The organism is Mycolicibacterium baixiangningiae, assembly GCF_016313185.1.
Taxonomy (GTDB): domain Bacteria; phylum Actinomycetota; class Actinomycetes; order Mycobacteriales; family Mycobacteriaceae; genus Mycobacterium; species Mycobacterium baixiangningiae.
Genome location: NZ_CP066218.1, coordinates 57,672 through 170,971 on the forward strand (window position 1 = coordinate 57,672; position 113,300 = coordinate 170,971).

At 68.3% G+C, this 113,300-nt stretch carries 110 protein-coding genes and 4 pseudogenes (2 of these 114 cut by a window edge); 64 read left to right on the forward strand and 50 right to left on the reverse strand.

Annotated features, from left to right (window positions below; all coding sequences use genetic code 11):
• Positions 1–208: the 5' portion of a type II toxin-antitoxin system TacA family antitoxin gene (locus tag I7X18_RS00270; protein ID WP_226863277.1), read on the reverse strand. 62 nt of this gene lie to the left of the window's left edge; 208 of the gene's 270 nt are visible here — the first part of the coding sequence; it begins with the start codon at positions 206–208; its stop codon lies off the left edge, out of view.
• 185 nt (positions 209–393) lie between these two features.
• Between I7X18_RS00270 and I7X18_RS00275 the strand changes: the two genes are divergently transcribed.
• Positions 394–645, forward strand: coding sequence for a hypothetical protein (locus tag I7X18_RS00275; protein ID WP_193045252.1), 252 nt, complete (start codon positions 394–396; stop codon positions 643–645).
• Between the two features lie 4 nt (positions 646–649).
• Here the strand turns inward: I7X18_RS00275 and I7X18_RS00280 are convergent, their stop codons facing one another.
• Positions 650–826: a hypothetical protein gene (locus I7X18_RS00280; protein ID WP_193045251.1), complete on the reverse strand. Its 177-nt coding sequence runs from the start codon at positions 824–826 to the stop codon at positions 650–652.
• A gap of 157 nt (positions 827–983) precedes the next feature.
• On the opposite strand from I7X18_RS00280, the gene I7X18_RS00285 reads away from it, so the two are divergent.
• The 3 genes from I7X18_RS00285 to I7X18_RS00295 all read left to right on the forward strand — a co-directional run bounded on the left by I7X18_RS00285 (position 984) and on the right by I7X18_RS00295 (position 5,011).
• Positions 984–1,268, forward strand: coding sequence for a hypothetical protein (locus I7X18_RS00285; RefSeq protein ID WP_193045250.1), 285 nt, complete (start codon positions 984–986; stop codon positions 1,266–1,268).
• A gap of 894 nt (positions 1,269–2,162) precedes the next feature.
• Positions 2,163–3,227, forward strand: coding sequence for a hypothetical protein (locus I7X18_RS00290; protein ID WP_193045249.1), 1,065 nt, complete (start codon positions 2,163–2,165; stop codon positions 3,225–3,227).
• 272 nt (positions 3,228–3,499) lie between these two features.
• Positions 3,500–5,011 (forward strand): hypothetical protein, encoded by a 1,512-nt coding sequence (locus tag I7X18_RS00295; RefSeq protein ID WP_193045248.1) that lies wholly within the window; start codon positions 3,500–3,502, stop codon positions 5,009–5,011.
• A 786-nt stretch (positions 5,012–5,797) separates the two neighbouring features.
• Here the strand turns inward: I7X18_RS00295 and I7X18_RS00300 are convergent.
• From I7X18_RS00300 to I7X18_RS00320, 5 genes are all read right to left on the reverse strand, one after another.
• On the reverse strand, positions 5,798–6,058 hold the full coding sequence (locus I7X18_RS00300) for a hypothetical protein (protein WP_193045247.1): 261 nt from the start codon (positions 6,056–6,058) through the stop codon (positions 5,798–5,800).
• Positions 6,059–6,427: 369 nt separating this feature from the next.
• Positions 6,428–6,916, reverse strand: coding sequence for a hypothetical protein (locus tag I7X18_RS00305; protein ID WP_193045246.1), 489 nt, complete (start codon positions 6,914–6,916; stop codon positions 6,428–6,430).
• 140 nt (positions 6,917–7,056) lie between these two features.
• A complete protein-coding gene (locus tag I7X18_RS00310) occupies positions 7,057–8,730 on the reverse strand; it encodes an Rv0964c family protein (protein ID WP_193045245.1) in 1,674 nt (557 codons plus the stop codon).
• 894 nt (positions 8,731–9,624) lie between these two features.
• A complete protein-coding gene (locus tag I7X18_RS00315; RefSeq protein WP_193045244.1) occupies positions 9,625–9,789 on the reverse strand; it encodes a hypothetical protein in 165 nt (54 codons plus the stop codon).
• 8 nt (positions 9,790–9,797) lie between these two features.
• On the reverse strand, positions 9,798–10,346 hold the full coding sequence (locus tag I7X18_RS00320; protein ID WP_193045243.1) for a hypothetical protein: 549 nt from the start codon (positions 10,344–10,346) through the stop codon (positions 9,798–9,800).
• A 1,220-nt stretch (positions 10,347–11,566) separates the two neighbouring features.
• Here I7X18_RS00320 and I7X18_RS29410 point away from each other — a divergent pair.
• Complete coding sequence (locus I7X18_RS29410) at positions 11,567–12,388, forward strand: hypothetical protein (RefSeq protein ID WP_226863276.1); 822 nt, start codon at positions 11,567–11,569, stop codon at positions 12,386–12,388.
• 214 nt (positions 12,389–12,602) lie between these two features.
• Here the strand turns inward: I7X18_RS29410 and I7X18_RS00330 are convergent, their stop codons facing one another.
• Positions 12,603–13,370 carry an SDR family NAD(P)-dependent oxidoreductase gene (locus tag I7X18_RS00330; RefSeq protein ID WP_193045242.1) on the reverse strand — a complete coding sequence of 256 codons (768 nt, stop codon included), beginning with the start codon at positions 13,368–13,370 and terminating at the stop codon, positions 12,603–12,605.
• A gap of 127 nt (positions 13,371–13,497) precedes the next feature.
• Here I7X18_RS00330 and I7X18_RS00335 point away from each other — a divergent pair, with 127 nt between their 5' ends.
• Together I7X18_RS00335 and I7X18_RS00340 are read left to right on the forward strand one after the other, a co-directional pair.
• Complete coding sequence (locus tag I7X18_RS00335; RefSeq protein ID WP_193045241.1) at positions 13,498–14,124, forward strand: TetR/AcrR family transcriptional regulator; 627 nt, start codon at positions 13,498–13,500, stop codon at positions 14,122–14,124.
• Positions 14,125–14,158: 34 nt separating this feature from the next.
• Positions 14,159–14,611: a YybH family protein gene (locus I7X18_RS00340; RefSeq protein ID WP_193045240.1), complete on the forward strand. Its 453-nt coding sequence runs from the start codon at positions 14,159–14,161 to the stop codon at positions 14,609–14,611.
• A 203-nt stretch (positions 14,612–14,814) separates the two neighbouring features.
• Here I7X18_RS00340 and I7X18_RS00345 read toward each other — a convergent pair whose 3' ends face one another.
• Together I7X18_RS00345 and I7X18_RS00350 are read right to left on the reverse strand one after the other, a co-directional pair.
• A complete protein-coding gene (locus I7X18_RS00345; RefSeq protein WP_193045239.1) occupies positions 14,815–15,831 on the reverse strand; it encodes an NAD(P)-dependent alcohol dehydrogenase in 1,017 nt (338 codons plus the stop codon).
• Between the two features lie 49 nt (positions 15,832–15,880).
• On the reverse strand, positions 15,881–16,777 hold the full coding sequence (locus I7X18_RS00350; protein WP_193045238.1) for an SDR family NAD(P)-dependent oxidoreductase: 897 nt from the start codon (positions 16,775–16,777) through the stop codon (positions 15,881–15,883).
• A 51-nt stretch (positions 16,778–16,828) separates the two neighbouring features.
• Here I7X18_RS00350 and I7X18_RS00355 point away from each other — a divergent pair, with 51 nt between their 5' ends.
• From I7X18_RS00355 to I7X18_RS00400, 10 genes are all read left to right on the forward strand, one after another.
• Complete coding sequence (locus I7X18_RS00355; RefSeq protein ID WP_193045237.1) at positions 16,829–17,410, forward strand: TetR/AcrR family transcriptional regulator; 582 nt, start codon at positions 16,829–16,831, stop codon at positions 17,408–17,410.
• A 400-nt stretch (positions 17,411–17,810) separates the two neighbouring features.
• Positions 17,811–18,743, forward strand: a complete 933-nt coding sequence (locus tag I7X18_RS00360) for a LysR substrate-binding domain-containing protein (protein ID WP_193045236.1) — start codon at positions 17,811–17,813, stop codon at positions 18,741–18,743.
• Between the two features lie 54 nt (positions 18,744–18,797).
• Positions 18,798–20,156: an MmgE/PrpD family protein gene (locus I7X18_RS00365; RefSeq protein WP_193045235.1), complete on the forward strand. Its 1,359-nt coding sequence runs from the start codon at positions 18,798–18,800 to the stop codon at positions 20,154–20,156.
• Positions 20,153–20,707 (forward strand): MmgE/PrpD family protein, encoded by a 555-nt coding sequence (locus I7X18_RS00370; protein WP_193045234.1) that lies wholly within the window; start codon positions 20,153–20,155, stop codon positions 20,705–20,707. Before I7X18_RS00365 ends, I7X18_RS00370 begins: the two co-directional genes overlap by 4 nt.
• On the forward strand, positions 20,700–21,290 hold the full coding sequence (locus I7X18_RS00375; RefSeq protein WP_193045233.1) for a tripartite tricarboxylate transporter TctB family protein: 591 nt from the start codon (positions 20,700–20,702) through the stop codon (positions 21,288–21,290). Before I7X18_RS00370 ends, I7X18_RS00375 begins: the two co-directional genes overlap by 8 nt.
• Before the next feature lie 52 nt (positions 21,291–21,342).
• Positions 21,343–22,857: a tripartite tricarboxylate transporter permease gene (locus I7X18_RS00380; protein WP_193045232.1), complete on the forward strand. Its 1,515-nt coding sequence runs from the start codon at positions 21,343–21,345 to the stop codon at positions 22,855–22,857.
• 51 nt (positions 22,858–22,908) lie between these two features.
• The gene (locus I7X18_RS00385) at positions 22,909–23,907 is read left to right on the forward strand and encodes a Bug family tripartite tricarboxylate transporter substrate binding protein (RefSeq protein WP_193045231.1); all 999 of its coding nucleotides are present in this window, start codon (positions 22,909–22,911) and stop codon (positions 23,905–23,907) included.
• Positions 23,904–25,271, forward strand: coding sequence for an MmgE/PrpD family protein (locus I7X18_RS00390; RefSeq protein WP_193045230.1), 1,368 nt, complete (start codon positions 23,904–23,906; stop codon positions 25,269–25,271). Before I7X18_RS00385 ends, I7X18_RS00390 begins: the two co-directional genes overlap by 4 nt.
• On the forward strand, positions 25,268–25,951 hold the full coding sequence (locus I7X18_RS00395; protein WP_193045229.1) for an SDR family NAD(P)-dependent oxidoreductase: 684 nt from the start codon (positions 25,268–25,270) through the stop codon (positions 25,949–25,951). The genes I7X18_RS00390 and I7X18_RS00395 overlap by 4 nt, the downstream gene beginning before the upstream one ends.
• 103 nt (positions 25,952–26,054) lie before the next feature.
• Positions 26,055–26,846, forward strand: coding sequence for an IclR family transcriptional regulator (locus I7X18_RS00400; protein ID WP_193045228.1), 792 nt, complete (start codon positions 26,055–26,057; stop codon positions 26,844–26,846).
• On the opposite strand, the gene I7X18_RS00405 is transcribed toward I7X18_RS00400, so the two are convergent.
• A complete protein-coding gene (locus I7X18_RS00405) occupies positions 26,843–27,988 on the reverse strand; it encodes an MFS transporter (RefSeq protein ID WP_193045227.1) in 1,146 nt (381 codons plus the stop codon). The genes I7X18_RS00400 and I7X18_RS00405 overlap by 4 nt on opposite strands.
• A gap of 128 nt (positions 27,989–28,116) precedes the next feature.
• A complete protein-coding gene (locus tag I7X18_RS00410; RefSeq protein WP_193045226.1) occupies positions 28,117–28,509 on the reverse strand; it encodes a VOC family protein in 393 nt (130 codons plus the stop codon).
• A gap of 224 nt (positions 28,510–28,733) precedes the next feature.
• On the opposite strand from I7X18_RS00410, the gene I7X18_RS00415 reads away from it, so the two are divergent.
• Positions 28,734–29,171 (forward strand): GlcG/HbpS family heme-binding protein, encoded by a 438-nt coding sequence (locus tag I7X18_RS00415; RefSeq protein WP_232375372.1) that lies wholly within the window; start codon positions 28,734–28,736, stop codon positions 29,169–29,171.
• Between the two features lie 108 nt (positions 29,172–29,279).
• Here I7X18_RS00415 and I7X18_RS00420 read toward each other — a convergent pair.
• A pseudogene (locus tag I7X18_RS00420) lies at positions 29,280–29,528 on the reverse strand (steroid C27-monooxygenase); the annotation flags it as partial.
• A 447-nt stretch (positions 29,529–29,975) separates the two neighbouring features.
• Between I7X18_RS00420 and I7X18_RS00425 the strand changes: the two are divergent.
• Positions 29,976–30,407: an Hsp20/alpha crystallin family protein gene (locus I7X18_RS00425; RefSeq protein ID WP_193045225.1), complete on the forward strand. Its 432-nt coding sequence runs from the start codon at positions 29,976–29,978 to the stop codon at positions 30,405–30,407.
• Positions 30,408–30,466: 59 nt separating this feature from the next.
• On the opposite strand, the gene I7X18_RS00430 is transcribed toward I7X18_RS00425, so the two are convergent.
• Positions 30,467–31,261: an IclR family transcriptional regulator gene (locus tag I7X18_RS00430; protein WP_198730510.1), complete on the reverse strand. Its 795-nt coding sequence runs from the start codon at positions 31,259–31,261 to the stop codon at positions 30,467–30,469.
• Positions 31,262–31,412: 151 nt separating this feature from the next.
• Here I7X18_RS00430 and I7X18_RS00435 point away from each other — a divergent pair, with 151 nt between their 5' ends.
• Positions 31,413–32,159 (forward strand): SDR family oxidoreductase, encoded by a 747-nt coding sequence (locus tag I7X18_RS00435; protein WP_193045224.1) that lies wholly within the window; start codon positions 31,413–31,415, stop codon positions 32,157–32,159.
• Between the two features lie 41 nt (positions 32,160–32,200).
• Positions 32,201–33,103 carry an SDR family NAD(P)-dependent oxidoreductase gene (locus tag I7X18_RS00440; RefSeq protein ID WP_193045223.1) on the forward strand — a complete coding sequence of 301 codons (903 nt, stop codon included), beginning with the start codon at positions 32,201–32,203 and terminating at the stop codon, positions 33,101–33,103.
• A gap of 305 nt (positions 33,104–33,408) precedes the next feature.
• Here the strand turns inward: I7X18_RS00440 and I7X18_RS00445 are convergent, their stop codons facing one another.
• Complete coding sequence (locus I7X18_RS00445; protein ID WP_193045222.1) at positions 33,409–34,437, reverse strand: alpha/beta fold hydrolase; 1,029 nt, start codon at positions 34,435–34,437, stop codon at positions 33,409–33,411.
• Between the two features lie 400 nt (positions 34,438–34,837).
• Between I7X18_RS00445 and I7X18_RS00450 the strand changes: the two genes are divergently transcribed.
• Positions 34,838–35,089, forward strand: a complete 252-nt coding sequence (locus I7X18_RS00450) for a type II toxin-antitoxin system ParD family antitoxin (RefSeq protein ID WP_193045221.1) — start codon at positions 34,838–34,840, stop codon at positions 35,087–35,089.
• Positions 35,086–35,379, forward strand: coding sequence for a type II toxin-antitoxin system RelE/ParE family toxin (locus I7X18_RS00455; RefSeq protein WP_193045220.1), 294 nt, complete (start codon positions 35,086–35,088; stop codon positions 35,377–35,379). The genes I7X18_RS00450 and I7X18_RS00455 overlap by 4 nt, the downstream gene beginning before the upstream one ends.
• A gap of 76 nt (positions 35,380–35,455) precedes the next feature.
• Here the strand turns inward: I7X18_RS00455 and I7X18_RS00460 are convergent.
• A pseudogene (locus tag I7X18_RS00460) lies at positions 35,456–35,595 on the reverse strand (IS3-like element ISMyma8 family transposase); the annotation flags it as partial.
• A 143-nt stretch (positions 35,596–35,738) separates the two neighbouring features.
• Between I7X18_RS00460 and I7X18_RS00465 the strand changes: the two are divergent.
• On the forward strand, positions 35,739–36,227 hold the full coding sequence (locus I7X18_RS00465) for a hypothetical protein (RefSeq protein WP_193045219.1): 489 nt from the start codon (positions 35,739–35,741) through the stop codon (positions 36,225–36,227).
• Positions 36,228–36,276: 49 nt separating this feature from the next.
• Here the strand turns inward: I7X18_RS00465 and I7X18_RS00470 are convergent, their stop codons facing one another.
• On the reverse strand, positions 36,277–36,867 hold the full coding sequence (locus tag I7X18_RS00470) for a TetR/AcrR family transcriptional regulator (protein ID WP_193045218.1): 591 nt from the start codon (positions 36,865–36,867) through the stop codon (positions 36,277–36,279).
• 57 nt (positions 36,868–36,924) lie between these two features.
• Between I7X18_RS00470 and I7X18_RS00475 the strand changes: the two genes are divergently transcribed.
• From I7X18_RS00475 to I7X18_RS00490, 4 genes are read left to right on the forward strand one after another with little or no spacing between them, the layout of a single operon-like run.
• On the forward strand, positions 36,925–37,932 hold the full coding sequence (locus tag I7X18_RS00475) for an NAD-dependent epimerase/dehydratase family protein (protein ID WP_193045217.1): 1,008 nt from the start codon (positions 36,925–36,927) through the stop codon (positions 37,930–37,932).
• Positions 37,932–40,148 carry an acyl-CoA dehydrogenase family protein gene (locus I7X18_RS00480; RefSeq protein WP_193045216.1) on the forward strand — a complete coding sequence of 739 codons (2,217 nt, stop codon included), beginning with the start codon at positions 37,932–37,934 and terminating at the stop codon, positions 40,146–40,148. Before I7X18_RS00475 ends, I7X18_RS00480 begins: the two co-directional genes overlap by 1 nt.
• A 13-nt stretch (positions 40,149–40,161) precedes the next feature.
• A complete protein-coding gene (locus I7X18_RS00485) occupies positions 40,162–41,370 on the forward strand; it encodes a thiolase family protein (protein ID WP_193045215.1) in 1,209 nt (402 codons plus the stop codon).
• Between the two features lie 4 nt (positions 41,371–41,374).
• Positions 41,375–41,809, forward strand: coding sequence for a Zn-ribbon domain-containing OB-fold protein (locus I7X18_RS00490; protein WP_193045214.1), 435 nt, complete (start codon positions 41,375–41,377; stop codon positions 41,807–41,809).
• Between the two features lie 3 nt (positions 41,810–41,812).
• On the opposite strand, the gene modA is transcribed toward I7X18_RS00490, so the two are convergent.
• Entirely contained in the window at positions 41,813–42,532 is a 720-nt protein-coding gene (gene modA, locus I7X18_RS00495) for a molybdate ABC transporter substrate-binding protein (protein ID WP_232375373.1), read from the reverse strand.
• Positions 42,533–42,549: 17 nt separating this feature from the next.
• Complete coding sequence (locus I7X18_RS00500) at positions 42,550–42,957, reverse strand: TOBE domain-containing protein (RefSeq protein WP_404822772.1); 408 nt, start codon at positions 42,955–42,957, stop codon at positions 42,550–42,552.
• 242 nt (positions 42,958–43,199) lie between these two features.
• On the opposite strand from I7X18_RS00500, the gene I7X18_RS00505 reads away from it, so the two are divergent.
• Genes I7X18_RS00505 through I7X18_RS00530 form a run of 6 tightly spaced genes read left to right on the forward strand, consistent with a single transcriptional unit; the run spans position 43,200 to position 51,024 of the window.
• Positions 43,200–45,245: a SaeA-related protein gene (locus I7X18_RS00505; RefSeq protein WP_193045213.1), complete on the forward strand. Its 2,046-nt coding sequence runs from the start codon at positions 43,200–43,202 to the stop codon at positions 45,243–45,245.
• The gene (locus I7X18_RS00510) at positions 45,242–47,734 is read left to right on the forward strand and encodes a GAP1-N2 domain-containing protein (RefSeq protein WP_193045212.1); all 2,493 of its coding nucleotides are present in this window, start codon (positions 45,242–45,244) and stop codon (positions 47,732–47,734) included. The genes I7X18_RS00505 and I7X18_RS00510 overlap by 4 nt, the downstream gene beginning before the upstream one ends.
• 1 nt (position 47,735) lies before the next feature.
• Positions 47,736–48,893 (forward strand): hypothetical protein, encoded by a 1,158-nt coding sequence (locus I7X18_RS00515; RefSeq protein WP_193045211.1) that lies wholly within the window; start codon positions 47,736–47,738, stop codon positions 48,891–48,893.
• A gap of 40 nt (positions 48,894–48,933) precedes the next feature.
• Positions 48,934–49,989 (forward strand): FHA domain-containing protein, encoded by a 1,056-nt coding sequence (locus tag I7X18_RS00520; protein ID WP_193045210.1) that lies wholly within the window; start codon positions 48,934–48,936, stop codon positions 49,987–49,989.
• 49 nt (positions 49,990–50,038) lie between these two features.
• Positions 50,039–50,548: a pyridoxamine 5'-phosphate oxidase family protein gene (locus I7X18_RS00525; RefSeq protein WP_193045209.1), complete on the forward strand. Its 510-nt coding sequence runs from the start codon at positions 50,039–50,041 to the stop codon at positions 50,546–50,548.
• Positions 50,545–51,024 carry a nitroreductase family deazaflavin-dependent oxidoreductase gene (locus I7X18_RS00530; protein WP_193045208.1) on the forward strand — a complete coding sequence of 160 codons (480 nt, stop codon included), beginning with the start codon at positions 50,545–50,547 and terminating at the stop codon, positions 51,022–51,024. The genes I7X18_RS00525 and I7X18_RS00530 overlap by 4 nt, the downstream gene beginning before the upstream one ends.
• On the opposite strand, the gene I7X18_RS00535 is transcribed toward I7X18_RS00530, so the two are convergent.
• The 3 genes and pseudogenes from I7X18_RS00535 to I7X18_RS00545 all read right to left on the reverse strand — a co-directional run.
• Positions 51,002–51,835 (reverse strand): acyl-CoA thioesterase domain-containing protein, encoded by an 834-nt coding sequence (locus I7X18_RS00535; protein WP_193045207.1) that lies wholly within the window; start codon positions 51,833–51,835, stop codon positions 51,002–51,004. The genes I7X18_RS00530 and I7X18_RS00535 overlap by 23 nt on opposite strands.
• A 49-nt stretch (positions 51,836–51,884) precedes the next feature.
• Positions 51,885–52,190, reverse strand: a complete 306-nt coding sequence (locus I7X18_RS00540) for a GNAT family N-acetyltransferase (RefSeq protein ID WP_193045206.1) — start codon at positions 52,188–52,190, stop codon at positions 51,885–51,887.
• Between the two features lie 106 nt (positions 52,191–52,296).
• A pseudogene (locus I7X18_RS00545) lies at positions 52,297–52,704 on the reverse strand (EVE domain-containing protein); the annotation flags it as partial.
• A gap of 126 nt (positions 52,705–52,830) precedes the next feature.
• On the opposite strand from I7X18_RS00545, the gene I7X18_RS00550 reads away from it, so the two are divergent.
• The gene (locus tag I7X18_RS00550; RefSeq protein WP_193045204.1) at positions 52,831–53,109 is read left to right on the forward strand and encodes a DivIVA domain-containing protein; all 279 of its coding nucleotides are present in this window, start codon (positions 52,831–52,833) and stop codon (positions 53,107–53,109) included.
• A gap of 178 nt (positions 53,110–53,287) precedes the next feature.
• Here the strand turns inward: I7X18_RS00550 and I7X18_RS00555 are convergent, their stop codons facing one another.
• The gene (locus tag I7X18_RS00555) at positions 53,288–53,581 is read right to left on the reverse strand and encodes a WhiB family transcriptional regulator (RefSeq protein WP_193045203.1); all 294 of its coding nucleotides are present in this window, start codon (positions 53,579–53,581) and stop codon (positions 53,288–53,290) included.
• A gap of 357 nt (positions 53,582–53,938) precedes the next feature.
• On the opposite strand from I7X18_RS00555, the gene I7X18_RS00560 reads away from it, so the two are divergent.
• Positions 53,939–54,676 carry a helix-turn-helix domain-containing protein gene (locus tag I7X18_RS00560; protein WP_193045202.1) on the forward strand — a complete coding sequence of 246 codons (738 nt, stop codon included), beginning with the start codon at positions 53,939–53,941 and terminating at the stop codon, positions 54,674–54,676.
• A 109-nt stretch (positions 54,677–54,785) separates the two neighbouring features.
• Positions 54,786–55,781, forward strand: coding sequence for a hypothetical protein (locus I7X18_RS00565; RefSeq protein WP_193045201.1), 996 nt, complete (start codon positions 54,786–54,788; stop codon positions 55,779–55,781).
• An 80-nt stretch (positions 55,782–55,861) separates the two neighbouring features.
• Here the strand turns inward: I7X18_RS00565 and I7X18_RS00570 are convergent, their stop codons facing one another.
• A complete protein-coding gene (locus I7X18_RS00570) occupies positions 55,862–56,875 on the reverse strand; it encodes an MPT63 family protein (protein WP_193045200.1) in 1,014 nt (337 codons plus the stop codon).
• Positions 56,876–56,993: 118 nt separating this feature from the next.
• Positions 56,994–58,370, reverse strand: coding sequence for a MinD/ParA family ATP-binding protein (locus I7X18_RS00575; RefSeq protein WP_193045199.1), 1,377 nt, complete (start codon positions 58,368–58,370; stop codon positions 56,994–56,996).
• Positions 58,371–58,924: 554 nt separating this feature from the next.
• Here I7X18_RS00575 and I7X18_RS00580 point away from each other — a divergent pair.
• The 12 genes from I7X18_RS00580 to eccD all read left to right on the forward strand — a co-directional run bounded on the left by I7X18_RS00580 (position 58,925) and on the right by eccD (position 73,178).
• Positions 58,925–59,773 (forward strand): ESX secretion-associated protein EspG, encoded by an 849-nt coding sequence (locus I7X18_RS00580; protein WP_193045198.1) that lies wholly within the window; start codon positions 58,925–58,927, stop codon positions 59,771–59,773.
• Between the two features lie 12 nt (positions 59,774–59,785).
• Complete coding sequence (locus I7X18_RS00585) at positions 59,786–60,310, forward strand: YbaB/EbfC family DNA-binding protein (protein ID WP_226863273.1); 525 nt, start codon at positions 59,786–59,788, stop codon at positions 60,308–60,310.
• Positions 60,303–62,024: a type VII secretion AAA-ATPase EccA gene (gene eccA, locus I7X18_RS00590; RefSeq protein ID WP_193045197.1), complete on the forward strand. Its 1,722-nt coding sequence runs from the start codon at positions 60,303–60,305 to the stop codon at positions 62,022–62,024. The genes I7X18_RS00585 and eccA overlap by 8 nt, the downstream gene beginning before the upstream one ends.
• 4 nt (positions 62,025–62,028) lie before the next feature.
• Entirely contained in the window at positions 62,029–63,516 is a 1,488-nt protein-coding gene (eccB, locus tag I7X18_RS00595; protein WP_193045196.1) for a type VII secretion protein EccB, read from the forward strand.
• Between the two features lie 16 nt (positions 63,517–63,532).
• On the forward strand, positions 63,533–65,773 hold the full coding sequence (gene eccCa, locus I7X18_RS00600; protein ID WP_193045195.1) for a type VII secretion protein EccCa: 2,241 nt from the start codon (positions 63,533–63,535) through the stop codon (positions 65,771–65,773).
• Positions 65,770–67,560 carry a type VII secretion protein EccCb gene (gene eccCb / locus I7X18_RS00605; protein ID WP_193045194.1) on the forward strand — a complete coding sequence of 597 codons (1,791 nt, stop codon included), beginning with the start codon at positions 65,770–65,772 and terminating at the stop codon, positions 67,558–67,560. The genes eccCa and eccCb overlap by 4 nt, the downstream gene beginning before the upstream one ends.
• A 146-nt stretch (positions 67,561–67,706) precedes the next feature.
• Entirely contained in the window at positions 67,707–68,000 is a 294-nt protein-coding gene (locus I7X18_RS00610) for a PE domain-containing protein (RefSeq protein ID WP_193045193.1), read from the forward strand.
• 51 nt (positions 68,001–68,051) lie between these two features.
• Entirely contained in the window at positions 68,052–69,398 is a 1,347-nt protein-coding gene (locus I7X18_RS00615) for a PPE family protein (RefSeq protein WP_193045192.1), read from the forward strand.
• Positions 69,399–69,489: 91 nt separating this feature from the next.
• The gene (locus I7X18_RS00620) at positions 69,490–69,789 is read left to right on the forward strand and encodes a WXG100 family type VII secretion target (protein ID WP_193045191.1); all 300 of its coding nucleotides are present in this window, start codon (positions 69,490–69,492) and stop codon (positions 69,787–69,789) included.
• Positions 69,790–69,819: 30 nt separating this feature from the next.
• A complete protein-coding gene (locus I7X18_RS00625; protein ID WP_193045190.1) occupies positions 69,820–70,107 on the forward strand; it encodes a WXG100 family type VII secretion target in 288 nt (95 codons plus the stop codon).
• 102 nt (positions 70,108–70,209) lie between these two features.
• Positions 70,210–71,652: a MinD/ParA family ATP-binding protein gene (locus tag I7X18_RS00630; protein WP_193045189.1), complete on the forward strand. Its 1,443-nt coding sequence runs from the start codon at positions 70,210–70,212 to the stop codon at positions 71,650–71,652.
• Positions 71,649–73,178, forward strand: a complete 1,530-nt coding sequence (eccD, locus tag I7X18_RS00635) for a type VII secretion integral membrane protein EccD (RefSeq protein WP_193045188.1) — start codon at positions 71,649–71,651, stop codon at positions 73,176–73,178. Before I7X18_RS00630 ends, eccD begins: the two co-directional genes overlap by 4 nt.
• Positions 73,179–73,451: 273 nt before the next feature.
• Here the strand turns inward: eccD and I7X18_RS29420 are convergent, their stop codons facing one another.
• The 11 genes from I7X18_RS29420 to I7X18_RS00690 all read right to left on the reverse strand — a co-directional run bounded on the left by I7X18_RS29420 (position 73,452) and on the right by I7X18_RS00690 (position 84,619).
• A complete protein-coding gene (locus I7X18_RS29420) occupies positions 73,452–73,742 on the reverse strand; it encodes a hypothetical protein (protein ID WP_226863272.1) in 291 nt (96 codons plus the stop codon).
• Between the two features lie 26 nt (positions 73,743–73,768).
• On the reverse strand, positions 73,769–74,311 hold the full coding sequence (locus I7X18_RS29425; protein ID WP_226863271.1) for a hypothetical protein: 543 nt from the start codon (positions 74,309–74,311) through the stop codon (positions 73,769–73,771).
• Positions 74,295–75,392 (reverse strand): hypothetical protein, encoded by a 1,098-nt coding sequence (locus I7X18_RS00650; protein ID WP_226863270.1) that lies wholly within the window; start codon positions 75,390–75,392, stop codon positions 74,295–74,297. The genes I7X18_RS29425 and I7X18_RS00650 overlap by 17 nt, the downstream gene beginning before the upstream one ends.
• A 242-nt stretch (positions 75,393–75,634) precedes the next feature.
• Positions 75,635–75,955 carry a YbaB/EbfC family nucleoid-associated protein gene (locus tag I7X18_RS00655; RefSeq protein ID WP_193045853.1) on the reverse strand — a complete coding sequence of 107 codons (321 nt, stop codon included), beginning with the start codon at positions 75,953–75,955 and terminating at the stop codon, positions 75,635–75,637.
• An 8-nt stretch (positions 75,956–75,963) separates the two neighbouring features.
• The gene (locus I7X18_RS29800) at positions 75,964–77,577 is read right to left on the reverse strand and encodes a PPE domain-containing protein (RefSeq protein WP_193045187.1); all 1,614 of its coding nucleotides are present in this window, start codon (positions 77,575–77,577) and stop codon (positions 75,964–75,966) included.
• Positions 77,578–77,592: 15 nt separating this feature from the next.
• Positions 77,593–78,990, reverse strand: a complete 1,398-nt coding sequence (eccE, locus tag I7X18_RS00665; protein ID WP_193045186.1) for a type VII secretion protein EccE — start codon at positions 78,988–78,990, stop codon at positions 77,593–77,595.
• Positions 78,987–80,333: a type VII secretion-associated serine protease mycosin gene (gene mycP, locus I7X18_RS00670; RefSeq protein WP_193045852.1), complete on the reverse strand. Its 1,347-nt coding sequence runs from the start codon at positions 80,331–80,333 to the stop codon at positions 78,987–78,989. Before mycP ends, eccE begins: the two co-directional genes overlap by 4 nt.
• A 191-nt stretch (positions 80,334–80,524) precedes the next feature.
• On the reverse strand, positions 80,525–80,782 hold the full coding sequence (locus I7X18_RS00675) for an HPr family phosphocarrier protein (protein WP_193045185.1): 258 nt from the start codon (positions 80,780–80,782) through the stop codon (positions 80,525–80,527).
• A 47-nt stretch (positions 80,783–80,829) separates the two neighbouring features.
• The gene (locus I7X18_RS00680; protein ID WP_193045184.1) at positions 80,830–82,845 is read right to left on the reverse strand and encodes a PTS fructose transporter subunit IIABC; all 2,016 of its coding nucleotides are present in this window, start codon (positions 82,843–82,845) and stop codon (positions 80,830–80,832) included.
• Positions 82,846–82,865: 20 nt separating this feature from the next.
• Positions 82,866–83,855 carry a 1-phosphofructokinase family hexose kinase gene (locus I7X18_RS00685; protein ID WP_193045183.1) on the reverse strand — a complete coding sequence of 330 codons (990 nt, stop codon included), beginning with the start codon at positions 83,853–83,855 and terminating at the stop codon, positions 82,866–82,868.
• Positions 83,852–84,619: a DeoR/GlpR family DNA-binding transcription regulator gene (locus I7X18_RS00690; RefSeq protein WP_193045182.1), complete on the reverse strand. Its 768-nt coding sequence runs from the start codon at positions 84,617–84,619 to the stop codon at positions 83,852–83,854. Before I7X18_RS00690 ends, I7X18_RS00685 begins: the two co-directional genes overlap by 4 nt.
• Positions 84,620–84,742: 123 nt before the next feature.
• Here I7X18_RS00690 and ptsP point away from each other — a divergent pair, with 123 nt between their 5' ends.
• Complete coding sequence (ptsP, locus tag I7X18_RS00695) at positions 84,743–86,422, forward strand: phosphoenolpyruvate--protein phosphotransferase (protein WP_226863269.1); 1,680 nt, start codon at positions 84,743–84,745, stop codon at positions 86,420–86,422.
• A gap of 26 nt (positions 86,423–86,448) precedes the next feature.
• Here ptsP and I7X18_RS00700 read toward each other — a convergent pair whose 3' ends face one another.
• Positions 86,449–86,688, reverse strand: a complete 240-nt coding sequence (locus tag I7X18_RS00700) for a hypothetical protein (RefSeq protein ID WP_193045180.1) — start codon at positions 86,686–86,688, stop codon at positions 86,449–86,451.
• Positions 86,689–86,877: 189 nt separating this feature from the next.
• Between I7X18_RS00700 and I7X18_RS00705 the strand changes: the two are divergent.
• Positions 86,878–87,015, forward strand: a pseudogene (locus I7X18_RS00705) (pirin-like C-terminal cupin domain-containing protein); the annotation flags it as partial.
• 4 nt (positions 87,016–87,019) lie between these two features.
• Here I7X18_RS00705 and I7X18_RS00710 read toward each other — a convergent pair.
• Both I7X18_RS00710 and I7X18_RS00715 read right to left on the reverse strand, forming a co-directional pair.
• Complete coding sequence (locus I7X18_RS00710) at positions 87,020–89,179, reverse strand: FUSC family protein (RefSeq protein WP_193045179.1); 2,160 nt, start codon at positions 89,177–89,179, stop codon at positions 87,020–87,022.
• Between the two features lie 30 nt (positions 89,180–89,209).
• Positions 89,210–89,776 (reverse strand): TetR/AcrR family transcriptional regulator, encoded by a 567-nt coding sequence (locus tag I7X18_RS00715; RefSeq protein ID WP_193045178.1) that lies wholly within the window; start codon positions 89,774–89,776, stop codon positions 89,210–89,212.
• A 144-nt stretch (positions 89,777–89,920) separates the two neighbouring features.
• Between I7X18_RS00715 and I7X18_RS00720 the strand changes: the two genes are divergently transcribed.
• The 9 genes from I7X18_RS00720 to I7X18_RS00760 all read left to right on the forward strand — a co-directional run bounded on the left by I7X18_RS00720 (position 89,921) and on the right by I7X18_RS00760 (position 97,685).
• Positions 89,921–90,556, forward strand: coding sequence for a TetR/AcrR family transcriptional regulator (locus tag I7X18_RS00720; RefSeq protein WP_193045177.1), 636 nt, complete (start codon positions 89,921–89,923; stop codon positions 90,554–90,556).
• A gap of 113 nt (positions 90,557–90,669) precedes the next feature.
• Positions 90,670–91,620 (forward strand): SAM-dependent methyltransferase, encoded by a 951-nt coding sequence (locus tag I7X18_RS00725; protein ID WP_193045176.1) that lies wholly within the window; start codon positions 90,670–90,672, stop codon positions 91,618–91,620.
• Entirely contained in the window at positions 91,617–92,402 is a 786-nt protein-coding gene (locus tag I7X18_RS00730; RefSeq protein WP_193045175.1) for an SAM-dependent methyltransferase, read from the forward strand. Before I7X18_RS00725 ends, I7X18_RS00730 begins: the two co-directional genes overlap by 4 nt.
• A 72-nt stretch (positions 92,403–92,474) precedes the next feature.
• Positions 92,475–93,875 carry an aldehyde dehydrogenase family protein gene (locus I7X18_RS00735; protein WP_193045174.1) on the forward strand — a complete coding sequence of 467 codons (1,401 nt, stop codon included), beginning with the start codon at positions 92,475–92,477 and terminating at the stop codon, positions 93,873–93,875.
• A gap of 72 nt (positions 93,876–93,947) precedes the next feature.
• Entirely contained in the window at positions 93,948–94,814 is an 867-nt protein-coding gene (locus tag I7X18_RS00740) for an SDR family oxidoreductase (RefSeq protein ID WP_193045173.1), read from the forward strand.
• Positions 94,811–95,773, forward strand: a complete 963-nt coding sequence (locus I7X18_RS00745) for an NADPH:quinone oxidoreductase family protein (RefSeq protein ID WP_193045172.1) — start codon at positions 94,811–94,813, stop codon at positions 95,771–95,773. The genes I7X18_RS00740 and I7X18_RS00745 overlap by 4 nt, the downstream gene beginning before the upstream one ends.
• On the forward strand, positions 95,770–96,471 hold the full coding sequence (locus I7X18_RS00750; RefSeq protein WP_193045171.1) for a haloacid dehalogenase type II: 702 nt from the start codon (positions 95,770–95,772) through the stop codon (positions 96,469–96,471). Before I7X18_RS00745 ends, I7X18_RS00750 begins: the two co-directional genes overlap by 4 nt.
• Before the next feature lie 9 nt (positions 96,472–96,480).
• Positions 96,481–97,203, forward strand: coding sequence for a methyltransferase domain-containing protein (locus tag I7X18_RS00755; RefSeq protein WP_193045170.1), 723 nt, complete (start codon positions 96,481–96,483; stop codon positions 97,201–97,203).
• On the forward strand, positions 97,200–97,685 hold the full coding sequence (locus I7X18_RS00760) for a DUF456 domain-containing protein (protein ID WP_193045169.1): 486 nt from the start codon (positions 97,200–97,202) through the stop codon (positions 97,683–97,685). Before I7X18_RS00755 ends, I7X18_RS00760 begins: the two co-directional genes overlap by 4 nt.
• 47 nt (positions 97,686–97,732) lie before the next feature.
• Here the strand turns inward: I7X18_RS00760 and I7X18_RS00765 are convergent, their stop codons facing one another.
• The 9 genes from I7X18_RS00765 to I7X18_RS00805 all read right to left on the reverse strand — a co-directional run bounded on the left by I7X18_RS00765 (position 97,733) and on the right by I7X18_RS00805 (position 108,390).
• Positions 97,733–98,581, reverse strand: a complete 849-nt coding sequence (locus tag I7X18_RS00765; protein ID WP_193045168.1) for a type IV toxin-antitoxin system AbiEi family antitoxin — start codon at positions 98,579–98,581, stop codon at positions 97,733–97,735.
• 88 nt (positions 98,582–98,669) lie between these two features.
• Positions 98,670–99,470, reverse strand: coding sequence for a tyrosine-protein phosphatase (locus I7X18_RS00770; protein WP_193045167.1), 801 nt, complete (start codon positions 99,468–99,470; stop codon positions 98,670–98,672).
• Entirely contained in the window at positions 99,470–100,696 is a 1,227-nt protein-coding gene (locus I7X18_RS00775; RefSeq protein WP_193045166.1) for an acyl-CoA dehydrogenase family protein, read from the reverse strand. The genes I7X18_RS00770 and I7X18_RS00775 overlap by 1 nt, the downstream gene beginning before the upstream one ends.
• 156 nt (positions 100,697–100,852) lie before the next feature.
• Positions 100,853–101,995, reverse strand: coding sequence for an acyl-CoA dehydrogenase family protein (locus I7X18_RS00780; protein ID WP_193045165.1), 1,143 nt, complete (start codon positions 101,993–101,995; stop codon positions 100,853–100,855).
• A 42-nt stretch (positions 101,996–102,037) separates the two neighbouring features.
• Entirely contained in the window at positions 102,038–103,459 is a 1,422-nt protein-coding gene (pntB, locus tag I7X18_RS00785) for a Re/Si-specific NAD(P)(+) transhydrogenase subunit beta (RefSeq protein WP_193045164.1), read from the reverse strand.
• Between the two features lie 43 nt (positions 103,460–103,502).
• Positions 103,503–105,035 (reverse strand): Re/Si-specific NAD(P)(+) transhydrogenase subunit alpha, encoded by a 1,533-nt coding sequence (locus I7X18_RS00790; RefSeq protein ID WP_193045851.1) that lies wholly within the window; start codon positions 105,033–105,035, stop codon positions 103,503–103,505.
• Positions 105,036–105,101: 66 nt separating this feature from the next.
• Positions 105,102–106,445, reverse strand: coding sequence for a glycosyltransferase (locus I7X18_RS00795; RefSeq protein ID WP_193045163.1), 1,344 nt, complete (start codon positions 106,443–106,445; stop codon positions 105,102–105,104).
• Positions 106,442–107,437: a glycosyltransferase family protein gene (locus tag I7X18_RS00800; protein ID WP_198730511.1), complete on the reverse strand. Its 996-nt coding sequence runs from the start codon at positions 107,435–107,437 to the stop codon at positions 106,442–106,444. The genes I7X18_RS00795 and I7X18_RS00800 overlap by 4 nt, the downstream gene beginning before the upstream one ends.
• Positions 107,434–108,390, reverse strand: a complete 957-nt coding sequence (locus tag I7X18_RS00805) for a WcbI family polysaccharide biosynthesis putative acetyltransferase (RefSeq protein WP_193045162.1) — start codon at positions 108,388–108,390, stop codon at positions 107,434–107,436. Before I7X18_RS00805 ends, I7X18_RS00800 begins: the two co-directional genes overlap by 4 nt.
• A 139-nt stretch (positions 108,391–108,529) precedes the next feature.
• Here I7X18_RS00805 and I7X18_RS00810 point away from each other — a divergent pair, with 139 nt between their 5' ends.
• From I7X18_RS00810 to I7X18_RS00825, 4 genes are read left to right on the forward strand one after another with little or no spacing between them, the layout of a single operon-like run.
• Positions 108,530–109,546, forward strand: a complete 1,017-nt coding sequence (locus tag I7X18_RS00810) for a glycosyltransferase family protein (RefSeq protein WP_198730512.1) — start codon at positions 108,530–108,532, stop codon at positions 109,544–109,546.
• On the forward strand, positions 109,543–110,634 hold the full coding sequence (locus tag I7X18_RS00815) for a glycosyltransferase (protein ID WP_193045160.1): 1,092 nt from the start codon (positions 109,543–109,545) through the stop codon (positions 110,632–110,634). Before I7X18_RS00810 ends, I7X18_RS00815 begins: the two co-directional genes overlap by 4 nt.
• A gap of 13 nt (positions 110,635–110,647) precedes the next feature.
• Entirely contained in the window at positions 110,648–111,628 is a 981-nt protein-coding gene (locus tag I7X18_RS00820; protein ID WP_193045159.1) for a glycosyltransferase, read from the forward strand.
• Positions 111,625–112,458: a glycosyltransferase family 2 protein gene (locus I7X18_RS00825; protein WP_193045158.1), complete on the forward strand. Its 834-nt coding sequence runs from the start codon at positions 111,625–111,627 to the stop codon at positions 112,456–112,458. The genes I7X18_RS00820 and I7X18_RS00825 overlap by 4 nt, the downstream gene beginning before the upstream one ends.
• Here I7X18_RS00825 and I7X18_RS00830 read toward each other — a convergent pair.
• Both I7X18_RS00830 and I7X18_RS00835 read right to left on the reverse strand, forming a co-directional pair.
• Positions 112,444–113,121: an SDR family oxidoreductase gene (locus I7X18_RS00830; RefSeq protein ID WP_193045157.1), complete on the reverse strand. Its 678-nt coding sequence runs from the start codon at positions 113,119–113,121 to the stop codon at positions 112,444–112,446. The genes I7X18_RS00825 and I7X18_RS00830 overlap by 15 nt on opposite strands.
• Before the next feature lie 124 nt (positions 113,122–113,245).
• A protein-coding gene (locus tag I7X18_RS00835; protein ID WP_193045156.1) for a pyridoxamine 5'-phosphate oxidase family protein crosses the window boundary here: on the reverse strand, positions 113,246–113,300 show its 3' end. Its footprint extends 374 nt past the window's final position; only the last 55 of its 429 coding nucleotides appear in the window; its start codon lies beyond the right edge, outside the window; its stop codon occupies positions 113,246–113,248.

The window sequence follows — 113,300 nt, forward strand, 5'->3', positions numbered from 1 at the left end:
GCCGGTCCAGCACCGACACGAACTCCGACCAGGCCGACGCATCAAGCATGAACAGCCGCCGATCGGCGAGCACCTCGCGGGCACGCGCCAGCGTCGCAGTCACCGTGAAGTTGGTCAGATCCATCCCCTCTACCTCGGCGGCCCGACGAATCAGCGCGTCCTGCTCAGCAGTCAGGCGCACCGCGAACCGCTCCGTCTTTATAGCCATGCCATTCATTGTGTGCCTACCAGGCACACAATGCAACGGGGTATTGGTCACGACTCTGACCAGCCTCGATGCACTTCGTACTCGTAAAACACGCTCTGACTCACGGGAAGGGTTACCGGGGCCAGTCGGGTCGCGTGGGGACGGCCACGGTCGTCTCGTCGCTTTCAACCCGGTGAGGGGGAGGCATGTCTTCTCGTCTGCTGACCGCGCTCAAGCTTCTGCTGACCACGGTAGTCGTCATCGTCGCGTCCTGGTTGGTGGTGTGCGTCGTGGCGATGTTCACCGGCCACACCGACGTTCTGCCCGCCATCGGTGCGGTGCTGGTCGACCTGATCGAAGCGCTCATCACAGGTCCGATGCACGACCCGGCCACCATGGGGCCCCAGTCGGCCCAGGGGCGGCCACTCCCGTCCGACGGCACGTGCGCGGTGATCTGATCGCTCAGTAGGTCGCGCTGCGTCTCGGTTTCGTCGTGGCGTAGGCCGTCACGAACACCTCGCCGTGCCCACCGGACAGGTGCAGCCGTTCCGGTGAGCTGGCGGTCGTAACCGGCGTGATTTGGCCGCGCTTGCCGGCGTGGAAGAGGTCGCCGATCATCGTGACCCCGGCCGGCGGCATGCTGGCTGACCCCGCGCCGCGAACGGCTTGAGGCACCAGCACGGTCGATTGCCGCCCGGCGGTCGGGGCGGGACTGGTCGATCACTTGGGGTGCGGTGCCGAGGGACTCCTCGCCCGTCTCGCATACCTGTCACTGCTGCAGGCGAGACTGGCGCGCATGACGGACACCGAACCACAGTGGCGGCACATCTGCGAAGTGTGCGGGGTGGAGGAGATCCTGACCCCGGCCGAAGCATTCGACCTCGGATGGGACTACCCGCCGCGCATGGGCCAGTTCGGCGTCGTCGGCCCCCGATGTTGTCCTCGATGTCCCAACATGAGAACGGTGTGGTGGGCTCTGGCGATCGATGGCTACACCGAGGACATGCTGACCGACATGCAGCGGGCTACCGTCAGGCGTATCGCCGGGGAACCGGACTCAGTTGCCGTGGTTGATGATTGAACAGAATCGTCAGATCTGGCGGCGAACGAAGCTGGGTGTCCCGTCCTGGTTCTCGCCGCTGTCGATGCGTCAGCGCCGGCGACACGCGCGCAAAATGCAATTTGCGAAGAGTTCTCCGAAGCTGTAGCTGGATGTTTTGATCTGCATTGTCGAGTCCCGTGCGCAGGAACTAACGGCGGTCGCGAGTTCGATCAAAATTGAGGCGTTGCTTGCTCCCAATAGATCGAAATATGTTGTTCAGCAGGGAGTATGCGCACAGAGTGCGTACATCGAGTGGAACCATGACCTGAACAGGGACCATCTTCGCCGCCACAGCGCCTAGCTTTCGAAGTTCACCACATACGGTGAACGTTTGCACCGATTGTTGCGAGAAGTCCTCAACAGCAATGCATTCAGCGTGAAAGGTCGGTTAATCTACGGCCGGGAATCTCTCGACAAATCTCCGGGACTCGATGGGAGCTGCGATGGGCAGGCCACGGAACGGGCGCCTTTCACGGGTGCGAGTCGAGTTCAGCTTGCCACCGGCAATCGCCGAAGCCGTCTACACGTATGCGGGCTCCGCCGACATCACGTTGTCGCAGGCCGGCAGTGAACTCCTGAAGCTGGCGCTGAGTCAGCGGGGAATCGATCGTGGGGAGTCTATCGAGAATCTACTGAATCCTGTTGCTCCCGAACGAAATTTGGGAGGTGAACCGAAAACCTAGCTCCAGCGAAGAACGGTACTTCCCGCGGCATATGCCGCCCAGAAATGCCGAAAGCCGGGCGGCAACCCGGCTTCCAGACAAACAAAGAGTTCTCAGGCTCTTCAAACCCTCCAAGGAGGACTGTGTTCATTTCAGCGTGCCTACGCACGATTGTCAACCAACCACGCCGCGCGATCGGCAATGGTCGCTGATGGCCCGATTCAAGAAGTTCACCACGGCGGATGCGTCGGTGACTGTTCCTAACGAGGCACCGCCCGAGCCCCTCCTGGAAGCGGCATCGGCGTTCATGCAACGCGCCGCCCTAACGCCGGTGCCGCAGCCGGGTCCCGATCGCGAGGAGCGGCTGGCCATGCTCACCGCGATCAGGATCCGCTACCCGGACCCGGAGGTCGCCAGGGAAGCGGTTCTGCAGGCCGCGAAGGTCCAGTGCATGACTGAGTTCACCACCGCAGCTACCGACAAGAAGTCTTGCGCTGAGGTGGCCAGGCATCTGGCCTGGGCTGCCGTCGGTGGCGTCGTCGACGCGAAGAGAGCTCTCAAACGCGGACCTGTAGACGAGCGACTGGAGGTTACCGGAGCGCAGAGCCCCCGAGGTCATCGGCAAGTTCGTCACGTCCTCTACACCGCGGGGCGCTTGTTCCATCCGCGGGAATACCCGCCAGAGCGGGTAACGCCGGTGGCGCGGACGAAACGGAAGGCCGCCAGCTACGACGAGATCCGCTCCTTCTACAGGGTCGTCTGGGAATTGCCCACCCCGCTGGGGATGCGAGCGCTGGCGTTGGCGGATCTGAGCTACGGCGTCGGTGCCCGAGCGGCAGACTTCAAGGTCCTGCGAGGAACGGCGATCACGACCGTGCGCTCACACGGCCGCGCGATCTGCGTGGTCGCCCTGCCCAACGCCGCCGGCGGTGCGCGGCAGGTACCGGTCCTGGACCCCGGCATCAACTCCCGGCTCATCGAATTGGCGGCCCGAGTCGGCGACGGCTTGGTGCTGGCCCCCAACGCCGAGTTCGCTGAACGCAATATCGTGAACCGCATCAGCGAAAGGCTGACCAACAAGGGATATCCACCCGTCAGGGCGGCGGCGCTGCGCAACCGGTGGATACTTGACATGGCCGAACGACGCATTCCCACAGCGATGCTGTTGCAGTTAGCGGATGTTGCGGACCTGAGGGTATTGAGCGATCTACGAAAGGAATTGCCGCACTTCAAAATCCGGCACGCTATCACCATCCAGCAGGAGAGCCTGCGATGATCGCCGCACGCAAACCGGAGTGCATCATCGCCGACGACCTCTTCAACTACGCCCGCCACCTGGTGTGGGAATCTGGGGCAGCCGAACTCATCGACGATCAACACCCTCATCGTCGTGAGGCGGTCGGGCGACGCCGACAAGGCATCGCCTATACGACCACCGCGGTTCTGGTCTCGCTTCTGATCAGGGTCGTGATGAAACGCCCTCCCACACTGACGGGCATCCTGCAGACGATGACGGAGCTCACCGCGGCCCAACTCACCGCAGTCGGCATGCACGACCAGGATTGCTCGCGGATCTGGCGACAACACCATGCTGAGTACAAGCGCTTCACCGCCTGGTGGACACGCAGACTCAGGCCTTTCGATTCCTGGGCTGACCTGCCGGCCAGGCGCATGACAAACGGCCAATATCGCGCCCGCCTCAAGAAGCGCACCGATGAACAACGCGAGAATGCTGAACGAGCCGCACGACTTGTGCACCTGGCCATCAACCGCCTCGTCGCAGCGTCCGTAGAGGTCAAGAACCCCGACGGCTGCCGGGGAGACTTGGTCGTCGACGGCACCCTCTACCTCGTCGCCAAACAAGACGGCACGATCGGCGTCGCCGACGACAAGATGCGCGGCGCCGTACCGAGTGCGAACTACCACGTGCGCGAACGCAAGTCTGCGGCGGCCAGCGACGGCACCGGCACCACCCGCCAAATCACCTATGCGGGGATGACCCTGGAAATGACCGCACTGACCCGCATCGGCAAGCCCACTGCGATGCACGCCGTGGCCCCGGTCTTTGTCGGCATCGCCATCCACTACGGAACCTCAGGAAGCCCGGAAGGCATGGCCGATGCACTCGAACAAGCAGAGGCCAACGGTCTGACCGGACGTCCCGAAAGCCTCCGGGCCAAATGGCCGTTCATGGTTTCCGACATGGCCTACAACACCAAGGACAAAACTGCCGACATCCTGCTCGAACGTCGATACAACTTCGTCGGCCGGTTCCCCAAGGGCTGGGGAATCGAATGCCCCTCCACGAAACCGGCCGGAGCGCCCGCCTCCGAGCCCGAGCCCGGCGCACTCCAATGGGCCGGGGCGTTCTTCTGCCCCGCCGTCCTGGCCAAGATCAAAGACCACAGCGCACCGAAGATGGAGCACCTGCTAAGCAACGACCAGTTCCGCCTCCACGACAAACGGCTGCGGCGCATCCTGCCCTACCTCATGGGTTACAACTCACGGCCCTTCTACGCACAAAGCGGGCATGGCAGGCCCCTGCTGGGTCGCTCACGCAACCAAGTGGTGAAGGTCAAGCTGGTCTGCCCGGCGGCGCTGGGGAACGTCAGCTGCCCACTCAAACCAGAATCCATGCAATACGGCCGTCGCGGTGTCCCCGTCGCGGAGCCGACCTGGCAAGCCCACGAACGAGGATGCTGCGCCAAGTCCAGCGTCATGGTCACCCTCACCCCGGACCAGTTCAAACGAGCTCAATGGGATCTGGTACCCGGGAGCTGGGAACACGCGGTGTACTTCGAGGCAGCTCGCGCGCTCACCGAGCAGCGGTTCAGCCATCTGAAGTCGGCCCACGTGACGGGGCTGAGGCAGCTCACCGATGGTCCGCGACGTGACCCGATGATCAAGCTGATCCTGGCCATGGCCGTCGTCGCTTCCAACCGGGAAAGCCAAGCAAACTTCGACCCTGCCAAGGTCAGAGAAGAGTCCATCGACATCCGGATGCGTCAGCTCGCCGCCGACCTCGGCCACGAACCCGCCCGCACACCGCCACGAACCTAGAAGCACTCCCGCACGATGGGCCGCGCCCAACAGGCGCGGTCCATCGCCATGTCCGCACCAGGAAAAAGTCGGTGGAATGAAACGGCACAAATTCACCAAACCGCCACAGAACGCCGGCTGCCAGCGGAAACGCCTGCCTAGCATTCTGCGAGGACGAGCGTTGATGCCACCAGACGCGACCAACCGAAGGGCAGAGCGGCACCACTGAACTCGGACCCTGACCCTGACTAAAGTCGGTGGAAAAAACGAAGAAAGTCGGTGGAATCAACTTTCGAAACAACCCTCTGACCTGCCTTTGAGATCCGCACACAGTGAGCGGTTCTACGAACTGCGACCACAAAGGTCACGAACTCGAAAGAGGTCGTGACCTTTGTGTTTGGGTGGAGAGGGCGCTTTCGGGCCGGCTCGGCCTGGTGCGGGGGACTTCGCTGGATAAATCCCTGAAGTGACGGCAACGTCGTTAGCGTGCGGATTCGCAGCGGACTGAGGTCGGGCCCTCGCAAGACCCCGTATCGCCAGACACTCTCCCGATTGCCTGCAACGATGTGACATCTGTCGGCTTCGCGCAGGCACGCTCCGACAGATTTGCAACAGGTGGGGGGTTATGAGAGTGGCACGTAAGTGGTGCTTTGTTGCGACAGTCCATAGGTGACCTAGATGGTCTCCGAAGTCGCGGAGCGGGTGCAGTGGTTCCCCTCCGCCTTGGGCTGCGAAATGGAGGGCAGACCGTGACGAATGAATCTGCTGGCGACAGCTTCCAGGAGACGCCTGAAGTCTTGAGCGGCTTCAACCAAAGCAGTCCTGCGCCACATGCGCGTGGAAACGCCGCGGACCAACCACCAGCGTGAGTGCGCGGCGCACCGCAAAGGCAAGAAGGCCCACCACCTTCTGGCCGGTGACACCCACCTCGTTGTCGTCGAAAACGACACGTCGTTTAGGTACTGCCCGGCGGCGGCCGCTGAAGTCCTCGACCTCGCTCAAAGCGATCTCGACCGTCTGCGACGACAGCTGGGCATTTAAACTCGCAAACCGCGGTGACGACGTCACGGCGCACACCTCTCGACGTCGGACCCACCATTCTGCAGGGATGACGGTGATGTCAGCGAGTTGACTCGTCGGGCGTCGTTGTTCGTGCACGCCGGTGCGGACCGATAAATATGACTTTGCGGTCGCAGGGGACGGATGCCGCAACCTCTTTATTACAGACGGGGTCAAATTCCGCCGGAGCAGGGCAAGCTCCCGGTAGCGCACCACAGCGGCTTTGGTAACGAGGACATCGTCGAAGGTGACGACGATGCGCCGGCGCTGTGTCGACCCCCTCCCGGAGTGTGCGCGAAATAATTTGGCGTTCGCCCGAATCCATATTTGCCGTCGCTTCACTAGGACGGTCTAACCCAATGACACAGCGGCTCTGACTCAGCTTTCGGCGTCGATGACCGCCGGGAACGGGATGTCGTCACTTGCCAGATTGCCGGGGAAGCACGGCGTGGAACCCTCAAACCCAGGTGCCTGGCCGGTTACTGCACGTGCTACGACGCGGAATCGGTAGCCATCCGGGCTGACCCCGAACTGATTGGGCTTGCGGAATTCGTCGTCGGTATACACATGCCAACCCCAGCTCCGCCAGACCTCGCCGAATGCTTCGGCGATCGCAGCGTTGTCGACGCCCGGTGGCACTGTGAGGTCGCCGGTGGCGTTGAAGCGCGTCGGGGCGTCGGGTCTGGTGGCGTTGTCGTCGCAGCCCACGTTGCCGCTTCCGGTGCCACCGAAGCGGGTGGCATCGAGCGCGTAGCCCGGAGGGAGTGCTCGCAGGGTTTGTCTGATGTAGCCGAGAAGGGTGTCCTGGGCTTGCTGCTGGTTTTGGGGCGGGACCTCTTTGGGCTCTCCGCCTACAGGTGTGGACATGTTCGGCCCTCCAATGTCGGTTGCACCGGTCGGGTTGGGTGGCCCGAGGTCCCCGCCGTTGCCGCATCCGGACAGGGCCAAGACCGCGGCCAAGCAGGCGATCGGTGCGAGGGTTCGGTGCATCAGCGAAGTCTTTGTGGTCATGATCCCGGCGCAACTCCACCTTCCGGTGTCACGATCTGCGACGGTGGCAGACCGGCGATGATCGCGCCCATGTTTTCCAGGGCGGGGTTGGACTGGCTGTCCCAGTAGCTGCTGTGGGCGTCCACGCTTCCGATGATGCCCGTTGGGTCCCAGCTGGGGCCGGGATCGGCAACCAGGCGCGTGGCGCCGAAATCCGTGGCAAAGGGGTCAGCCCCGAGGGTGGCATCAGTGGCCAGGCTGATGATGTCGTTTCGGGCAGTCATCGAGTAGACGTTGGCACCTTCGGTCAGGCTCAGGTTGCTCGCGTGCTCGGTGAGCATGCCAGGACTGCCGACAGCGATGACGTTGTCAGCGGCGAGGTGATTGCCACCGGTCGCGGCGCCACCAACCAGTGTCGACCCGTAGCTGTGCCCGATGACGGTGTCGACGGCGGGCACCGCGCCGGTGTGCGAAGCGTGCATACCGTTGATGAAGGAGTCCAGTCCAGCACCTCCGGTCTCGGCGCGGCCGGGGAATGCCGCCTCGCCAAGGTTCATCGGCCGGTCATAACCCATCCAGGTTGTCACGGCTACGTCATTGGCGGTGAGGTCTGTATTGGCATTGAGGGTCGCGCGGAACATTTCCTCGGACTTGCGATCGCTGCCTTGGAAGGCTCCCAGATCTTGGCCGGTCCCAGGCACGAAAGTCGCTGTGTGACTGGCGGTGTCCGGATTGCCGATGGACACTGCCGCATGACCTTGGTCGTCGACCATGGCCAGCAGCCGGGGAGCGCCGTTCTTGTTCTCGATAACACCGTTGACGGCCTTATACCCGTCCATCTGATGGCGTGCCGCAGCCAGCTGTGGCCCCAGCGCTGCCATTTCGTTGCCGGTCGCGGCGGTGTGGTCACCCATGTACACCTGCCGCGCCAGTTCGTCATAGCGCTGCTGCATCTGATCGATGTTGCCTTGCGTGGTCTGCATCAGCTCGTCGAGATGCTGGCGGTTGTAGATGTTCTTGTCCACGAACGGCATTCCTGGGTGATTGCCGATGCTGTGATCGCGCTCGTAGAGCCAGTCCTTCTGCTCGGTGGTCAGCTGTTCCCAGAGGTCGTTGAACTGCTGCGGATCCTCGGGCAGCGGCTTGCCTAGCGCCTCTTGGATTTCGGGCCGATTGTCGTGCGGCGCGTCCGGGATCGGTGATTCTCCGATCGCCATGTTGATCGCCCGGGCCAGTTCCTGATCGACCCGGGCGGCCTCGGCGATGATGGCGTCGAGCTCCGGTTGCAGCTGCATCTGCTTGAGCGTGATCTCCATCGGAGCGGCCCCGACGGCGCCGGGCCCCGGCTCAACGGTGTTCGTGACGGGATCGACGATCATGCCCAACCGATCGGCCTCGTCGCGAAGCTGCGACAACCTGGATTTGACCTGTTCGATATCGTCGGCGGCCGCCCCGGCCGCCTGGGCGACGGCCAGTGACTCGTTGCCGTGTGCGTCGAGATCGCGCCGGGTGCGCCCGATGGCGTCTTTGGCGGCGTCGGACGCGTCGCCACCCCATGAGCCGAAGGCGGGTAGGTCGGCTATCCCGTTTGCGGCTTCGCGGGCCGCTTCTGCTCGGCTGCGGGTCGCGTGGAACACCTCACGTACATCGCCGGCATCCCAGCGATCGATCTCCTCGACGGAAACGGTCACCAGCGGAGACCGTCAGAGGCCAAGGTCGGGCGCCGGCGCCTGGCGTCCAGCCGCATCGAGATCGGCGGCCGCGCTCTCGTCGATGCGCGCGTATGCGTGTGCGCCGCTGCAGACTGTGCCCGTGCTCTACCAGTTGCCCGTACAAGGTCGATGTATCGGCCTGCCACTTCGTCACCGCGGCACCCAGTGCGACGGCACCGCCAGCGGGCACGCCACGGCTGGCGGCCGCGATCTTGTCGTCCGCCTCCGCGTGCCGTGCGCGCATCCCGTCAGCATGCGTGTCGACAGTTGCTGCCGAGATCGTGAGGTCATCGGTGACGACCTGCAGTGCCTGCGGCATAGCGCCCCCTCGTCCTACAACCTGCGTCTATCTAGGATACTGCGGCACTCGGCGTGGTCCGTGCAGCATTCTCGACAGCGAAGGGCCTTTGCCCGGTGACCGCGCCGTATGCCTGCCGGCTCGAGTGGAATCCCGAGCGGAAGGGGTCCGGTCGAAAATTGGCGGGGTTACCTGGCTGGATCTGCCGGGCGGGTTTCTGGCGACGGATTGCACCCCGCTGACCATCGAGATCGTTCTGCGAGTAGCCGATGCTGGCTGCTGAGTCGTGACCCCCGGGGGCCGATCATCCGAGCCAGGATGTTTTGCTTCAGCGGGATACCGCGGACCAAGATCACGAGCACTGACGTTCGGAGGGCACAGAGAGGGCGGCGGCGGAGGACAAGCCCGACGGTGAGCAGGTGGGCAATGGGGGGCGCCAGCCAATTCCTGCGCGGACGGCTCGAACTTCCTACACCGGCCCTTCGGGCGAGCCACATCCCGAGCCTACAAATCCGCCCATGATTCAGCGAGACCGAATCAGGCGCGTTGCTGGCGCTCCGCATCGTGGCGGTTCGCTACCGGGTCAGTTCGACGAGTTGGCCTCGGATCGCCCAGCGGTGATTCTCGGCCAGTCCCTGTTCGGCAGTGAAATCGGGTGGGAGCAGTTCGCCGGCGACGCACATCTCGTCTGATGGCTGCCATTGGACGCCCGCACCGAACGGCTTAACCAACTGTGGCACCGCGCAGATCACCGCGTTCCGTCGATCCAACAAGAGTTCAGCAATCTCCCGAGGATCTTCCCCGAGCGCCGATGCGATTCGTTGCGCCACTGCCGGCAGGACCTCCATGTCGGTGTGAGCCTGGTAAGCGCAATCACGCCGTCAAAGACGCGCTTCACCAGTGCGCCCCACACTGGGCGCTGGCCGGTCGGTGGACGGACCGCCACACGCAGCGCGAATGGCATGTCGAGCGCGCGAACCGGCCCGTAGACCTGACCCGGCTTGCGCGACAGCGCCAACCAAATCTGAGCCACCGTCGGAATCTTCTGCGGTCCGCCGATGTCGACCCACCCGAACGAGGCAAGCTCTCGACCAAGCCGCCAGTCGGCGAAGGCGCCGTCTCGTGATGAAAGTGCGTACCGGTAGCCGAACGGATACCCGAACCCATCTCGCGCTGCCGGCACACTCGCGCCGTGTTCAAAGCGAATCCCGTTGCTGCCGGCCACTTTGAAGGTGCCGACGTTGTAGAACAGGAGGTTCTCGACATCGGCGGTGGAGTGTTTGGCTCCGAAGTACATTGCGTGCAAGACCTCATCGGCCGCTGGTGTGAGCCGGTTGCATCGACTCCGGATCTCACCGCGCAGACTCTCTAACCATGCGGGCCGCCGCCCATGGGAAATGTAGTGCGAGGACCACGCCTCGACCACACGTCTATCCAGCGACGGACCGTGAACAACAGTGCGCCCCTCGGCTCCCGGCGCCGGCGAGTCTAAGTGGTCTACTCGGTTCGACTCGGCCGGGCCAGGTCTTCTATCCCACGAGCATGGGCCACGGTGCGGGTCTTGCTGGACGTCGCCGAGAAGCCCGCGGCCACTGTGGTCGCGGGTTGGGTGCACAGCGTCGTCGCCAGCGGGGATAGTTTCGTCGGTTCTGGGCCCAGTGCCGAGTTCGCCTGCGCACGACTCGGTGTGGGCGGTCGTCGTCGAGGTGGCGAGGCCACTCGTGGGGCGGCAGGCCCCGCAGGGCTGGATCGCCTGCGTGACGGTGTCGGTGGGCCATCGACTGAGGTCGGCCAGCAACTCTGCGCAGCGCTTTACGTAGGACTTGGTGAGCACTTTCCCAGGGCTACTTCGGCCGTTGATCCTCCCGCAGTCGGCACGGTGCAGGCGGGCATCGGCCGCGCTGTAGTTGCGTTGGATGTTGAGGACATAACCCCCGGGGTGGTCCGCGAGCCACTGCAGATAGCCGTCGTCATCGTCGCGGAACTCAACGGTCCGTGCCATAGCCCGCCATTGTGCCTCCGCCAACGTTGCTGACGCGAGCGGATTCGCTCCGACGGTAAAGCTGGGCTGCCGACTACCAAAATAGACAAAGGCCGTCGCTTCGCTGGGAACGAATTGCAGGGCGCTAACGAATTGGCGGTCGTGGTGCCGGAATGATCGTGGGACAGGGGCTCCAGTCCGGGAGGCGCTCATCACGCTCGTCCCCCCTAGCCCGTTTCTGACGTCGGGCGGCGAAGACGTCCGATCAACGGCCATAACGCACCGTTGCGTTAACTGCAAACTATCCGCCGCCGCGTGGACTCGAGCGCGTTCCTCCTGCTGATGTCATCCTGCAGAAGTGCGCCGCAACGAGCCGCTAACCGTTCGCCAGGTCGAGGTGTTGCAGTGGATCGGCGAGGGCTGCCCGGACGGGGTCTGGCGAGACTTCTCCTATAAGACCACCGCCTACGCGTTGGCTTCGCGGGGCTTGGTGACGGTGAATCGCCGCCGCAAGCAATGGTCTGCGACCCTCACCGATGAGGGCCGGTTGGTTCTACCTCGCGCACGGCCACCACCGTTCGGGGCGGGATCCGGTCAGCACCACCCATGCCTCCTCCGAGTCGGAACCGGTGGCAAACGATCTCGCATCAGCTCTCCTCGCAGAACTCACCTCCGCAGGCGGCCACGTCGCCGTGGCATCCCCATCGCAGCAGCAGCGGGCGCGGTATCGGCGGGCCATCCACCGCCTGAAAACCGAGCACCGCGTCCCCGACGGCTACGTCCTTCGCCACACAGGCCGTGATCACGGTGACCTCACCATCCGGCTCATCCGCGAGGCCGACGAACCACGACCGCAGCCCCCGGTGACGATCGCCGTGCCTCAGACGACGGGGGCGGTGTCGGATGCGGTGCGGGCCATGGCCGCCCAGGTGAGGATGGCGGTAGCCTTCGGCGCCCCAACAGCAGCGCCGACCTGGCAACCAAGCGATCGGCAATGCTGCGCCCAGTCGATCGTCACCGTGACTCTGACACCCACTCAGCTCAAGAAGACGCAATGGGGACCGGTTGGCGGGAGCTGGGAACACACGCTGTACTTCGAGACAGCGCGCGCCCGAACCGAGCAGACGTTCAGCATGCCCAAATCCGCCCACATCACCAAGCTCGTCGACCTCAAATGGGGCCCGCGACGCGAACCGATGGTCAAGCTCCTGATGGCCCTCGCCGTGGCCAGCACTAATCACCGCATTCAGAAGACCTACCGGTTACGCCAGGCCCGTGAGGAATCCATCGACATCCGGCGGCGCCAGCGCTGCCACCACCTCGGACATGAACCCGCCAAGACACCGCCCCTGACCTGACGAAACCCAACCCGAAGCGGGCCGCGCGAACACCGCGCCGGCCCGCTTCGGCGTGCCCGACGAGCCAGATAAATCCCGCGCGAGATCTCCCAACCATGGCAACCGCGCCCACCGAGCTGTCTCCGCCACAGATCGGCAAGCCCGACTCGAGGCTGAACTCGCCGATGAAATCGGCGCCAAGGACTCGTCAAGCGCATTGACTGGTAGTGCCGGGCTACTGGAGTGCGGGTCCGAGGAGCAGACCGCCGTCGATGACGAGTTCGGAGCCGGTGGCGAAGGCGGCTTCGGGGGAGGTGAGGTAGAGCAGCGCGTTGCTGATCTCTTCGGGCTGGGCGAGTCGGGGCACGGCGAACGGGTCGGGGGAGAAGGACTCGGCGATGCTGGGCTGACCGGGCACGGTCGGTTCGTTGATCAATGGGGTGGACACCACGCCGGGGTGGATGGCGTTGACCCGGATGTTGTCGCGGCCCAGCTCTAGGGCGGCGGTCTTGGTCAGTCCGCGGAGCGCCCATTTGCTGGCGACATAGGGTGCGAAGAAGGCAGTGCCGCCGTAGGCCATCGCCGACCCGATCGTGACGATCGATCCTCCGCCGGCCCTGCGTAGCGAGGGGGCGACGTGCTTGATCGCCAGGAAGTGGCCGGTCACGTTGACCGCGAGGATCTGCTGCCACACCTGCAGATCGGTGTCCTCGATCAGGGCGGCGGGGTTCTGGACTCCGGCGTTGCTAACCAGGATGGTGACGGGGCCGAAGTGATCCTCGGCGTCGGCAACCGCCCTCTGCCAGGCAGTCTCGTCGGTGACGTCCAGCGGGAGGAATGCTGCCCGCTCGCCAATCTCCCGGGCCAGCGCCTGGCCCGCCTCTTCGTTGCGGCCGCCGATGATGACGCGGGCCCCGTGGGCGGCATAGGCGCGAACGTGGCTGGACCCCATCCCGCTGGTCCCTCCGGTGACCAGGACGACGGCGTCGTCGAATTGCGACATTTCTGCTCCTTCAGGGATCTGGCGACCCGATATGGTGAGGTGAGTAACTCACCTCAAGGTAAGCCCGAGGCCGCAGGTAAGTCAATGCACTCGCCTTACCGTGGCCCCGGGGTGTATACCGGAAGCCATGACGGCCCCGCCGCAGACCTATCACCAGCGCGTTGCCGGAGAGAAGCGCGCCGCGATCATCGCCGCGGCGGCCTCGCTGTTTCTGGAGCGGGGATACGCCGACACATCCCTGGCACGGATCGCCGAGGTGGCCGCGGTGTCGACCGCGACGCTGTTCAAGCAGTTCCCCACCAAGGCCGAACTGTTCGCCGCAATGGTCGTCCAGTATTGGCAGCTGTCAGGCGCGGACCTGCAAGCACCTGCGATCGGGGATCCCGCCGCCGGCCTTCAGGTGCTGGGCAATCGCTACGTGGAGTTGATGTCTCGCGACGAGATGGTGGCCTTGTTCCGGATCGTGATTGCCGAGGCACCACGATTCCCCGATCTCGCCGAGGCTCAGTTCACCTTGGGCAAGGCGCCGTTCTTCAACTCGGTCAAAGGCTATCTGAGCGACGAGCACTCGGCGGGGACCCTCGACTGTGGTGATCCCGAGTTGGCGGCCACCCAATTCCTGGGCATGATCTCCAACTTCGCGTTCTGGCCACGCCTGCTCCTGATGGATTGGCATCCGAGCAACGACGACCTACAACACACGGTCGACGAGGCGGTGCGCGTCATCATCGCCCGATACGGCTCGCCGACCTGACACCTATCCACTTTGCCGACCCACGGAGACCGCAGTGAGCAACAGCGACAACACCATCGAGACCATCGAGACCATCGAGACCATCTTGCGTGAGGCGACGGCTGCCGTGGCACGCCACGACATCGACGGTCTGATGGCGATGTTTCACGACGTGCCGCAGACCTTCGTCTACGACTTCTCCCCACCCCGTCGCATCGACCTAACCGAACTTCGCGAAAGCTTCACCGCCATGACCGAGGCCGCCCAGGGGCCGCTGACATGCGAAGTCGTCGAGGTCGCGACCGACGTCCTCGCCGACGACATCGCCTGGACCGCGGCCATCATGCACGTCACGGCGTCCATGAAAGACGAATCCGAGCTGAACATCACCTACCGGGCAACCGACCTCTGGCGCAAAATCGACGGCCGCTGGGCAGTCATCCACGAACACGCCTCCATGCCCGTCAATCCCCTCACCGGACAAGCCGACCTGCAATCCACCCCATGACACCGATGGCCGTCGCACCGCGGGCGACCCATGCACCGGCAGAGCCCGGCACCACACCACCCGATGTCACCCAACCTCACCTGAACTCCCGCCGACCCGGTCTGCCTGGCCCACAGCTGAGACAAGAACTGGTCAACCCTCAATCTCAAGTCTCTAGAACCGAGACAGCATGGGGCCCTGCTTATTTCAAGTAGAGCAGGCTCTTACTGCGCTGCTACGACAGCCCGATAGCGGACGTCTCCTGAGCGCACCCGGCCGATTGCCTCGTTGATGTTGGGCATCGGGAAAACGTCGACTTGTGGCCGCACTCCGGTGCGGGCAGCGAAATCGAGCATTTGCATGGTCTCGCCGGGGGATGCGACCAGTCCACCGGCGATCCGTTTTTCGGAGAAGACCAGCGATAGGGCGCTGAGCTGCATTGCGCTTTCCGGTACGCCAACTGTGATGAGGGTTCCCTGCGGCTTCAAGGCGGCCAAGTAGTCATCCCAGGGGATGTCGGCGGACACGGTGCTGATGATGAAGTCCAATGTGCCTGACGCCATGGCCAATTCGTGTGTGCCGCGAGTAGTGATGAAGTGGTCGGCGCCCAGTTCGAGGGCGTCGTTGCGCTTGTCCGGTGACGACGAGATGGCGGTAACCTCGCACCCCCAGGCGCGGGCGAACTGGATGGCCAGATGGCCGAGACCGCCGATGCCCACTATGCCCACGTGATCGGTCGGCTTGATGCTGTGCCGGATGAACGGTGCGTACACCGTGACACCTCCGCAGAGCAGCGGACCAGCGTGCAGCAGTTCAATGGCCTCAGGTAGGGGGTAGGCGAAGCGCCAGTCGCTGGCCCGCACCGAGGACGCGAACCCGCCTCGATCACCGCGGAATGCGGTGCTGTCTCTGCTGGCGCAGAGTTGTTGGCGACCGGTTACACAGTATTGGCAGCTCATGCAGGATCCGGCGACCCCACCGACAACGACACGTTGGCCGACCGCGAGGCGTCCGGTGTCGACCAGCGTCCCAACGGCCCTCACGATGCCTGCGACCTCATGGCCTGCGACGACCGGAACCCCTGCGCCCCAGTCATTGTCGATCACCATCAGATCGGTGTGGCATACCCCGCAGTGAGTGACCTCGACGTCGACTTCTAACGGTCCTGGTTCGCCGGCGTCGTACTCGTAGAGCGTGAGATCGGCGCCTGGGGCGAGGGCGGCGTAGGCATTGACTCGCATGCGATTTACCTTCCGGGTTGGCTATCGAGGAGGTCGGAGGGCTGCGGACTCAACGGCGAGTAGGAGCGGAGTCGAGTTGGGCGTTTTCCTTCGGCAAGTGAGGCCGTAGAGCGGCGGCGAAGATGCGGTCGAGTAGACGATCGGGCAGTAGTCGCATCACCGGGAGCAGCGCGGCTTCGCGGTCGACGGTGTAACGCGTGCGTGGCTTGCGTGCGGTGATGGCCTTGGCGATCACCGCGGCCGCGGCCTCGGCGGGTACTCCCGATTTCGTCGACGCTTCAGCCTGAGCGTTGACTGCGTGCACCAGCCCGCCGTATCGGTGGCGCTGCGCAGGTGTCATCGCGGCGAGCGGATCGTGGGCGCTGGCGATGGCTCTGCCGAGCATCTCCGTGCGCACAGCGCCAGGTTCGATCACGACCACCTGCACCCCGTGGGGGGCCACCTCGCGTCGCAGCGAGTCGCTCATCGCTTCGAGCGCGAATTTCGTGCCCGCGTACGGACCGTAGGTGGCCATCGCGATCTTGCCTCCCACCGAACTGATATTGACCACCCGGCCCCCGCTCTCGATCAGCGTCGGCAAGAGCGCCTGAATCACCGCGACGTGGCCGAACAGGTTGACCTCGAACATGTCTCGCCACTGATCAATCCCGAAGACCTCGATCGGAACGTTGGCCTGCACCGCGGCGTTGTTCACCAACGCCCGCAGTGGCCGGCCCCGCGGATCCTCAGACACCCGACTGGCAAGCGCTCGGATCTGGTCGGAATTGGTGATGTCCAGAATCAGCGGCTCGACATTCGCCGCCTGGATGGCGTCGGCGTCGCGTTCGCGCCGAACACCGGCGAGCACGTGGAACCCCCGCTGGGCCATCTCGCGGGCCGTGGCCGCCCCGATACCGGTAGAGGCACCGGTGATCACAATCAGCTCATTTTCAGTTGACATCGTCATCTCACAAGCCTTGCGGAGTCAGATGACAGTGTCAACTAGGATGGTCGGACTATGAGTCGCGAGGAATCAGCGGCTGCCACCCGCCGCACCCTGCTCGACCAGGCCGCCCTGCTGCTGGACGTTGGCGGTCTCGACGCGGTGACGTTGCGCGAGGTCGGTGCTCGCGCGGGTGTGAGTCGGGGTGCGCCGTACCGGCACTTCGCGGACAAGGAGGGTCTCCTGACCGCGGTGGCTGCGGAGGGCTGGAAACGCCTCGGTGATCACATGCAGGAGTTGCAAACCGAAGTTGGGCTTTCATCTGTCGACAAGCTGCGCGCGGCGCTGAATCACGTCATCACCGTCAGCCGACAACAGCCCCACCTGTACCGGCTGATGTTCAGCCCCCCAGCAGGGGACCCAACCGCAGTGGTCCGCGCCGCGCAACGCATGTGCGACGAGTTCCTCGCCATCGTCGCCGGCGTCGCCGGCAATGATCGCGCTGAGCGCTACGCCGCCATACTCCTGACTGGTGCACATGGTGCCGTAGGCCTGGAAATGAGTGGCCTTCTGCACACCGACAAGTGGCAGACCACGGCCGAAGAACTCACCGACAACCTGCTCGCCCTCATGAACGACGCCGACCATCGAGCCTGACTGAAACTGGCCACACCCCTCGGCTCATACTGATCGACGTGTTCTCACGGTTGCCTCTTCGGCATCATGTCATGGTGATCTGAGGCCGACCCTGAGCTTCACAGACGCTTACGACAGAGCATCCGATAAAGCTGCACTCCCAATGAGACTGGATGTGATCGGTCCCGTTTCTCTAGGAATGAGACAGCAGCTATATCGGGGGGTCGTCCACAAGGACCGGCTCCGGAGGCTCCCGGAACGGGCGGCGCCAGAGGTCGCCCGTCTCATCTGCGAACTGCATCTGCGAACTGGATGTCGGCTCGGACCTCACCGGGGCCCGCGACGTTGACGGTTCTGGAACGCGGGGCCGATTGCTTCAGAAGCCATGGGGATCGGGCGCGGCCGCCGCGATGATCAGTCGATGACGCACGACGGGATCAAAGACGTCACTTTCGTTGATCTGGAGACGTTCGTGGCGTTTGCGCGCTCGGAGCATTTTGGGCACACGGCGGCCGACCTGGGGGTCAGCGTCGCCACCGTGCAGCGCGTCGTCCGGTCGCTGGAGCGCAAACTGGGGGTGTCACTGATCGAGCAGTCGGGTCGACGGGTCCGCATGCTGCCGGCTGGGCGGGTGCTCGAGCGGGAGGCGCACGCCGTACTGCGCGGCAGGCAGGACGCGATCTCCAACACACGCGCCGACGCCGGCCACACGAGTCTGCTGCGGACAGCCCACACCTTCTCACTCGGGCTCGGTTTCGTCCCCGACGTGCTCGCCGAACTGCTCGAGCAGGTCCCCGGAGTGCGGTTCCGCTGCTGGCAGGGGTCGGCGACCGACGTCATCGCAGCGCTGCTGCGCGGTGAGGCGGACGTCGCCTTCACTTCGGTGGCTCCCTCTGAGCGCGACTTCGTGGTCGAGCCGTTGTTCACCGAGGCGCTGCTGCTCGCCCTGCCCGCAGACGATCCGTTGGCGTCGGCTGGCAGCGCCTCGCTCGACGATGTGCGCGACCGCCCGTTCGTAGCCATGGAGCTTGGCGCGAGCAGCCGCACATCGATGGTGAATGCCTGTGCCAGAGCAGGATTCGTGCCACGTATTGCCGCGGAAGGCAATGATCTGTTTGTTGTCGAGTCGATGGTGGGTGCGGGTATCGGCGTCTCCCTGGTGCCGCAGGGGATGACCGACCATCAGCACCCCCGCGTGGTGCGGGTACCGATCGCCCACCCGCTGATCCCGGACCGGACGGTCCTGCTGGTGTACCCGCGGGCGAGCGCCCAGTTCGCCAACGTGCAGGTGCTGAGCAAGATCGCGCTTCTGCGCGGCCGGATGCGCCAGGAATCGTTCCAGAAATTGCAATGATCCTGTCTCTAGGCGGCGTTGTTCGGCCCGATCGGCCTTCGTAGCGTTCACCGCATGTCCACCTCTGTGTCTCAGCGCACATCTCGATTCAGCCATGACCTGGCTCACGCTGCCTCCCGCCCGCTACCCGACGGTGCCAACCGCGCCGCGCGACGGTCGTTGTTCAACGTCCTCGGCACCACCATCGGCGCGGCCACCTCACCGGCCGTGGAGGTGATGCTCGCGACCGCGAGCGGACTCGAGGTCAGCGGGCCGGTGCCCGTTCTGGGCCGACGCGACACCGTCGACCGGCACTGGGGTGCGCTGATCGCAGGAACGGCCGGTCACTACGACGATTTCGACGACACCCACCTGGCCACGGTGATCCACCCCGGCGCGGCGACACTCGGCGCGCTCGTCGCCCTGTCCGACACGCCCGTGTCCTCGGGTGAGGTGTTTTTGCGCGCGTTGGCGCTCGGGTGTGAGGCCCAACTGCGGATCGGCAACGCCATCTCGCCGAACCACTACGACCGTGGGTGGCACATCACCGGCACCTGCGGGGTCTTCGGCGCGACCGTGGCCGCTGCGGTGATCCTCGGCTACGACGCCGACCAGTTGGAAGCCGCCTTGGCTGCGGCATCGACGATGACGCTGGGTCACCGTGAGGCATTCGGGTCGATGACCAAGCCGTTCCACGCGGGTAAGGCCGCCGCGAACGGGATCCTCGCGGCCCAGCGTGCTGCCGACGGCGCTGCCGCCTTCCATGCCCTCGGTGACGACGGCATCCTGACGATGTTCGCCGACGCCGTCGACGACGTGGAGCTGTTCGGATCGTGGGATCGTGACTGGGAGTTGGAGCGCAACGCGTTCAAGCCGTACCCGTGCGGAATCGTGGCGCACCCGGCGATCGACGCGGCGATCGAAGCCAGCGCGCAGGTAACTGCCGACACCATCGTCGGAATCGACGTGAGCTGCCACCCCCTGGTGCCGGAGCTGATGGGGATCGAGCAACCCGCCGACGGGCTGCAGGCGCGGTTCTCGGCCCGGCACGGCGTCGCCGTCGGACTGCTCGACGGCATCGTCGGCCTGGCACAGTTCAGCGACACGCGGGCCACGTCGGCCGACGCCACCCGGTTGCGGGCCGTCACCAGGTTGGTCCCGGGCGACGACTGTGCCCGCGACGCGGCGACGGTCACGGTGCACTCGTCCGACCGCCACGACGTCGTCGCGCACGTCCCGCACGCCCGGGGCAGCCTGGCCCGCCCGCTCACCGACGCCGAGTTGCTGGCGAAGGTGAGCGCTCTCACCGAGCCGGTGCTCGGGGACGGCAGCGGTGCCGCACTTCTGCGTGCGGTCGAAAACATCGGGACACCGACAGGATTCGCCGACGTGCTGTCCGCAGCGCTCCCGGCACACGAGAGGGAACAGGTATGACCTACATCGACGACATCGTGACGTTCATTGCGACCGCTGAATCGAAGGCCGACGATCAGTCGCCCGAACTCGAATGGGGCGCGGTACGGGCCGCCGTCGACGCCGCGGCCGAGCACCTCCCGGGGGCCGACACGTCGCTGGCCTACGCGGTTGGCTGCGTAGTCGCCGAAGAGGTTGCGGCGGTTCTGGATTCGGCGAAGGCCGCAGACGGGTGGAGTCGACGCAGCGTCGCCGGAGTGATCGGCGCGGGCGCGGCGGTCGGCCGTCTGCTGGACTTCGACGACGCCAAGCTGCGCCACCTACTGGGCCTGTGCGCGACACAGGCGACGGGTCTGCGGAGCCTCGACGACACCGACACCGGCTCGCTGCAGGTTGCCAAGGCCGCCGTCGACGCGGTGGAGGCCGCGTTGCTGGTGTCCAACGGCTTCACCTCCTCGGCAGACGGACTGACGGGCCGCAGAGGCCTCTTCGCACTGATGGCGCCGGGTGCCACGCCGCCGTCGACGTTCGACGGAGGAACTCGAACCGAGGGGGTGCGCCATCGTGAGTGACTCGAGCGGGACGGTCGATGCTCGACAGAAGTTCCCCGAGCCGAATCTCCCCGAGTCGCCCCTCGACCTCGAGGCTGACAAGGAACCGCCGACGGAGGAGGAGCTTCGGCTGACCCGACGGGTGCACGTAGTGCTCGGCACCGTCGTGGCGGCGCTGGGTGCGTGGCTGCTGTACCTCAGCTCGACGGATCTGCCGTTCCGCGGTGACAACGGTGAGCCAGGGCCGGGGTTGCTCCCGGTGCTGTTGACGATCTGCCTCATTGCACTCGGGTTGTTGCTGTCCGTGGTCTCGGCGTTCGGACCCCGCGCGCGCAGTAGCGAGGCGCCGACGCTCTCGTTCGGCCGGACCGAGATCAGCCGGGCACTCATGGTCTGGCTGGCGCTGGCGGTCTCCACAGCACTGCTCGAGCCCGCAGGCTTCCTGGTGGCGGGTGAGGTGCTGATCCTGGCGATCATCCTCGTCGTCGAACGGATGCGCTCCATCCCGCAGGTCATCGCCCTTGTGCTGTTGCCGCCGGCGATGTACCTGCTGTTCGACGTGCTGCTCGAGGTCCACCTCCCGATCGGAACCATCTGGCAATGAACACATTCGAAGGTTTACCCGGGCAACGCCCAACCGTGATCGGAGGTAGTCGATGGACGCGGTGAACGGTCTGCTGTCGGGCCTCGAGGCCGCGCTCACGCCGACGAACCTGATGTGGCTCGTGGTGGGCTGCCTTTTGGGCACATTGGTCGGGATCCTGCCCGGCCTCGGCCCCCCCGCGACGATCTCGATCCTGCTGCCGTTGGCCACCGGCTTCGACCCGGCCACGGGCCTGATCATGATGGCCGGGATCTACTACGGCGCCAAGTACGGCGGATCGACCACCTCGATCCTGATGAACATCCCCGGCGAGTCATCCTCGGTCGTCACGTGTCTCGACGGCTACCAGATGGCCAAGAAGGGGCGGGCAGGCCAGGCACTGGGCATCGCGGCGATCGCCTCGTTCGTCGCAGGCACCATCGGCGTCATCGGGCTGACGTTCCTGGCGCCGGTGGCGGCCGACGTTGCGGTCAACTTCGGTCCGCCCGAGTATTCGGCGTTGATGATCTTCGCCTTGCTGTTGGTGATCATGCTGGCGGGCGACTCGCTGATCAAGGGGTTCATCTCGATGTTCCTCGGGCTGTTCCTCGCCACGATCGGTACCGACCTCTTCTCCGGCGAGCAGCGCTTCACCGGCGGCCAGATCGAGTTGGCCGGCGGGGTCGAGTTCATCGCGCTGTCGATCGGAATCTTCGCCATCGGCGAAGTGCTGGTCAACATCGAGCAGAAGACGCAGAAGCCGTTGTTCGCGGCTCCCAAGAAATTTCGCGAGATGTTGCCGTCGGGCAAGGACATCAAGCGGTCGACGCCGGCCATGTTGCAGGGCGGCATCGTCGGCTTCGTCATCGGGATCCTGCCCGGCGCCGGTTCGACCGTGGCTTCGTTCGTGTCATACATCATCGCCAAGCGGACGTCGAAGCACCCGGAGGAGTTCGGCAAGGGCGCCATCGAGGGCGTTGCGGCACCGGAGGCGGCGAACAACTCTGAGACCGGCGGGGCGATGGTGCCGTTGCTCACCATGGGTATACCCGGATCCGGCACCGGCGCAGTGCTTTTAGGTGCCTTGGTGCTGTACGGACTCAACCCGGGGCCGCTGCTGTTCCACGAGCACGCCGACGTGGTCTGGCCGATCATCGCGAGCATGTACTTGGGCAATATCGTCCTGGTCATCATGAACCTGCCGATGGTGCCGTTCTTCGCGAAGCTGTTGAACACGCCGTACAAGGTGCTCTACCCGGGCATCCTGCTGATCTCGGTGATCGGCGTGTTCAGCGTGAACTTCTCGGTGTTCGACGTCTGGCTGCTGGTGATCTTCGGACTGCTCGGCTACGCCATGCGCAAGCTCGACATACCGCCTGCCCCATTGGTTCTCGCCTTCGTTCTCGGCCCGATCGCCGAGAACTCGATCCGCCAGTCGCTGCTGCTTTCGGACAACAGCCCGATCATCTACCTACAACGGCCCATCTCAGCGGTGCTGATCGGCCTGTCGGTAGTGCTGCTGGTGGTGCTGTCCTTCGGCCGCCGGACTCGCAAGGTCCGCGAACAGATGGTCGATGTCGATTCCTGATCTGCAACAAAACCTCAACAACTCTCAACAACGATTCCCAAGGTGGATTTCATGATTCGTGTCAGCAAAGTTCTCACCGTCACGGCCACGGCCCTGTCTGTGCTCGGCGTAGCTGCGTGCGGTAGCAGTACTGAGCAGGCAGAGGGGAGCCGGTCGGATTCGGTCGAGGTGGTCACGCATACCGCCGTCGGTGGCGGATCGGACGTGTTCACCCGCCAGATCATCAAGGTGATGTACGACAGCAAGATCATCTCCAAGCAGTGGCCGGTGCGCAACGTCCCCGCAGGCGATGCGATCGGCGCCATGTCGTATCTCATCGATCGGCCGGGGAACGCGGGCTTGATCGCTCAGGTGACGCCGACGTGGTTGGCCACCCCGATGACCATCGCCGACAGCCCGGTGAACCTGGACCAGCTGACCCCCATCTCGCTGGTCGCCACCGAACCACAGGTCGTCGTGACCAAAGCGGGCGGTGAATTCGGCTCGTTCGCCGATTTCGTCGACGCCGCCAAGGCCGCGCCGGACACGCTGGTGCAGGCCGGCGGCTCCAGTACCGCCAACGATGCGCTGACCCGGTCGGTGCTGCAGGACACCGTGGACGCCAAGTGGAAGTTCCTGTCGTTCGAGGACACCGGTTCCCGCATCACCGCGTTGCTGCGCGGCGACGCCGACATCATGCTGGGCAGCGCCTCCGATGTCGCCGAACAGGTCCGCGCGAACGAACTCTCAGTGATCGCCGTGGTCGGCAAGGACCGCCTGGAGGCCTTCCCCGACGTAGCGACCACCGAAGAGCAGGGCATCGACTCCTCACAGGTGCCCGTGCAGTTCCGCGCCATCATGGGCGCACCCGACATGCCCGAGGACGCCGTTCAGGGATACCAGGACGACCTGTCGAAACTGGTCGAGACCGATGGCTGGAAGTCCCTGGCCACCAACGACGGTCTGGTGACCCAGAACCTGCAGGACGCGGAACTCACCGAGTATCTGGCGCAGCAGAAGGAGATCGTCGGCACCCTCCTCGGCGATCTGGGTCTGAGGAAGGATCAGTGACCGAAGCTGCCCGAGCGTCCGGCTTGACGTCGGCGCTGGCGGGGTATGCGGCGGACCTGCAGTTCGTCGATCTGCCCGACGCGGTGGTGCATGAGGCCAAGCGCGCGTTGATCGACCACGTCGGGGTGGCGGTCGCCGCGTCCGGCCATGCCTCTGTCGATGCCCTGATGCGGGTATCGGCCCGGCTGACCGGGCCCGGCCCGTACACAGTGGTCGGTCGCGGGGAGACCGCGACCATGCCCTACGCGGCGCTGACCAACGGGTTCGCCGCGCACCTGCTCGATTACGACGACACCTTCAACCCCGGTGACACCACCGTGCACGGAAGCGCCCCGGTCTGGCCGGTGATCTTCGCGCTCGCCGAGGATCGTGCGGTTACGGGGCGGGAGGCGTTGACGGCTTTCGTCGCGGGTTTCGAAACGGAGTGCCGGCTGGGTCGCGCGGCGGGTGATGCGCATTACGAAATCGGTTGGCACGTCACGGGAACGGTCGGCCACATCGGCGCCGCGGCTGCTGCGGGCCGGGTGCTGAAACTCTCCCCGCACGTTCTCACCATGGCGTTGGGCAGCGCTGGCACCCAGGCAGCGGGACTGAAGTCGGTGTACGGCACCGACGGCAAGCCGCTGCACGCCGGCAAGGCGGCGATGGACGGTTTACTGTCGGCGGTAATGGCCCAGGAGGGCATCACGTCGTCGTCTGACATCATCGAGGGCCCGCGCGGCATCCTCGCCGTGATGTCGACCGATCCGGCGCCGGTGAAGCTGCTCGAGGACCTCGGCGCGCGGTGGCACCTGTTGGCCAACGGGTACAAGGCGTACCCCAACGGATCGCTCACGCATCCCGCGATCGACGCGGTGCTCCAGCTGCGAGCGCACCACGGATTCGTCGCAGCCGACGTCAAACGTGTTCGCGCGAGGGTGAACTCGAAGGCGGCGACGGTCACCGGCAAGGTAGATCCGCGTACCGGGCTCGACGCCAAGTTCAGCTTGACGCATGCGGTCGCGGTGGCGCTTCTTGCCCGTCGTCCTCAACCCGAGCACTTCACCGACTCGGCGGCGCTGGATCCCGAGATCGCCGCCGTCCGTGAGCTCGTCGACGTGGTGTCCGACGCCGCGATCGGCAAGCGTGCGGCCGAGGTGACAGTGGAGTTGGCGGACGGCGCAGCGTTGACGTGCCGCATCGACGACAACAAGGGCACCCCGAACAACCCGCTCTCCGACGAGGAACTGACCGAGAAGTTCACCGACAACGTCACACCGCGCCTTGGCGCCGAAACCGCTGATGTATTGGCCGCGGCGTGCTGGGCAGCAGAGGATGCCGAGGACTTCGCGGCGATCGTGCGGCTCACGAAGCTGCCGTCGTGAGCGGTGTCGCAGTGGTGACGGGCGGCGCCCGAAATCTCGGCCGCTCCTTGGTGCTGGCGTTGGCGCGCTCCGGCTACGACGTCGTCGTCAACGCGAAGACCGATGCCGAGGGCGCCGAGAAGACTGCAGCACAGGCCCGCGCCCTCGGCGTGTCAGCGACCGCTGCGCTCGCCGACGTCGCTGACCCGGACGAGGTCACGCGCTTGTTCGAGGCCGTCGACCGGCTCGGCCCGCTGCGGGTCTTGGTCAACAACGCCGCACTGCGCACCCGGGTCCCCGTGTCGGAGCTGACGATCGAGGACTGGCAGGCGGTCCGTTCGGTGACGCTGGACGGCGCGATGTACTGCGCTTTGGCGGCGCTACCGAGGCTGCGCGCCACGGGCGACGGCCGAATCGTCACGATGATCGGCGGCAACGCGCTGCGGGGCGACCCGGGCCGTGTGCACGTATCCGCGGCCAAGCACGGCCTGATCGGGTTGACGAAGGCGCTTGCGGCGGCGTGCGCCGACGACGGCATCACCGTCAACGCCGTGTCCCCGGGAAAGATGCGGCCTGACAACGCAAGCGAGCCGGAAGCCGAACGCCGCCGCGGCATGGTCGCGGAGACCGTCGCGTTCCTGGCCTCACCGGCCGCATTCGGTGTCACCGGGCAGGTCATCGAGGTCGGTCCCGCAACCTGAGTCGGTAAACAGGGGAAAGCACGATGTCGAGACGCGTCGCATCAAGGGTCACTTGAACATTCGAACCCCGAACGTAAGACTTCGGCGCCTGTAGCCTTCTTGAGTGCAGAAAGCAAGGCCGGAGAGCGAAACGGGCCCTGCCTACCCGATCGCCTCGGTGAACAACGCGCTGTTGCTACTGCTGTTGTTCCGGGACCAGCAGCGCGTGCGCCTGACCGAGGCGTGCAAGTACCTTGGCGTCGCCCATTCGACTGCCCATCGACTGCTGGCCATGTTGGCCCACCACGGTTTCGTTCAGCAGGATCCCGTGACTCGCGCCTACGTCGCGGGACCGGCACTGGTGGAAGTCGGGCTGGCCGTCGTGGGTTCGCTGGACATTCGTGAACAGGCTCGACCGGTGATGGAGAATCTGAACGCCGCGCTCGGCGAGACAGTGCACCTCGGCGTGCTGGAGGGCGTCAACGTGCGGTACGTCGACGCGGTGGAATCCGAACGCGCTCTTCGCGTCGTGGCGCGCACCGGCACGCTGGTGCCCGCCCACTGCACCTCGCTCGGCAAAGCACTCCTGTCTCAGATGACCGATCGGGAGGTCGCCGATTTGTACCCGACCTCGGCCGAGCCCTTCGCGTCCCGCACCGACCGGTCGATCACCACTCAGGCGGCGCTGATGAAGGAGATCGTCAAGGCCAGGAATCGCGGATACGCAGTGAACTCCGGTGAGACCGAGGACGACGTGGGTTCGATAGCCGTGGCGTTTCGCGACCTGGCTGGGCGGATGGCGGCAATTGCGGTGGCTGCCCCGTCCAGCCGGCTGAGCAGGCAACGCATCGCGCGTATCGGCGAGTTGTTGATCGAGACCATCGCCAAGGCGCCAGACTCCCCTCGCCGGATCTAGAGGTCGGCCGCCGGGGCGTCGGGCCCATGCCGGGCACTGGTCAGTCCGGCGACGGCGGTGGCGAGCATGACGACGGCCAGCAGGACGAAGGCGGTCTGAATACCGAGCCACCCCGACACGGCTCCTGCGGCGGCCAGGCTGACGGTCTGGCCGAGACGATTCGTCGCCACGCGTAAGCCGAGCGCGGAACCGCGGCTGGTGTCGTCGACGAGGTTGACCACCCAGTCCATGGTCGTCGTCTGGGACAGGCCGAGGGCGAAGCCCAGCACCGACATCGCCATGATCATCACTACGAGGTTGTCGCTCACCGCCAGAATCACCATGCAAGCGGATCCGCTGACGGTTGCGATCACGGTGAGCCGCAGCGTCGGTACCCGACGGACGAGGGCGGGCGTGCCGGCCCGTGCGAGCAGCGCGCCCGTCGAGCTGATCCCGAGCAGCAGGCCGACCTGAGACGAGGTGAGCCCGATCGCCGCGCCGAGGAGTGGCACGTAAACCAGGAGTAAGTCGATGCCGCTCTTGGCGGAGAAGCTCGTCATGAGGGCTGCCGGCATCCCTCGTCGGCGCACCAGGTGCCACACCCGCTCGGCGCGGCCGGCGCGGACCGTCGACGCGGAGATCCGCGTCCGGAGGGCCAGAAGTGCGGGCGGTAGTCCGGCGACGAAGACGAAGGCGGCGACCAGCAGGGCCGTTGATGTGGCACCCACCGTGGGTTCCTCGGTCCGGCCGATGACGACGCCGCCGAGCACGGGTCCGACGATCTGGCCGAGCGCCGACACGGTAGTCAAGATGCCGAACCGGTTGATGCGCGGAAGCGGGCTCAGAGCCTGGGCCATGATGCTCTGCGCACCTATGGTGCCTGACATGTGGCCGACACCCAGAACCATTGTGGCGAGTGCGATCAGCGGGATGGCCTCGGCCACCACAAGCGCAAAGGACGCGGCTGCCGCAACGACCACGCCAGACCCGAGAAGTACGGCGGGATGGTGCTTGTCGGCCCAGCGCCCGAAAGCCACGGCCAGCAGCACCGGCGGGATGGCGAAGCAGGCTGCGGTCAGACCGACGGTCGCGCCGTCCGCACCGAGCGCAAGAAGGCGGTAGGTCGAGACCGGCCGAGCCAGTGTGACCGCGACTTGCAGCAAGAAGATTCCGGCGACCGTACCAACGAGCCACCAGGGTGGCGGGGCATGCCCCCGGAGGGATCCGGTCGAGCCTCCCATGAAGCAGCCGATCCCTCGGTCGGTCGAGAGCGGGTGGTCGTTGCCCGTGATCAGAACTTCCAGCCCCGCTCCGGCGTGGCAACGTCCACCTCGACACCGTCGGGGTCGCGGAACTTGAAGAACCGCGGCGGGTCGGCCTGCTCCGAGCCGTAGACCTCGATGCCCCGTTCCTTGAGGGCGGCGATGACGGTGCCGGTGTCCTCGATCGTCACACCAATGTGGTTGGGGCCCATGGCACCGTAGGTCCACGCCGAGCGTTCGATTTCCGGATCCGGTTCTAGCAGAGAGAAATTGACCTCTCCGTCGCTCAGGTCGATCGCCTTGCCGGGGTAGTGCCCGGGGGTGCGGACGTCGCCGAGACGCTTGAACCCGAGCACGTTCTCGTAGAATTCCGCTGTGGTCTCGAGATTCTGGACGACGATTCCAAGGTGTCGGATGCGCACCTGCAGTCCTCTCTCACTCTGACCGCCAGCACTGTCCGTAATGGAGAAATGCTGTCTGCAAAACAGACTGTAAGGGCTGGTCACGGACAGTGTCAATGCGACTCGGTCCACCCCATGCCGGGGGTGATCGCTCAACACCTTGGCCGTCGAACATCCACCGACCGGTTCGAACGCCTGATCTCGGCACCATCGCACGGTGTGCCTGGTGGACGTATGTTGTCGTCGTGCTGAGCGCGATGAACGTAGACCTCTCGACGGCGTCACGCATCGTCGCCGCGGTCCATGCCGAAGCCGTACGGCGGTCGGTTCTGGTCTCCGCGGCGGTGGTGGACGCAGGCGGTCATCTCGTGGCCTTCGGCAGGATGGACGGAGCTGAGATCGCCGGCCCCGTCCTCGCTGTCGACAAGGCGTTCACCGCTGTTGCCAACAGAGTCGCGACCTCGGAGCTTGCCCGCCTTGCCGCACCCGGCGGAGACCTCTTCGGCCTGCACGCCAATGGTGGCGGGCGGTTCGTGATCTTCGGCGGTGGCGTTCCGATCTTCGCCAAGGGCGACATCGTGGGTGGTGTCGGCGTCAGCGGTGCGAGCGCGGCCGATGACGAAGGCTGCGCTCTTGCCGGTGTCGCCGTTGTCGATCTCGGCGCCCTTCCAGGCCAGTCGTAGACCGCGTCGAGCCCCGCAGCTCGCCAATGATTCTCAGCACTGACCGAGGACAACCGGCGGGCGAGTTGACCTACACGACCGGCGCGCTGGACCTCGAGCGCGGCACCTTCACCTACGCAGGCGATCTTGACCGCCGTTGTAGTCGACCTGCCAGTGTTTGACGCCGTTGATCATGCTTGATCGCAAGCGCTCGGGAGTTCCGACGGACTTCAGGTCGGGAAGGTGATCGGCGATCGCGTTGAACATCAAGTCGATGGTCATCCTCGCCAGGTTCGCGGAACGGTAGAACAGCACCAACCGCTGACCCTTCTCGATCGGAACGTCGCCGAGTCGGGTATCGGCCAGCGCGGTGCGCTGAGAGCGGCTCCGAGCGGCGCAACTCGGCCAGTTCCTGCACGGGCAGACGGTAGGCGTTGACGTCGGGATCGGTGAAGTCGAAGCCGGGCGGCAGTAATGGAGTGGGCATCACAGCTCCTCTCGATCTCTTCCGCTCAGGAGTACCTCAGCCCGGCGCTGGGGTGTCCGGTACCAACAGAATGCCCGCGTGCCACACCGCGCCGAACCGCATTGCGTGGACATGCCCCGCGCTGTCGATGCGGACAACACCGAAGCGACCGGGAGCCGCCGGCAATGCAGTCGCCCGTCAGAGGTTTGGGAACTATGAGGTGGGTCACACTCACAACGTCGGGTGCTGGTGCCTGCCTCTCAGGGGCCGCGCACCGAGGGACGTGAACCTCCCCCACCGCGCCCGTCGTGAAGTGACCGATTCCGAGGTGGTGACTCCGCCTCGACAATGGAGGACCAATGACCAACGTTCCCGCTCAGCGCACACGCTCGCTGTTCCCCGACCTCGCCGAGATCTTCTCCGGCTTCCCTTCGTGGGGCAATATGCGGCCGCTGCTCGATACCAACCTGATGCGTCTGGAAGAAGAGTTAGGCGACGGAAAGTACGAAGTTCGCGCCGAGATTCCTGGGGTGGACCCGGCCAAGGACATCGACATCTCGGTCAATGACGGACGGCTGACCATCAAAGCCGAACGCACCGAGAAGACCGAGCAGACCGGACGTTCGGAGTTCAGCTACGGATCGTTCACCCGCAGCATCACGCTGCCCAAAGGCGCCGATGAGGACGCCGTGAAGGCCAGCTACGACCAGGGCATCCTCACCGTGACGGTACCCATGTCCGATAAGGAGCCCCAGGCCAAACGCATCGAGATCGAAACGAAGTCGTCCTGACCGTCGGAGGCGCACCAAGAGGTGTGCCTCCGAGGTATCGGGCTTAGTTGTGCGACTTCTCATCGGCGATGCCGGTGACCTGATATCGCCGATGTGGCAGTGAGATTCGCGGCAGCCTGGGTCACCGCGCTGATCATGGCCCCGAGCCGTGCGCGCGAGACATGCCGCACGGTGACAGCGCTCAGAGCCGCGATAACGGCGCCGTCGCCGTCGAAGATGGGTGCCGCGACGCCGGTGACGTCGGGGTCGACTTCGGCGTGTCCCACGCAGTATCCAAGACGCCGGATGTCGGCAAGGCGAGCGATCAGTGCCTCGACATCGGTGAGCGTCTTGGCGGTGAACTGTGTCAGCGGTTCTCGTGTGAGGGCAGCCCGGGCCTGCTCTTCCGGTAACCAGGCCAACAACACCAAAGCGGACGCGCCGGCGTTGATCGGCATGCGGGAGCCGCGTTCATAGCTGAGTCGCAGGCGCTGGGTCGGGGATTCGGATCGTTCCAGGCATACAGCAGCGCCGTCAACGTATTTGGTGAGCAGGATGGTGTCGTCGAGTTCCTCGGCCAGAGCCCGCATGACGGGCACCGCGGTTTCGCTGAGGTCGTACGACCGTAGCGCGAGCCGTGAGAGCTCTATTACGCGGGCTCCCAGCCGAAATCCACCCCCAGGAGCCTCTTCGAGGAAGGACGCTGCGACCAACGTCTGCAGGTAGCGGTAGGCCGTGGACCGCGCGACACCCAGAGCTTGGGCCACTTCGGCGGCCTGGATCCGCAAGTGATTGTCGCTGAAGAGACCGAGGATGGTCAGCGCCCGATCGGCGGTGCTGTTGCTTTCTCGATAGCTGCCTGCCGTTGACGCCACGCCGCCGACCCTAGTCCTGACATCCAGGAAATAGCTGCCAGCAGGGTGTGCTTTCGATGCGTTATCAACGTCCTGATATCTAGGACTTGTGCTCTGAAAGATAGGACATAAGATCAGCTGTGACCGATGTTCAGAGACCCAGGAGATGGCGATGACCACACCCGAGGGAGCCGCCCAGCGCGTGGCAATCGTGACTGGAGGCTCGCGCGGTATTGGCCGGGAGACCGCTGAGAGACTTTCGGCTGACGGTTTTGCCGTGGCTGTGATCTATGGCGGGAACAAGGCGGACGCCGACGATGTGGTGGCCACCATCAGCGCCGGTGGCGGCCAGGCGCTGGCCATTCAGGCTGACGTCGCTGATGAGAACGCGGCCGCGGCGGCGTTCGACACCGTGGAGCAGCATTTTGGCGGTGTCGACGTTGTCGTGCACGCCGCAGGAATCATGGTGCTCGCACCCCTTGTCGACATGAGCTTCGACGACTTCGACCGGATGCACCGGGTCAACGTGCGCGGAACGTTTGTCATCGACCAGCTGGCAGCGCGTCGGCTGCGCCCAGGCGGCGCCATCATCAACTTCGCCAGCTCGGTGCTCCACCTGGCGCTGCCCACATATTCGGCCTACGCCGCCACGAAGGGCGCAGTCGAGGCGATCACGCTGATCCTGGCCCGGGAGTTGCGTGGCCGCGACATCACCGTCAACGCGGTAGCGCCCGGCCCGACCGCGACGGCGTTGTTCCTCGACGGCAAGAGCGAGGAGGTCATCTCCCGGATGGCCGCCCAGCCACCGCTGGAGCGGCTGGGAACACCCACCGACATCGCCGAAGTCGTCGCATTCCTCGCCGGACCAGGCCGGTGGATCAACGGTCAGGTGATCCTGGCCAATGGCGGCATCGTCTAACCCCCGGCGCACGGCAAACCACGGACAGCAAGGGACAATTCATGAGTAAGACCATCGTCATCAGCGGCGCCTCCAGTGGATTCGGCGCACTGAGCGCACGGGCCCTCGCGCACGCCGGCCACACCGTCTACGCAGGCATGCGCGGCATCACGGACCGCAACGCCGAACAGGCCGACGCCGCCGCCGAGTACGCCGCCGAACACCATGTCGACTTACGCACCGTCGAGCTGGATATCGCGTCGCAGGATTCCGCTGACAGCGCCGTGGCGACCATCCTTGACCAGTCCGGCCGCCTCGATGTCGTGATCCACAACGCCGGACACATGGTGACCGGCCCCACCGAGGCGTTCACCCCCGAAGAAATCGATGCCGTATACGACACCAATGTCCTTGGTACGCAACGGCTCAATCGCGCAGCGCTGCCCGTCCTACGCCGCCAGGGTCAGGGCCTGCTGCTCTGGGTGGGCAGCACCAGCACTCGCGGCGGAACCCCGCCGTACCTCGGCCCCTACTTCGCCGCCAAAGCAGCCATGGACGCCCTGGCCGTGAGCTACGCCGGTGAGGTCGCCCGCTTCGGCATCGAATCCACCATCGTCGTTCCCGGCTCGTTCACCCATGGCACCAACCACTTCGCCAAGAGCGCCCGACCCGCCGACACCGCGACAATCGCCGACTACGACGTGCTGTACCCCAACCTGATGCAACAGATCGGCGAACGCCTCGCTGAGATAGCTCCCGCCGATGCCGACGTCGCCGACGTTGCCGCGGCAATTGTCGAGGTCGTCGACACCGCGCATGGCAAGCGGCCTTTCCGCGTGCACATCGACCCGGCCGACGACGGCGCGGCCGTCGTCAACGCGGTCGCAGACCGAATCCGCACCGAATTCCTCACCAGGATCGGGCTCGAGGACCTCCTGCATCCGTCACAGGCCGTCACCATCTAATGGCCGGCCGGTAACGGCCACCATGTCGACTCCGAGCAGACCGGTGGCGATGGTTTCCGGGATCGTCGCCGGCACTCTGCTCGTGGCTATGGTGGCCTTCGTCTTCACGCCTATCAACGTCGGAGGCGCCGACTGCGGGACGCTGCTCACATCGTCGGATGAGTGGGCCGGCCTTTCACGCGGCGGCCCACATCCCGACGCCGTGCAACTGATCTGCCATAACGGGCACACGAGCCGACTGGTGTGGGTTGTCGCGCTGGTGATACCCGCCCTGGCTCTGCTGTGCTTGCCCGCGGCCAGATACCTCAGCGCGCGAGGAGGTCCTTGAGGGCGGCGTCGATGAATAGGTTGTCGACGGGGTTGGCGTCCCCGCCGGCGAAGTGACCGTAAACCCCTGGAATGACGCGTAATTCGGCATCCGGGATGTGGCTGACGGCGAACTCCTCGTCCTCGGGCGGGAAGTAGAGATCCTTCTCGGCCGGCACCACGATCATCTTCGCCTTGATGGTCTTCAGCGCGGCGATCTGGTCGCCGTCGAATCCTCGGCCGGGTGTGGCGCCGACGTTGCCGTTCTGCCAGGTCCACAGCATCGCCAAGAGGTTGTTGGGATCGCGGCGGTCGAGGAAGAAGCCTTCCCAGAAGCCGACGAGGAAGTCCTCGAGCGAGGAGTAGCCCATCTTCTTGTACTCCTGCTGCCAGTAGAACGCCTGCGAGAAGCCCCATCCGGCGTAGACCCGGGCGGCCGCACGTAGCCCCTTGGTGGGCTTCTCGGTGTACCAGCCCTCCTTGAACGTGGCGTCGGCCGTGAGCGCCGACTTGACGCCTTCGAGGAACACGATGTTGTGCTCGCTGGTCTTGGACGAGCCGCAGAACGGCAACGCCCGCTGCACCATGTCCGGATAGCTGACGGCCCACTGGTAGGTCTGCCCGGCCCCCATCGACCAGCCGGTGACGAGGGGGAGGGTTTCGATCCCGAACGACGTGACGAGCTTGTGTTGCTGCTCGACCTGATCGTAGAAAGTGACGTGCGGGAAGCGCGCGCCGTCGTACGGCGGCGGTGTGTTCGACGGCGACGACGAGAGCCCGTTGCCGAGCATGTTGGGGACGATGATGAAGTACTTGGCCGGGTCGAGGGCCATGCCCTCACCGATCAGCCATTCGTTGTCCCAGTGCCGCCCGGAATACCAGGTCGGATAGACGATCGCGTTGGACTTGTCGGCGTTCAGCTCGCCGTAGGTCTTGTACGCGAGCTTCGCGCCGCGCAGCGTGGCGCCGTGCTGCAACGTCACGTCGCCGAGATCGAAGATTTCGTAGTCTTGCGGGAACTCATCCATCGGAACGGCACCTCTTCCTCATCGAATGCACCCGCACGAGCATCATCAGCATGTCCGACACTTGGTGGTGTCCGCATGGCCGGACACCCGAATTGCCTTGGCTGAGCGGATCTTAACGAACTGGAGCAGTTGGCGCTGAGTAACAGCTAGTTAGGGTCTCCCGCCCGTCGACGGGTGGGCCGCCGCTTCGGGTGCGCCATCGCGCAGATCGATCGATCTCGCGGTGGCAACTTGATCGGGCTTCGCCCGGTGGCTCGAAGGCTTCCGCTCGCACTTCGAGCCGAGCTCGTAATCGCAATGGGTTGGCGGACGCTGTAAACCCCTGCTGTACCGAAACGGTGCCTGACAGAGAGGGTGGCGGCACCTGCGTGCTATACCAAATATTGGTATCGTGCCTTCTATGGGTAAGAACACCTCGTTCAGCCTGGACACTCACTTCAATGAGTTCATCGAGGGCGAGGTTGCCTCAGGCCGGTACGGCTCCGCCAGCGAGGTGGTGCGCGCCGCGTTGCGACTCCTCGAGGATCGCGAAACGCGCCTCGATGCGCTGCGCCAGGCCCTGGGACGCGGCGAAAATAGTGGTGAGGCAACGGCCATCGACTTCGACGCGTTCGTAGAGCGAAAGGCCGTGGAATCGCGCGCAGCGCAGTGAATCGGGTCGTCTTCTCGCCGGCGGCCCAGGTTGATTTGGAACAGATCTGGGACTGCACCTGCGACCGCTGGGATGCCGATCAGGCGGAAAGATACATCCGCGTTCTTCAGCGTGCAGTCGAGCGTGTCGCGGACAATCCTTTGATCGGTCGCGCGTGTGACGAGGTTCGGGTCGGGTACCGCCGGCATGCCGTGGGGTCACACACGTTGTACTACCGCGTCGCTGGCGACCTCATCGTCGTGGTGCGCGTGCTACACAAACGCATGGACGTAGATCAGCACCTCGACTGACGATGCGCGCCCGAGTCGACGGGCTGTGTGTTGCGTGCCGCTCGGATAGCTGGTCATGGACGTGTGTTTGTTCCGCAGGTGACCACGCTGGTATTGCGCCCACGGCGACACCGATCCCGGTCAGCCGCTTCTTCTCGCGGCGCTGCGGGACCCGCAGGCCCTCTTCACGCCACAGCGGCGGATGCGTTTGTTGTCGACCTGTGGGGGCCAGCCCGCCGAAGCGCTACTCGTCAATCTGTTGCACCCCATCAGCCCGTACCGGAACCCGCTTCCGGTCCACATAGCCGCAGCGAACAGCCGCTAAACGGCACACGAGGCGGGTGGTTTAAATCCTGGAGCGGACGGCAATGCCTTAACCTATGCGAAACATAACGAGTAAAGCCGCCCCGGCCCTTTTCGCAGGCGTTGCCGCGACTGCGATCGCGCTGGCCCCCGCGGCATTCGGTAGCACAGGAAACTTCGTGACCCAGCCTCCGCCGCCGTGCGTCGCCGTCGACGGGACCGTGTGTGCAGCGGTGCCGGGTGGCCCCGGCGGAGTCGCCGGTCCCGGCGGTGCCACGGGCGCCGTTCCGGGTGGTCCGGGCGGAGTCGCCGGCCCCGGTGGTGCCGGCGGCGTGATTCCCGGTGGCCCCGCCGGTACGGCAGGCCCTGACGGTGCCGGCGGCGTGATTCCCGGTGGTCCGGGCGGAGTCGCCGGCCCTGACGGTGCCAGCGGCGCCATCCCCGGCGGCCCGGCGGGTACTGCCGGTCCCGGTGGCGTGACCGGCACGATCCCCGGCGGCCCCAGCGGCTCGGCCGGCCCGGGTGGAGTCGAAGGCTGCATCCCCGCCCTCGGCTGCATCGGGTGACCCATAACGACAACCACAGGGGCCGGGTCGGACAACGACCCGGCCCCTTTCAGCTGACCAGGCTCTCGACGATCAACCGGGCGGTCCGTTGCGCCCGCTCCCGCGAATAGGAACAGCCTTCGCGCTGGATGGCATAGACCACGCCGCCGACGACCGCCTCGGCCGCCGACTCCGCGTTCAGCTCGTCCACCCCCGCCGCAAGCAGCCGGTCACGCACCGAGAGGTGCAGCGGATCACCGAAACCCGCCCGCAACCGGGCCGCGGTGTCCTCGTGTTCCAGCGAGGCGACAGTGAGGATGCGCAACATCGCGTTACCCCGCTCGGTGGTCAGCGTCGCCGCCAATTTCCCGATCCACGCGACGACGTCGGCCACCACATCGGCGCTGTGCCGAACCGGCACCAGGATCTCGTGAGCATCTTCGAGCAGGACGTCGGCGACCAGAGCAGGCCGGCTCGGCCACCAGCGGTAGATCGTCTGCTTCCCGACGCCGGCCCGGGCAGCCACCGCCTCGATGCTCAGCCCGTCGAATCCCCGCTCCAGCAGCAGCTCGCGCGTCGCGGCGATGATCGCGACGCGTGACTTCTCGCTGCGTCGCCTCGGCGCAGTGGTCACCCGGTCGGGCGTTGCGGGCGGGGTCATCGCCCCGTAGTCTGCCACAGACGAGACGGACCGTCTCGTCTCGACGGCGGGAGACCTGTGGGAAAGAAGCTCGTCATCGGGGCCAGTGGGTTTCTGGGTTCTCACGTCACGCGCCGACTGGTGGAGCGCGGCGAGGATGTGCGTGTGCTGATCCGCCGCACCAGCTCGACCCGCGGCATCGACGGCCTGCCGGTGGAGCGCCACTACGGGGACATCTTCGACGCCGATGCGGTGCGCGCCGCGGTGGACGGCTGTGACGTCGTCTACTACTGCGTGGTCGACGCCCGCGCCTGGCTGCGCGACGCCACGCCGTTGTGGCGCACCAATGTCGAAGGGCTGCAACGGGTCCTGGACGTGGCCGCCGCCGCCGACCTGCACCGCTTCGTGTTCACCAGTTCCATCGCCACGATCGGACTCGCCGACACCGGCCTGGCCACCGAGGAGCTCGCCAACAACTGGCTCGACCGGGCGGGGGAGTACATCAGGACCCGCGTCGCCGCGGAGAACCTCGTCCTGCGCTACCACCGCGAGAAGGCGCTACCCGCGGTCGCCATGTGCGTGTCGAACACCTACGGACCGGGCGACTATCTGCCGACCCCGCACGGTGGACTGGTCGCAGGCGCGGTGCGCGGCAAGCTGCCCTTCTACATCGACGGAGCCCAGGCGGAGGTCGTCGGCGTGCGCGATGCCGCCGAGGCGATGATCCTGGCGGGCGAACGCGGGAGACCGGGGGAGCGCTACATCATCTCCGAGCGATTCATGACCGCCCGGGAGATCTACGAAACCGCGTGCGCCGCAGTCGGTGTCACACCACCTCGGCGAGGCGTGCCGATCCGCGCCCTGGCTGCCGCCGCCGTGCCCAGCGAGTGGTTCGCGCGGTTGCGCCGTCGTGACACCCGGTTGACGCCGCTGACCATCCGGCTCATGCACATCATGTCGCCGATGGACCACTCCAAGGCCGAACGTGAACTCGGGTGGCGGCCGGCGCCCGCCACCGACGCACTGGCCGAGGCCGCGGAATTCTTCGCCGGCGCCCGCCGCCAACCCGCCGAGGACCGCCGCTGATGCCGATCGCCCTCACCCCGGAACAGAAGGCGCTGACCGAAGCCGTCCGTGAATTCACCGCCCGGCATGCGCCGGTCGACAAGACCAGACACGTTTTCGACGAGCTGGCCGCCGGTACCGTCCCGCACTGGTGGGATGAGCTGGTGGCCAGCGGCTTTCATGCCGTGCATCTGCCTGAACGGATCGGCGGCCAAGGGGGGGAGTTGGTGGACACCGCCTGTGTGATCGAGGCGGCCGCACGGTCACTGCTGCCGGGACCGTTGCTGTCCACGGTGAGCGCGGGCGCCGTCGCGCTGCTCGCCGAGACCTCTCCGGTGGCCGAACAACTACTGCGTGACCTCGCCGCCGGTGCCACCGCCGCCGTCGTCCTGCCGAACGATGCTGTGCGGGCCGTTCCCGTCGACGACGGCTGGCAGGTCACGGGCGTCTCTCCGGTGGCGCTCGGACTGTGCGCCGCACAGCTGATCCTCGCCGCCGCACACACCGACGACGGCGGTGTGCTCTGGTTCGTCACCGACGCCGACAGCGTGGTGATCGAACCCGAGCACGGCACCGACCTCACCACCGACGTGGGCAGGGCGCAGTTCGACGGACACCACGTCGCGGCGGACCGGCGCCTGACCGGGATCGACACCGAGTCCGCACGGTGCGCGGTCGCGGCGCTGACCGCGTGCGCGGCAGCGGGCACCATCCGGTGGTGCGTCGACGCCGTGACCGAACACCTGCGCACCCGTGAACAGTTCGGCAAGCCGATCGGCACCTTCCAGGCGCTGCAACACCGCGCCGCGGATCTGCTGATCAGCAGCGAGCTCGCCACCGCCGCAGCGTGGGACGCGGTGCGATCCGCCGGCGAATCTCCCGACCAGCACGCCATCGCCGCCGCGACCGCAGTGTTGATGGCCGCGGCCCCCGCACCGGAACTCGTCCTCGACACGTTGACGATGTTCGGGGCCATCGGCTTCACCTGGGAACACGATCTGCACCTCTACTGGCGGCGCGCGACGGCGCTGGCCGCCTCGCTCGGGCCCGCCACCCGGTGGCGCCGGCGGCTCGGAGAGCTCACCCGAACCACAGCCCGGGACATGACCGTCCGGCTCGGCGACGCCGACGGCGACTTCCGCGCGCAGATCCGCGAGATCCTCGACGAGGCCATGGTTTTGCGCAACGACGGTCCCCGTCACCAGGGCGATTACGCGTACTTCGCGACCGGCGCGCAGCGGACCGCCCTCGCCGACGCCGGATTGCTCGCCCCGCACTGGTCGGCACCCTGGGGACTGGACGCCACACCGCGGCAACAGCTGATCATCGACGAAGAGTTCGCGGCCCGCCCGGATCTGGTGCGACCCTCGCTCGGCATCTCCGAATGGATCCTGCCGTCGTTGATCAGCGCCGCCCGTCCCGAGGTCCGCGACCGCCTGATCCCGCCGACCCTGCGCGGCGAGTTCGCGTGGTGCCAGCTGTTCAGCGAGCCCTCAGCCGGATCGGACCTGGCCTCGTTGACCACCAGGGCGACCAAGGTGGACGGCGGATGGAAGATCAACGGCCACAAGATCTGGACGTCGTCGGCGCACCACGCGCATTTCGGCGCGCTGCTCGCCCGGACCGACCCCGACGCGAGAAAACACCGCGGCATCGGCTACTTCGTCGTCGACATGCAATCGGACGGCGTTGACGTGCAACCGATCCGGCAGGCCACCGGTGACGCGCACTTCAACGAGGTCTTCCTCACCGACGTCTTCGTCCCCGACGAGATGCTGCTCGGTGAGCCGACCGCCGGGTGGAGTCTGGCGATCGCCACGATGGCCCAGGAGCGCGTGGCGATCGGGAACTACGTCCACAACGACCGGGCCGGGGCGCTGCGCATCCTGGCCGGCACCCCGGGGCCCGACCAGGACGCGGCGCTGTGCGCACTCGGCGGAATCGACGCCTACTCGAATGCGATCAAGGCCCTCGGCGTGCGCGAGACCCTGCGCCTGCTCGACGGTCAGCACTCCGGCCCGGCGTCGAGCATCGCGAAAGTCGCCACCGCCGCGATGTTGCGCCGCACCTTCGCGGCCACCCTCGAATTGACCGGCGAGACAGCGCTGTTGCAGGACACCGAACCGCCGGTGGTGCAGCCGTACCTGCACCTGCCGGCCGAACTCGTCGGCGGGGGCACCCGAGAGATCCAGCTCAACATCATCGCCCAGATGGTGCTCGGGCTACCCCGTGGATGACAGGGAGAGACGTATGGGATTACGCGGTGAGGCCGCGATCGTCGGCTATGTCGAGCTGCCCCCGGAACGCCTGAACAAGGCCGGGCCGGCGCCGTTCCTGCTCGAGCAGTGGGCGGAGCTCAGCGCCGCCGCGCTCGCGGATGCTGGGCTGCCGGGGGAGTCGGTCAACGGCATCGTGACCTCACATATCGGGGAGTCCGAGATCTTCGTCCCGTCGACGGTGACGGAGTACCTCGGGGTCGATGCCAACTTCGCCGAGATGCTCGACCTCGGCGGGGCCAGCGCGGTCGGCATGGTCTGGCGGGCGGCGGCGGCGATCGAGTTGGGGTTGTGCGACGTGGTGCTGTGCGCACTCCCGGCGCGGTATCAAACGCCGACGTCGGAGAAGAAGCCGGCGCCGCTCGTCGACGCGATGTTCTTCGGCTCGTCGAGTAACCGGTTCGGCTCTCCGCAAGCCGAATTCGAGATCCCCTACGGCAACCTCGGCCAGAACGGACCGTACGGCCAGGTCGCCCAGCGGTACGCCGCGGTATACGGGTACGACGAGCGGGCGATGGCGAAGATCGTGGTCGACCAGCGGGTCAACGCCAACCACACCGACGGTGCGGTCTGGAAGGACAAGCCGCTCACCATCGACGATGTGCTGGCCAGCCCGGTGATCGCCGATCCGCTGCACATGCTCGAGATCGTCATGCCGTGTGTCGGTGGGGCCGCGGTTGTGGTGGCCAGCGCGGATATGGCCAAGCGGGCGAAGCGACGGCCGGTGTGGATCAAGGGATTCGGCGAGCACGTGCCGTTCAAGACACCGACCTACGCGCGCGATCTGCTGCAAACCCCGATCACAAAAGCCGCCGACACCGCCTTCGCGATGTCCGGGCTGGGCCGCGCCGACATGGACATGGTCTCGATCTACGACTGCTACACGATCACCGTGCTGCTCAGCCTCGAAGACGCCGGCTTCTGCGAGAAGGGCAAGGGGATGGCGTTCGTCAGCGATCACGACCTGACCTTCCGCGGCGACTTCCCGCTCAACACCGCCGGGGGACAGCTCGGGTTCGGGCAGGCGGGTCTCGCCGGCGGGATGCACCACGTGTGTGACGCGACCCGCCAGATCATGGGCCGGGCGGGTGCCGCGCAGGTGGCGGACTGCGATCGGGCGTTCGTCTCCGGTAACGGCGGCATCCTCTCCGAACAGACGACCCTCGTCCTGGAAGGCGACTGAGCCGATGACCACCTTCGAGCGGCCGATGCCCGTCAAGACACCCACCACCGCACCGTTCTGGGATGCGTTGGCCGAACACACGATCCGCATCCAGTATTCGCCGTCGTCGGAGGCGTATGTGTTCTATCCGCGGGTTCGGGCACCCCGGACCCTGGCCGACGACCTCGAGTGGCGCGAGATCTCCGGCCTGGGCAGCCTCTACTCGTTCACCGTGGCGCGCAGGCCCGTCGGACCGCACTTCGCCGACGCCGTGCCCCTGCTGACGGCGATCGTGGAATGGGACGAGGGGCCGCGGTTCTCGACGGAGTTGGTGAATGTGGCGCCCGACGACATTCGCGTCGGGATGCGGGTACGACCGGTGTTCTTCGACTATCCCGACCACGACGTCACGATGCTGCGTTACGAGCCGGACCTCCCGGGATCGACCGGCGGCACGTAACGGTCACGGCGGGCCGAACCCCGCCGTGCGCAGGATCTCCTGACCGACACGGCCTGTCACGGTGGTCACGAACTCCCTGGCCAACGCGGGCTTCACGGATTCGGCGAGCGCCGCGATCGGATACGTGTTGACCGCTTGGGCAGCCTCGGGGATGTCGACCGCGGACACCGCACCGCCGGCGCCGAGGACGTCGGTGACGTACACCAGACCGGCGTCGGCCTGGCCGCTGATCACCTTGTTGAGCACGTCGGCGACCGACGTCTCCTCACTCACGGGTCGCAACTCCACCCCGGCGGCCTGTTCGGCGGTTCTGCTCGCCGCGCCGCACGGCACCTGGGGCGCGCACAACACCACCGCCGTGTCCCTTCGGGTCAGATCCCGCAGCGAGCCAATGCCTTTGGGGTTGCCCGCGGCGACGGCAATGGTCAGCCGGTTCGTCGCGAACGTCACCGGCACGCCGTCGAGCAGCCCGGCCGCGGCCGCCCGGTCCATGTTGCGGGCGTCGGCGGAGGCGAAGACGTCGGCGGGTGCGCCCTGCGTCAGTTGCGTGACGAGATCCGAAGAGCCGGCGAACGAGAACTCCACGTCGAGGCCGGGGTGAGTGGCCTCGAAGCGCTCCCCGATGCCGGTGAACGCGTTCTTCAGCGACGCCGCGGCGAACACCGTGAGCGTGTCGTCCGGTGCGGGCGAGCTGCATGCGGTGAGCGCCGCGCTGAGCAGCACGACGCCCCCCAATCGCCTCAGGGCTGCGCTCCCGGTGTCTCGACGATCACCGTGGTCGCCTTGACGACGGCCACCGCGACGCTGCCCGGGCGCAGGTTGAGTTCGCGCACCGCATCGGTACTCATCAGGGACACCACGCTGAACGGTCCGCACTGCATTTCGACCTGCGACATGACGGTGTCGCTGACGACGTTCGTCACCAGCCCCGCGAAGCGGTTGCGGGCGGAGCTGGGGGTGCCGAGCGGATCCTTGGGCGCGGTCGCCGCGTGCGCGCGGGCGAATGTGGCGAGCGCCGCGCCGTCGATGACTTTGCGTCCGGACCCGTCGCTGCCGGCCGGCAGGCTGCCGTCGTCGATCCATCGGCGCACGGTGTCGTCGCTCACACCCAGCAGATCGGCGGCTTCACGCACCCGGAGCATTGGCACTCGGCCGATCCTACAGCCGCATCTGCGGTGATATCTACCACTTGTATCCGAGTCTGCGGATCGGCTCTGGCATCGCCTCGCGTCGCGCGGCCTGACACCCATCACGATCAGATCTCCTCGACGGGATCGGTGGAAAAGTCGTTGCTGGGGATGGTGGAATCTGACGCGATGCACATGTGCGGGGGTGACGGCGTGCCGGGTGGGCGCGCGGCGCGCCGGCGTGCCCGGGTGGTGTCGCCGCGATGACCGAACAACCGCATGCCGAGGACGATCCGCGGCTGGGCGCGCTGCTCGAATGGCGTCAACGGCTGATCGACTCCGGGGCTGTGTCGGCGCGCAGTTTCAAGGAGGCGCACCTGCGGCTGGTGCTGCGCTCCGGGCGCACCGACGTCGAGCAGATCCGCGCCATGCTGCCCGGATCGGTCTCCGAGCACGCCGACGATATGGCGCGGGTCCTGGCCGAACTGCCCGCGCAGCCGACTTCTCCAGCAGACGAGGAGATCACCTCCGCGACCAATCCGGCGGGCCGGCACCGCGAAGACGACCCGATCGCCGACGGCACACCGGCGCCACCGCAGCTCGGTGAGCCGCTCATCGAGACTTTCTCCGGTACTGAGGAATTCGCGCCCTACCTGGCTGAGACACCGGCCGGTCCGGAACACAGCGTGACGTTGCACCGCCGCCGCGACACCGGGGCCCTCGAACTGCGCTGGCCGCCCGTCGCCACCACCGACCCAGCTGTCGTCTACCGGGTGGTGAGCGGCGAAGACGCCACCCCGAGATCACCCGAAACCGGCGACCTGCTCGCGGTCACCACCACGACGTCGGAGACCGACGACCGGCCACCGGTGGCCGCGGTCCGGCACTTCCAGGTGTGGGCGAACGTCGGTGCGTCGCGCACCGAAGCGCTGGCCGCACAACCGGTCCTGCACGCCGGTGGCGTATTGATCAGCCGGATCACCGACCTCATGCTGCGCGAGGACTCCGGACGGGTGGTCGGCCGCTACACCGTCCCGCCCGGGGTGAGCGCGGTCTACGTGTACCGGATGCGCGCCGACGAGGCGCACCGCGACGGCCCGCAGTACCGCATCCTGACCGGACAGGACAACCTGGCGGGCTTCGTCGACATCGACCTCGAACGGGGCCACCGCTACGTCTACCGTGTGCGCTGCGCGGCGCCCGTCGGCGGGGTGCTGCGGCTGTCCGAGGCCGCGGAAGGCGAGGTGGAGGTCACGGCGGTGCTGGCGCCGGTCACCGACCTGGCGATCACCGGGAGCAGCGCCGACGCGACCGTGCTCGACCTCGCGTGGACCACGCCCCCCGGCGGACGGGTCGTCGTCTACCGCACGCCCACCGGACCGAGCGCGGGCGCCGAAGCCGACGAACTGCCGGAGGATGCGCTCGATCAGGTGGGGCTCCCCCCGGAATTGCTTCTGGCACAACCGGTTACCGAATACACGGACGACGACGGGCGGATCTACACGGCGATGCCCGGTGTGGCGTGGCCGGACCAGTGGAGCCGCGCGTACTTCACCCCGGTCACCGTCATCGGTGGCCGCGCGATGCTGGGCAAGACCTTCTCGACCGTGCGGACCGGCGTGATCCGCGACATCGAACTCGCGGAGTACTGCAACAAGCAGGTGCTCACCTTCGACTGGCCCGACGGCGCCGCAGCCGTCGTCGTCCATCTCGCCCCCCGAGGCCACGACCCACGCACCGGACTCACCGGCCAGTCGTACGAGATCACCCTCGAGGAGTACGAGAAGTACGGCGGTCTGCAACTGGCCACGCCCCTGCCCGTGCACGGCTGCTCCCTGCACCTGGCCCCGATCGCGTTCACCGGGGGCCGCCGCGTCATGGGCGCGATCGCCAGCGCCGAATACCAGGGACTGCTGCGGCTGCAGTACGCGGTGCGAGTGGGCCGCGATACCGACGGCCGGCCGTTCACCGCGACGCTGGCGGTGCGCTCCGAATACGATCTGCCGGGTTCGCCGGCCTTCGTGCTGGTCAACAACCCGAACCGGATTCCGTTGAGCGTGCACGACGGTGATCTCGTCGACGTGGCGCCGCTCAACGAGCACGGCCAACTCGCCGCCCCACCCGCCAAGGAGCTGCGGTGGTCACAGCTCACCACGACCGGAGGCAGTGAACTGTGGGCGGCGAACGTCCGTAACCGCCAGGGTTGGATCCGGCTGTTCGTCAACACGCCCTCGCCGGACAGCCTGCGGCTGATCGCCCTGCTCGACCCGCCGGTGGAGCATCTACGGCTGACCCCGGCGGCGATATGACCTCGCGCTACGGGCAGCTCACCTACACCTCGTTCGACACCGCGACGCACACGGGCGGATGGCAGGTCAAGGAAACCTCCGCCGACCTCACCCCCGACGAGGTGCACGCGCTGACTTCCGGGGTCCGCACCGTCTTCCGCCCGGCGCAGCCACTGCCCACCTACCCGACACCCGAACAACTCGAGCACGGTCCGCGTCGGCTCGCCTATGGCCGCCTGGATCGCCAGCGCGCCGGGTATTGGCACACCGTGCCGGCCGGGTCCGACAGCACCGGCCGACCCGGAAACGTGTTCGCCCATGCGCTTCTCGACCGCGCGGCGGGGGAGCGGTCCCACCGTCCCATCGAATGGTGGCGCTCCGACGGGTGGCTGTGTCCGTACGGCCCCCTCGCGGTGGCCGCGGCCGCGCTGCCCGGCGAGCCTCCCACCCCGGGGGCGGTGGTGACCAAGGACAGCGTTGTGCGGTTCGCACTCGACCCCGGCGCCTGGCGGCTGGCGACGCTGTTCGGATTGCTCGACGCGGTCGCCGGCGCGCTGGACGGCGGCCCGCCGGTGGTGCTGGGTGTGGAATCGGCGGATTCGGCCGCACAGTGGATCGGATTGGTCAGCTTCCTGATGTCGGCGGGAACCGCTGCGGGACTGAACTTCTCGACGTTCGACCGCGCCGATCAGCTGACCCTGGCACGGCAGAGCATGCAGCACCTGACCGCCGTGCCCGTCGACGACCTGGAGTACCTGCCCGACGACGTCGTCGCGATCAGTGAGCACGCCACCCTGTCGCTGGGCGAACTCGACCGCGAACCCCACCGCACCGCCGACGGGCAGGCAATCACCGTCACCCCGTGGTCGGCGATGGCGCAGGTGGTGCTGCTCGACGCCGAATCAGCGCGGTCGGTGCTCGACGACATCGACCACTACGCCGCCGAGGTGGCCGATGCGGGGTTGCACCCGGCCTGGCCCCTTGCGATGTCGGTGGCCCACCGCGACACGTTCGCCGACGCGCTCACCGAGGCGCACGCGGTGATCGCCGCGCACTCGCCGCGGGCCGCCGGGGACTCCGTCGTCGCCCGCACCATCGCCGAGGTGATGCGCGGTGCGGTGGGTACCAGCACCGCCGATGCCTGGAAGGCGGTGCAGGACACTCCGGACGGTCCGGCGGCCGACCTGGCCACGGTGTCCTATCTGTGCCGCGCCGTCGCGGACTCCGAGTGGTTGAACCGGCCCGGCCTGATCCCGGCCCGTGCTCGCCGGTTCGAGCGGCACTCGGCGCCCCGGGAACTGCGCGACGCCCTCGACCCGGCGCTGGCCGCGGCCCGGGCCGACGGTCCACTTCGGGTGGCACGGCTGGCGGATCTGCTGCTGCGTTGCGGGGTCGACGACGACCGGGTGCTCGACGCGCTCAGCCACGAGGTGGTGCCCGGGTTGACCGATCCGCAGGCCGCCCCCGCGTTGGTGCACGGGCTGCGCGAGAATGTCGGTGCGCCAACCCGATTGGCGTTGGCGGCCGCCCTGCTGCGGGACTGCGGTGAGGCGCCCGCCGTCCCCGGTGAGGTGCTGGACTGGCTGGCGGAGGGCGTCACGGCGCCGGCGCCCCAGGAGTTGTGGCAAGCCGAGGAGTGGGATCCGGTCTGGACGCGCGCGGCGCTGCGCGGGGTGCGCACGGTGCAGCGCGGCGCCAGCGATCCGGCCGACCGCTGGGCGAGTCTGTGGTGGCTGCGGGTCAGCGGGTCGGCGCGATTCGAGGAGTTCGCGGGCAACTCGGTGTGGCATCCCGACGAATTGTCCGCCGCCGTAGGGGATTCGGTGCTCCCGGGAGCCGCGGCGGTGCGCACCCTGATGGGGGCGCCGTCGTCGCCGGCCCTGGACAGGTTGGCCCAGACGGTGCTCCGCACCAACAACGACGACGTGGCGGTGGCCTGTGCCGCGATGCGGATCTTCGATCCGCGAACCTGGATCGAACAGGGCTACGCCGCCAGCCACCAGACCGCCTACGCACCGCTGTGGGAGAAGGCCGTCGAGGTCACCGGCGTGGCCGGTGTCCACCGCGACGCCGCCGTCCGGCTCGTGACGTTCGCCGCGATCGCCGCCACGGCCGGGCAGCCCTATCCACCGGCGAGCGCGATGATGACGTCCGATGCGCAGGTGGCGGCCGATGCGTTCGGCCACCTGGCCGTGCTGCTCGACGGCTATGTCCTCAACGCGATGTCGGTGCTGGCGGTGGCCGCCCTGCGGTTCGGGCACAACGGTGACGACCTGCCGGTGCTCGCGGACGGGATCGAGGACCTCATCTGGCAGACCGCGCGCCACATCCTGGCCACCCGCCCGCCGGAGACCCTCGACGTCGGCATGGTGGCCGCGACCATGGCGCAACTCTCCGGCGAACCGAGTGACGCGGCGCTGCGCCGGCACCGCAAGACCGTGCTGAAACTGCTGGCCCGCCGACCGGAGGCGCAACCCGCACCTTCGGCCCGAACCCGCTGGAGTCGTTGACGTGACGAAATGCCCGCGGTGCTTCTCCGTGCTGGATCCCAACCAGCATCTGTGGACGCTGCCGCCCCAGGCCGGCGGGACCCGCTACCGCGACGACCTCGCCTCGGCGTACCTGGGTGCGCCGGCGGATTCGGGGGCGCTCTACACGTGGGCCCGGCCGCCCGGCTACGCCGGCCCGCCGCCGCCGCTGAGCGAAGCCAGCCAGGCGCTGCAGGGTCCGGCGGTGGAGATCTGCCCGGTCTGCCACTTCATGCTGCCCGACGAGTGGCGCAGCGGGCACGCCATCTGCATCGCGATGGCCGGCGCCCGCGCCACGGGTAAGAGCCTCTACATCGGCGTGCTGGTCAAACAGCTCGAGCTGCTGTGCGAACACCTCGGGGTCTCCATGCAGCCGGCCACCCGCGCGACCGCGGTGGCCTACACCATGAACTACGAGACACCGCTCTACGTACAGCGCGGGCTCGTGCCGCCGACCCCGACGGTGCAGACCCAGGCGTCGCATCAACGCGAACCGCTGATCTACGGGATCGGGGTGTGGCACGGCGTCCGGCGGTACCTCGTCCTGCGTGACGTCGCGGGTGAGGACCTGGAGTCCGGCGATCTGTACACCCCGCCGTTCCGGTTCTTCGGCAACGCCGACGCGGTGTTCTTCATGTTCGATCCGTTGCGGATCAAGGGGATTCGCGATCAACTCCACGACCTGCTCCCGGCGCAGGCGTTCAGCGGCGGCGACCCCCGTGCGGTGCTGAACAACGTGCTGCACGCGGTCGGCCCCGCGCAGCCCAAACTCGCCGTCATCGTGTCGAAGTTCGACGCGCTGCGGGTGCTGCGCGACGTCGAGGGTTCCGAGTGGAGCCTGATCATGTCCAACGCCGGCGCGGCGTATCTGCGCGACCCGTCGGATGCGCAGCAGTACGACGAGACCGACGGCCAGCTGCTGCACGAGGAGGTGCGCAGCCTGCTCACCCGGTTGCACGGCGGGGCCATCGTCGCGGCGGTGGAGAACCCGTCCACGGGCACCCGCCTGCCGCACCGGTACTTCGCCGTCTCCGCCCTCGGCGCGCCGCCCAGCGGCAACCGGCTGCATTCGCGCGGGATCGCGCCGTTCCGGACGGTCGACCCGGTGAGGTGGGTGACCGCGCCCTACGGCTTCCTCTGAGCGGTTAGCATCGCAGGGCGAACCGATCGCAGGGGGGTCCATGGTGCAGGTGGCTGGCGAAGCCGTTCCCGCGCTGCGGATCCGATGCGGTGACGATCCGTACAGCATCGGCCCGGGCGACGCGCCGATACTGATCGGGCGGGAACTGCCGGCGCAGATCAGGGTCGACGACCCGTGCATCTCGCGCATCCACGCCCGGGTCGACGTCAGCGGCGGCCACTGGGTGGTGACCGACGCGGGCAGCACCAACGGCATGTTCGTCGACGGTCGACGCGTCGATTCGGTCGATGTCCACGACACGGCGACCGTGCGGTTGGGCCACGCCGAGGGGACGGCGGTGACGTTGACGGTGGACGACACGGGGGCAGGCACCGCGACAGCCGTCGACATCGACATCGACATCGACGTCGGCATCGCGCGCGCCGGTGCTGCCGTCGCCGACCGTCGCGAGGAACTCGGCCACTCCCGGCGCCGCCTCGAGGCCGACGGGATCATCGACCAGCAGGCGTTGGCGGATTTCGAGGCCGGGCGACTGTGGCCGTCCGAGGACGTGCGGGCCCGCATCGAGCAGTTCCTGAAATGGCCGGCGGGCGTCGTCGCCGCGGTGCGCGCCGGCAGCGCGGCACCCGAGGACGAGAGCACCGAGATCCTGTCCGACACCGTGCAGACGGCGGTCATGGTCGACGCCGCCGACATCGCGCTCGGCAACGTCAGGGCGCGTATCGAAAGCGCTCCGCCACAGCATGATTCGGGATACGACGACTACGTCACCGCGCTGCTGTTCGACCTGCGCGGGCTGGAGACCATGGCGCGCAACGCCGGGAAGACGACCCACCGACCGGACGCCGCGGTCGTGCTCAGCGACATCCGTCGCACCTACAACGAGCTGATGGTGCGGGCGGCGCAGGCCCCGGGCGCACCGTTGAGCCGGCGGCTCTATGCCGCGAGGCACAGCGCGGAGTTGACCGTCGAGGAGACCGCGGACGTCGCGGGGGTGAGCGTCGACGCCGTCACCGACGCCGAATCGGGGCGCTACGTGGACCCGACGGAATCGGCCGCCCTCGAGGCGCTCGTCCGTCGGCTCGCCGCCCGCTGAACGCCGCACTCCCGTGACGGCGGCGGCGCCGGCCTGATAGGCATACACCGTGGGCAAGAACGAACGGACGAAGATCGTGATGTCCGACGCCGAGATCGCAGAATTCATCGACCACAGCCGGACCGCGACGCTGGCCACCGTGCTGCCCGGCGGCCGGCCGCACCTGGTCGCGATGTGGTACGCGGTGCTCGACGGGGAGATCTGGTTCGAGACGAAGGCCAAATCGCAGAAGGCGGTCAACCTCCGCCGCGACCCGACGCTGACGGTGATGATCGAGGACGGTCTGACCTACAACACGCTGCGCGGTGTCTCCATCGACGGCCGCGCGGAGATCGTCGACTCGGACCCCGATCTGCTTCTGCGCGTGGGGATCAGCGTGTGGGAGCGCTACACCGGTCCCTACAGCGACGAGACGAAGCCGTTCGTCGACCAGATGATGCACAACCGGATCGCGGTGCGCGTGGTGTCGGAACGGATGCGCAGCTGGGACCACCGCAAGCTCGGGATGCCCGAGATGCCGTTGAGCGGCAGCACCGCCCAGTACCTGGGGGAGCAGTGAACACGCCCCCGCGCCCCAAGCAGCTGGACTCCCCGCTGCTGCCGAAGATCTTCAAGGTCGTGGGCAAGGCCCACGTGTGGGTGTACCGACGCACCGGCGGGCGGGTCGGCGGTAGGTGGCGCATCGGCGCCGGATTCCGCAAGCCGGTGCCGACCATGCTTCTCGAACACCGCGGCCGCAAGTCCGGCAAGGTGTTCGTCACCCCGCTGCTGTACATGCGCGACGGCGAAGACGTGGTGATCGTCGCGTCGCAGGGCGGACGGCCGGAGCATCCGCAGTGGTACCGCAACCTCGTCGCGAACCCGGAGGCCTTCGTCCAGATCGGCGCCGAGCGCCGCCCCGTGCGGGCCGTCGTCGCCGACGCCGAGCAGCGGGCCCGGCTGTGGCCCGAGCTGGTCGAGGTCTACGCGGACTTCGACACCTACCAGCGCTGGACCGAGCGGGAGATTCCCGTCATCCTCCTGCAGCCCCGCTGAGCGCCGGCGAGAACCCGGGGTTGGCGAGCGCGGTCACCGTGGCGCTGCCGATCGGACCGAGATGGTCGAACACCGTGGCCACCCCGGTCGAGATGCCGTCGTCGCTCTGATGGGTGAGCGAGGCGAGGCCGAGGTGGGGTCCGGCGGGCAGTCGGCTCAGTGACAGCGTGTAGTCGGCGTTGATGAACGGCAGGCCGGTGGACCCGAAGTTGGTCAGCGAGCTGGCGTAGTCGCCGGCGACCGCGGCGCGCACGAAAGGGCTCAGTTCGACACCGTCGACCAGCGGCGTGATCTCCCGCACCCACACCGATTTCGGCCCGGCCTGCTGCCACCCGCGCAGGTCGGCGGTCGGGGTGGTGGGATCCGCGCCGCCGAACACCCACAGCACCGTGGTGCGGTCGCCGATCTCGGCCGGATCAGGCGGTAGCGGCGGCATACTCACCGCACCCGGCCAGGCGTCGTCAGGTGGCTGGGGGCCGCGGCGCAGGAACAGCGCACTCGCGCGCGCGACGACGGTGCCGGCCTGAACCAGTTCCGCGTCGACCAGCCACAGCCTGCGCCCGCGCCGCACGACACTCGACCGGGTGTCGACCGGCGCCATCGCGACCGGGCGCAGCAGGTCGACGGTGAAGCGGGCCGGGTGCACTTCGGGATCGGGGTCGGTGTCGCGTTCGACGACATGGCCGAGGAGACCGCCGACGTAGGTTCCGCTCACCGTCTCACCCCACGGGCCGCGGGCGATGGTGGTGGGGATGTAGGTGTCACCGTCTTGAACGAAGAACGCCGGCGCGCAGGGACGGTTCGTGGTCACCGCGCCGACCCTAACGGTGTGCGGCTACCGTGCGGCGCGGCGCGTCACGTCAGCCGTCGACGGGGTCGACGACGTCGGCGAATTCGTCGTGCTTCTCGACGTAGTCGGCGACCAGCGCGCACGCGGGGACGATCCGCTTGCCCGCCGAGCGCGTCTGCTCCAGCGCTTCGCCCACGAGGATGGTGGCCAGACCACGGCCTTCGAATTCGCCCTCGACCTCGGTGTGGGTGAACACCCGCTGACCGTCGCGGTCGGTGAACTCGGCGAAACCGACCGTCTGCCCCTCCAGGCCGATGGTGAAGCGGTCCGCCTCGGCGGTGACGGTGGTGGGCGCGCCGGTCTTGTCGGTGGTCACGGGGTCTCCTCGATCAATCGGTGTCATTCGGCGGTGGTGCTGTCCGTGGGGGTACCCCGCCTGGCTCGTCGCTGATCGTCGCTGCCGCAACCAGTTGGCGTGCCCCGGTCATCGCGGCGCGGATGATCTCGAAGTCGTGATCGTCGACGCGGAAGACGCCGAAGCGGAACTTGTAGCCCCACCGCTGCTTGTTCTCGACGAAGTCGAGGCTGTCGATCAGCGGGCGGATCGGTGTCTCCACACAGTCGAGGAAGTCGACATTGCGCCGCCACCGCTCGACGTCCGGTGGGATGTCGACCGGATACGGCTCGTCGTCGACGACCTGTCCGATGGCGGTGAACGCCTGCAGTGTCTCGCCGTCGGGATGGCTGACGCGGGGTGAGTAGAAGGCGATCCAGTCGCCGCGGGACATGCGCCTCAGGGCGTGGGGTTTGCCGTGATTCGCTTGAGTGAAGCGGCCACGCACACCACGTTCGACGTGGTCGCGGCTCATGGTGCTGATCCAGTTCGTCATGCCCCGCACGCTAAGCCGCGGGCCCGACAGCGGGAGGCTTCTGCGCGACGCCCTGTGGACAACCGGCGCGCTGGGGATGAGTGATGTGCCACGCGAACGAATTCCGCCGCTTTAACATCGCAGGCGATGAGCGAGCCATCACGCGGGTTGACCGCTGACGCCCTCCGTAGCGCCACCTTCTCGACGCCACCGTGGGGTAAGCGGGGCTACGACCCGAAGTCGGTCAAGGATTTCCTGGCGCTGACCGCGCGCCGCCTCGAGGGCCGCGGCCACCTGTGCGCCGACGACGTGCGGGCGATCCGTTTTCCGAAGCCGCCGATCGGCCGGCGTGGTTTTCACGGCGGGGAGGTCGACGAGTTCATGGTCGCGGTCGCCGCGGCGATCGCCGCGCTCGACGGACGGTGAGAAGTTTGGGGACGGTGCCGCCTGCGCCTCTCGGCGAGTGGTCGCTCGAAGCGACTTTTCTGGTTTGGGGCCCGGGGCATGCCCGGCACCGTCGAATGATGTAACGGCCACCCCTGCCCAGGTATTCCGACCCGTCCGCCGCCGACCCCCGGGACGCGGCAGCGGAAGGGCGGTGCGGTCAGGCGGATTCGGGGAACACCCGGCGGATCGCGCGGACAGGGTAGCCGTTGCGCTCGGCCAGCGAACGAAGCTGCTTCAGCGCAAAGGTGCGCCCACGACCGGCTTCCGGGATCACGATGCCGGCCCACAGACCCTCGGCGCGGGGCAACTCCACCGCATCGCGGGCGCACATCCAGCGGCGCGGGCAGCCCCGGCAGATCGCCTTGGCCTCTTCGTCGGCCGTCGTGGTCCAACGCTCCGGATCGCGTGTGCAGGCGCCGACCGGGATCTCCAGAAAGGTCACGTTGCTCATGGGTTACTCCTTTGGACAAGCCGTGCGGGCCAGCGCCTCGCGTTGAGGAGGAATCTATAGCAATAACCGTAGCGATGCAACGGTTTGAGCGCGACTGACCGAAGCGCTTCGACAACTGCGACGCTTTAGGGGCGGCTTAACAGCCCGGTGAACTCGATAAATAGCCGCCCGGTGCGTCGGGGTGCAACGGTTTGGTGCCCGCAAACTGAAGCGTTACGCCGCTACCTGCGTTCCCGAAGGTGTAGCTTCGATACGGATTCGTGGTCGGATCGCGAACCGAGTCATAGCGTTGGCGGTTCCCGCGGTTACTATTGCGGCACCGAGCCGCCGTCCAGCCAGCGAGGATTTGCGCCGTCCATGACCAACGCGGAGTCGATCGACGAGGCCACCGGCGTCCTCGACCCTGGGGTGGCGCGCGCCGGCTCCGCGGCGGCAGCGCGGCGCCGGCAGCTCGACATCAGTCAGCGCAGTCTCGCCGCCGACGGCATCATCAACGCCGGGGCCCTCATCGCCTTCGAAAAGGGCCGAAGCTGGCCGCGCGAACGCACGCGGGCAAAGTTGGAAGAGGTCCTGCGCTGGCCCCCCGGAACCATCGCGAGGCTGCGCCGCGGTGAACCGATCAGCACCGGCGAACGCACCGAGGCCGTGATCGCCACCGGTGGCGACGACGTACCGTTGATCGCGCAAGCGGTCGTGACCGCCGTCCACACGCTCGGCGGCACCGCGGAGACACTGCCGCCGGTCGACGACGAGGACTTCACGCCCCGGGTGAGCGCGATCTTGTCCGACCTGCGGCAGCTCGAGGCCGTCGCCGCGCGTGCCGCGCGGATCAGCAAGGTGACCCCCGCACTGATCAAAGCGCTCAGCGCGGTCCGCCGTCGCATCGACGAACTGACCATGCTGGCCGCGGCCGCACCGGGCGCCACCCTGGGGCAGCGGCTGTACGCAGCCCGGCGGCGCGCCAACCTGACGATCGACGAAACCGCTCAGGCCGCAGGGGTTTCCGACGACGACATCGCGGGCGCCGAGGCCGAGCGGCCGGTCACCCCCGCGGCGGCGGCTGCGATCGAGGCACTGATCGGTGAGCTCGACTGATGCGACAGCCCCGCCGCGGCGTGCGGCCCACTACGCTCTCATGGGTACGTTTCCCGGTTCGCCCGAGTGGGGGTCGTGAAGTGAATACGAGGCACGCGGAGGTCCGGACATGACGTGGCCGCCTCCGCCCCCGTCCTCGGATCCCTGGGCCACCGGCCCCGCCCCCGACTCCGACGCAGTGAACGACGACGGCCCACCGGATGCCGGGCCCGTCTCGGAGCCGGTTCATGCGCCGCTGTGGGAGCCGCTGGCGGATCCGGTCGCGGAGTCCGAACCGGAGCCGCAGTTCGATCAGGAGCCCCCGGCCGACCCCGTCGACCAGCCGATCGACCAGCCGATCGACGCGGGGCAGACCGTCGATCCCGATCCCGATCCTGATCCCGTCCCGGCGCCCGACCACTACACCCCACCCGCACCGCACGAGGCCGGTTACCCCCCGGCTGCGGCCGGTCCGCCCGCCCCCGACGGTGGCTGGTCGCCCGGTTACAGCACGCCGCCCCCTGTCGTCCCGCGGTCGCAGGTGGCGCCGCCGCAGGAGAAGAAACCGGTGTGGCTGGTGGCCGCCGCGATAGTGGGCGTCATCCTCGTCGGCGTGGTGGTTTGGCTGCTCCTGCCGTCCGGGGACGGCGGCGATTCGGCCGACGGCCCCACCACCCCGTCACCCACCCGCAGCGCCGATCCGCGCGCCGAGGCCACGCTGCGCGGAGTGCTTCCGCGTGGCTACGCCGCCGACGCCTGCGAGATGCAGAGCCCGCCCACGGGGGCGCTCGCGGTGGCGTCGTGCGAGGCGAACGCGGACCCGGGTGGTCCGCCGTCGGCCACCTACACGATCGCCACCGACGACACCGCGCTGGACGCGGCGTTCAACGATGTCGTCGAGGCCTCCTCGATCGTCACGTGTCCGGGGAACATCCAATCGCCCGGACCGTGGCGGCGCATCGCCACACCGCAGAAGGTCGCCGGTGTGCTCTTCTGCGGACTGCAGGCCGATCGGCCGGTGGTTGCCTGGACCAACACCGACGCGGCGCTCGTGGCGGTCGTGAAGTCCGGTCCGCAGGGCCCCACCCTCGACCAGCTCTACACCTGGTGGACCTCACACTCCTGATCGACGGCCCGCAGACAGCACAGCGGGGCTGACCGCGGCTTTCGCCGCAGGCCGCCCCGCTGTTTGGTCGAAAAGCGGTGTCAGGGCACAGGGGTGGGCGTCGGCAGCACCAGTCCGCCGTGCGGCACCGGTGCCTGATCGCCGGTGCTCACCGGAATGGGCGCGGGGCCGTTGCTCGCGGGCTGCGGTGCCGGGACTGCGGGAGCTGCCGGGACTGCGGGAGCTGCCGGGACTGCGGGAGCTGCCGGGACTGCGGGAGCCGCAGGCGCCGGGGCCAGAGCCGGGGTGCCCTGGCTACCCGCCGGCACCGGGGTGCCCTGCGCGCCGACCGGAAGCGGCGTGCCCGCGCTGGTGGCCGGCAACGGGGTGCCCGCGCTGGTGGCAGGCAACGGAGTCCCTGCGCTGGTGGCCGGCAGCGGGGTGCCAGCGCTGGCGGGGGCCGGGACGAGCTCGGCGGAGGCAGGCGCGGGGGCGCCCGGAGCGCCGGGTTCGACCGGTTCGACGGCTTCGGCGGCAGCCGGCGGAGTCGCCTCGGCGGCCTGCGGCGCCGACGAGGTGGCGCTGCCCGACGGTGAGGAGCTCGACCGAGGGCTGGACGGCGTGCTCGACGGAGCCGGCTGCACCCACAGCAGCAGGTCCTGCCCGCCGTCGTTGTAGACGACGCTGTCCGGCTGGGCGCCGGTGACGTCGAAGTACAGCTTGCCGGTGGTCTCCTGGCCCTGGCCGAGGGTGGCCGGGTTGACGCCCTGCGGGGTGGCGACCTGCCACAGCGCCCGGTAGGTCTCACCGTTCTTCGCCCGCGCGTTGAAGTTCGAGACGATCGGGATGGCCGCTCCCTGGACCGCCTCGTCGGTGGCGGTGGCCTCCCACAGCGTTCCGCGCACGGTGTAGGGGATGGTATCGGTGCTGGCCTTCAAATCGGTGACGGTCCAGCCCTGCACGACGGCACCGTTGACCAGGTCGGCCTGCTGGCCGATCTCGTGGACTGCGGGGCCCGCCGGCGCCCCGGCTTCCGCTCCGGCGATCGGCGCGGCGATGACCGCACCTGCTGCCGCTGCCGCGGCGGTTGCTACAAAAACAGTGGTGATCTTCAACGTGGTTCACTCCTCAGTCGTCCTACGGCCGACTCCCCCCGTTCCTGGAGGAGGTCCCTGTAGCGAACGTAGCAAATGATGACGTTGCTGGGCACCCCCGGGCGCCAGGTCGCCGGCCTCAGCCGCGTTCCCGGGAGCGGTCGTCCGTCGACGGGAAGTGCTCGGCCAGCGCTGCTGCGAGTTCGAGGAACTTCCGGCGCACGGCGGGCGACATCTCCCGCGTCCCGCCGATCACCCCGCCCGGCCGCAGATGCCCGTCGAACGGGATCTCGATGACCCGCTGGCCGTGTCCCGCAAACTGTTGCGCCAGGATCGACCGGGTTCGCTTGTCGGCGTGGCCGTCAGAGTCGTTGAGCACCACCACGGTTCGCTGGAGTAGTCCGGTCATGCTCCTGGCCGCCAGCCAGTCCAGCGTCTGACCGGCCGCGGCCGCGCCGTCCACCCAGGGGGAGGAGACCACGATCAACGCGTCGAGATCACGCAGCACCTCTTGGGTGACGGGGGAGTCCATGGTGGAACTGCAGTCCACGACCGAGATGGAGAAGTACCGGTCGAGGCGCGAGGTGGCTTCGCGGTAGATCGCCGGATCGAGCACCCGCCGACGTGCCGGAGAGCCCTCGCCGGCGAGGACGAACAGCCCGGCCGCATTGTTGCCGACGCGGTTGCGCACATCGGCGAACGATTCGATGTGTTGATCGGACGCGAGTTCCCAGTAAGAGCCTTGCGCATGAGGATCGACCCGGCTGCCCAATTTGCCGAAGGCGGTGTCGGCGTCGATGGCGACCACGCGGTCGTCCTGCCGGAGTTCGGCGAACACCGAGCCGATGCTGGCCGAGACGGTCGTCTTACCGACGCCGCCCTTGCCCATCACGCCGACCTTGAAATGCCCGCGGAGCATGCCCCGGATCTGGTTCTCGAGGTGGATCTGGGCGAGCTCGTCGGGGGATTGGCCGGGGTTGATCAGACCGAAGCTGAGGGTGAACACCCAGCGGCGCCATCCCCGTGCCGGTGGGGTGCGGCGCGGCGGCACCAGGTCGTTGACCCGGATGCGGTCGGCATAGGAGCCGGGGGGTGCGCCCATCGGGCCGGGTGGCCCGTATCCCTCCTGAGGCCACGCCTGCTGCGGCGGGGGCCCCATCGGCGGTGGACCGGGCGGCGGCGGACCGGCAGACGGCCGCGGACCGCGCGGGGGGACCTGCCAGTCCGGCGGCGGACCCCATCCGGTCGGCTGCTGGCGCGGGGGTGGGGGCGGCCCCTGCCGCATCTGCTGGGTCTCCCGGAAGCTGGCGCGCCGTTCCGGGTCACCGACCACGGTGGGCACGTCATCGGGCGGTGACACGTGGGGAACCGCGGGCGGCGGCCCGTCGACGGGAGGCCGGTGCGGGATCGGCGGTGCCGGGCGCGGTCTCGACGGTCCGGTGTCCGGTTCGAAGGCCTCTTCCTCCGGACCGGTCCAGCCGAGCTCCCTCCGCAGGGCGTCATCACGGTCGGTCACTAGGGGTCTCCTCCGGATGTCAGACGAGCCGGACGTCGGCCTGTCCAGTAAACCAACCGGGCCGCGATTCCCGCAGCCCCGATCACGGCGCAACATCAGCAAAGTTATGGAGTCCGGGGGTTGGCTGCGTAGTCACGAAAACGCCCGACCCGGACACGGGCTATACCGGGTGCACAACCAGCGCGGCACCGCATTTGCGTGCCGGCCGGCCGCGGATCCGCGCCGACGGCCCAGGGCCCGCCCTGAGCGTTCGCTGAGAAATTGATTTCACAGAGTTGAGCGGGATAAGCGGCAGCGGTTGTATATTGCTGACCAACCGAAACCCGCACCGGGCGATACGGTGGTCCGGCTCGGAAAATCATGCGCTGGAGGTGCATGGTGCGCTGGTACGCTCACTTGCGGCGAAGTGATGCACGGCCCGGCGTTCCGCCGACGCTGTCGCTGGATGCGGCAAATGTCGAAGGATGCAGGACGGAAGCCGGCCCGCACGCCGCGCCGATCGGCTGAAGAGGAGTTGGGGAACCGATGGGTGATCTGCGCGTCGCGGGAGTTCGATGATGGCCAGTGCGCCGGCCGCCGCCGGCGGCACCCACTACGACGACGTCGTGGCCGTCGAAGTCACGATCGACGGCATGCTGGTGATCGCCGACCGCATGAACGTGATCGACTTTCCGCCGTCGCTCGGCATCCGGCTCAACATTCCGCAGCCCGACCTCCGAAAGATCGTCTGGGAACAGGTCGCACGCGATCTCACCGAACAGGGTGTCCTGAACTTCTACGGTGACCCGCACCCCGAGGTGGCCTCGATGGTCGACACCCTGAGCCGGCCCGACCGGGTCCTCGAGGGGCGCTGGTGGCGTCGCGATGTCGGCGGCAAGATGGTGCGCTTCGTCGTGTGCCGCAAGGGCGACCGGCACGTCGTCGCCGCCCGGGACGACGAGATGCTGGTGCTGCAGCGCGTCGCCCCCCAGATCGGGCTGGCCAACATGGTGACGACGGTGCTCGGCGGCGCCGCGCCCGCCGACGTCGAACCGCTGACCGGGGTGGCCAGCAAGCTGGCGCAGTGCCGGACGGCGAACGAGCTGCAGGCCTACGGCATACCGCTGACGTCTGCGCGCGCCTACGCCGAGATCATCAGCGAGCCGGCGAGCTGGGTGGAACTCACTGCGACAGAACGCCACCCCGGTGGCACGCAGACCACCGCGGACGTCGCCGCCGGTGTGCTCGACTCCCCGCACGGCCGCATCGTGTCGATCCCGCGCCGGGTCAGCGGCGAGCTCTACGGCAGCTTCCTGCCCGGCACTCAGGAGAACCTGCAGCGGGCGCTCGACGGGCTGATCGCTTTCCTCCCGTCGCAGACGTGGTTCGACCAGAGCGACGCCGACGCCTTCCACGGGGAGTGAGCGGAACCCTCCATGGTGGGTGATTCGCCGCGCAACCCCGATGACGACGCCGACGACCTGTCGGCGCTCGACTTCTACCAACCCGTCGCCGCTGACGACGAGTCCGACCTCACCGCGCTCGACGCGTTCGTCGCCTACGTCCCGGCCGACGACGGCGCCGAATCGTTCGTCACGGTGCCCACCGAGGATCCGGAGGCCGAAGCAGAGCCACTGTTCACGGTGACCAACCCGCCCGGCACGGTCACCGTCTCCACCTACCTCGACGGCCGGGTTCAGCACATCGATCTGTCACCGCGGGTGACGCACATGTCGGAAAAGGAACTCGCCGAGGAGATCGTCGTGATCGCGGGACTGGCCACCCAGGACGCCAAGTCGGCGCAGTACGAGTTCATGCTCGACGGACTGCGCGACCACGGGCACGACGATCCGGCCACCCGGGACTTCCTGCAGCGCGACCTCGATCTGCCCACACCCGAAGAAGCCCGGGCACGCCGCGCCGAGGTCTTCGCCACCAGGTATGCAGGTAGCCATGAGTGATCACCTGGCCAGCCTGTTCGGCAGCGCGGTCGGCATGCTGCCCAACGCGCCCGCTCGTTCCTACGAGTTGTTCACCGACATCACCAACTACGACGAGACCGCCTGTGACGCATGGGTGGGCCGCATCCGGTGCGGCGACATGGACCGGGTGACGCTGTTCCGGGCGTGGTACTCCCGCAACAACTTCGGGCAGCTGGCCGGTGCCGCCGAGATCTCGATGAACGCGCTGGCCGCCCGCGTCCCGATCGGCGGGTTGTTCGGGGAGATCACCTACCCGATCACCTCGCCGCTCGCGATCACGCTCGGGTTCGCCGTCCACGAGGCGAAGGAGGGCAACTTCGCCGACGCCATGGAGGCGCTCGACAATGTGCCGCCCGGCGGTGCCGACCACCTGATCGCGTGGGTGAAGGCCGTCATCTACGGTGCGGCGGAACGCTGGACCGACGTGATCGACCAGGTTCGTGGCGCGAACACCTGGCCCGACAAGTTCCTCGCCGCGGCCGCCGGGGTGGCGCACGGCGTGGCCGCCGCCAACCTCGGACTGTTCACCGAAGCCGAACGGCGGCTGACGGAGATGAACACCTCACCCGCCGGTCAGGCGTGCGCGCCGACCATCGCCTGGTTCCTGGCCATGACGTACCGCAGCCAGGGGAACGAGGACGGCGCCCGCGCGCTGTTGGAGTGGCTGCAGGCCACCCATCCGGAACCGAAGGTGACTGCCGCACTGCGGGATCCGTCGTACCGGGTGGTGACCACCACCGCCGAGAAGATTGCGGCGCGGACCGATCCGTGGGATCCGGCCAGCGTGGTGGCCGACACCTCCGGGCGGGAGAAACTGCTCACCGAGGCACAGGCCGAACTCGACCGCCAGATCGGGCTGAGCCGGGTCAAGGAGCAGATCGAGGCCTACCGCGCCGCCACCCAGATGGCCAAGATCCGGGCGGCCCGCGGGATGAAGGTGGCCCAGACCTCCAAGCACATGATCTTCGCAGGGCCGCCCGGTACCGGCAAGACGACGATCGCGCGGGTGGTGGCCAACATCCTGGCCGGGCTGGGCGTGATCTCCGAACCCAAGCTCGTCGAGACCTCGCGCAAGGATTTCGTCGCCGAATACGAAGGGCAGTCCGCGGTGAAGACCGCACGCACCATCGACCGTGCTGTCGGTGGAGTGCTGTTCATCGACGAGGCCTACACCCTGGTGCAGGAGCGTGACGGCCGCGCCGACCCGTTCGGCACGGAAGCGCTCGACACCCTGCTGGCGCGCATGGAGAACGACCGCGACCGCCTGGTGGTGATCATCGCCGGCTACAGCGCCGACATCGACCGCCTGCTGGAGACCAACGACGGCCTGCGGTCGCGCTTCGCCACCCGCATCGAATTCGACTCGTACTCCGCCGAGGAAATCGTGGAAATTGCGAAAGTGATTGCGGTGGCCAACGATTCGAGCGTCGACGAAGACGCCGCCAAACTCGTGCTCGAGGCGGCGACACTGCTCGGCCAGCGCACGCTGAACGGTAAGCCGGCGCTGGACATCGCCGGCAACGGTCGCTATGCCCGCCAGCTGGTCGAGGCAGGCGAGCAGAGCCGCGACATGCGGTTGGCACGGTCCCTGGACTTCGAGAGCCTCGGGGTCGAGCAGTTGAGCGAAATCAACGGTGAGGACATGGCGTCGGCGATCGCTGCCGTCCATGCCCGCCTGAACATCAGCGGGTGAAGCGATGGCGAGTTTCCGGCTTACCACCAAGGTGCAGGTCAGCGGATGGCGGTTCCTGCTGCGCCGCGTCGAGCACGCGATCGTGCGCCGCGACACCCGCATGTTCGACGATCCGCTGCAGTTCTACAGCCGCGCGGTCGGTGCCGGCATCATCATCGCGGTCCTGATCTGCCTGGGGGCAGCGCTGATGGCGTACTTCAAACCGCTGGGTAAGCGCGGCGGTGACCAGCTGCTCGTCGACCGCACCACCAACCAGCTCTACGTGGTGATGCCCGGCGGCGGCGAACTGCGGCCGGTGTACAACCTGACCTCGGCGCGGCTCGTGCTCGGCAATCCGGGCACCCCCGTCGCGGTGAAATCCGACGAACTGAACCGGATGTCGAAGGGGCAGCCGATCGGCATCCCCGGTGCGCCGTATGCGACGCCGGTATCCGGTGCGGCCGAATCGATGTGGACGCTGTGCGACACCGTCACCAAACCCGAGAGCGTGGTGCCGACGGTGGAGACCTCGGTGCTGGTGCGTCCGCTCGTGGTCGACTCGACGGTCGGGCCGCTGCGGCCGGACCAGGGGATGCTGGTGTCGTTCAAGGGCGCCAACTGGCTGGTCACCGAGGGCGGGCGGCATTCGATCGACCTGGCCGACCGGGCGGTGACCTCGGCGGTCGGCATCCCCGTCACCGCACGGGCGACGCCCATCTCCGACGGGCTGTTCAACGCGCTGCCGAACGCCGGTCCGTGGCAGCTGCCCCAGGTGGCGCGTGCCGGTGAACCCAACACCGCCGGCCTGCCCGCGAACCTGGTGATCGGATCGGTGTTCAAGACGGTCACCGAATCCGACGAGCAGCAGCACTACGTCGTGCTTCCCGACGGGGTGGCCCGGGTCAACGAACCGACCGCGGCGGCGTTGCGCGCCACCAACTCCTACGGCCTGATCGAGCCGCCGATGGTGGAAGCCAGTGTGGTGTCCCGTATTCCGGAGCAGGTGTACGTCTCACCACTGCCCGACAAGGCGCTCGACATCCTGCTGCGTGAGGACGATCCGACGCTGTGCTGGTCGTGGCAGCGCGTCGCCGGTGACCAGGCGCCCCGCACCACGGTGATCGCCGGCAGGCGCCTGCCCATCGCCGCGTCGGCGCTGAACACCGGCATCCGGCAGATCACCGGCGATTCGACCGTGTACATCGACGGCGGGCAGTTCATCCGGTTGCAGTCCCCGGATCCGCGGTACGGCGAAAGCCTCTACTACATCGACCCGCAGGGCGTGCGGTACGGACTCCCCGACGAGGAGACCGCGAAGAACATCGGCCTGGTGGGGCCGTTGACCGCGCCGTGGCAGGTGGTCAGCCTGCTCGTCGACGGGCCGGTGCTGTCGAAACAGTCGGCGCTGCTCGAACACGACACCCTGCCCGCGAACCCCAACCCGCGCAAGGTCGGCGAGGACGGCGCGGCCGCCGGCGCCCAACCGGCCACATCACGCACCGGAGGCGGCTGATGACTGGAGACGACAGATGACGACGAAGAAGTTCACCCCGATCATCAAGCGGGGTCCACGCCTGACTCCAGGTGAGATCACCGTGACACCGCCGGACGACCTGGGCGTCGAGATCCCGCCGTCGGGCATCCAGCGTGCGCTGCCGTGGGTGATGGGCGGCTGCATGCTCGGGATGATCGCGATCATGATGTTCACCGGTGTGCGGCAGCTGTCGCCGTACATGCTGATGATGCCGCTGATGATGGTCATGGCCACGGTCGGCTTCATGGCAGGCGGCGGATCGGGCGCCAAACGCGTGCCCGAGATCAACGCCGACCGCAAGGAGTACCTGCGGTACCTCTCGGGGCTGCGCACCCGGGTCACCTCGTCGGCGGCCGCGCAGGTGACGTTCTTCAACTACCACGCACCGCATCCCGAGGATCTGCTGTCGATCATCGGTACCAACCGGCAGTGGTCCCGGCAGGCCAACAGCGAGTTCTTCGCCGCGACGCGTATCGGGCTGGGGTCCGAACCGGCGGTGGACCGTCTACTCAAACCGTCCATCGGCGGCGACGTCAACGGCCTGTCCGGTGCGCAGGCCGCCCCGCAGCCGCACCTCGAACCGGTCAGCCACATGTGGGTGACGAAGTTCCTGCGCACCCACGGCCTCATCCACGACTGCCCGAAACTCCTTCAGCTGCGGACGTTTCCGACCATCGCGATCGGCGGCGACCCCGGCGGGTCCGCGGGCCTGCTGGCGGCGATGATCTGCCACCTGGCGGTGTTCCACCCGCCGGACCTGTTGCAGCTGCGCGTACTCACCGACAACCCGGAGGATCCGGACTGGAGCTGGCTCAAGTGGCTGCCGCACGTGCAGCACCAGAGCGACCTCGATGCCGCGGGCCCGACCCGCATGGTGTTCACCCGGCCGGACGGGTTGAGCGATCTGACCGCGCGCGGGCCGCACACCGCCGACTCGGTGCCCAGCGGCCCGTACGTCGTCGTCATCGACCTCACCGGCGGGCGGGCCGGCTTCCCGGCCGACGGCCGCGCCGGCGTCACCGTGCTCACCCTCGGTAACCACAACGGCTCCACCTACCGGATCCGCGTGGCGGCCGACGGCACCGCCGACGACCGGCTGCCCAACCAGCCCTTCCGGCTGGTCACCAACGGCACCGACCGGCTGACCGCCGGGCAGGCCGGGCGCATCGCTCGCAAGTTGGCGGGGTGGTCGATCACCGGCGCGATCATCGACAAGAACGTGCGGGTGCAGAAGAAGGTGGCCACCGAGTGGCATCAGCTCGTCGGCGCCCAGACCGTCGAGGAGGTGACGCCGGCGCGCTGGCGGATGTTCGCCGACACCGACCGCGACCGGCTGAAGATCCCGTTCGGGCACGAACTGCGCACCGGCGACATCGAGTATCTCGACATCAAGGAGGGCGCCGAATTCGGTGCGGGCCCGCACGGCATGCTGATCGGCACCACAGGTTCGGGTAAGTCGGAATTCCTTCGGACACTGATCCTTTCGCTTGCCGCCACCCACCACCCCGACCAGGTGAACCTGCTGCTCACCGACTTCAAGGGTGGTTCGACATTCCTCGGGATGGAGAAGCTGCCGCACACCGCCGCGGTGGTCACGAACATGGAGGAGGAAGCGGAACTCGTCAGCCGGATGGGTGAGGTGCTCACCGGTGAACTCGACCGCCGCCAGTCGATCCTGCGGCAGGCCGGTATGCAGGTCGGTGCGGCCGGCGCGCTGTCCGGGGTTGCGGAATACGAGAAGCACCGCGAACGCGGCGCCGACCTGCCGCCGCTACCCACGCTCTTCGTCGTCGTCGACGAGTTCGCCGAGCTCTTGCAGAACCATCCGGACTTCATCGCACTCTTCGACCGCATCTGCCGGGTGGGCCGGTCGCTGCGCGTGCACCTGCTGCTCGCCACCCAGTCGCTGAACACCGGCGGCGTGCGCATCGACAAACTCGAACCGAACCTGACCTACCGGATCGCGTTGCGCACCACCAGCTCCGCGGAATCCAAGGCGGTGATCGGGACGCCGGAGGCGCAGTACATCACCAACAAGGAGAGCGGCGTCGGCTTCCTGCGCGTCGGGATGGAGGATCCGGTGAAGTTCCAGAGCGTGTACACCGGCAATCCGTACGTCCCGGCGACGGCCGTCCAGGAGGACGGTGAGGTCAAACCCCGCCAGTCCAACCGCAACCGGGTGCGCATCCACAAGTTCACCGCGACACCGATCTTCGATACGGCGGTGAACTCATGACAGCGTCGAAGCAGGCCGATGAACAGAAGGTGCTGCGCGAAGTCGTCCTCGATCAGCTGACCACCGGGGAGACCCGTGCCTACCGGATGTGGCTGCCGCCGCTGACGGATCCGACGCCGGTCAACGAACTGGTCGCACGAGACCATCAGCGCCGGCCGCTGCGGTTCGGACTGGGCATCATGGACGAACCCCGACGGCACCGCCAGGAGGTCTGGGGTGTCGACGTGTCGGCGGCCGGTGGAAACATCGCCGTCGGCGGCGCCCCGCAGACCGGCAAGTCGACGTTCCTTCAGACACTGATGATGTCGGCGGCGGCCACCCATTCACCGCGTGACGTGCAGTTCTACTGCGTCGACCTCGGCGGCGGCGGCCTGATGTACCTCGAGGATCTGCCGCATGTCGGCGGTGTCGCCACCCGCGCCGAACCCGACCGCGTCAACCGCGTCGTCGCGGAGGTGAAAGCCGTTCAGCGCCAACGAGAGCGGACGTTCAAGGAGTTGCGGGTCGGGTCGATCGCCGGGTACCGGCAGATGCGGGAGGATCCGACCAACCCGGCGGCCTCCGATCCGTTCGGCGACGTATTCCTGGTGATCGACGGGTGGCCGGCGTTCGTCGCGGAGTTCCCCGACCTCGAACCGGTCGTCCAGGATCTGGCCGGGCAGGGTCTGGCGTTCGGGGTGCACGTCATCATCTCGACACCGCGCTGGACCGAGTTGAAGTCACGCGTCCGCGACTACCTGGGCACCAAGATCGAGTTCCGGCTCGGTGATGTGAACGAGACGCAGATCGACCGCATCACCCGCGAGATCCCGGCCAACCGGCCGGGCCGGGCGATCTCGATGGAGAAGCACCACCTGATGATGGGCGTGCCCCGCCTCGACGGTGTGCACAGCCCCACCAACCTCGTTCCGGCGATCTCGGCGGCCGTCGCGCAGATCGCGGCCCAGCACACCGTGCAGGCGCCGCAGGTCCGGGTGCTCCCCGAACGCGTCTACCTGCACGAGCTCGACCCCGCCCCGCCGGGACCCGATTCCGACTACCGCACCCGGTGGCGCGTACCACTCGGGGTGCGCGAGTCGGACCTCAGCGTCGCCTACAACGAGATGCAGATGACGCCGCACCTGTTGATCTTCGGTGCGCCCAAGTCCGGCAAAACGACGATCGCCCATGCGGTGGCGCAGGCCATCTGCCAGCGCAACAGCCCCCAGCAAGTGCGATTCATGCTGGCCGATTACCGCTCGGCGTTGCTGGATGCGGTGCCCCAGAGCCACCTGCTCGACGCCGGTGCGGTGAACCGCAACCACACCTCGTTGGAAGCGGCAATCAAGGCTTTAGCGGCCAACCTCCAGAAACGGCTGCCTCCGCCCGACCTGACGACGGCCCAACTCCGCGCCCGGTCGTGGTGGAGTGGGCCCGACGTGGTGCTGCTCGTCGACGACTGGCACATGATCGTGGCCGCGTCGGGCATGGTTCCGCCGATGGCGCCGCTGGCCCCGCTGCTGCCCGCGGCGGCCGATATCGGCCTGCACATCATCGTGACCTGCCAGATGAGCCAGGCGCATCGGGCCACGATGGACAAGTTCGTCGGGGCTGCGTACGGCGCCGGAACCCCGACGCTGTTCCTCTCCGGCGAGAAGACGGAGTTCCCGTCGAGCGAGATCAAGCTGCGCAAACGGCCGCCTGGCCAGGCTCTTCTGGTGTCGCCGGACGGTAAGGAGGTCGTCCAGGCCGCCTACGTCGATCCCCCCGAAGAAGAAGTGTTAGCACCACCCCCGCAGGGCGGTTAGTATCTAACCAGCGCGATACAGCAACGTTGGTGGATCTTCGCCAGCAAATACGTCGGGGGACGAGTCCGAGACGACGGGGCACCTGTGCCCGAGCCGTTCACGATCGCTTGTCCTGCTTATCAGGAACAAGTAAAGGAGATGCGCAAATGCAACCTCTCGAACACAATCCGGGCGCAGCGGGCATCGGCGGCCAGGTCGTCGCAAACGGTGCGCGGGGCCTCGCCGGTGGGACGGCGGCGACCGCGGCGGTGACCGCGCTGGTGCCGGCCGGCGCCGACGAGGTGTCGGCGATGGCGTCGGCCATGTTCGCCGCGGAGGGTGCGCAGACCCTCGCGCTGAACACGTTCGCGCAGGAGGAGCTGTCTCGCGCGGGTGCGGCGTTCATGGAGATCTCAGGTATCTACGCCGCCGTCGACTCCGCCAACGCCAGCACCTTCTGAGCGGGCGCGGCGGATTCCCGGCGGATCTCCTAGCGGAGTGACTCACTCACCATGGCACTGACGGGCATACCCCTCCCACCGACCTGGACGGCGCTGCCGCCCGAGGTCAACACCGGGCGGTTGATGGCTGGAGCCGGCCCTGCGCCGATGCTCCAGGCCGCCGCCGGGTGGGAGGCGCTCGCCGTGCTGTTGGAGACCCAGGCCGACGAACTGGCCGCCAGCCTGGCGAACCTGACGTCGATGTGGTCGGGGTCGGCGAGCGAAACCGCTGTCTCCGCGACCATGCCGATGGTGGTGTGGCTGCGGACCACAGCAGCGCAGGCGATGAAGCGGGCGCTACAGGCGGCAAATCAGGCGAGCTCGTACACCCTTGCAATGGCAACTACTCCGCCGATCCCTGAGATCGAACAGAACCACATCACGCACGGCGTTCTGGAGGCGACCAACTTCCTGGGCGTCAACACCGTGCCGATCGGGGTGAACGAGTTCGACTACTTCGTGCGGATGTGGAACCAGGCGGCCGCGGCCATGGACGTCTACCAGGCCGAGACACAGATGAACCTGCTGTTCGAGCCGATTCCGCCGATGACGCCGATCGTCATCCCCGGCGTCGGGGAGACCACCGGTGCCACGGCGGCCGCGCAGGCGGCGGCGCGCGCACCGATGGGCGTGCTGCGCAACGGGATCATCGCCACGGCCAGCGCCACCGCCAAGATGGAGTCCGTCGGCCTCAACGCCGGCCGGGCGATGTCGCAGGGGAACATGGCCGCCCAACGCGCCCAGGGCGCGGTGCAGAAAGGGGAGAACGCCGCGGAGCAGGCGGGGCAGCAGCCGCAGGACCAGATGATGCAGCAGGGCGTCCAGATGGGTGTGCAGATGGCCGGCCAGATGGGCTCCATGGCCACCCAGTTGCCGCAGCAGTTCGGACAGATGGTGCAGACACCGATGCAGATGCTGACCCAACCGCTGCAGCAGGTGTCGTCGATCTTCGGGCAGATGGGCGGCGGCCTGGGCAGCGACAAGGCGCAGGTCGGTCTGATCGGTGCCGCGCCGTTCTCCAACCATCCGATGGCCGGCGGGTCAGGCGCGAGCTCAGGGGCCGGCCTGGTGCGGGCGGCGTCGCTGCCCGGCGCCGGAGGTAGCGCGCCGCGGACCCCGCTGATGGCCAATCTGGTCGGCGACAAGGTGGAGGCCGCCCCCGTCGCGGTCGGTGCCGGCGCGGCGGCCGGAGCGGCGCTCGGCGGGCTGGCACCGGTCGGTGCCGGCGCGGGCGGCGGGATGGGCGGCCCGATGGGCATGGCCGGACAGGGCTCCAAGGGTGGCAGCTCGAAACCGGGGCTGACCGCCCCGGCCCCACTCGCCCACGATCTGGGCGAGGACGAAGGCGACGACTGGTAAAGCCGTCGCACCGACAGACTTCCCGGTCACCCGACCGGAAGACTCGCCATTCCCGTGGTGAGGACACAGGAAAAGAAGGATGTATCCAACAATGGCAATGAATACCGATATTGCTGTCCTCGCCAAGGAGGCCGGCAACTTCGAGCGAATCTCGGGCGAGCTGCAGGGCGTGATGCGGTCGGTGGACGCCACCGCCAACAGCCTCATGCCGCAGTGGCGGGGTCAGGCCGGCGAGGCGGCACAGGCGGCGCTGCTGCGCTACCAGGAGGCGGCTCAGGCGCAGATCCAGACCCTGACCGAAATCTCCTCCAACATCCACACCTCGGGCACCCAGTACGGCTCGACCGATGAGGATCAGGCCGGCACGCTCGCGTCGTCCATGAACCTCTGACCACTCACAGACCTACACAAGGAGAATTCAATGTCGGAACAGGTATGGAACTTCGCGGGCATCGAAGGCGGCGCAGGCGAGATCAACGGAGCGGTCAGCACCACCCAGGGGCTGCTCGACGAGGGCAAGGCTTCGCTCGGCTCGCTGGCGGCGGTGTGGGGCGGTTCGGGTTCGGAGGCCTACCAGGCCGTCCAGGCCCGCTGGGACAACACCTCGGCCGAGCTCAACGCGGCCCTGCAGAACCTCTCGCAGACCATCAGCGAGGCCGGCTCCACCATGGCTCAGACCGAAGCCGGCGTCACGGGAATGTTCGCCTGACACAACTGCTTGAAGGTGGGCGGGTCGGGCCAGCCGTCACCGTGCTGGCCCACCCGCCCACCTCCTGCGCTTCGGCGCAAACCCACCATCGAGAGGCTTCCCATGTCGGCCGACTATGACCGGCTCTTCCACTCCCCAGACGCCGCTCAGACGCCCGACGAGGCGACCGTGCATGTCGATCGCGACGCCCTGATGCAGGGCAACACCGCAGCGCCGGCGCCGACCGGCGGATCGAATCGCACCGACAGCGCGGCACCGCCGCCACTGCCGATCACCCCGCCGCGCACCCAGGCCGCACCGGCCCCGCCCCCGCGGCACGCCGAGATCACCACCCAGATGCCGCCCACCACGCAGGCGCCCACTCCGCAGACGCCGCAGGCCCCGACGCCGCAGCGCCCGCCGAACAGCATGATGCGCGCGCCGCAGACCAACCTCCCGGGCGGCGCCCGGTTCGAGGCGCCCCGTCAGGCGACCGCCCCGGCACCCCGACCGGCGCCGGCGCCGGCGCCGCCGCCGTCCGCCCACTTCACCGACGTCGCCCCGGCGGAGACGACGTGGCAGCCGGGACAGCCGCCCATGCAGCCGGCACCGACGTCCGCGGCGGCGATGGGCAACCACCGCGCCATCGACGCGCTGTCGCACGTCGGGGTGAAGTCCGCGGTCAAGATGCCTTCGCAGCGCGGCTGGCGCCACGTCCTGTACCTGATGACCCGGATCAACCTGGGGCTGTCGCCCGACGAGGTCTACGAGCTGGATCTGCACGCGCGGATCCGGCGCAACGCCCGCGACTCGTACCAGATCGGCGTTCTGGGCCTCAAGGGCGGTGTCGGCAAGACCGCCGTCACCGTCGCGCTGGGGTCGACGCTGGCCAAGGTGCGCGGCGACCGGATCCTGGCCATCGACGCCGACCCCGACGCGGGCAACCTCGCCGACCGGGCGGGCCGGCAGTCGGCGGCCACCATCGCCGACCTGCTCTCGGACAAGGAACTGGCCCGCTACAACGACATTCGCGCCTACACGAGCATGAACGGCGCCAACCTGGAGGTGCTGTCGTCGGAGGAGTACAGCCAGGCCCGCCGTGAGTTCAACGACGACGACTGGAAGGGCGCGACGGACGTCGTGTCGCGCTACTACAACCTGGTGCTCGCCGACTGCGGCGCCGGGTTGTTCCAGCCGGCGTCGCGCGCGGTGCTCTCGACGGTGTCGGGGCTGGTGATCGTCGCCAGCGCATCCATCGACGGCGCCCGCCAGGCCGCGGTGACGATGGACTGGATGCGCCAGAACGGCTACCAGGATCTGCTGGGCCGCTCCTGCGTGGTGATCAACCACGTCGTGCCCGGCAAACCCAACATCGATGTCGCCGATCTTGTTCAGCAATTCGAGCGACACGTGGCGCCCGGTCGTGTCATCGTGCTGCCGTGGGACAAGCACATCGCGGCGGGCACCGAGATCCAGCTCGAGCTGCTCGACAAGACCTTCCAGCGCCGGATCACCGAGTTGGCGGCCGCCTTGTCTGACGACTTCGACAGGCTCGAACGCCGTTGACCACCACCGCCGCAGCTTCGTCCACCTCGAGTGTCACACCCGGGCGGCCGTCGACCACCCGGGTGACCATCCTGACCGGCCGGCGCATGACGGACCTCGTACTGCCTGCGGCGGCACCGATCGAAACCTATATCGACGAGACCGTCGCGGTGCTCGCGGAGATCCTCGAGGACACCCCGAAGGATGTGCTCGTCGGGTTCGACTTCACCGCACAGGGCGTGTGGGCGTTCGCGCGTCCGGGCGCCCCGCCGCTCAAGGCCGGTGAGTCCCTCGACGACGCCGGGGTGGTCGACGGATCGTTGCTGACGCTGGTGTCGGTGAGCCGCACCGAACGCTACCGGCCGCTCGTCGAGGACGTCATCGACGCGATCGCGGTGCTCGACGAGTCTCCGGAGTTCGACCGCGGCGCGTTGAACCGTTTCGTCGGGGTGTCGATTCCCCTTGTCTCGCTGGCGATCACGGTGATGGCGCTGGTGTCGTGGGACCGCACGGGTCAGAGCCTGTGGTGGGCGTTGGCGCTCGCGCTGCTCGGGCTCGGTCTGTTGGGCGGCAGCATGATGGCGCAGCACCGTTACGCCAACCTGAACATGGCCGAAAGCCTGCTGATCGCCGCGCTACCCGCGCTGGCCGGTGGCGCGGCGTTGGCGGTGCCGCTGCCCAACGGTGTCGGATCGCTGGGCGCGCCGCAGGTGGCCGGCGCCGGGGCCGTGGTGCTGCTGCTGACGCTGGCGACCAGGGGCGGCCCCCGCAAACGGGCCGAGTTCGCGGCGTTCATGGCGGTGGCCGCGGCGGCGCTCACCGCTGCCGCGGTGGCGTACGGATACGGCTGGAACTACTGGGTGCCCGCGGGTGCGGTCGCGTTCGGCCTGATCGTGGTGACCAATGCGGCGAAGCTGACCGTGGCCGTGGCCCGCATCGCGCTGCCCCCCATCCCCGCGCCGGGTGAGACCGTCGCCAACGACGAACTGCTCGATCCGGTGACGTCGCGCGAAGGCGTCGACGAGGAGTCGCCGACGTGGCAGGCGATCATCGCGTCGGTGCCCGAATCGGCCGCCCGGCTGCAGGAGCGCAGCGTGCTGGCCAAACAGCTGCTGATCGGGTTCCTGACTGCGGGTGCGCTGATCCTTGCGGTCGGGTCGATCGCGGTCGTCGTGCAGGGACACTTCTTCGTGCACAGCATGATCGTCGCCGGACTGGTCTCCGCGATCTGCGCGTTCCGGTCCCGCCTGTACGCCGAGCGCTGGTGTGCGTGGGCGCTGCTGGCCGTGACCGTCATCGTCCCGACCGGCGTGATGATCAAGCTGTGCCAGTGGTATCCCGACGACGCCTGGCTGGTGCTGGCGATCTACACCGCACTCGGCGCGGTGGCGCTGGTGATCATCGGTGCGACCGACGGCGTGCGGCGGGTGTCACCGGTGACCAAGCGGATCCTCGAACTGGTCGACGGTGCCGCGATCGCCGCCGTCATCCCGCTGCTGCTGTGGATCGCCAGCGTGTACGACGTCTTACGCAACCTGCGCTTCTAGGAGGGTGACCGGTGAGCGGTGATGTGTTGCAGGTGAATCCGCCGGTGCTCACCGGTGCCGCGGCGGCATTCGGTCAGGCCGGGCCTGCCGGCACGCGCAGCGCGACATCGGCGCGCTCACGGCGACGGTCGCCGGCGCGGCCCGCGAATTCGGCCAGAACCTACGCACCGCCGCGACCCGTTACGAGTCGGGCGACGTCGCCGGGCGCGACGCCATCGCGAAGGTCGAGATACCGGGCGGCTGACCCGCTGACGGGCTCGTTGGCAGGGTTCGTCAGCGCGGTGAGAACGATGGTGGTCGCAATTCGGCGAACGCGGTCAGCAAGTCCGTGGTGAGTGCCGCGAAGCTTGGGGCAACGGTCGGCTCGTCGCCCGCCACGGCGGCAGCGGACTGGGGCAGAACGGAATCCGGTGACTTGCCGAACTCTTCGAGGAAGGCCATCGCGCGGATGCTCACGGCTTGGGCGTCCTCGTCGGCGAGGTGGAGGCGCAGACCCGCGATGAGGTCTTCTGTTTCGACGGCCTGGAGCAGACGGAACGTGTCAAGCGCATCCTTCTGTTTCACCCGTTTCTCCGCTGCCTTGCTGTCCGTCAGCCGTTCTTGAAATTTGATCGCCTTGGCAACGAGCAGCGCCGCTGGGCCCCGACGCGGACGTCGATCTGACGATCATCGTTGGGGTCAAACGCACGCATTGTGTGGTTGGCGTTGTCGACGAGGGCCGGTTCCAGCCCAGGCGTGATTCGGGCGGCCCACATCGCATGGCCTTCAAGTCGCGCTGAGCGTGCCTTTGCCGATGTTCGCCCGGATTGCGACGGGACGACCATTATGTCGACCGCCACGTCACCGCGACCTTTCCAGCTCCCGGGATTCGGCCCTTCGGCGAAGCCTGCGCGCCTCATCATCGCGGTGAGCTCAGGTTCAGTTGCCAGGGAAGCCCCGTCGAGGGCTAGGTCGCCGTCGGTGGTCATGGGAGCGTCGACGAAGTCACCGGACCCCGTGTGCAGATACACGGCCTGGGCGCCGACGACGATGATCGACGGCAAGTGAGCGTGCAGCGCGCCGAGGGCGTCGAGGAGAACTGCACGTGCCGCGACGTACTCTGAGGCGTAACCATTTTCATTCTTTCCAGGCATTGTCGCTCCTTGCCAGCATCTCGATGAGCTGTTCGGCCTCTTGAGCGAGGCGACCTCTGGGAAGGGTCAATAGGTCTGCGAGCACCTGGGAAATCGGCGCGATACGCAATCCAGAATCGATGCTATGGGCTCCGGTGAGCAGTGTGCGATCACGCGGCGTAGTGATCATCACGTTGCTATTCGCGCGGTCTGCGCGCAGCAGGCCGAAGCCGCTTGCCGTGCCGACGACGTCATCGGCGTAAAGGGTAAGTAGGGTCAGCGGCACGACCGAGGTGACGTCGGCGGGAAGGTATTCCCGTGCCGCCGCCGATCCGGTAACGGTGATGTCGTCGCGCTCGCGGATTCGGTCAAGGGTTCGCGTGAGGCCGCGCGGGGCAATGTAGTCCAGCACAACACCATTGCCGTTGGTGAAACTGTAATCAGTTACCCAGCGGTCGAGTAGTGTGCGCTTGCGAACGTGGGTGATGGTGCCGTCCTCGGCCCGCTCGATCGCGCCGGCGTCGACCAGTGTCGGCATCAGCTTGGAGACCGCGGCAGCGCTACTCGACGACAGTTTCGCGAGCTCGCGGATCCCTACCGGCGCGTGTCCTTCGAGGAGATGCCGGATGGCGCGGGCTGCGGCGGGCCCGGTGAGGCGGGTCGTGGCCTTGGTCTCTCGAGGTCGCGGCGGCTTGGCGGCACCTTCGAGACGGATCAGCACCGGGGGATCAGAGGCAGTGAGGCTGACCCAGCCGGTCGTGTCTAGGTAGCTGATGCCGCCTTCGTCGAGTGCTCGGCGCAGCGGCGGGCTGACATACTCGGCGACGTAGAGCACAGGGGCACCGTCAGCGTAGGCGGCCGCCGTCGTGCGCAGCTGTCGGGCAATGTCCTTCACCGTCGCGTTGGGGGACGTCTTCACTTCGGCGGCGAAGGTAACCGCGGTTCCATCCGCACTGGTCAGGGTTATGTCGAAGTCAGATCGCCGGTCGGTCTGACGCCCGTCCGCTGTGTCGACGTGCCAAGAGCGCGGCAAGCGCGACCGCAATGCCTCTACGGCTGCGGTCCGCAGTTCCGTTTCTCGAACCGCAGCGTTTCGCAACATGAGAAACATGCTACAACGCGAAACAGCGCAGATCAAAGGTAAAGGAACTTCGAGACGGTCTCCACTGTGTCCCCCGCCGTTTCACTCGCTAAAGCGGGGCGGCGTGCATGGCTGCGTTGGCGAACGCCCCGAACTGCGATCGCCACCGAAGGGTTCACACCCGGGCCACCATCGCTCAGGTTAGGGGGCCAACGCCGCACTGATAGATGCGCGAAGGTCGCGTTACCCGGCGGCTGGCCCGCTCACGGCTTCCATGATTCGGTCAGCTCCGCCACCTGCGCATCGATCCGTTCCCGGTCTGCTTCGATCGCGGCGGTCGCGGCTTCGGTGGCGTTCTGCAGCGCCTCGTTCAGCCGGCGCTCCACGACGTGCGCACCGTGGCGTAGCAGACCGTCCTCGATGTGGACGCCCGTCAGGTGGTGGTGCCCGTCGAGCGTGACCTGGACGGTCTCGGTCTCATCCGATGCGGTGAACGTCTGGCTGTTCATCTTGTGTAACTGCTCGTCCATGATCGACTGCAGCTGCTGCGCCTGTGCCAGCACCGCCGCCACCTGGGGGTGCATCTCACCGGTCACTTGGCATCCTTGCCTTCCTTCGGCGGCTTGGCAGGCCGGTGCCCGATGACGGACTCCGTCCACGCCCGGTCTTCGGTGTAGAGGTCCTCGTCGGGTGCCAGTCCGGGGGTGCGCTTCTTCTCGCCGCCGCCCCGCCCGGCGCCGTGGCCGCCACCCATCGGCATACCGCCCATACCGCCCATCGCACCCATGCCGCCGGCGGGGCCCGCCGCCGCGGCCGCACCACCGCGGCCGGCGCCGGCCGCACCTGGCGCGACGGTCTCCGCGCCCACCGCGGGTTGCAGGGGCGAGGGCGGGACTCCGCCACCACCGCCGCCGGCGCCACCGCCCGAGCCACCGCCGCCACCGGCCGAGGCCGGTTTGAGCGCCGGATCCTCCAGTGGCGGCAGGCCTTCGGGGCCGCCACCGGGCAGACCGCCCGGAAGGCCACCGGGGAGACCGCCGCCTGGGGGTGCGCCACCTGCGGGCGAGCCGCCCCCTCCGGACGGGGAGCCCCCACCGGAGGACGGCGAGCCGCCCCCACCGGACGGCGAACCCCCGCCGGAGGACGCACCCGCGGGTTGCGGAGACCCCTGCGGCGCACTCATCGCCGCCGCGGCAGGCGGACCGCCGGGCTGAGCGCCGGGTTGGCCGCCGCCACCGCCGCCGCCGGAACCCTGTTCACCAGGCGCTCCCTCACCGGGCGGCTGCGTGGCCTTACGCGGATCGCCGTTGCTGCTGATCGGCGGCACCGGCACCGCCCCCGGCGGCGGATCGAGCACCTTGGGCAGGCTCTTGCCCGCCACATCCGCGCTGTAGCGCGTCCGGACGTCCTCGGACTTCCGCTGCAGCGCAAGGTATTCCAGCGCCGCTGCGGCGAGGGCGTTCTTGTCGCCCGCCTGGCCGGCCTGAGCCGCCCGGGCCTCGACCGCCTCGACCTCCGCGACGGTCGGGTGCTCTGCGGCCCATTTGTCGTGCGCATCGGCCATGTCGATCGCTTCGTTGCCGAGGAACTGGTAGCTCTCGGCCAGTTTGTCCAGCCACTCCTTGTGCTGACGAACCGCCTCGCCGCCCTTCTCGGCAGCGGTGCCGTCCCAGTTGATGCCGTCGAGGTTGAAGGACGCGCCTTTGTCGCGGAGTGTCCCGGCGAACTTCTTCGCCTGCTCGCCGTACGTCCGCATGGGGCCGGGGTTACCGGAATGGATGATCTGCGCGGCGGCCTTCACATCCATGAAGCCTGCGTCGGTCTGGCCCCCGGGAATGGCAGGCACCGTCGAGGGGAATTCGATCGGCGGGACCGGCGGCGGCAGAGTGGGATTGACCGGCACGGGCTCCACCGAGCGAGGGCCGTCGGGGTACTGAAGCGCCTGGGCCGCCCGGTTGTCGATCTGCTGGTAGACGTCGGCGGCCTCGGACAGCACCGCGGCGAGCCGTTCGGCTTCGCGGTTCCCGGAGATCAGGTGGCTGCGCAGCGTATCGGAACCCGCCGCGATGCCGGCCGCCGACGCCGTGACGAACGGGAGTCCGCACGGCGGCGTGGGCCGTTGCGACTCGTCGGTGATCTCCTGGTCAAGTGAGTTCGCTCGAGCGCGCAGATCCGTTGGCTCGACCCGGACTTCGTCCCCCGACATGTATTCCTCCTCAGGTCACTGCTCGAGAGCCATCTGATACCGACTTTCCTCGCGCGGGTTGATCAACCGGATCGGCAGCTGCCGGTGTCGCGGGGTGTCGATGAAGTTGTGCCGCAAGATGACCCGGCCGACGCCGGGATGCGGGCTCAGGTAGGTCGTGGCGTTCGGCCACGACAGCTTGGCCTCGCCGCCGGTCCGCCCGTTGACGAAACCGGCGAACTCACCGAACTGGGGCCCCAGCGTCACCACCGCACCCGCCGCCGCCGACCGGACCACGAACTGGGTGAACAACCGGGCATCGCCGAGGTTGATGCTGACGTCGACGTCGTCGAACGGCATGTACACCGGATACCGGTCCGCGGTCTCCCCGATGAGGATGCCCGCCGACCCGATCGGCATCTCGTAGTGTTTGTCGGTCACCGGGCTGATGCCCTGCAGGGCGGCACGCTGACCGCCGAACAAGCACGAAAAGCCCCGCGGTGTGGACGGATTCGCCAGGGTCGTCAGCAGCACCGTGGTCGTCGGCGCCGCTCCTGGACGGATGCGCATGCGGGTGATGGTGTGATCGGCGCGCGCGGACCACCACACGTCCGGGCCGCCGGGCGCGCTGTACGCCGCGGTGAAGGTGCTGCGCCCCTTGATGGCCGACCACGTCTCCCGCTCGAAGCTGACCTCGGTCGCGCGGTCGAAGTCGTCGAAGCTGCGGCTGGGGCGGGCATCGATCCCGTTGCTCGCCAACTGATCCGCGAGCCGGGTCGTCGAGGCGACCAGGTACCGCGCCAGGCCTGCCACCCCGGTGTCGCGGCGTTGCGCCGGCTTGCGGGTCTGCTCGGGGTCGGCCCGCAGCACGATCCACGTGCGGCGGCTGGCCGGCGCCGGATACGGTCCGACCACCTGCTCGTACAGGGCGACCAGACTGGCCGGCGCGGTCTTGCCCACCCGGTAACCCGCGGCCACCACGTCGGCCTCGAGTTCGGGACAGTGCGCGGCGATCAGCTGTTCCACCAGGGCGGTGTCGAGCACATCGTCGGTGAAGGACTGCCCGTTGACCACGACGGTCGGGGTGAACGGCCGCGGCACCAGCTCGATCGCCGACATCAGATGGTCGCCCTGCCAGCGCACGGCGACGTGATCGCCGGGCATCACGGTCGAACCCACAGCGGGCTCCGATGGTGCGGGTGGAGTGCTCCGGTGCCGGCGGCGCCAGGCGAACAGCGCCGCCACCCACCCCGTCAGCCGGCGGCCGCGGATCGTCACCACCGCGATCAACGCGATCAGCACCGACACCGTGATGCCCACCCAGAGCAGGCGCATCGGCACGAAGATCGCGATGCACGCAGGGATCAGCACCGCCGCCCAGATCAGGTGGCCGGTGGTCATGCGCAATCCGAACTGCCCGAAGAGGGTCTTCATCGCCGCCTCAACGCCCGGCGCGTCAGCGCGCCGATCCCGAGCGCGAGCGTCAGACTCGCCCCGATGACGACCACCCACGTGATCGGGCCGCGGTCGGGGGGCGGCACGTAGACCGGCGGGGGCAGTTGTTTGACGCGGTAGGGGATGTCGGCGGGACCTTCCGGGACCTCCCATGTCAGCGCCGCCACCGGATCGATCACCCCGGCGCCGACGTAGTTGTCGACACCGCCGCCGGGGTGCCGGGCGGTCGCAGTGATGCGGTTCATCAGCTGCGCGGGGGTCAGGTCGGGGAAACGTTCCTTGAGCAGCGCCGCCAGTCCCGAGACGTACGCCGCGGAGAACGACGTCCCGCCGATCGGGATGGGGCCGTCCTGGCCCTGCAGCGCATTGACCGGCTGGCCGTCGTAGCCCAGCGCGGTGATGTTCGCTCCGGGGGCCGCGGCACCCACCCAGGGCCCGGACATCGAGAAGTTGCTCGGCTGGCCGTTGTCGTTGATGCTGCCGACGGTCAGGACCAGCGGCGAATACCACGCCGGGCTGACGACCGTCTGGACCTCCTTCCAGCCGCGCGGATCGTTCGGGACCGCGGGGTCCGGCGGGGGATTCTGACTACAGTCCTGCCCGGTGTTGCCTGCCGCCACGACGACGACGGCGTTCTTGACGTTGACCGCGTAGTTGATCGCCGCGCCCAAACCGGTCTCGTCGATCGGGCGGGTGATCTTGTAGCAGGCGGCCTCGCTGATGTTGATCACCTGGGCGCCGAGGTTGGCGGCGTGGACGACGGCGCGGGCCAGGCTGCGCAGCGAACCTGCGGTTTGGGTGGTGTTCGGGTCGTTCGGATCCTGCCGGGCACCGACGGGCTGGAACGCCTCCGAGGTCTGGCGCAGCGACAGGACCCGGGCGTTCGGGGCGACCCCGATGAACCCGTCGGTGGGCGAGCCGCGGCCGGCGATGATGGACGCCGTCAGCGTCCCGTGTGAATCGCAGTCCGACATCCCGTTGCCGGCCTGGTCGACGAAGTCGCCGCCCGGTTCAGCGGGCACGCGCGGGGAGCCGTTCACCCCGGTATCGATGACGGCGACGGTGACGCCGGCGCCGGTGGCGAATTTCTGGGCCTCGGGCAGCTGCAGATAGTCGTTGGACCAGGGCTTGTCGGCAAAGTTCGAGTTGGGCAGCACCGTCGGCGCCGAACACACCCGGCGCTGCTCCGTCGGCGAATCGGGTCCGGTCTGGTCGGGCGGGAGCGCAGCGGGGTCGATGCTCGGCGGTTCGACGGCTCCCACCGGCGGCGCACTGACCAGCGCCAACAGGAGCGCCGCCAGGACCACGCCCACCCGCTGCATCACGCTCCGCACCCCCGTTGCCGACCTGCCAGCGACTTCGCGCCTCAGTGTAGACAGCAAACCGGGGAACGCTCCCGGGGGAGCCCATCTCGTCACGCCACGTGGACCGGTCGAATGCACTCAGCAATCGTAAGGGTATGGCGTGGGGGGTAGCTGCGGTTTCTTGTGCCGGGAACTACCCCGCATGCAGGCTAGGCGTCGAGGTCCTGTTGGACGAGACCGGCGACGGTGTCGAGGGCCGCCTCGTCGTCGGAGGCCACCGTGACCTCGGTGCCGTTGCCGGCGCCCAGCGTCATGATCATCAGCGCGGATCCGGCGTCGACCGGTTCACCCCCGCCGACCGACAGCGTGACGGGCACACCGGCGTTGACGACGGCTTCGGCGATGATCGCGGCGGGGCGGGCGTGCAGGCCGATGGCCGAGCCGACGGTGACGGTTCTTGTGGGCATGCGGGGTCTCCTCAGTATTCGGTGGTGCTCGGATTCGGTGGTGGTGGTCAGGCGTTGGTGAGCGCGGGTGTCGAATCCGCGGGCGCATCGCGTTTGGCGAACTGTTTGGCCGCCACGACCGCGGCGGCGCCGGCCGCCGTGCCCAGCGCGAGCGCGACCAGGAACCAGGCCAGGTTGCCGATCGCGAAGAACACGAAGATGCCGCCGTGCGGCGCCTTCGACGTGACGTCGAACGCCATGATGAGCGCTCCCGTGATCGCGCCACCGAACATCATCGAGGGGATGACGCGCAGGGGGTCGGCCGCGGCGAACGGGATCGCGCCTTCGGAGATGAACGACGCCCCGAGCAGCCATGCGGCCCTGCCGTTCTCGCGTTCCGGTTCGGTGAACAGGCCCGGCCGCACGGTAGAGGCCAGGGCCATCGCGAGCGGCGGCACCATGCCCGCGGCCATCACCGCCGCCATGATCCGCAGCGATGCGGGGTCGGCCACGTTGAGCCCGGTGGTGGCGAACGCGTACGCCGCCTTGTTGACCGGACCGCCGAGGTCGAAGCACATCATCAGGCCGAGGATGACGCCCAGCACGATCACCGAACTGCCGGACAGCCCGTTGAGCCAGTCGGTCAGGCTGGTGGTCACCCACGCCAGCGGGCGGCCGAGCAGCAGGAACATCAGCAGGCCGACGACCAGTGACGCGAACAGCGGGATGATCACCACCGGCATCAGCCCGCGGGCCCACTTCGGCACCCCGATCCGGCTGATCCACAGCGCGGCGAAGCCGGCGATCAGGCCGCCGACGATACCGCCGATGAAGCCGGCGCCGACGGTGGTGGCGATGTAGCCGGCGACGAACCCGGGTGCGATACCGGGCCGGTCCGCGATCGCGAACGCGATGTAGCCGGCCAGCGCGGGCACCAGGAAGAAGAAGGCCAGGTTGCCGATCGTGAACAGCACCGCACCGAGGTACTCGATCAGCCCGCCGGACGGCAGGTCGGTCAGCGAGTTCCCGGTGGCGATGATCATCCCGAGCGAATCCGTCTGTCCGTCAGGCGTATTCGCGATGTCGTAGCCGGCGAACAGGAAGCCCAGCGCGATCAGCAGACCGCCCGCGGCGACGAACGGGATCATGTAGCTCACGCCGGTGAGCAGGATCTGGCGGGTGCGTGTGCCCCAGCCGACGTCTCCCGACGGGGCGGCGGCGGCCGGTGTCCCCGCGGCGGCTCCCTCCACGCGGGCGGGGTTCGGATCGTCGGCGGCGGCCAGCGCGTCGGCGACCATCCGGTCCGGTTCGTTGATGGCCCGCTTCACGCCGGAGGCGATCACGGGCTTACCCGCGAAGCGCGCCCGGTCCTTCACCCCGACGTCGGTGGCGAAGATGACGGCGTCGGCTTCGTCGATCGTCGCCGGGGCCAGCGGCGTACTGCCCGACGATCCCTGGGTCTCGACGTGCAGTGTGACGCCGGCCTTCTTCGCGGCGGCCACCAGCGAGTCGGCCGCCATGTAGGTGTGCGCGATCCCGGTCGGGCAGGCGGTGACCGCGACCAGGGAGCGCTGCTTGGCGGGTGCGGTGGTGGCAGGTGCGGGCGGCGGCGCGGCCTGCGGGTTGACGACGCCGTCGACCAGCGCCACCACCTCCTCGGGCGTGGCGGCCGCGCGCAGGGAGGCGACGAAGTCCTTGCGGACCAGGGCGCGCGCCAGGCTGGACAGCAGCTTCATGTGTTCGGCGCCGCCGGACTCCGGCGCGGCGATCAGGAACACCAGATCCGCGGGTCCGTCCGGGGCGCCGAAGTCCACACCGGGCTTCAGCCGGGCGAAACCGATGGTCGCGGTGTCGACGTAGGGCGACCGGCAGTGCGGGATCGCGATACCCCCGGGCAGCCCGGTCGCCGACTGCTCCTCACGAGCCAGCGCTGCGCGCGCCAGACCGCGGGGATCGGCGGTGCGGCCGGCGGCGGCGAGGTGGTCGGTGAGTTGCCCGATCACGGCGGCCTTCCCGCCTTCGACGGCGGCGTCGAGCACCACGAGGTCGGTGGTGATGATCGGTGATGCGGCGGGTGTGGACATGACTGATCTTTCGGTCGGTGTCAGGAGGTGGCAGGCGCCGGGGTGACGGACGGATGGATGGGGGTGACGGTGACGCCGTCCAGATCGAGTTGCGCCGGCGTCGGCAGGGCGGAGCCGGGCAGGGCCGCGGCGGCCGAACCGTATGCCACGGCCATGCGCAGGCGGTGGGGTGGTGCTGCGCCGCCGACGGCCGCCCGGACGTACCCGGCCAGCGCCGAGTCACCGGCGCCGACGGTGCTGCGCGCCACGGTCGGCGGCGGGAGGGCGAGCCAGGCCCCGGTCGTGTCGACCAGTACTGCGCCCGAAGCGCCCAGCGTCGCGAGTACCGTGCCGACGCCACGGTCGATGAGTTGCCGGGCAGCAGCGACGACGGGCTCGGGATCGCCTTGCGCCACTGAGTTTTCCAGGTTTTCGGCCGACCCGCCCACCAGGCCGGCCAGCTCCTCGGCGTTCGGTTTGATCAGGTCCGGCGCGGCGTGGTCGAACGCCGCGGCGAGCGCGGTCAGCGGACCTTCGGAGGTGTCCACCGCCACGCGGCACGGAAGCGGCGCCAAGAGCGCGACGACGTCGGCATACCAACTGTCCGGCAGTCCCGGCGGAAGTGATCCGGACATCACCACCCACGCGGCATGGGCGGCGGTGTCGACGATCGAGCGGGTCAGCGCCTCGCGGGCGACGGCGTCCAGCATCGCCCCGGGCTCGTTGAGTTTGGTTGTGGTGCCGTCGGATTCGGTGATCGCCAGGTTGGTTCGCACCGGTTCGGCCACCGGGACGGCGCGGAGCGGCACGCCGGTCGAGCGCAGTGCGGCGATCAGCGGGTCACCGGCCGCGGCGGGCAGCAGCGCCATGACGTCCGTCCCCGCTTGGCTCAGCACGCGGGCGACGTTGACGCCCTTGCCTCCGGGTTCGTTGGTGACCGACGAGATCCGTTGCACCGCACCGCGCGTCAATGGGGTGGGCAGCGTGACGGTGCGGTCGATGCTGGGGTTGGGGGTGACCGTGACGATCATGCCAGCATCACCTCCACGCCCCGCCCGACCAGGCGGTCGCGGAACGTCGCGTCGATCTCGCTGTCGGTGATCAGGGTGTCGACGCAGTCGATCGGTGCGAAGCTGACGAACTCCTCGCGGCCGGCCTTCGACGAATCGGCGGCCGCGACGACGTAGTTGGCCGCCCGGACCATCGCCCGCTTCACGGCGGCTTCCTCACCGTCCGGGGTGGACAGGCCGTGCCGGAGGCTGATGCCGTTGGTGCCCATGAACGCCACGTCCACCCGCAGGTCGTCGAGGGCGGACAGCGCCTGTTCGCCGACGGCGGCCTGGGTCAATCCGCGCACCCGGCCGCCGAGCAGTTGCAGGCGCACCGAGGGCACACCGGCCAGGCGGGCGGCGATGGGAACGGAGTTCGTCACCACCACGAGGTCGCGGTCGGTGGGCAGTTGCGCGGCGATCCGCGCGGTGGTGGTGCCGGCGTCGATGAGCACGCTGGCACCGCTCGCGGGAAAATAGTCGACCGCCGCGGCGGCGATCGCATCCTTGTGGTCGGCCCGGGTGGCGTCGCGTTCGCTGAACCCCGCCTCGACGGCGTGCAGCGCTCGGGCGGGGACGGCGCCGCCGTGTACGCGGCGCAACACGCCTGCGCGGTCGAGGGTCGCCAGGTCGCGCCGGACGGTCTCCGTCGTGACGTCGTAGGTCTCGGCGAGTTCGGCCACCGAGGCGCGCCCCTTCTGCATCACCAGCGAGGCGATGGCCTGCTGCCGTTCTTCGGCGTACATAGGGCTCCGACTTTATGGGTTTGAGAACCGACTTTGTGGGTTTGAGAACCGCGATCTTTGGTTCTGTTTGGTTCTACGCCCGTTTGTGTTGTGTTGTCAATGGTTTTATGTAATCTGTATCACATGAGCACACGACCCCAAGCCCACCCCTCCGGCACGGTGCTGCACGGGGTGCCCGTCGTCGCCGGCGTCCGGTACGGCCCGGTGGTCCGGCCCGGCCCGGCGCCGACGGACGACGACCCGGCGGCCACACCGGCCGATCCGGCAGCCGAGTCGGACCGGTTCAGGGCGGCGGTCACCGCCGTCACCGACCGCCTGCGCGACCGTGCCGCCCGCACTACGGGCGCCGCCGGGGAGGTGCTGTCCGCGACCGCCACCCTCGCCCAGGACCGTGCCTGGCTCGGGGCGGCCGAGAAGCTCATCGCGGGCGGGATGCCCGCCGAGCGCGCGGTGCGCGAGGCCGTCGCACAGTTCGCCGACCTCTTCACGACAATGGGCGGTCTGATGGCCGAGCGGGTCACCGACCTGCACGACATCCGCGATCGCGTGATCGCCGTACTCCGCGGGCTGCCCGAACCCGGCCTCCCACTCCCGGACGTCCCGTCGATCCTGTGCGCGAAGGATCTCGCGCCCGCCGACACCGCCGGTCTCGACCCGGCGCTCGTCGTCGGCCTCGCGACGTCGGCGGGCGGGCCGACCAGTCACACCGCGATCATCGCCCGCCAGTTGGGCATCCCGTGTGTGGTCGCCGTCGGCGATCTCGATGAGGTTCCCGCGGGCGCGATGGTGCTGATCGACGGCACCGCCGGGACCGTGGCCGTCGCGCCCGAACCGGCTGCCGCGGCGGATGCCGTCGCCGCCGCGCGGCAGGCGGCGGAACAGACGGCGCACTGGAGCGGACCGGGCGTCACGGCCGACGGGCATCCGGTGGCGATCCTGGCCAACATCGCGGACGGCACGGCGGCGCGCGCGGCACGGCAGACGCCTGCCGAAGGCGTGGGCCTGTTCCGCACCGAACTGTGCTTCCTCGACCGCGACGACGAACCGTCGGTGGCCGAACAGGCGCAGATCTACCGCGAGGTGCTCGAGGCCTTCCCCGCGCACAAGGTGGTGATCCGCACCCTCGATGCCGGATCCGACAAGCCGCTCGGTTTCGCCCGCCAGCCCGAGGAACCCAACCCGGCGCTCGGCGTGCGCGGGATCCGCATGGCCCGAGGCAATCCCGGCCTGCTCGACCGGCAGCTGGCGGGTATCGCCGCCGCCGCCGACGCCACCGGAAACCAGCCGTGGGTGATGGCGCCGATGATCGCCACCGCCGACGAGGCACGGGAGTTCGCCGCCGCCGTACGCGCCCACGGGCTGACCCCCGGTGTGATGATCGAGGTGCCCGCCGCCGCGCTGTTGGCCGACCGGATCCTCGAGCACGTCGAATTCCTGTCCATCGGCACCAACGATCTCGCCCAGTACACGATGGCCGCCGATCGGATGTCCGCCGATCTCGCCGCCCTCACCGACCCGTGGCAGCCTGCGGTGCTGGCGTTGGTCGCGATGGTGGCCCGAGCGGGCGCGGCGGCCGGTAAACCGGTCGGTGTGTGCGGTGAGGCCGCGGCCGATCCGCTGCTCGCCTGCGTGCTGGTCGGGCTGGGCATCACGTCGTTGTCAGCTGCGGCGGCAGCCGTCACAGGCGTCGGCGCGAAGCTCGCTCAGGTCACGCTCACCCAGTGCCGGGACGCCGCGGCCGCAGTGCTGGCGAGTGCCGGTCCGGCGGAGGCGCGCACCGCCGCCGCGGCCGTCCTCTCCTAGTCCGCAGGTGGTGATCCGCATCCGACTTAGACGGTCCAGCCCGTTCGCTGAGGCCAGGACTCCACGTCCTCGCCGTTGTGCCGCAACGTCACGTACTGGTAGCCCCGGTCGGCGGCCTGGGCGACCGTGTCGGCGTATACCCGGCGGGTCTCGTCTTCGGGTCCTTCGGCGATCGACGTCTCCTCCGCACCGTTGGCGGGGTCACCACGGTCGTACAGTTTCGCCGTGACGACCTGCCATGTCGCGGATTCACTCACCTCGGGCATCAATGCCTCCTTTCCCTCCGGTCCGGGTACCCGCGGGAATCATTCGGACCGCGGTCCGGTTACTGCCGGCATGCCTGCCGTCACCGCCGACACCCTGACCCTGCCCCGCATGACGGCGCCCGCGCCGTCGGACACCGTCCGTCCCGTGCGTTCCATCACCACTGGCCCCCGCGGCTACGAAGGCGAGGGCGCGAGCCGGTTTTCCACTACGGACCCTTCGTGATGAACTCCAAGTCCGAGCTCATTCAGGCCGTCGAGGACTATCAGGCCGGAAAGTTCGGCGCCATCCCTCCCGGCGCTCTGATGCCGCATACCAGCGGCCGCTGAGCCATCACGGGACGGGCAGGACCTGTTCGGCGCGCGGGTACAGCAGTTCCAGCTCACCGAGGTTGGCCGCGACGGCGACCAGCGGTAGCGCCGCGGAGACGGCGAGGTCGTCGTCACCGGCCTCGGCGCGCAGCGCCAGCGCGAAGTCGTCGCTGATCGGCGGAGCGGGCGTATCCGTGGGGTCCTGCGCCGGTCCGAGCAGCCGGCGGCAGACCAGATCCGCATGCGCTTCGAGCACCCGGCGGGTCTGCGGGTACACATCCAGCGGCGGCGGCACGACGTCGGCGATCAGTTCGGCCGCGGCGCGTAACCGGACTGCGCGGTTGGCCGCACGCACCACAGGGGCCCGCACGTCGGTCTGCCCGCCGTTCTCCGAAAGGTACTGGCGCACAGCATCATCGAGGGTCCTGGATGCCTGAAGAGCGGAATGGCTGAGAGCGGTCACCCGGTCGGCGGCCTCCTCCGACGAACCGCGGGTGACCCGCAGTACCGCCGCCTGCAGGAACGCCGCACCTACGGCGCAGGCCTCGTGCACCGCGGCCGACACCGTCGCCGACGCGCCGCGCGGCCACAGCAGCAGCGACACCGTCGCGCCGACCAACGCCCCGAGCACGACGTCTTCGACCCGGATCAACCCCACCGCCCAGCCCGTCGGCTGGATGACGTTGAAGATGATCAGCACCATCATCGTGAACGCCGCCTGACCGGCGATGAACGAGGCGATCTCGGGGACGTACGCCGAGCCGAACGCCACCACCGGCAGCAGCACCCACATCACCGCCGGTTGCACGCCGACGACCTCGATGAGCGCCACCCCGAGCAGGAAGCCGATCGAGGTGCCCGCCACCGCGCGCACGACCCGGGTTCCGGTGGTCAACGCGCTGCTGCGCAGCACCGACATCGCGCCCAGCACCACCCAGAAGCCGTGTTCGATCGGGAAGACGTGGGTGACGGTCACCGCGAGGGCGAGGCCGAGGCCGGTGCGCACGCTGTTGCGCAGCACGACCGCGCGGGTGGCGACGAAACCCTTGGTGATCGCCGCGACGGCGGTGGTCTCGGGCATTATCCAGTCCGCCGCCCCCGTTTGGGGAAGCCGTCGTCCGAGCACCCGGGCCCACACCGGCCGCGCATCGGCGAGGGCGGCATTGCGGATGATCCGCCCGGTCACCCCGACCGTCGCCGAGAAGGTGCGGCGCCCCAGCAGGGTGCGGGCGACCGCGACCGCGGTGTCGTCGTCGGGCACCACGAGGATCTGCTCGATGTCCTCGCGGTAGCGGCCGTGCGCCACCTCCCGAAGCTCGCTCAGCCCGGCGTCCAGCCCGGCGTTGCGGGCGGCCCGCGCTTGGCGGTCCGGCATCCGCAGCACGGCCGCGGCATCGCGCAGCACCCGCACGATCGGCGGTTTCATGTCACCGAGCAGCGCGCCGGTGTCGTCGGTGACGCGGTCGGAAAGCCAGCCGAGGTCGTCGACCACCCGGACCAGCGCCCGGCTCCCCGCCGTCAGCGCCACGGGCCGGAAGTCGGTGTTGACGAAATTCTCCCAGAGCGCGTTCATCGCCCGGTTGACGTCTCTGGTCGACGCCTCGCCCTCGAGACAGTCTGCGAGGGAACGGCATACCTTCGCGGCGTGGCGGCGCAGGTCGTCGTGGTGGCGGGGTGGGAACAGGAAGAGCGCGGCGGGCACGCACACCACCAGTGCGATGAGCCATCCGGTGAGTCGCTCGTCGATCGGGCCCGGTGCGGTGCAGGCCGGCAACACGAACGTCAGCAGCGTGGCCCGCTGGCCGGCGGCCACGACCTCGCTGAGCACCCCGGAGAACATCACCGCCACACCGAGCACGAACATCAGCGCCACCGCGATCCAGGGGTGCGGCGCGGTCAGGGTGCCGAGGGTGATCAGCACCGCGCCGTTGAACCCCAGACCGGCGTAGGCGAGCGCGCGCGCCGGCCGGTTACCGGGGAAGTCTGCGAGGATCAGCAGCGCCACCGAACCGAAGATCGTGAACATCGGCGCCTGCGAGCCGCCGGCGAGAGCAAAACTCGCCGCCGCGGCGACCGGCAGCACGATGGCAGCGCGCGCGGCGCGGCGCAGTGCGTCCCGTTCGGGGTCGCGGCGCTGGATCCGGTCGGCCGCCCGGCGCCACAGGACAGCCGGGGTCAGCATGATCGCCGATGGTAGACCGGCGGGTGACGGTCAGTGGCTGTCGGACAGCGTGCTGAAGCGACCGGAGTCCAGCGCATGCAGGATTTCGGCGGCGATCCAGCTCAGCCCGACCGGATCCGCGGGGATGGTGGCCTGCTCGTACCCGACGAGGAGGTAGATGCACCAGGCCGCGAAGACCTCCGCCTGCCGTGCGTCACCCAGGACCTCCAGCGACGATTCGCGCGCTATGTCATAACGCTGGCGGTCGACCGCCGCCTGAACGGCGTAGACGTCCGGGTCGATCGAACTCCACACCCGGATCGCCGCCTCGGCGCCGTGCGGGAGGGCGAGCGCCTCCTGGATGAGGATCTCGACGCGGCGGTGGGGGTTGTCCTCCGCGCGGACCGCCTCCACGATCTGCGTCACGGCCTGCTGACGCCAGTAGTCGACGAGCTCCCTGGTGTAGGTCGACCAGTTCGCGAAGTAGTGGTAGAACGACCCGGTCGTGACCCCGAGACGGTGGCACACCTCGGCCAGCTTGAGCCCGCCGTAGCCCTGGTCGGCGAGTACGGCCAGGCCCGTTTCGAAGTACGCCTCGCGCGTCACCACGGCCCCCATGGGACGACACGATAGTTCCTGATTCTGTTTTTGGGCGCCATGCCCCTGTTTGGCTCGCCGCCCCGATTTGCTGGAAATGAATTCGCGGGCTCGCGGCGCGAACCACGTGCGGGGGCCCAACGTTAGTTATGGCACAATTTGACTGTGCCGCATACTGCCAGCCGAGGGCCGGGACGTCCCCCCGCAGCGAAGGCCGCAGAGACACGCGAGCGCATTCTGCGTGCTGCGAGAGAAGTCTTCAGCGAACTCGGTTACGACGCTGCGACTTTCCAGGCGATCGCCATTCGGGCGGATCTGACGCGTCCGGCGATCAATCACTACTTCGCGAGTAAGCGTGTGCTGTACCGCGAGGTCGTCGAGCAGACGAATGCGTGGGTTGTTAGCGCGGGCATGGAGCGGGCTCACGGTGAGACCACTCTTTTGGGACGGTTGTCCGCGTTTTTCTCCGCCGCCATGCACGCCGAATCCGAAGACCGTTCGGCCGCCGCGTTTCTCGTCACCTCGGTCCTGGAATCGCAACGGCATCCCGACCTGCGCAGCGACGAACACGACGCGTTGCGCATGTCGCGGTCATTCGTGTCGTGGGCGGTCAACGAGGCCATCGAGAACGGGGAACTCCGGACCGACACCGACATTGCGTCGATCGTCGAGATGCTGGTCGCGGTCATGTGGGGGATGGGCTTCTACGCCGGGTATGTCGGCGGTCAGCAGGAGTTGGCCGTCATCGTCGAGAAGTTCGAGTTGCTGATGGCCAACAAACTCTGGCAGCTGGCCGACTGAGCCGGGTGAGATCGGACACAACCAGATAGCTTGGCTAAGCTATTTCGATAGCATTGGGTTCAGCAAACGTTTGTTGACCGAACGCCCCCTCGTGTGCGGCGAAAGGATCCCCGATGAGCTCTCTTCGGACCGACGACGACACCTGGGACATCGCGACCAGTGTGGGGTCGACCGCGGTGATGGTCGCCGCCTCGCGCGCCGCCGAGACCGAACGCGAGAACGCCCTCATCCGGGATCCGTACGCCCGGCTGCTCGTCAGCGGCGCCGGGACCGGCATCTGGGAGTCGGTGCTCGATGCGGACTTCGTCTCGAAGGTCGGCGAGGTGGACGCCGAGGCCGCCGCCATCTTCGAGCACATGAACAGCTATCAGGCGGTGCGCACACACTTCTTTGACGCGTTCTTCGCCGCCGCCAGCAAGGCCGGCCTCCGGCAGATCGTCATCCTGGCCTCCGGGCTGGACTCCCGGGCGTACCGCCTCGACTGGCCGTCGGGCACCACGGTCTACGAGATCGACCAGCCCAAGGTCCTCGAATACAAGGCCGCCACGCTGACCGAGCACGGCGTCCAACCCGTCGCCGCCCGCCGCGAGGTGCCGATGGACCTGCGCTACGACTGGCCTGCGGCACTGCGCGACGCGGGGTTCGACCCCGCCCAGCCGACCGCATGGCTGGCCGAGGGGCTGCTGATGTATCTGCCCGCCGGCGCCCAGGACCGGCTGTTCGAGCAGATCACCGAGCTCAGCGCACCCGGCAGCCGCGTCGCCGCCGAAACCGCGGGCGTGCAGGCCGAGGACCGCCGACAGGAGATGCGGGAGCGGTTCGAGCGCATCGCCGAGAAGTTCGACATGACCGCGACGCTCGACATCGCACAGCTCATGTACGAAGACCCCGACCGCGCCGAGGTCGCCGACTGGCTCGACGCCCACGGATGGGCGGCCACCGCGGTCAACTCCCCGCAGGAGATGCGCCGGCTGGACCGGTGGGCGCTGCCCGCGGAAATGACCGACGCCGCCGACCTCGACCGGGCGTTCTCGACCTTCGTCACCGCCGAGAGGCTCGCGTGAGGAAGCAGGGCGCGGGGGCGAGCATCGCCACCCGGGTCGGCCCCGAGGTGCTCAGCGCGGCGGCCGTCGCGAGCGTCACCGGATGTGACGATCCGCTGGCCACGGTGCTGCTCGGCCCGCCGAAGGTCGTCGAGGTGCTCACGCGGTCGGCGGAGCTCATCGACCAGGTGCCCGCCCTCGCCGACGCCCACCACCAGATCGCCGACTACCACGCGATGCGCAGCAGGTTCTTCGACGCCTACCTCGCCGACGCCGCCGCCGCGGGCATCCGTCAGTGCGTCGTGCTGGCGGCCGGCCTGGATACGCGGGCGTTCCGGCTGCCGTGGCCGGGCGGTATGACGGTCTTCGAGATCGACCAGCCGACGGTGTTGCAGTACAAGGAGAACGCGCTGGCCGCGCACGGCGTCCGCCCCGCGGCGGCCTGGCATCCGGTCGGTGTGGAAGGCGATGCGCCGTGGCCGACGAGGCTGTGGGAGTCCGGCTTCAACCACAACGAGCCGACGGCGTGGCTGGCGGAGGGCCTGCTCCCGCTGCCGGACACCACCCAGGACGCGTTGATCACCGAGATCGACGGGCTCAGCGCGGCGGGCAGCCTGCTGGCGTTCGACGACGTGCTCGGCGTGTGCGCGGGACGGTCGGATCCGCAGGGCTGGCTGACGGCGAAGGGCTGGTGGACCGACGCCGTCGAGGCCCGCCATCTGCCCGAACTGGCGGGTCGCCGCGGCGACGCACCGTCGTATACCGCGCACGCTCTGCTGGTGACCGCCGAGAAAGTCGCGTAGCGCCGCGGAGCCCTTCTAGGCGGGCCAACCGGTTGATTAGTATCGGGTCATTCCGGTCAGGAAGGACCAGCCATGACCACCGATTCCGCCGCGGCACCCAGCCTCACGACTGACATCCCCGCGACCGTTGCCCGGCTGCGCCGGACCTTCGCGACGGGCCGCACCCGCTCGCTGGAGTGGCGCCAACGCCAGTTGCGCGCGCTGGAACGGTTGATGGTGGACAACGAAACGGCCATCGCCGCCGCGCTCGAGCAGGACCTCGGCCGCAAACCCTTCGAGGCGTGGTTGGCCGATATCGCCACCGTCGCCGGTGAGGCCAGAGACGCCGCGAAGAACGTGCGCAAGTGGACGCGGCGGCGCTACCGGATGCTCGAGTTGTCGCAGCTGCCCGGGCTCGGGTGGGTCGAGTACGAACCGTTCGGCACGGTGCTGGTCATCGGCGCGTGGAACTTCCCCTTCGCCCTCACGCTGGGGCCCGCCGTCGGCGCCATCGCCGCGGGCAACACCATGGTGCTCAAACCGTCGGAGGTCGCACCGGCCTCCTCAGCGCTGATGGCCGAACTGGTGCCGAAGTACCTGGACGCCGAGGCGATCGCGGTGATCGAGGGGGACGGATCGGTCAGCCAGGAACTCATCGCTCAGGGCTTCGACTACGTGCTGTACACCGGCGGGACGGAGATCGGGCGCAAGGTCTACGAGGGGGCCGCACCGCATCTGACGCCTGTGACGCTGGAGCTCGGCGGCAAGAGCCCGGTGATCGTCACCGCCGACGCGGACATCGACGTCGCCGCCAAGCGCATCGCGTGGACCAAACTCCTCAATTCAGGGCAGGTCTGCATCGCACCCGACTACGTGCTGGCCGACGTGACGATCCGCGACCAGCTGGTCGACAAGATCAAGGACGCCGTCACCACGTTCGAGTCGGAGAACCCCGACGGCAGGCGCATCGTCAACGAGCGGCACTTCGGGCGCCTCACCACCGCGCTGGCCGCCACCAAGGGCGACGTCGTGATCGGCGGCGGCTCCGACCCGTCGAAGATCAGCATCCAGCCCACTGTCGTCGTCGACCCGGATCCCGCAGAACCGCTGATGACCGACGAGATATTCGGGCCGATCCTGCCGATCGTCACCGTCCAATCCCTCGACGAGGCAATCACTTTCGTCAACGCGCGCCCAAAGCCGCTGGCGGCGTACCTGTTCACCAAGTCCAAGAGCGTCCGGGAGCGGGTGGTCAAGGACGTATCCGCCGGCGGCATGGTGGTCAACCACCTGCTGTTCCACTTCGCCACCAGCAAGCTGCCGTTCGGCGGCGTCGGCCCGTCCGGGATGGGGGCCTACCACGGCAGGTTCGGCTTCGAGACGTTCAGCCACAAGAAGGCCGTGATGACCAAACCGACCCGACCCGACGTCGGCGCCTTCATCTATCCCCCGTATACAGAAAAGGCTTGGAAGCTCGCTCGTCGCCTCTTTTAGCGATTTCGGCGTGGTTGGTCGCGGTGGGCGCAACTGAGCACGCCGAAATCGCAAAAACTTGAAAGGAAACCCATGCCAGGAGTGCAGGATCGCGTCGTCGTCGTCACCGGAGCAGGCGGAGGGCTGGGGCGCGAGTACGCGCTGATGCTGGCCCGCGAAGGCGCCAGTGTGGTGGTCAACGACCTCGGCGGCGCGCGTGACGGCACCGGCGCCGGCTCGGCGATGGCCGACCAGGTGGTCAACGACATCAAGGATGCGGGCGGCCGGGCGGTCGCCAACTACGACTCGGTCGCCGAACCCGAAGGCGCGGCGAACATCATCAAGACCGCGATCGACGAGTTCGGCAAGGTCGACGGCGTCGTCAGCAACGCGGGCATCCTGCGCGACGGCACCTTCCACAAGATGACGTACGAGAACTGGGACGCCGTCCTCAAGGTCCACCTGTACGGCGGCTTCAACGTCATCCGCGCCGCGTGGCCGCACTTCCGCGAGCAGAGCTTCGGCCGTGTCGTGGTCGCCACCTCGACCAGCGGGCTGTTCGGCAACTTCGGCCAGGCCAACTACGGCGCCGCCAAACTCGGCCTCGTCGGCCTGATCAACACGCTCGCCCAGGAGGGCGCGAAGTACAACATCAAGACCAACGCGGTCGCGCCGATCGCGGCGACCCGGATGACGCAGGACATCCTGCCGCCGGAGGTCTTCGAGAAGCTGACCCCGGAATACGTGGCGCCGATCGTGGCCTACCTGATGACCGAGGAACTCTCCGACACCGATTCGGTGTTCATCGTCGGCGGCGGAAAGGTGCAGCGCACCGCGCTGTTCCAGAACGACGGTGTGACGTTCACCGAAGGGGTGCCGACCCTCGACGACGTCGCCGCCAAGTGGGGCGAGATCACCGACCTGTCGGCCGCGCAGCAGGCCAGTTTCAAGCTCGGATGAAAGCGCTTCTCGCGCAGGAGCTTTCGGGGCCCTCCGGCCTGGTGTACACCGACGTCGATGATCCCGTCGCGGGTGAAGCGGTGGTCATCGACGTCGGTGCGGCCGGTGTGTGCTTCCCGGACCTGCTGCTGCTGCGCGGCGAGTACCAGCTGAAGCTGGACCCGCCGTTCATTCCGGGCATGGAGGTGGCCGGCGTCGTCCGGTCCGCCCCCGAGGATTCGGAGTTCACTGCGGGGCAGCGGGTTTCGGCATTCACCATGCTGGGCGGGTACGCCGAGCAGGTGGCCGTTGCGCCCGACGGCGTGGTGCCGACCCCCGCCGGCGTCGACGATGCGTCGGCCGCCGCGCTGCTGGGCAACTACTACACGATGTACTTCGCGCTGGCCCGCCGCGGTGCGCTGCGCCCGGGCGAGACGGTACTGGTGCTTGGCTCGGCCGGCGGTGTCGGCACGGCCGCGGTGCAGATCGCCAAGGCGATGGGGGCGCGCGTCGTCGCGATGGTGCACCGGCCGCAGGCGGTCGAATTCGTCGAATCACTGGGCGCCGACGTGGTGCTGCCCCTGACCGACGGCTGGCTGCAGGCGGTGAAGGATGCGACCGGCGGCCGCGGCGTCGACCTCGTCGTCGACCCGGTGGGCGGGGAGGCGTTCGACGACGCGGTGCGGGCGCTGGCGACCGAAGGGCGGCTGCTCGTCATCGGTTTCGCCGCGGGCGGGATCCCGACGGTGAAGGTGAATCGGCTGCTGCTGCGCAACGTCTCGATCGTCGGCGTCGGGTGGGGTGAGTTCGTCAACCGCACGCCCGGCGCCCAGTCGGTGTTCGGGTTCGGGCTGTCCAAACTGGTCGAAGCGGGTCTGCGCCCGCCGCCGCCGGTGCGGTACCCGCTGGCCGAGGGGCGGGCGGCGCTGCAGGCACTCGCCGACGGTGAGATCAAGGGAAAGCTGGTCCTAGTACCGTGACGATCCGCGCGCTGGCATTCGACGTCTTCGGGACCGTCGTCGACTGGCGGTCCAGCGTCATCGCCGAACTCGAGCAGTTCGGGGCGCGCCACGGTGTGTCCGCCGACTGGCCGGGGTTCGCCGACGCGTGGCGGGCCGGATACGCGCCCGCGATGGACCGGGTCCGCCGCGGTGAGATGCCGTGGACCAAGATCGACGATCTGCACCGGATGATCCTCGTCGAACTGCTTGCGGCACAGCGGATCTCGGTCAGTGACGAGGACGTCGACGAGCTCAACCGGGCGTGGCACCGGCTGGACCCGTGGCCGGACAGCGTCGCGGGCCTCACCCGGCTCAAGCGGCGCTACGTCATCACCACGCTGTCCAACGGCAACGTGTCGTTGCTGACGAACATGGCCAAACACGCCGGGCTGCCCTGGGACTGCGTGATCTCGGCCGAACTGTTCGGCCATTACAAACCGGATCCCGAGGCGTACCTCGGCTGTGCGGGACTGCTCGACGTCGCGCCCGGCGAGCTGATGCTCGTCGCCGCCCATCCGTCGGATCTGCGTGCCGCGCGGGATGCGGGACTTCGCACCGGCTATGTGGCGCGGCCCTCAGAGCACGGGCCCGGGCAGGAGTTGCCGACGGTGCGCGACGACGAGTTCGACCTCGTCGCGTCGGACTTCGGTGACCTCGCCGACCAACTGGGTGCGTAGCGTGGAAACGTGACCGATAGTGCGAACGAAGCGCTGCGACGGGCGCTGGACCTGCTCACCGATCCGCCCGACGACCCCGACGTCGGCAACGGCTACCTCGACCTGCTCACGGCGGACACGGGCACGCCGAAGAACACCGGCTTCATCCAGAAGGCATGGGCATCGCCCGTCGGATCCATGTTGTACGACCATGCCCAGCTGCTGAACCGCCGGCTGATCGCGGCCTCGCGGCCGCCGATCGACTGGCTGCGCATCCCGGCCGGTGGGACTGCTCTCGACGTCGGCTGCGGCCCCGGCAACATCACCGCGGCGCTGGCCCGCGCCGCGGGTCCGGACGGCCTGGCGCTGGGCGTCGACATCTCCGAGCCGATGCTGGCTCGCGCGGTGCGTGCCGAGGCCGGCCCGCAGGTCGGTTTCCTGCGCGCCGATGCACAGCGGTTGCCGTTCCGCGACGAGACCTTCGACGCGGCAACCTCACTGGCGGTGTTCCAACTGATTCCGGATCCGGTTGCGGCACTGTCGGAAATGGTGCGAGTGCTTCGTCCGGGCCGTCGCATCGCCATCATGGTGCCCACCCCGGGGCCGGCGAAGTCGCTGGAGATCCTGACCCGCGGGGGAGCGCGGTGGTTCACCGAGGACGAGCTCGGCGACATGTTCGAATCGCTCGGGCTGACCGGCGTCCGGACCACCACCAACGGTTTCCTCCACTGGGTGCGCGGACAACGCCCGTGAGCGCCGGTGGCATTCTCCTGGTCGCCCTGGCGATCGCCGTCGGCATGGTGGGCATCGTGGTGCCCCTGCTGCCCGGCACCCTGCTGGTGTTCGGCGCGATCGCGGTGTGGGCGCTCGTCGAGCACAACGCCGCCGCCTGGGTGACGCTCGGTGTCGTCACCGCGCTCCTCGGGGCGTCACTGCTGATCAAGTACCTGTGGCCGATGCGCCGGATGCGCGCGGCCGATGTCCGCACCATGAGCCTGGTCGTCGGTGGTGTGCTGGGGGTGATCGGATTCTTCGTGATCCCGGTGCTCGGCCTGGTGATCGGCTTCGTCGGCGGGGTGTACCTGGCCGAGCTCGGCGTCCGCCACGACCAGCGGGTGGCGTGGGCGTCGACGGTGCACGCGGTCAAGGGCGTCGCGCTCTCGATGGGTGTCGAGCTGGCCGGGGCGCTGCTCGCGACGGTCGCGTGGGTGTTCGGGGTGTACGCGACGCAGTAGCTTGCGTAACGCTGTGGCGAAAATCCGCACTGGGGAGCGCCGTGGCGTTACGAAGCTGCAGGCGTCCGCTGGTCCCACGCGGCCGACAGCCGTCGAATCACGGTCGCCTCAGTGTCGGCCGCCGTGATGCGGAGGACGGCCCACCCCTGTTCGAGCAACTCGTCCATCCGGCGGATGTCCTTGTCGAACACGGCGCGGCTCATCCGGTGATGCTTGCCCTCGTATTCGACGGCGATCCGGAGATCCCGCCAGCCGAGGTCTACCACGCCGATCAGAACGCCGTACTCGTTGAAGACTGGTACCTGCGTTTCCGGACGGGGGAATCCAGCGCGCACGATGGCGAGCCGCAGCCACGTCTCTCGAGGTGATTCCGCGCCAGGGTCGACGAGAGCGATGGCCTCACGGGCACGCCTCATACCGTGGCGCCCGGGCCGATGTGTCGCGGCCGCGATCTCGTCGACCCGGAGCCGCGTCGCGCCGGCCAGCGCATCGATGGCCGCCACCGCCGTATCCACCGGATACCGGCGGGCCAGGTCGACAGCCGTACGCAGCGGCGTCGTGACCTGCATACCGTCGACAATGCAGACTTCGTCATCGTCGATGAGGTCTGCCCATACCTCGATCCCGCGGGCCCGGCGCCTGTTCGTGTCGATGACGGTCGCCGGCCGACCGGGATCGACCCAACGTGCACCGTGCAGTGCTGCGGCACTGAAGCCGGCGAGGACACCGTGGCCCCGGGTCCGCAACCACGCCGCCTTCGCGCGGACTTCAGCGGTGAGCTCGGCATCTCTGGCGAGGTAGACGTCGTGATGGACAGCGACGTAACGCGTGCGCAGCGCGTGGCGGCTGAGCGTGCCGCCAGCCAGGGCCGCGCTGCCGAGGAACGGCTCGGACATGGCAGAAGCATGCCGACGGGGACCGACATCCCCATTGCGTAACGCCGTGGCGGAAACCCGCGCTCCGGAGCGCCGTGGCGTTACGCAATCAGCCGCGCAGGGCGGACCGCAGGCGGGTCAGCTCGTCGGGCGTGACACGCGCGGCGGTCAGATACCCGTCGACCGAGCCGAACTCGTCGACGATGGTGCGGCGTGCCGCGTCGAGATACTCCTCGCGCACACCGAGCACCGACTCCGTCAACCGCGCTTCGGCCAGCTCCAACACCTCCGGCGCCTCCGCGGCCCGTTCACGCACGGTGGCCAGGATGCTCTCCCGAAGCTGCGGTACGGCGTCGTTGCTGCGCAGATAGTCGGCCATGATTGCGTCGCGGTCCACCCCGGCGGCCTCCAGCACGACCGCGATCGTGAAACCGGTGCGGTCCTTGCCCGCGAAGCAGTGTGCCAGCACCTGACGCTCCGACCCCAGCAGCGTCACCACCCGGTGCACGGCGCGCTGCGCCAGCGGGGCGCTCGCGATGCGGGTGTACTCCTCGGTCATGTACCGCGCGGCGGCGGCGCTGACCGACTCGTCGTCGGGTTTCTCCGTCATCATCCGCTGGAACGCGTACTCGTGCGGGGCTTCCCCGTCCGAGGCGACGGTCTCGATGAACGGCAGATGGTGGATCGCCACGCCGGCGGGCACCAGCCCGGGTCCGTGCCGCTCGAGTTCGCGCAGCGTGCGCAGATCGGCGACGTCGGTGACGCCGAACCCGGTCAGTGCGGCGCGGCCGTCGTCGTCGAGCCGGGACAGCTCACTGGCCCGGAAGAACCGGCCGGGGGCGATACCGGTCTGCTCCGAGACATCGCGAAAGTTCCACGCCCCGGACAGTTCTCCACCGGCTGACGCCACTAGCGGGTCACCGCTGCCACGAAGGGCGACTTCTCCCGGCCCAGTTCCGCACGCGCAATCGTGCGCATGTGCACCTCGTCGGGCCCGTCGAACAACCGCATCGCGCGGTGCCAGGCGTAGAGCCGGGCCAGCGGGAAATCGTCGGACACCCCGGCCCCACCGTGCACCTGGATCGCGCGGTCGATGACGTCGCACGCCACCTGGGGCGCGACGGCCTTGATCTGGGAGACCAGCACGTGGGCGGCTTTGTTGCCCTGCTGGTCGATGGTCCACGCCGCCTTGTGGCACAGCAGCCGCGCCTGGTCGATCTCGTTGCGGGACTTGGCGATCGCCTCACGCACCACACCCTGCTCGGCCAACGGCTTACCGAAGGCCACCCGCTTCTGCACGCGATCGACCATCAGCGCCAGCGCCCGCTCCGCGGCACCGAGTGCACGCATGCAGTGGTGGATGCGACCCGGGCCCAGCCGGGCCTGTGCGATCGCGAAACCGCTGCCCTCCTCGTGGAGCAGATTCTCGACGGGCACCCGCACGTTGTCGAACACGATCTCGCAGTGACCGTGCTGGTCCTGCCAGCCGAACACCGGCAGTGAACGCTGGATGTCGATCCCCGGGGTGTCGGCGGGCACCAGGATCATCGACTGCTGCTGATGGCTGGCCGCGTCCGGGTTGGTGCGGCCCATCACGATCAGGAGCTTGCAGCGCGGATCGGCGGCGCCGGTGATCCACCACTTGCGGCCGTTGATGACGTAGTCGGAGCCGTCGCGCAGCATCGTCGTCTCGATGTTGCGGGCATCGCTGGAGGCCACCGCAGGTTCGGTCATGGCGAATGCACTGCGGATGTCACCGTTGAGCAGCGGTTCGAGCCACTGCGCGCGCTGCTCCTGGGTGGCGAACAGGTGCAGAGTCTCCATGTTGCCGGTGTCGGGGGCGGCGCAGTTGATCACCTCCGGGGCGATCTCCATGCTCCACCCGGACAGTTCGGCCAGCTGCGCGTACTCCAGGTTGGACAGTCCGGAGAGCGACGGCAGGAACAGGTTCCACAGCCCGCGTTCCTTGGCCAGCTTCTTGAGGTCCTCGACGACCGGCGGGACGGTGTGGTCCTTCGGCCCGGCCTCCTCGCGGTAACGGTGGTAGTCCGCTTCGGCGGGGAACACGTACTCGACCATGAAATCGGTGAGTCGCTGGTGGTAGTCCTGCGCCTTTGCCGACATCGCGAAGTCCATGCCGCCACGATAGGACGATGGATCCACACACCCTCCGCCGGGCCACCGCTGCCGACGTCACCGCCATCGCAGCCATCTCCCGCGAGCAGACATGAAATCGCACGTTTTGGCCCCTGATCGTGCGAGTCTGCGTCTGCTCGCGCCGGGGAAGGCGCCTCAGCGGGCCGTCAACGACCGCGAGATGACCAGCCGCTGAATCTGATTGGTGCCCTCGAAGATCTGGGTGATCTTCGCCTCCCGCATGTAGCGCTCGACGCGGAAGTCGCGGGTGTACCCGACGCCGCCCAACACCTGCACCGCATCGGTCGTCACCTTCATGGCCGCGTCGGTGGCGATCAGCTTCGCCACGCTGGCCTGCGTCGAATACGGCAGGCCTCGATCACGTCGACACGCGGCGTCCAGATACGTGGCGCGGGCGCTGACCACCGCGGCCGCCATATCGGCCAGCAGGAACCCCAGCCCCTGGTGGTCGATGATCTTGCGGCCGAACGTCGTTCGCTCGTTGGCGTACGCCGTGGCCTCGTCGAGTGCGGCCTGCGCCAGACCGACGGCCACCGCCGCGATGCCGAGACGCCCGGAGTCCAGGGCGGAGAACGCGATCTGCAGACCCTGGCCGTCGGCGCCGATGCGCCGGTCGGCGTCGACGGGCGCGCGGTCATAGTACGCCGACGTCGTCGGCACGGCGTGCAGGCCCATCTTCTCCTCCGGCTTACCGAACGACAGCCCCGGTTGGTCGCCGGGGATCAGGAAACAGCTGATGCCGCGAGACCCCTCGCCCGTGCGCGCGAACAGAGTGTAGAAGTCGGCGAGGCCGCCGTGGGTGATCCACGACTTCTCGCCGGTGATGACGTAGCCGTCGTCGGAAGGCTGTGCGGCACAACGCAATGCCGCCGCATCCGAGCCCGCCTGGGGCTCCGACAGGCTGTAGGCGCCGATCTGCGAGCCCGACAGCATGCCGGGTAGCCACCGCTGCTTCTGCTCGTCGGTGCCGAAGGCCAGCAGCGGGTGCGACGACAGGCTGTGCACGCTCACGGCCACGGCGACGGCGGCCCACCGCGCCGCGATCTCCTCGAGCACCTGCAGGTACACCTCGTAGGGCTGACCGCCGCCACCCCACTCCTCGGGCTGCGGCAGGCTCAGCAACCCCGCCGCACCGAGTTGGGCGAACACGCCGCCGGGGTAGCGCTCCGCCTTCTCGTGCGCATCGACGATCGGGTCGAGCACCTTGTCGCCGATCTCGCGGGTCAGCGCGATCAGGTCACGCGCCTCGTCGGAGGGCAGCAGACGATCAACCGGCATGGTTGCACATCCTAGTTTTCCGCCGAGCAGTCGCGCAGAGGACTACAGCGCTGCGAGGATGTCGTTCACCCGGTCGCGCGCGTCTCCGAACAGCATCTGGGTGTTCTCCCGGAAGAACAACGGGTTCTGCACGCCGGCGTAGCCCGAGGCCATGGACCGTTTGAACACGATGACGTTGTCGGCGTTCCACACCGTCAGCACGGGCATCCCGGCGATCGGGCTGCCCGGATCCTCGGAGGCGGCGGGGTTGACTGTGTCGTTGGCGCCGATGACGAGAACAACTGCGGTGTCGTCGAAGTCGTCGTTGATCTCGTCCATCTCGAGCACGATGTCGTAGGGCACCTTGGCCTCGGCCAGCAACACGTTCATGTGCCCGGGGAGCCGGCCCGCGACGGGGTGGATGCCGAACCGCACGTCGACGCCGCGTTCGCGCAGTTTGCGCGTCAGGTCGGCGACGCCGTACTGGGCCTGGGCCACCGCCATGCCGTAGCCCGGGGTGATGATCACCGTGTCGGCGGACCCGAGTAGTTCGGCGGCGCCTTCGGCGGTGATCTCGCGGTGTTCGCCGTAGTCCTTGTCCTCGGCCGGGCCCGCCTCGATACCGAACCCGCCGGCGATGACGGAGATGAACGACCGGTTCATCGCCTTGCACATGATGTAGGACAGGTAGGCACCGGAAGAGCCCACCAGCGCGCCGGTGATGATCAACAGGTCGTTGCTCAGCAGGAAGCCGGACGCGGCGGCGGCCCACCCGGAGTAGCTGTTGAGCATCGAGACGACGACGGGCATGTCGCCGCCGCCGATGGAGGCGACCAGGTGCCAGCCCAGCAGCAGTGCCAGCACCGTGACCACGATGAGCAGCCACAGCTGCGGGTCGATGACGAACCACACCGTGAACACCGCGAACAGCACCAGTGCGCCGATGTTGAGGATGTTCTTGCCGGGCAGCATCAGCGGTGCGGACTTGATCCGCGCCGAGAGCTTCAGGTTGGCCACGATCGAGCCGGTGAAGGTCACCGCGCCGATGAAGACGCCGACGAACACCTCGGCGGAATGGATGCCGAGCATGCCCTCGCCGGCCAGATGCGCGGCCTCGGCGCCGTCGGGCTGGCCCTCGACATGCAGGTAGCCGTTCCAGCCCACCAGGACCGCGGCCAGACCGACGAAGCTGTGCAGCAGCGCGATCAGCTCGGGCATACCGGTCATCTCGACCACGCGCGCCCGCCACAGACCGATCGCCGCGCCGATGGCCATGGCGCCGACCAGCAGCCCCACGCCGAGCGGCTCGATGTCGTGGTCCAGCGCCAGCGCGACGGTCGCGACCAGCGCCACCGCCATGCCGGCCATGCCGAAGGTGTTGCCCGCCTTCGAGGTTTCGTGCTTGGACAATCCGGCCAGCGCCAGGATGAACAGCAGGCCGGCGACGACGTATGCGGATGTTGCGGCAGTCTCTACCGTGAACATGGAATCCGTTCCAGTCAAAGGTGTCTCGAGCAGGGGCGCAGGACTAGCTGCGGGAGAACATGGCGAGCATGCGGCGCGTCACCGCGAAGCCACCGAAGACGTTGATGCTGGCGAGCAGGATCGCGACCGTGGCGATCGCGGTGATGGCGGGGTCGCCGTGCCCGATCTGCAGCAGAGCGCCGACCACGATGATGCCCGAGATCGCATTGGTCACCGACATCAGCGGAGTGTGCAGGGCGTGGTGCACGTGACCGATCACGTAGTAACCGATGACGATGGCCAGGGCGAACACCGTGAGGTGGACCTGCAGGGCGGCCGGGGAGAGCGCGATCAGGACGAACAGGGCGGCCGCCGCGGCGAAGGTCACTCCCAGCCGGCGTCCCATCGACATCGGCTGTTTGGCCGGCTTCGCCTCGACCGGTGCGGCCGCTGCAGCGGCCGGTGCCGCCGACACCTGCACCGGTGGCGGGGGCCAGGTGATCTCGCCGTCGCGCACGACGGTGATCGAGCGCTGCACCACGTCTTGGAAATCGAGCGTGAGCTGCCCGTCCTTCTCGGGTGTCAGCAGCTTGAGCAGGTTGACCAGGTTGGTGGCGTAGAGCTGGGAGGCCGTCGCGGGCAGCCGCCCGGCCAGGTCGGTGTACCCGATGATCGTCACCCCGTTGTCGGTGACGGTCGCCTGATCCTTGACGGTGCCCTCGACGTTGCCTCCGTTGGCGGCCGCCATGTCGACGATCACGCTGCCCGGCTTCATCGAGGCCACCATGTCCGCGGTGATGATCCGCGGGGCCGGCCGGCCCGGGATCAGCGCGGTGGTGACGATGATGTCGACGTCCTTGCACTGCTCGGCGTACAGCGCCGCCTCGCGGACCTTGTAGTCGTCGCCCATCTCCTTGGCGTAGCCCGTGGCCGACACCTCGGCCGCCGCCGGGTCGACGGCCAGGTACTCACCGCCGAGGGATTTGACCTGGTCGGCGACCTCGGGGCGTGGATCGGTGGCCCGCACGATCGCGCCGAGGCTGCCCGCGGCGCCGATCGCCGCCAGACCCGCCACACCCGCGCCGACCACGAGCACCTTGGCCGGCGGCACCTTGCCCGCGGCGGTCACCTGGCCGGTGAAGAACCGGCCGAAGGCATGCGCCGCCTCCACCACCGCGCGGTAACCGGCGATGTTGGCCATCGACGACAGCACGTCCAGCGACTGGGCGCGGGAGATGCGCGGTACGGCATCCATGGCCAGCACGGTGATCGGGCGGGTCGACAACGCCTCGACGAGGTCGGGTTTCAGCGCGGGGGAGATCAGCCCGATCAGCGTCGAGCCGTCCTTCACCGCCGCGATCTCGTCGTCGTTCGGCGCGTTGACCTTCAGCACCACATCGGCCGACCAGATCTGTTCCGACGACACGATATCGGCACCGGCCTCGGCGTAGGCGGCGTCGGAGAAACTCGAGGCTGCGCCCGCACCGGATTCGACCGCGACCGAGTATCCGAGCGTGATGATCTGCCCGACGGTCTGCGGTGTGGCAGCGACGCGCGTCTCCCCGGGCTGAGACTCGCGTGGTATCGCGATGAGCATCGCCACATCTTGGCATCCGCCGGGGCTGAATGCGTGGCCGCCCTCCGCCGGACAACCGGCGGCGCCTCACCAGGACAGGTCGGGTTCCTGCGGCCCGCAGCGAAGCTCGATCGATTCCGGATCGACGGTCACCGTCCGGCTGAACCTGCCGGCGTCGGCGGAATCGGCGAACCGGACCGCGCCGGTGGTCCATCGGCGTGCGCGGTTGCGCGCCCAGGTGGCCCGGCACGTCACCGCCACTCCCGGTGCGCTCGCCTCGACGGCGCCCACCGACTCGCCGGAGCAGGTGCTCAGCAACGACGTCACACCGGCACGGGGTAGGTCCACGGGACCGTCGGTGGTGACGACGAACCGACAGCGCCGCAGGATGTCCGGGGGGACCGGACCGGCGTGCAGGCGTTCGTCGGGGGCGCCGACGGCCCGCAGTAGTCCCTCGGCTGATTCGCCACGCACCCAGATGCCCACGTCCTCGCCGAGGAAGCCGCTGATGGTCTTCACCAGCGAGCTCGCCGTATGCCCTGTGCTGTCGATCTCGACGGCGACGTTCGGCAGCGCGTAGCGCAGTCCGGTGCGGCGGGCGTCCGGATCGGTGATCGACCGCGACAGCGCAAGGGCCTCGGCGTTCTTGACCGCCGCCCGATGGGGGACATCGCGTCCCGCCCAGTCCGGCCCGTGGTGCCATGCCACCGCGTCGGGGGCGTGGTGCAGCACCGCTCCGCCCGCCAGCGCGCGGTGGGCGAACTCCCAGTCCTCGCCTCCGTAGCCGACGAACGACTCGTCGAAGCCGGCGATGTCGGTGAAGAGGTCCGCGCTGCAGCACATCACCGAGCTGATGACGTAGCGGTAGGACCGATGGTCGAGGTGCAGCAGATTCCCGGTGGCCGTGTAGGCATCGCTGAGCCAGCGCGGTTCGGGCAGCGGTTGGGGAGCCACGTCGCCCGGGAGGGCGTCGAGATGGGCGTAGCGCCGCCGGCCCACCACCAGGGCGTCCGGTAGCCGGGCCGGCAACCGGGTGATGGCGCGCAGGTAGCCGGGTTCGGGAACGGTGTCGGCGTCGAGGAAACACAGGACGGCGGCATCCGTGGCGGCGGCACCGAGATTGCGGGCTGCGGCGGCGCGGAAGCCCAGATCGTCCTGCCGGACCACGGTGATGTCGAGCGGCGAGCGGGGGAGCGAGGGCGCCCGGGCCGAGCCGTCGTCGGCGACGATCACCTGGACGAGGTGCGCGGGGTAGGTCTGCCGCTCCAACGCGGCGAGTACCCGGTCGAGTTCGCGCTGCTGGTTGTAGAAGGGGATGACCACTCCCACGGTGGCGTCGGTCTCGGTGTGGCCGGCCAGCAGATCCCACCTGTTGCCGGGAACCGTGAAGCGGCCGTCGCTCAGCGGTATCGGCCCGTCTGCGAGGGTCATCGATGCCATCGTTGCAGCAGGTCGGCGTACTGCCGGGCGGCCGCCGCTGGAGTGGGTGTGCACGTGGTGCCGGGCGGCAGCCAGGTCATGGCGGGGTCGGCCAGTGCGTCCGCGAGCGCCTCCCGCAGACCCGCCGGGGTGTCGGGATAGAGCAGGACGGCTCCGGGGTTCCGCAGGTCGAACTCCCGGGTGTATCGATTGGCCGGCGCGAGCGGACGCCGTCCGGCGCTGATCCAGGAGTTGAGCGAACCGGACGCCGACACATGGCGGTGGGGGGCCACCGGAACCGTGACGCTGCGCAGCGCACGCGGGACGTCCGCGTCGCCGAGATGTCCGGTGACGCGGAATCGTCGCCCGGTGCGGGCACAGTCGTCGGCCAGTTCCGAGACCAGGTCGGTGTGACCGGCCGACGGTGCACCGAGGGCGAGGATCTCGACGTCGGGTGCGGCGCCGGCCAGCGCGGCGATCACCTCGGCGTGCCCTTTGCCCGGGTACAGGAAGCCGAAGACGCCCACCGTCGGCGGACCCTGGTGGCACGGCGGTTCTGCCGTGGCCGCCTCCACGGGCAGCGGCACCACCGCGACCCGGCGCGGACGCACCCCGCCTTCGGCCAGCAACGCGCGTTCGTGCTCACTGCTGACGACGACACCGTCGACCAGCGCCGCCACCTCGGCGTACGCGGCGCGCCGCCGGTCGTGGTGCGCGCCGTCCGACGGCTGCGGCAGATCGTGCATGGTCGCGGTGACCCGGCCACCGCGCTGCCGGATGTCGCGCACCAGCGTGCGCACCGTGTCGGCTGCCTGTTCAGGTGTGCTTCCGAAGAGGCGGTCGGTGAACTGCAGGTGGACGCCGCCCGACGGTGGGGGCTCCGGCGTTCTCCAGGCAGGGGTGTCGAAACCGTTGTCGCGCATGGCCTGTGCAAGCTCCACGCCGAACCTGGTGACTCCGTGCTCGCTCGGTCCGACGATCAGATGGGTGACAGCGACGTTCACCCGGCCAGGCCCGCCCTGGTCAGCCCGAGAAGGTCGAGCGTGCGGGCGTGCCGTTCCAGCGCCAACGCGATGTAGTCCGGATTCGCTGCATACCAACGCATCTGGATGGCGTGCACGTCGTCGGGTCGCCATGTGCCGTGCGGGTCTTGCCAATCCGGTCGAGGAGGTGCGTCGATACCCAGTGCCGTCAACACCCGGGCCTCCAGCGGAGCACGGATCGAGCCGAGCAGAGTCCGCGGCGGTGGTGGCACGGAGAGTGTGACGTTTTCATGACGCAGCACCCGCTCGGCCAACTCGCTGAGGACGCCGTTGCCCGGGTGGTTGATGGTGTGTGCTGCGTCGGCCCCGTGACGCATCATGACGTCGGACACACCCACGTCGGTGTGCGCGCGCTCCCGGCGGGCGAGCTCGTCGCAGCTGGCCTCGGCGACCGCCCGCAGCTGCGCCGCCGCCACCTCGACGTCCCATACGTCCTCGGTGGACCGGCCGTCGCGGGCGGCCAGGATCGTGCGGAGATCGTGGTAGGGCACTGGAGGCGGGGTGACGGACCGGTCGGCCGGGTGACGGACGATCACCTGGAACGGGTAGAGCCCCGCGTACCGGATCACGGGCCAGCGCACCACCTTTGCACCCGTCGGCAGTCGCTCGATCAACTGGGCGGTACCGATGGGCAGTTCCCGATAGTCGTCCCGGATCGGCTGACAGATGAGCACCGCGGTCTCCCGCAGCAGGTCGTCGAAGTGACGCAGATCGGACTGCTCCAGTTCATGCACGGGGGGAATGCGGGCGGTGCGGTACGGCCGCTGCGGCACCGCGTCGAGGATCAACCGCAGCGCCTCGGACTGACAGTTGCCGACGATCAGCCAGAGCGGTGCGGACGTCGCCGGTTCCGCACCGGGCGGGCGGTAGAAGTCCCGGTAGTGCCACGTCCGTGCGGCATCCTGGTCGGTCACCTCGTCGAGAGTAGGCGCCGTTTCGTGATAGAACTTCGGTGGCGCAATCGTCTAGCAGCGGCGAGGGTGTGCCGCCCCTGCTTGCTCGACAGGTTGATGATTGATCGTTGTTGCCTCTGTTCCCGCTGCGCACCCCTACGTGCGCGCCAGTACCGACCCCGAAACCGTTGTGCTGCTGGATGATCCACGTCCGGTCGGAGCGAGGTCGCCCGATCAGTGGTGGCCACCACGTTTCCTGGACCCGCGGTATCTCGCCGAGGAATCCGGGTACTTCGACGTCATGCATGTGCACTTTGGATACGACTCGACTCCACCCGCGGTACTCCGCGACGTCGCCGCGGTCCTGGCCGAGCGCCGGGCCCCGCTGGTGGTGACCGTGCACGATCTGCACAATCCGCACTTCGCCGACCCGCGGGAGCACCTGGCGCGGTTGGACGTGCTCATCCCCGCGGCGGACGCGGTCGTGACGCTGACCGCAGGGGCGGCCGCTGCCATCGACGAGCGGTGGGGGCGGCGCGTGACCGTGCTGCCGCATCCGCATGTGCTGCCGTTGGCCGCCATCGGGGCGGCCCGTCTGGAGGGCGCGACGCCGGTGGTCGCCGTGCACGCGAAGTCGTTGCGCGCCAACATCGATCCGCTACCCGTGCTCGACGCGCTGCTCACCGCCGGCGAACCCGGGTGGCGACTGCGCCTGGACGTCGACGACGACGTCCACCGCTCACCCCGGGCCGGCGTGCTGACCGCCGGCCGACTCGACGAACTGCGTCGGCGGGGGGTCGATGTACGGGTGCACCCCCGGTTCACCGACGAAGAACTGCAGGAGTACCTCGGCCAGATCGACGCCCTCGTCCTGCCCTACCGGTTCGGCACGCACTCGGGGTGGGTGGAGGCGTGTTACGACGCCGGCATCGCCGCCGTCGTCCCCGAATGCGGGTTCTTCCACGAGCAGCACGGCGACCCGACCTATGACTACCGCGCGGACGCCGGACTGGTGGAGAGCCTGCGGCACGCGGTTCGTGAGGGGCTCGTCCTCGCGGAACGCCGGCGGGCGGCCGGCCGGGACCGACGCGCGCAGCGGGAACGCCAGGCGCGAGATGTCCGGACTGAGATGACGAGCCTCTACCGCACCCTCCTCGCCGATGCGGACGTCGCGTGATCCCTCGGATCCGGGTGGCCCTGATCGCCTCGGCGCGGTACCCCGTGCGACAGCCGTTCGCCGGCGGCCTCGAGGCGTTCGTGTACCAGTTCGCGCACGCCCTGACCGCCGCGGGCCATTCGGTGACGATGTTCGCCGCGCCGGGCTCCGCGGTCGACCTGCCGTGGGACGTGGTCCCGGTGCATGCGCTGGAGATGTCCGAAGCGTCCCGCGAAGACTTCTCCGTGCCCGACTGGGTGGTCCACGAGACGCACGCCTACCTGTCGGTGATGCTGAACCTGGCCGACCGGTTGAGGGACTCCTTCGACATCGTCCACAATCACAGCCTCCACTACCTTCCGCTGGCCATGGCGCGCACGCTTCCGGTGCCGATGCTGACCACGCTGCACACTCCGCCGCTGAAGTGGCTGGAACAGGCCGTCGCGCTACCCGGCGGCGTGACCAGCGCGTTCACCGCAGTGAGTGCGTTCACCGCACGACAGTGGGAGCCGGTCAACGGGCCGGTGCCCGTCATCGCCAACGGCATCGACCTCGACGAGTGGCGACCGGGACCGGGCGGCGACTACGCGGTGTGGAGCGGGCGCCTGGTCCCGGAGAAGGGACTGCCCGACGCGATCGCCGCGGCCCGGATGGCGGGTTTCCGGCTGCGGGTCGCGGGCCCGGTGGGGGACCCGGAGTACTTCGAACAGGCGGTCCGCCCCGCACTGGGCGATGCGGTGAGCTACGAGGGGCACCTGCGCCGCGACGAGCTGAACGAACTGGTGGGAGGCGCGGCCGTCGCGCTCGTGACACCTCGCTGGGAGGAGCCCTACGGTCTCGTCACGGCCGAGGCGCTGGCCAGCGGCACACCCGTCGCCGCCTTCGCTCGCGGTGGCATCCCGGAGACGATCGACGCCGCCAGCGGCCGGCTCGCGCCACCGGGTGACATCGAGGCGCTCAGCCGGGCGCTGCGTGTCGCGGCGCACCTGCCCCGCGGTCCGGTCCGGGCACGCGCCGAGTCGCACTGCTCGCAGCGTGTGATGGTCGAGCGCTACCTTCAGCGCTACGTCGAGTTGATGGACATCGAGCCCGAGCGGGTCTCCGCGTGACGGGTGATGGAGCGTGATCGGTTACTACGTCCACCATCACGGGCGCGGTCACCTGTCACGCGCGCTGGCCATCAGCAGACACCTCACCGAAGACGTGGTGTTCTTCTCTTCGGCGCCGCGGCCCCACGAACTCGGCCCCGCCGTCGACTGGGTGCAGCTTCCCCTCGACCTCCCCGGCGAGGACGGCCCGGTCGACGACCCGACGGCCAACGGCCGGCTGCACTGGGTGCCGCTGCACGTCGACGGGCTCGCGGCCCGCTCTGCGGTGCTGGTCAACGCCATCACGGCGCTGCGACCCCGTCGCATGGTGGTCGACGTCTCCGTGGAGGTGGCGCTGCTGTGCCGGCTGGCCGGCGTCCCGGTGACGGTGATGGCGATGCCGGGTGACCGCGGTGACGCCGTGCACGAACTGGGCTACGACATCGCCGACCAGATCGTCGCGCCGTGGTCGTGCGACGTGTACCGGCCGGACTGGCTCGCCCGGCATGACGCGCGTACGCACTACGTCGGTGTGATCAGTCGCTTCGAAGGGGCGCCGCCGGGGAACCGTTCGGCTACGCGGCCGAGCACCGGACTGCTGCTCATGGGGGCGGGTGGGTCGGCGGCGCCCCGGGACGCGCTGGATCAGCTGAGGCGCGGTGCGCCCGACTATCACTGGGTGGCCGCCGGCGGTGACGCCGGCTGGGTGGACGACCTGTGGCCGATGCTCAGCGGCGCCGACGTCGTCGTGACGCACGCCGGGCAGAGCGGCATCGCCGACGTCGCGACGGCGGGCGTCCCCGCCGTGGTCATCCCCGAGCGGCGACCCTTCGACGAGCAGCATGCGACCGCGGCCGCGCTGGCCGAGGCGGGCGTCGTGGCCACCGCGCCGGCGTGGCCGCGCCCAGACGAGTGGGCGGCGCTCCTCTCGGCGGCGCGCAACGCGGGTGGCCGGTGGCAGCGGTTGCGCGGGGAGGGCGCCGCCGCGCGCGCCGCATCGGTGATCGCCGCGTGACCAGAACCGCCGTGGTCGCCGTCGCGCACGGCCGCCACGAGCACCTGCGTCGGCAGAGCGCCGGACTCGAGCGCTCGGAGGTGCGGCCCGATCTACGCGTCGTGGTGGCGATCGACGATCCCGGCATCGCGGGTGTGGTGGACAGTGCCGTGGAGGTCATCCACTGCGCGACAACGGATTCCGGCCTGCCCCTGGCGCGGGCCAGGAACCTCGGCGCTGAGCACGCGCTGCAGCGCGGCGCGGATGTGGTGATGTTCCTCGACGTCGACTGCATTCCCGGGGACGCGCTCGTCGGCCGCTACGCCGAGGTGTGCGCCGCCTCGGACTCCGCCGCGGTGTTCAGCGGACCGGTCACTTACCTGCCGCCACCGTCGGACGGCGGCTACCCGATCGATGCCCTCGCCACGATGACCCGGCCGCATCCGGCGCGCCCCGCGCCCGCTCCCGGGGAGCTCGTCGTCGCCGACGATCACGACCTGTTCTGGTCGCTGTCCTTCGCGGTGAGCGCCGCGACGTGGCGACTGCTCGGTGGCTTTTGTGAGACATATGTGGGCTACGGCGCCGAGGACACCGATTTCGGTGCCGTCGCCCGGATGCGTGGCGTCCCGCTGATCTGGGTGGGGGGTGCACACGCCTACCACCAGCATCATCCGGTCTCCAGCCCGCCGGTCGAGCACCTGCACCAGATCGTGGCCAACGCCCGGATCTTTCACCGGCGCTGGAACCGCTGGCCGATGCCGGGCTGGCTCGACGCGTTCGAACGGGAGGGGCTGATCTCCCGGCGCGGGGACGAGATCGTCGAGACGCCGCCGCGGTCAGGCGGTCTGTAGGTAGTCGGCTCTGCCGGCGTAGACGATGCTCTGCGGGTGCGGGGTCCTGGTGGCGCCGACGATGGCGTCGGCGAACTCGTGGGCGCCCGGCATCGGGCCGCCGTCGATCATGTCGCCGGACACCACCGTGAGATGGATACCGAGGCGGCCGAGCGCCGAACGCATCTTGTACAGCGCGGTTTCACCGGCGCGCTTGCTCGCGGCGACCCCCGCGTAGCCCTTCGGCACCGCCTTGTTGGGGAAGAAGTGGGCTTGATGGCTGGTGACGTAGATGATGCGGCCGCCGACCGGCATCAGCGGCAACGCCAACTGGGCGAGACGCCGCTGAGCATCGCGGTTGAGGCGCATCGCGTCGCCCTGGTCGGCGACCGGTTCGAAGCCGCCCGAGGCGTTCAGCACGAGGGCGTCGAGGCGTCCGAAGCGGGCCGCGACGGAGTCCATCATCGCCACCGTGGCGGCTTCGTCGGAGATGTCCGCGGTCAGCGTCGACGCCTGCCCACCCGCATGGCGGATGGCTGCGGTGATGGTCTCAGCGCGGTCGCCGTTCTCGCGGTCGTTGACGAGGACGTGGGTGTCGGGGCTGGCGAGATGCCGCGCCACCTCCGCGCCGACGCCCCTCGACGCGCCTGTCACCAGGACGATTCGTGCAGGTGCATCGTGCATGTCCGGCTCCTTCGGTCGACGGTGATCCGAGTGATGCACGCCACCGTACACCGAATCTAAGGAAGCTATGGGAAAGATAAGGTCACGGTAAGGCAATGACGCGGCATCGGTCTAATACGTCGGTCTAATAGAGGTAGCGGCTCACGTTCTCCGGGTGGATGACGAGCCGCACCTGCTCC

Coding starts and splice junctions, on each gene's coding strand:
- I7X18_RS00320 (WP_193045243.1), bottom strand. CDS start 10,346: ATGTACTTCGGAGCCAAACACTCCACCGCCGATGTCGAGAACCTCCTG.
- I7X18_RS00505 (WP_193045213.1), top strand. CDS start 43,200: ATGACCGAACAACCGCATGCCGAGGACGATCCGCGGCTGGGCGCGCTG.
- I7X18_RS00775 (WP_193045166.1), bottom strand. CDS start 100,696: ATGGACTTCGCGATGTCGGCAAAGGCGCAGGACTACCACCAGCGACTC.
- I7X18_RS00620 (WP_193045191.1), top strand. CDS start 69,490: ATGGCAATGAATACCGATATTGCTGTCCTCGCCAAGGAGGCCGGCAAC.
- I7X18_RS00485 (WP_193045215.1), top strand. CDS start 40,162: ATGGGATTACGCGGTGAGGCCGCGATCGTCGGCTATGTCGAGCTGCCC.
- eccA (WP_193045197.1), top strand. CDS start 60,303: ATGAGTGATCACCTGGCCAGCCTGTTCGGCAGCGCGGTCGGCATGCTG.
- I7X18_RS00630 (WP_193045189.1), top strand. CDS start 70,210: ATGTCGGCCGACTATGACCGGCTCTTCCACTCCCCAGACGCCGCTCAG.
- I7X18_RS00580 (WP_193045198.1), top strand. CDS start 58,925: ATGATGGCCAGTGCGCCGGCCGCCGCCGGCGGCACCCACTACGACGAC.
- I7X18_RS00275 (WP_193045252.1), top strand. CDS start 394: ATGTCTTCTCGTCTGCTGACCGCGCTCAAGCTTCTGCTGACCACGGTA.
- I7X18_RS00445 (WP_193045222.1), bottom strand. CDS start 34,437: ATGGATGAGTTCCCGCAAGACTACGAAATCTTCGATCTCGGCGACGTG.
- I7X18_RS00745 (WP_193045172.1), top strand. CDS start 94,811: ATGAAAGCGCTTCTCGCGCAGGAGCTTTCGGGGCCCTCCGGCCTGGTG.
- I7X18_RS00615 (WP_193045192.1), top strand. CDS start 68,052: ATGGCACTGACGGGCATACCCCTCCCACCGACCTGGACGGCGCTGCCG.
- pntB (WP_193045164.1), bottom strand. CDS start 103,459: ATGTTCACGGTAGAGACTGCCGCAACATCCGCATACGTCGTCGCCGGC.
- mycP (WP_193045852.1), bottom strand. CDS start 80,333: ATGCAGCGGGTGGGCGTGGTCCTGGCGGCGCTCCTGTTGGCGCTGGTC.
- I7X18_RS29410 (WP_226863276.1), top strand. CDS start 11,567: ATGAGGGCCGGTTGGTTCTACCTCGCGCACGGCCACCACCGTTCGGGG.
- I7X18_RS00625 (WP_193045190.1), top strand. CDS start 69,820: ATGTCGGAACAGGTATGGAACTTCGCGGGCATCGAAGGCGGCGCAGGC.
- I7X18_RS00690 (WP_193045182.1), bottom strand. CDS start 84,619: ATGTACGCCGAAGAACGGCAGCAGGCCATCGCCTCGCTGGTGATGCAG.
- I7X18_RS00355 (WP_193045237.1), top strand. CDS start 16,829: ATGAGTCGCGAGGAATCAGCGGCTGCCACCCGCCGCACCCTGCTCGAC.
- I7X18_RS00565 (WP_193045201.1), top strand. CDS start 54,786: ATGACGTGGCCGCCTCCGCCCCCGTCCTCGGATCCCTGGGCCACCGGC.
- I7X18_RS00710 (WP_193045179.1), bottom strand. CDS start 89,179: ATGCTGACCCCGGCTGTCCTGTGGCGCCGGGCGGCCGACCGGATCCAG.
- I7X18_RS00610 (WP_193045193.1), top strand. CDS start 67,707: ATGCAACCTCTCGAACACAATCCGGGCGCAGCGGGCATCGGCGGCCAG.
- I7X18_RS00780 (WP_193045165.1), bottom strand. CDS start 101,995: ATGCCGGTTGATCGTCTGCTGCCCTCCGACGAGGCGCGTGACCTGATC.
- ptsP (WP_226863269.1), top strand. CDS start 84,743: ATGAGCACACGACCCCAAGCCCACCCCTCCGGCACGGTGCTGCACGGG.
- I7X18_RS00490 (WP_193045214.1), top strand. CDS start 41,375: ATGACCACCTTCGAGCGGCCGATGCCCGTCAAGACACCCACCACCGCA.
- I7X18_RS00715 (WP_193045178.1), bottom strand. CDS start 89,776: ATGGGGGCCGTGGTGACGCGCGAGGCGTACTTCGAAACGGGCCTGGCC.
- I7X18_RS00290 (WP_193045249.1), top strand. CDS start 2,163: ATGGCCCGATTCAAGAAGTTCACCACGGCGGATGCGTCGGTGACTGTT.
- I7X18_RS00790 (WP_193045851.1), bottom strand. CDS start 105,035: ATGCTCATCGCGATACCACGCGAGTCTCAGCCCGGGGAGACGCGCGTC.
- I7X18_RS00295 (WP_193045248.1), top strand. CDS start 3,500: ATGCACGACCAGGATTGCTCGCGGATCTGGCGACAACACCATGCTGAG.
- I7X18_RS00795 (WP_193045163.1), bottom strand. CDS start 106,445: ATGACCCTCGCAGACGGGCCGATACCGCTGAGCGACGGCCGCTTCACG.
- I7X18_RS00560 (WP_193045202.1), top strand. CDS start 53,939: ATGACCAACGCGGAGTCGATCGACGAGGCCACCGGCGTCCTCGACCCT.
- I7X18_RS00725 (WP_193045176.1), top strand. CDS start 90,670: ATGAGCTCTCTTCGGACCGACGACGACACCTGGGACATCGCGACCAGT.
- I7X18_RS00435 (WP_193045224.1), top strand. CDS start 31,413: ATGACCACACCCGAGGGAGCCGCCCAGCGCGTGGCAATCGTGACTGGA.
- I7X18_RS00585 (WP_226863273.1), top strand. CDS start 59,786: ATGGTGGGTGATTCGCCGCGCAACCCCGATGACGACGCCGACGACCTG.
- I7X18_RS00465 (WP_193045219.1), top strand. CDS start 35,739: ATGCGAAACATAACGAGTAAAGCCGCCCCGGCCCTTTTCGCAGGCGTT.
- I7X18_RS00440 (WP_193045223.1), top strand. CDS start 32,201: ATGAGTAAGACCATCGTCATCAGCGGCGCCTCCAGTGGATTCGGCGCA.
- I7X18_RS00555 (WP_193045203.1), bottom strand. CDS start 53,581: ATGAGCAACGTGACCTTTCTGGAGATCCCGGTCGGCGCCTGCACACGC.
- I7X18_RS00510 (WP_193045212.1), top strand. CDS start 45,242: ATGACCTCGCGCTACGGGCAGCTCACCTACACCTCGTTCGACACCGCG.
- I7X18_RS00305 (WP_193045246.1), bottom strand. CDS start 6,916: ATGTCCACACCTGTAGGCGGAGAGCCCAAAGAGGTCCCGCCCCAAAAC.
- I7X18_RS00335 (WP_193045241.1), top strand. CDS start 13,498: ATGACGGCCCCGCCGCAGACCTATCACCAGCGCGTTGCCGGAGAGAAG.
- I7X18_RS00365 (WP_193045235.1), top strand. CDS start 18,798: ATGTCCACCTCTGTGTCTCAGCGCACATCTCGATTCAGCCATGACCTG.
- I7X18_RS00520 (WP_193045210.1), top strand. CDS start 48,934: ATGGTGCAGGTGGCTGGCGAAGCCGTTCCCGCGCTGCGGATCCGATGC.
- eccCb (WP_193045194.1), top strand. CDS start 65,770: ATGACAGCGTCGAAGCAGGCCGATGAACAGAAGGTGCTGCGCGAAGTC.
- I7X18_RS00480 (WP_193045216.1), top strand. CDS start 37,932: ATGCCGATCGCCCTCACCCCGGAACAGAAGGCGCTGACCGAAGCCGTC.
- I7X18_RS29800 (WP_193045187.1), bottom strand. CDS start 77,577: ATGTCGGGGGACGAAGTCCGGGTCGAGCCAACGGATCTGCGCGCTCGA.
- I7X18_RS00285 (WP_193045250.1), top strand. CDS start 984: ATGACGGACACCGAACCACAGTGGCGGCACATCTGCGAAGTGTGCGGG.
- I7X18_RS00385 (WP_193045231.1), top strand. CDS start 22,909: ATGATTCGTGTCAGCAAAGTTCTCACCGTCACGGCCACGGCCCTGTCT.
- I7X18_RS00280 (WP_193045251.1), bottom strand. CDS start 826: ATGCCGCCGGCCGGGGTCACGATGATCGGCGACCTCTTCCACGCCGGC.
- I7X18_RS00765 (WP_193045168.1), bottom strand. CDS start 98,581: ATGTCCGAGCCGTTCCTCGGCAGCGCGGCCCTGGCTGGCGGCACGCTC.
- eccB (WP_193045196.1), top strand. CDS start 62,029: ATGGCGAGTTTCCGGCTTACCACCAAGGTGCAGGTCAGCGGATGGCGG.
- I7X18_RS00655 (WP_193045853.1), bottom strand. CDS start 75,955: ATGCACCCCCAGGTGGCGGCGGTGCTGGCACAGGCGCAGCAGCTGCAG.
- I7X18_RS29425 (WP_226863271.1), bottom strand. CDS start 74,311: ATGCCTGGAAAGAATGAAAATGGTTACGCCTCAGAGTACGTCGCGGCA.
- I7X18_RS00650 (WP_226863270.1), bottom strand. CDS start 75,392: ATGTTGCGAAACGCTGCGGTTCGAGAAACGGAACTGCGGACCGCAGCC.
- eccE (WP_193045186.1), bottom strand. CDS start 78,990: ATGAAGACCCTCTTCGGGCAGTTCGGATTGCGCATGACCACCGGCCAC.
- I7X18_RS00740 (WP_193045173.1), top strand. CDS start 93,948: ATGCCAGGAGTGCAGGATCGCGTCGTCGTCGTCACCGGAGCAGGCGGA.
- I7X18_RS00350 (WP_193045238.1), bottom strand. CDS start 16,777: ATGACGATGTCAACTGAAAATGAGCTGATTGTGATCACCGGTGCCTCT.
- I7X18_RS00685 (WP_193045183.1), bottom strand. CDS start 83,855: ATGATCGTCACGGTCACCCCCAACCCCAGCATCGACCGCACCGTCACG.
- I7X18_RS00360 (WP_193045236.1), top strand. CDS start 17,811: ATGACGCACGACGGGATCAAAGACGTCACTTTCGTTGATCTGGAGACG.
- I7X18_RS00830 (WP_193045157.1), bottom strand. CDS start 113,121: ATGCACGATGCACCTGCACGAATCGTCCTGGTGACAGGCGCGTCGAGG.
- I7X18_RS00470 (WP_193045218.1), bottom strand. CDS start 36,867: ATGACCCCGCCCGCAACGCCCGACCGGGTGACCACTGCGCCGAGGCGA.
- I7X18_RS00370 (WP_193045234.1), top strand. CDS start 20,153: ATGACCTACATCGACGACATCGTGACGTTCATTGCGACCGCTGAATCG.
- I7X18_RS00680 (WP_193045184.1), bottom strand. CDS start 82,845: ATGTCCACACCCGCCGCATCACCGATCATCACCACCGACCTCGTGGTG.
- eccCa (WP_193045195.1), top strand. CDS start 63,533: ATGACGACGAAGAAGTTCACCCCGATCATCAAGCGGGGTCCACGCCTG.
- I7X18_RS00380 (WP_193045232.1), top strand. CDS start 21,343: ATGGACGCGGTGAACGGTCTGCTGTCGGGCCTCGAGGCCGCGCTCACG.
- I7X18_RS00550 (WP_193045204.1), top strand. CDS start 52,831: ATGAGCGAGCCATCACGCGGGTTGACCGCTGACGCCCTCCGTAGCGCC.
- I7X18_RS00700 (WP_193045180.1), bottom strand. CDS start 86,688: ATGCCCGAGGTGAGTGAATCCGCGACATGGCAGGTCGTCACGGCGAAA.
- I7X18_RS00345 (WP_193045239.1), bottom strand. CDS start 15,831: ATGCGAGTCAATGCCTACGCCGCCCTCGCCCCAGGCGCCGATCTCACG.
- I7X18_RS00450 (WP_193045221.1), top strand. CDS start 34,838: ATGGGTAAGAACACCTCGTTCAGCCTGGACACTCACTTCAATGAGTTC.
- I7X18_RS00735 (WP_193045174.1), top strand. CDS start 92,475: ATGACCACCGATTCCGCCGCGGCACCCAGCCTCACGACTGACATCCCC.
- I7X18_RS00330 (WP_193045242.1), bottom strand. CDS start 13,370: ATGTCGCAATTCGACGACGCCGTCGTCCTGGTCACCGGAGGGACCAGC.
- I7X18_RS00425 (WP_193045225.1), top strand. CDS start 29,976: ATGACCAACGTTCCCGCTCAGCGCACACGCTCGCTGTTCCCCGACCTC.
- I7X18_RS00675 (WP_193045185.1), bottom strand. CDS start 80,782: ATGCCCACAAGAACCGTCACCGTCGGCTCGGCCATCGGCCTGCACGCC.